Here is a 114,619-nt window from a genome sequence, read left to right as displayed (position 1 = left end):
GCTTGATCTGCGTGAAGAAGAATTCCTGCGGCGCGGTGTAGATCAGCTCGACCTTGTGCGGATCGAGCCCGGCCCAGTTGGTCGCCCATTTGAACGGGATGACCAGCAGGTTGAACAGCTGCTTGGCAAAGAAGAAGCAGACAAGGAAGGCGATGAAGAAACCGCCGATGGACCACATCAGCCGGGTGCGCAATTCGACCAGATGTTCGATCAGCGGCGCCGAGGACTTCTCGATTTCGTCGTCTTCGGCGCTCACGAGGCTTTTCCTGCTTTGGTCGTCTTGGCGGTCTTTTTGGGCGCAACAGCCTTGGCCGATGCAGCCTTGGCTACCGGCGCCTTAGCCGGAGCGGACTTGGCCACGGGTGCCTTGGTCGTTGCTACCGAAGCCTGGGCTTTTGCGGCAAGCTTGGGCGCGGCAACAGCTTTAGCCGCGGCCTTGGGCTTGGTCGCTGCCTTCGGCTCTTCGGCTTTGGCTGCAACCGCTGGCGCAGGAACAGGCGTGGCCTTGACCTCGGCGGCCGGAAACACCGGTGATGTGGCAGGCATCGCGTCCGGCCCGGCAACGTCTGGCATGACGGTTGCGCCGTTCTTCAGCGGTTCGGCCCGATGCGTTGCGTCCACGGCAGGATCAGCCGACGGCGCCGGCTGTGACGGCTTCATCGCCGCGTCGAGGCCGGCACGCACATCGGAAGCCGCCTGCTCGAAAGGATTGAGCTGCTTCCTGATCTGCTGCGCGGGGTTGAGACCGCGCAGTTCGTCGACCGACTTCTTGACGTCGTCGAGCTCGGCTTCCTTCAGCGCCTCATTGAACTGGCGCTGAAAATCGCCCGCCATGGAACGAGCCTTGGCCGTCATCCGCCCCATTGTGCGGAGCATCTTAGGCAAATCCTTGGGGCCGACGACCACGATCATGACGACCGCGATCACCAGCATTTCGGTCCAGCCGATTTCAAACATGTCGGTGCGATCCGGCTAGCAAGAGACGATGGTCAGCTCTTGCTGGCCTTTTCCTTGGTCGAATTCACGGTCTCATCATTGCGGTGCTCGACCGTCTTGGAGTCATCGGCTTCGTCGTCCGACATACCCTTCTTGAAGCTCTTGATGCCCTTGGCCATGTCGCCCATCAGTTCCGGGATCTTGCCACGACCAAACAGCAGCAGCACGACGACCAGAACGATCAGCCAGTGCCAGATTGAAAACGAACCCATTGAACTCTCTCTTGAACAGTTTCCCTGCGATTGATCTAGGCTCTTTCGCTTCCGGATTCAAACACTAGAACATCCGCTTTCCGAAGCGACAGCCATATATCACGTGCTTTTGCGGACAAAGCGCCGCAGCGTATGCGCGCCCGCACCGGCGTCTCGGCGCCCGGCACCGCGAGTTCAAGCAGTTCGACGACGCCTAGATAGCGCCTGGAAATGATGCGGGCCTGCGTTTCGCCGGTGTCCTCGCTGACGTCGATGCCGGTCAGGCGCACGGCGACAAGCACGTCCGCGCCGTCTGAAACGGCTGTTTCGACCTCGCCCACCGGGGTCGCGGCATAACCGTCCAGAACAGTGGCTGGAAAGACGTTGAGCTCGGAAAAGAAGCCGGCGACGAACAGATTTGCCGGCTTGAGGTAGAGGTCTTCCGCCCTGCCCGTCTGTACCAGCTTGCCGTCCTTCAACAGCGCGATGCGGTCGCCCATGCGCATCGCTTCTTCGGCATCGTGCGTAACGACGATGGCAGTCGCCCGGCTTTCGCGCAGGATTGCCAGGGTTTCGGCGCGCACCGAATCCTTGAGGCGCGAATCAAGCCCGGAGAACGGCTCGTCCATCAACAGGACCGCCGGTCGCGGCGCCAACGCGCGAGCTAGAGCCACGCGCTGCTGTTCGCCGCCCGACAAGGCATGCGGATAGTTGTCGGCGTAATGTTCGAGCCCGACGCGGGCGAGCGCGATCAGCGCTTCCTTCCTGGCCTCCTCGCGCGACAGCGCGGTCAGCCCGAAGCGGACGTTGTCGAGGATGGTCAGATGCGGAAACAGCGCAAAATCCTGGAACACCAGGCCGATAGAGCGCTGTTCCGGCGGCAGGAACACCTGAGGACCAGCGATTTCCTTGCCGTTCAGCAGTACGCGCCCGGAGGTCTGCGCCTCGATGCCGGCGGCAATCCGGAGCAGCGTCGTCTTGCCTGAGCCCGACGGCCCTAGAAGGCACAGCACCTCGCCCGGCTCGGCGGCAAGACTGACCTCGCGTAGCGTCTCCGAGCCATTGCCGAAGGAATGGCGAATGTCCTCAAAAGCCAACCGCGCGGCGAAGGTCACGCCCGCAGTGACACGCGCTGCCGTCTGGGTTTGATTTGTCGTCACAGGATCGACCTCCTGCTGCCGGTTCCACACCGGCGCGGGTCAATCATCTGTGGCGCGGGGTGTCAACAGGCCGAGCTCTTCCAGGTCGATGTCGGTGAGCGGGTCCTCGTCGTCGGTGAGCAGGTCAGGATCGGACGGCGGCAGCGGCACCGAGAAGCCGGGCGGCATGCGCGACGACAACAGCCCTGCCCCCTTCAGCTCTTCCATGCCGGGCAGATCGCGGATCTCCTCCAGGCCGAAATGGTCGAGGAACTTGTCGGTCGTGCCATAGGTCACCGGCCGGCCCGGCGTCTTGCGCCGGCCGCGCATGCGCACCCATTCGGTTTCCATCAGGGTGTCGAGTGTGCCCTTCGAGGTCTCGACGCCGCGGATATCCTCGATCTCGGCGCGGGTCACAGGCTGATGGTAGGCGATGACCGACAGCACTTCGAGGGCGGCGCGCGACAGCTTCTTCTGCTGGATGGTGTCGCGGCTCATCAGGAAGGCAAGATCGCCGGCAGTACGGAACGCCCAGGAATCGGCAACCTTGACCAGATTGACGCCGCGCCGCTCGTAGATGCGCTGCAACTCGGCCATGGCGGCGGGAACGTCGATGCCTTCCGGCAAGCGCGCGACAAGCTGCCGTTCGCTCACCGGCTCGGCGCTGGCGAAAACGATGGCTTCCGCCATACGCACAGCCTCGGCCAGATGCAGCCGTGCCGCCGGGTTGCGCTCGACAGTCTCCTCGTCCTCGTCGTCGAGGGCAAACGGGACGACATTTGATCCTTCGGTCATGACGCACCTTCGGTCTGCGGGGCCGCGGCCTGGCGTTCACGCAGGTAGATCGGCGCAAACGGCTCGTGCTGACGGATTTCGACGGTCCCGTCGCGGACCATTTCCAGGCTGGCGGCAAACGAGCTGGCGATCGCCGTTGCACGCTCTTCGGGGCTGGTCATGTAGCGGATCAGGAAATGATCGAGCGCAGTCCAGTCCTTCAGTTCGCCGACCATGCGGGTCAGGATCTCGCGTGCTGCCTTCAGCGACCAGACACCGCGCTTGGCGATCTGCACATTGGTAATCGCCTGCCTTTGGCGCTGGCCGGCATAGGCGCTCAAGAGATCGAACAACGAGGCCGAGTACTCGTTGCGCTTGTCGATAATGACCAGTTCGGGGGCCCCGCGCTGAAAGACATCGCGACCGAGCCGGTTGCGGTTGACCAGCCGAGAGGCGGCATCGCGCATCGCTTCCAGGCGCTTCAGGCGGAATTGCAGCACGGCGGCCAGCTCTTCACCACTCTCGCCCTCGTCGCCCGGCAACTTGGGGATCAAAAGCTTGGACTTGAGGAAGGCGAGCCATGCCGCCATGACCAGATAGTCGGCGGCGAGCTCCAACCTCAGGGCCCGCGCCTGCGAGACGAAGGTCAGGTACTGCTCGACGAGGGCCAGGATGGAAATGCGGGACAGATCGACACGCTGGCTGCGCGCCAGGTGCAGCAGAAGATCGAGCGGGCCTTCGAAGCCGGCGACATCAACGACCAGCGACGGATCGTCAGTCATGCGGTCGTCAGCGTTCTCCGCCCACAGACGGTCCATCGGTGCTGGCTTTTGCGCCTTGCTTTCCAATGCTTCCGCCAATTCCGTGCCTTCTCCTTGAGAGGCTATGCAACTGCCTCGAAAGTGTGTCCGAATTCCGCCTGCTGCACGGTTTCAGCGCGGGCATGCAACTTGCCGGCGATTTTGCAGTGAAGGACAAGATCGGCATCCGCCGCAAGGATTGCCGCGGTCTTTGCCCGGTAATCCCCAGAAAGCCGCGTCCCCAACGTGTCAGGCGGTGATTCGGTCATGCCAAGAGCTTAGCGCCTTTTGACCTGACATAGAATCGTGCGCATCGTCAGGGCCTGAAAACGAAAACGGCGCAGCCAGGCTGCGCCGTTTTCCGATTTGGGTGTGGCTCGCTTACTTCGAGACGAAGCAGTTGCCGCCGGCGGCCTTGTAGCTTTCGCACAGGCTGACCGCATCGTTGCGGGTGCCGGCAGGTACGCGAACACGCCAGAACGTGCCCTTGCCGGCGATGTCGGCCTTGACGATGCTGACTTCGCGGCCGTTCAGCACGCTGCCGTAGCGGCGGGCGAGATCGGCATAGGTCGACTTCGCGGCGGCTTCGCTCGGCTGCGAGGCGATCTGCATGGCCCAGGCGCCGGATGCTGCAGCCGTCGTCGGGGCCGACGGCGCGATAGCTGCCACCTGGTCAGGCTTGACCTCGCCAACGACATCGACCGGCTGCTCGGACGGGCGCTGTGGCGCGATCGGAGCGGTTGACGGGGTGTTGGCCGACTGCGCAGGCTTGGCGACAGGCGCCAGCGCCGGCTGTGCCGGGACGGTGCCGGTGGCTTCGCTTGCCGGCTCGGCAACGCGCTGCGGTGCCGGATCGGTCGGCTCGGTTGCGGCAACAACGGCCGGGGCCGGTTCTTCGCGCGGCACCAGCGTGCCATCAGGCCTCACCACCATGGTGCGGACCTTGCGCGGAGCAACAGCAGCCGTCTCGGTGCTGGCGTCGGGCTGATCGGCCTGTGGCACTTGCGCGACACGCTCTTCCGACTTCGCGGTCGGTTCAGCGGCGACATCGTCTCCGTTGAGCGGCAGGTTCTCGGGCATGTTCGCCTCGGCTTCCTGTGCCGCGAGATCGACCGGCTCTTCAGCGTTGGTAACAAGCTTGTCCTGGGCCGGAGCACCATTGGTCGAGCCGCCTGCGACGCGGTCATAAACCTTGCTGTCCTGGTTCGGCACGGTTGCGCCGCCCGGATTTTCCGGCTTGATCTTGATCGGGCTCTCGTCGGCCTTGACGATGACGGGGGCGCCTGCCCCCTCGCCGCCGCCGAATGACAGGGCGAAGGCGCCAATGCCGCCGACAACCGCGACCGCACCGACGATTGCGGCGATCATCATGCCGCGACGTGCCGGACGGGCTGCCGGCGAACCGGGCAGCGTTTCCATCGCTTCGTCGAAATCAGGATCGTAGTCGAACTCGTCGGCCTGGGCCTGCTGGCGCGGCGCATTGGACTGGCTCTGCTGCATGCCGCCGAGGTCGAAGCCACCCAGGCGGTCATCGGCCGGCTGGCGGCCGGCATACATCGCTGCGGCACCGGCTGCGGCCGCACCTGCCAGTTCGATCGGCTGCGATGCATCGCCATCGCGCAGCGTCTTGCGATCGAAGCCGTCGGCATAGGGATTCGACGCATAGTTCGACGACGCGGCCGGCTTGGTAACCTCCGGTGCATTCATCTCGTTCATCAGGTTCGAGAATTCACCGTCGAGATCGTCATAGGCCGGAGCCGGCGGCGCGTCATCCTCGAACGACAACTCGGGAATGTCGAGGTCGTCGGCGAGCGCGACGGCCTTTTCCGGCACATCGACGGTCTCGATATCGGGTGCATCGTCGAAGGACGAAACGGCGGCGAAAAGCTCGGCTTCCAGATCATCGACCTCGGGCTCAGCTGGCGCATATGCCTCGGGTTCGGCCTGCGGTGCATAAGCTTCGGGCGCATAGGCCACGGGTTCGGCCTGCGGCTCGTAGGTCGGCGCGACCGGCACATAGGCATCCGGTTGCTGGATTGCTTCCGGCTGGTAGCTCGACTGGGCTGCTACAACTGGTGCGGCAGCGCGCGGCGCAACCGGCGTGCCGAGGCCCCAGCTGCGGGCCTGCTCGTAGCGCGAGGCCGCAAGCGGACGCATCGGCGCTGCGGCAGCAGCGGCTGCTGAGACGGCAACTGCCGGCGCTGCAACTTCCGCCACCTCGGCCACGGCACTGCGCTCGAGCGCCATGTCGAAGGCGTCGTCATCAAAGCTGACGTCGATGTCGGCCTGGTGATCGTAGCTCGGCTCGGAATAGCCGGCATCGGCCTGGACGGGAGCCGCTTCCTCGGCGGCCACGAATTCCTCGACCGGCGCGTCGTAGGACGGCGCATAGTCGGTGTCGTCATAAGCCTGCGCCGGCTCTTCGGCAGGCTGCTCGGGCGCCCACAGCGAGCTTGCGAAGGTGGGCTCTGGCTCAACAGCAACCGGTTCGACGACGCGAAGCGGCGTCGGCTCGGACAGCGCCTTGGCCTGGCTGCTCATATTGCCAAGCAGTGCGTTCAGCTCGTCTTCGAGGCTGGTGTCTTCGACAGATGCCACCGGAGCCGCGACCTGGGCGACCTCGATCTCCTGGACCGGCGCTTCGACCACCGACTCGACGGCTGGCGCTTCATAAGCGACGGCAGGCTCATAGGCGGGCTTTTCGTCACGCAGCGCCTCCTGCAGGCGGCGTTCGAACTCGTCATAGTCCTCGGCCTGCGCGACAGGTGCTGCAACCGCCTGCGGCTCCTCGACCAGATCGGCATGCGAGAACGCGATTTCCGGCTCGGCCGGCTGGTATTCGCCCAGCGTCAGCTGATCGTCAGCGACAGCTTCAACAGCATAGTTGTCATCGTCAACAGCCGCGAAATCCATGTCGACATCGGCAAGGGCGACGTCAAACTCGGCATCGAGATCGACTTCGGTCGAAGTCGAATAAGAAACCGGCGCAGCGACCTGCTCGGCAGGCTCATCGGCCACCAGCAGTTCGTCCTCCATCGAGAATTCCTGTTCGAAGGACGCAGCAACCGCGTCGTCAAAATCGGGCTCAGGCGTGAAGGACGGTTCGGGCGTGAAAGCGGGCTCAGGAGCGAAAACGGGTTCCGGAGCGAAATTGACTTCAGGCGCCGGCTCATAGGCAGGTGCGGCAGCATAAGCCCGCTCTCCGGGATGAAGCAGCTCATCCTCGAGCGAGAAATCCTCGAAGCTCGCGGCAACGGCATCGTCGAACGACGCGTCGGAGGCGAATTCCGGCTCACGAGCGCGCTCTTCGGTCAGCGCGTAAGGAACCGACGATTCGACGGGCGTGTAGGACGAGGGTTCGTTTGCCTGAACATATGCCGCGGGGGCAACGTGCTCGGGCGCCGCGACGAGATCGTCGCCGGCCAGCTCGCCGAGCAGTTCCTTCTCCAGATCAATGCCGAAGTCGTCGTCGACAGCCGGTTCGATGCGCTCAGCGGGCGCACCAACATCCTGGCGCACCACTGGCTGGCGCGGGTCGAAACCCATGATCCTCGTCAATTCGGCGAAGGGATCTTCGTCGGCGAAGTCATTCTTGTCTGCGATCTTCAGCTGGGTTCTGTCTGCCATTCTTTTTCCCGAACTCTCGCACTTTTTTCGGACGCAGTGAACGTCGCGTAAGGTTGGCCCTTACCAGCGCAATGTGGGCAAAAGGTGACATTCAGCTCCGGAAAACCTAGCGCATTTCGGTCGGCGCATCCGCTCCGATCAACGCCAGGCCTGACGTCAAAACGTCCGAAACAGCCTGCACCAGCCCGAGTCTGGCATAGGTCAATTCTGGATCGTTAACCTTAACAAACCGTAAGTCATGGTTGTCCGTGCCACGATTCCAGTGTCCGTGGAAGGTGCTTGCGAGGTCGTAGAGATAGAATGCCAGCCTGTGCGGCTCCATCGACTGTGCGGCCGACTCGATCAGGCGCGGATACTCGGCAAGCTTTTTGATGAGTGCGATTTCGCCTTCGTCCGTCAGCCTTTCGACAGCCCCGATCAGGCCGGCGCGCGCGAACTCTGCTTGGCCGAGCTGCTCCTTTGCCTGCCTGAACACCGAGTGGCAGCGCGCTGATGCGTACTGCACGTAGAACACCGGATTGTCCTTGGACTGCTCGGTGACTTTGGCAAAATCGAAGTCGAGCGGCGCATCGCTCTTGCGGTAGAGCATCATGAAGCGAATCGCGTCGCGACCAACTTCCTCGACGACCTCGCGCAGCGTGATGAACTCCCCTGCCCGCTTGGACATGCGCACCGGCTCACCGTCGCGGAACAGCTTGACCAGTTGGCACAGCAGCACGTCGAGCTTGACCGCACCGTCGGTGACGGCACGCGCCAGCGCTTCCATGCGCTTGACGTAGCCGCCATGGTCGGCGCCAAGCACAAACACCAACTCCTCGAAGCCGCGGTCGACCTTGTCCTTGAGGTAGGCGACGTCGGCGGCGAAATAGGTGAAGGCGCCGTCCGACTTGACCAGGGCGCGATCCATGTCGTCACCGACCTCGGTCGAGCGGAACAAAGTCTGCTCGCGGTCTTCCCAGTCGTCAGGCTTCTCGCCCTTGGGCGGCGGCAGCTTGCCCTTGTAGACATGGCCCTTCAGTGTCAGGTCGCTGATCGCCGAGCGGATCGCCTTGGCGTTGTCGGCATGCAGCGTGCGCTCGGAGAAGAACACCTCGTGGCGAACGTCGAGCAGCGCCAGATCCTCGCGGATCATCACCATCATCGCATCGATGGTGCGATCCTTGATCAGCGCCAGCGCTTCTTCCTCGGGCTTCTGCAGCAGGTCGCGGCCGAATTCCTTGGCCAGCGCCTGGCCGACCGGCACAAGGTAGTCGCCCGGGTAGAGGCCGGCAGGGATCTCGCCGATCTGCTCGCCGAGGGCTTCGCGATAACGCAGCATTACCGAGCGGCCGAGCACGTCGATCTGCACGCCGGCGTCGTTGATGTAATATTCCTTGGTCACGTCGTAGCCGGCAAAGCCGAGGATGTTGGCCAGCGCATCACCGACAACCGCGCCACGGCAATGGCCGACATGCATCGGCCCGGTCGGATTGGCCGAGACGTATTCGACGTTGACGCGCTTCTTCTTGCCGAAGCCGGAGCGGCCGTAGTCGGTGCCGCGCGAAAGCAAGTCAGCCAGGTGCTTCTGCCAGAAGCTGTCGTGGAGCTTGAGATTGACGAAGCCCGGGCCGGCAACCTCTGCCTTGGCGACGTCGGCATCCTTGGACAGCTCCGCCACAAGGCGTTCAGCCAGCGCGCGCGGGTTCTGCCCGGTCGGCTTGGCCAGCACCATCGCCGCATTCGTCGCCAGATCGCCATGGGTCGCATCGCGCGGCGGCTCGACGGCAATGCGCGTCAGGTCGAGCGCGCCGCCCTCTTTCGGAGTCAAATCAAGCGCTTCGACGGCTTTGGTAATCCGCTCGCTGAAATCGGCGAAAATGTTCATTTCTGGGCTTTCGTAGGACGCTTCGACGTCACTTTTGACGTGACATTCCACTGAATGATGATTTCGCCCGGCCTAAACCAAATCGGGCGTATGGTCAAACAAGCGTCGGTGCTCCTTGACCGCATAGGTGTCGGTCATGCCGGCCAGGAAATCGGCGACGGCGCGTGCCTTGATGCGATCCTCGGCCCTGTCGAGCCCCTCACGCCAGCCCTCGGGCATGGCGCGGGGATCAGCGTAATAGGCGTCGAACAGGTCGCGCACGATGCGGTCGGCGTTGGCGCGCACCCGCATCACCTCGGAGTGCCGGTACATGTTGCGGTAGAGAAAAGCCTTCAACTCCTTCTCCGAAGCCGTCATCTCGCCCGAAAAGGTCACCATGACCTCGCCCGCGTTCCTCACCTCATCGGCGCTTTGCGGTGCCAGGCGCGCGATCCTTGCGGTCGCGGTGGAGATGACGTCCTCGACGAACATGGTGATCTGGCGCCGCATCAGTTCGTGACCGGTGCGCATTGGGTCGAGCGCGGGATAACGCTCGCGCACGCCGCGCAGGATCGCGGCCGGCAGTGGCACGTCGTCAAGCATTTCGAGGGTCAGCAGCCCTGCCCTCAGCCCGTCATCGATGTCATGGGTGTTGTAGGCGATGTCGTCGGCGATCGCGGCACACTGCGCCTCCAGGCTGGCAAAGCGGTCGAGCTCGAGGTCATGCAACTCGGAATAGTCGCGGATCGCCTGCGGCACGGGGCCCTTCAGCCCCTTGCCGGTGGCGTCGGTCAGCGGGCCGTTGTGCTTGACCAGCCCCTCCAGCGTCTCCCAGGTCAGGTTGAGACCGTCGAACTCGGCGTAACGGCTCTCCAGCCGTGTCACCACGCGCAGCGACTGGGCGTTGTGGTCAAAGCCACCCCAGGCCGCCATCTTGTCGTTCAGCGCGTCCTCGCCGGTGTGGCCGAACGGCGTGTGGCCGAAATCGTGGACCAGCGCGATCGCCTCGGCGAGATCCTCGTCGCAGCGCAGCGCACGCGCCAGGGCGCGGGCTATCTGCGCCACCTCGATCGTGTGCGTCAGCCGGGTGCGGAAATGATCGCCTTCATGGGCAACGAACACCTGAGTCTTGTGCTTGAGGCGACGAAAGGCCGTCGAATGGATGATGCGGTCGCGGTCGCGCTGGAACGGCGTGCGTGTCGGGCTTTCAACCTCGTCGAACAGGCGGCCGCGCGAGGCCGCGGGATCGCAGGCATAGGCCGCGCGCGGCCGGTAGCCGAAGCCGATATCGCCAAGTTGCCGTTCGCCTGCCATACTCCCCACCTGTTGACTTGCCCCAGGTGGCTTCATACCTATCATAAGAAACTGAAAGCAAGGTGACGCCAATGGGCGCTGATGCCAAGACCGCCATGAAGGTCGACATGACCGAAGCCGCAGCGAAGCGGATAGCCAAGATCGTCGCCGGCGATCCGGGCAAGATCGCGTTGCGCATCTCGGTCGAAGGCGGCGGCTGCTCCGGTTTTTCCTACAAGTTCGACCTCGTCGAAGGCCGCAACGACGACGACGTCGCCATCGAACGCGATGGTGCGACGCTGCTCGTTGACGACCTGTCGCTCGTCTATATGGGCGGCTCGGTCGTCGATTTCGTCGACGACCTGATGGGCCAGTCGTTCCAGATCAAGAACCCCAACGCGGTCGCCGGCTGCGGCTGCGGCACCAGCTTCTCCATCTAGTCATGCGCAGGCCGCAAGCGCTCCGTCAGGTGGCGCTTTCGGCCGGTCGCGACATCGACGCGACGCTTGCCTTCTGGCTCGATGTCTTCGGCCTTCCCGTACACGCCCGCTACGACCCGCCCGGCATCGCCTTCATCATCGTCGGCGGCATCAGGCTGTTTTTCACCGGCGGCATACCGCAGGCGACCGTCTATCTCGACATAGACGACCTCGACTCCTTTTACGAAACCGCATCCGACAATGGCGTGGCGTTCACCACGGCACCCACGCTCGTCCACCGCGATGCGGCGGGCGAATTCGGCCCTGCCGGCGAGAGCGAGTGGATGGCTTTCCTGAAGGACCCCGCCGGCAACACGATCGGGCTGGTCGAGCGCAAATAGGCTTGCGCATTCCTCTGAACCACTCCATCTCGTCGCGATGCGCCGCTGCCCCCGGGCGTTCTAAGATTCCGAGCGTAAGGGAACAGCATGCATATCCGTCCTTTTGAACCGCGTGACTTCGATGCCGTGGTGAACGTCATCCTGCCCATCCAGCGAGACGAATTCGGCTTTGACGTTACCGTCGACCACCAGCCGGACCTCCGGATCATTCCAGAATTCTATCAGCGCGACCTTGGCGATTTCTGGGTCGCCGAAGCAGATGGCAAGATCGTCGGGACGATCGGCCTGGTCGACATTGGCGATGGGCTCGCCGCCTTGCGCAAGATGTTCGTCGCCGCCGAGTGGCGTGGCCGCGAACATGGAATCGCCGCAAAGCTGCTGGGGCTCTTGCTTGCCACGGCCCGCGAACGCGGCATCCGCGCGGTCTATCTCGGCACCACCGACAGGTTTCTTGCCGCCCATCGCTTCTACGAGAAGAACGGCTTTGCCGAGGTCGCCAGATCCGACCTGCCGGCGAGCTTCCCGGTCGTGTTCATCGACACCAAGTTCTACGTGCACCGGCTGGACGCCTGAAAGGCAGAGGGCCCCACGCAGGGGCCCTCGTCTCTTGCCAGTGGTCCGGCATCAAGCTTCCGACGCCATCGCAGCTTCGCGGATCTCAGCCTCGTTGACCTTGGTGCCGTTGAAGAAGGCGTTCAGCACCACCGCCGACACCGATGCCAGAAGGATGCCCGACTCGATCAGCGGGTGGATGTCGTGCGGCATCCACATCTTGAAGTCGGGGGCGACGAGCGGGATCATGCCGAAGCCGATGGAGACCGCGACCACGAACAGGTTGTTGCGGTTGGTCTTGAAGTCGACATTGGACAGGATGCGGATGCCGGTCGCCGCCACCATGCCGAACATCACCAGCCCCGCACCACCGAGCACCACGGTGGGCAGCGCCTCGACCAGCGCGCCCATCTTGGGCACCAGTCCCAGGATCAGCAGGATCACACCGCCGGCAACGCAGACAAAGCGGCTCTTGACGCCGGTAACGCCGACGAGGCCGACATTCTGCGAGAAGGAGGTGTACGGAAAGGTGTTGAACAGGCCGCCGATAATGGTGCCAAGACCATCGGTGCGCAGGCCCGCCGACAGCATCGGCTGGGTCACCTTGCGTCCGGTCATGTCGCCGAGCGCCAGGAACATGCCTGTCGATTCGATCATCACGACGATCATCACCAGCACCATCGTGATGATCAGGATCGGGTCGAAGATCGGCATGCCGAAGCGCAGCGGCGTGATGAGCTCGAACCACTCAGCCGAAGCGACCTTGTCGAAATGCATCATGCCGAGCGAAGCGGTGAGCACGCCTCCAATGAGGATGCCGAGCAGCACGGCGATGTTGGCGACAAACCCCTTGCCGAACTTGGCGATGACCAGGATCGACAGCAGCACGACCGCCGAGATGCCGACATTGACCAGCGGCGCATAGGCGGCGTTGGGCGCGGTTGCGGCGAGCGCAAGCTTGGCCGGGATCGGCGGGATGGTCGAGCCGGTGGCAGCCGCCATCTCAGTCACGGTCTTCAGCCATTCGGCATGCTCGGGCGCCACCAGCCGGGGCGCGGTCGGACCGACCGGGTTGCCGAATATCCAGTTGATGCCGATGCGCATCAGCGACGCGCCGATGACGACGATGATGGTGCCGGTGACAACAGGCGGAAAAAACCTGAGCATGCGGCTTACAAGCGGCGCGATCAGGAAGGCCACGATGCCGGCGCCGATGATGGCGCCGAAGATCATGCGGGCGCCGTCGGGGCCCTGATTGGCGTTGGCCATGGCGACCATCGGGCCAACGGCGGCGAAGGTGACGCCCATCATGACCGGCAGCTTGATGCCGAACCACTGGGTCGCGCCGAAGGACTGGATGATGGTGACGAGGCCGCAGACGAAAAGATCAGCGGAGATCAGGAAGGCGACCTGCTCCGGATCGAGCTTGAGGGCTCGTCCGATGATGAGCGGCACCGCGATAGCGCCGGCATACATGACCAGCACGTGCTGGATGCCGAGCGCGGCTAGGCGAGGCGCTGGAAGCACCTCGTCCACAGGATGAGTACTGTTGGACATGGCATTTGTTCCCCTTTTGCCAGCCGGTCCGAAGAATGCCGAAGAGGACCGGTTCCCTTCTCCCAAGGGATGGTGCAGGATCGTCTGGAACCGCCGTGCAGGCTATCAAGAATTGTTTGAAATCATCGCGTGAAATTCATGAAGATCGTCACCTGGAACATCAACGGTGTCCGTGCCCGTATCGAGAACCTTGTGCATTGGCTCAAGGAAAGCGATCCGGACATTGTCTGTCTGCAGGAAATCAAGACGGTCGACGAAGGCTTTCCACGTTTCGAGATCGAGGCGCTCGGCTACAATGTCGAAACCCACGGCCAGAAGGGCTTCAACGGCGTCGCGATCCTCTCCAAGCTGCGCTTCGACGAGGTCAATCGCGGCCTGCCGGGCGATGATGCCGACGAGCAGGCGCGATTCATCGAAGGCGTGTTCTCGACCGACAAGGGCGTGCTGCGCGTGGTGTCGCTCTACCTGCCCAACGGCAACCCCGTCGGCACCGAAAAATTCCCCTACAAGCTGTCATGGATGGCGCGGCTGGAGCGCTGGGCAACGCAGCGGTTGGCACTCGAAGAGGCGCTGGTGCTCGCCGGCGACTACAACGTCATCCCCGAGGCCATGGACGCCCGCAACATCGAGCTGTGGCTGGGCGATGCACTGTACCAGCCCGAGACGCGGCAGGCGTTCCGCCGGCTGGTCAACCTCGGCTTTACCGAGGCCGTGCGCGCGGTCACCGACCAGCCCGACGTCTATACCTTCTGGGATTACCAGGCCGGCGCCTGGCAGAAGAACAATGGCATCCGCATCGACCACCTGCTGTTGTCGCCGGAAGCCGCGAACCGCTTCGCCTCGGCCTCGATCGAAAAGCACGTGCGCGCTTGGGAAAAGCCGTCCGACCACGTGCCGGTGGCGATCGACCTCACCCTTCAGGCGGCGTGAGGCACTGCCACAGCTCCGGCTCTGGCGCACCTATTGCAATTCACAATCTTGGGGAAACTGGTTGGCGACCGCCAATGGCGGTCTCGCCGACAAGTGCTGCAAGCCGGCCGCAACCGCTGTGCCGCCTACTGGTTGCCTTTGGTCAGGATGTCTTCGGCAAGCGAGATCGCCGTGCGGCGATCGGATTCGTCGGCCAGCGCAAATGCCTCTTCCTGCATGCCGCGGATCCAGGGCTGGTCGGAGGGCTGGGCGCGTTCGAGGGCCGCGGTCATCATGGCAAGGCCGCGCACCACCTTGCCGCTCTGGAACAAGAGATTGCCAAGCGTCGCCTGCGCGCCGGCATGGCCCTTTTCCGCCGCCAGCTGCAGCCAGCGGCCAGCCTGCTTGACGGACGCCTTCACGCCACCGTCGCCCTTGAGGAACATCTTGCCCATCTCGTACTGGGCATTGGCATTGCGGTAGTTGGCGGCGGCGCGCATGTAATATTCCTGCGCGGCGACCGGGTTGGCCGAGACCGGGCTTCCCGGGATGCCTTCCTTCATGTAGCCACCGAGTGCCACGAGCGCATCGGAGACATAACTCTCCTCAGGCGAGCCGGGCTCGACATCCTGCTCGGCGATCTCGGTGAAGAACTTGAAGGCCTCGTAGTCGTCCTGGGCGACGCCGTCGCCTTCGGCATACATGCGCGCGAGCTTCCAGGTGGCGCCGATCTGGCCATTTTCAGCGGCGTAACGATAGGCCTCGACGGCCTGGTCCTTGTGACCGCTCTTGTAAGCGGAGAAGCCGAACTGGAACACAGCCCACGGGTTCGATTCCGGCTTCACGCCGGTCTTGTCGTCGAACACCTTGTCGTCGAACGCCAGCGCCTCGCCTGCGGCGCCCAACAGGGAGACCGCGACAAGCGCCGAAAAGGCTGATGCTCTTACCAACTCAGATATGCGCATGGCAGTACGTTTCTTCCGCCCACCTCGGTGGGTGACCGTGGCCTCGCCCTGCAGCTCGGACACAATTCCAGATCGCGCCCAGCTTTTCGGCCGGACCCGGATTCCATTCTTTCGCCCTCTCCACGCTTTCGCAGTCGGACCGCGCCAGGCCAGCCTCTGCGGCCGTCTGCGCCAGGTCCACGACATCGATCACATCAAGATGCGCGTTGTTTTCGACCAAACTACGGCCAAGGCCTTGCAAGAAATCGTGATCGGCGGCCAACTGCGCCGGCACGCCTGCGGAGTGTATGACGACGCCAATACTTCTGCGGGGCGCGCGAAAACTCGAAGCACGGCAGGAAAAGCGGCGTCCAAAGGCCGATGCCGCCGTCTTTCGACGGCTGGGCAGCTTGGCCATGAAGGTCGCCTTGGCGTTCATTTCTGTTCCCGCCGCGACATCGCGACTTTGCTGTTGGTTTCCGTTGCCAACGTCCCTCAACCGGGCGCTGGTCCGAAGACCCATTCGAGGTGCGCCGGGTTTATGGCGGGAAATTGGCAATGTCCCCGTCATGTTCCTTAGCCGATAGCTTGATTAAAAAGTGTTGCCGAATCGTCACAACTGTTGCCGACTTGCCGCGCCATGGTTTCCAAATAAGAAACGCGCTGCATCGGCGACAGGCCACAAAAAAGCCGGGCACGAGGCCCGGCTTCTTCTGGATCGATTGTGGAGCTTACCACTTCACGCTGTAGCCAGCCGAGACGGCGACGGACCAGTCGTTGCCGACGGCACGATTGAAGCCAAATGCCGGATCAGTCATGGGCAGAGCAAGGCTATACTTATCTTCGGTCGCGGCGGTCAGATAAGACAGACCGACGCCGGCGCGGAGTTCGCCGCCGATCTTGTCCTTCATCGAAACGCCGGCACCAACGGTGTAGGTATCGCTCTGAAGATCCCAGCCGGTGCCGACGCCACGATCCCAGGTCGCAAAGACCGTGCCGGAGATCGCATCCGTAAACGCGTGGCCGATACCGCCCGTGACCGTCCAGCCGTCCTGCCAATTGTAGGTGTTAACCCGAGTGTTGGGACCAGGATTGAACTTGTTTAGAACGAGCAAGAGCCGCTCGTTTACCGACCAGTCCGTCCACTTCACACTACCGTATGCGAGCCAACCCGGAGCGATGCCGGACTGAACCTTCAACTCAACGCTCTGTGGAAGCTCCGCGAAGCCCTGAGCAACCGGTGCTCCGTTGGTCGTACCCTCTGCCGCCACATCGGTACCCGAGCGGTACATCAACTGAGCGCGCAGTGCGATTTCCGGTATCTCGTATGCGAGGCCAGCTCGCCAACCAATATCGTTATCCTTCAGCTTTACCGAAACGGTACCACTGCCGCCAAGCAGAGTGTAGTCGACGTTTTCGACAAAAAGACCGCCAAGGAACGAGAGGCTTCCCTTGCCCATTTCGTACTTGAAGGCGCAAGTAGCACCATACTCAGTTACGGTAAAATCCTCTTCCAGTTTCCTCAGCGTACCATTGCCCAGCCCACGATAGCTCACGCCACCGCCATACGGCTGGCTCACTGTCCCGGCGCAGGAAAGCTGGTCAAAGAACTTGAACTTAACGGCAGCTGACGGGACGACATAAGTATCCGCGAAATTGTAGCCAGTACCGTCCGCGTAGCCATTTACAGTGAATTCGCGGTGCGGCTTGACCACGACGACGCTGGTACGCAGGTTAAAGTTGCCCTGTTCAAACAGGATGTCCGTATCGGCCGTGCCGCGCGAAAAACCGCCAGCCTGGGCTGCGCCTGCCGCAACGATCGTCAGCGCCGTTGCCCCCAGCAGCGCTTTGAGACGCGAAATGTTCATGGTGGTCCTCTCCCGAATGCCTCGTGACGAGAATTGAACGAATTCAGACTGCTCACGCAACATTGATTTTTTGCAAACATTGGCGGCCCAGCGGCAGGGGCATGGCAGGGGTCATCGCCTTCCGCTTACGCAAACGTCAATTTTAGCCAATTCCGCATCATTCGATCCTGAATCTCCAGGGAAATCCGGAACCGGAATGCAAAAACAGCCCGAAATCGGGCTGTTTTGGAGGCTTGTTACATTATGGCAACAATCGGGCGCAAAATAGTTACATTGGCCACAATTTACGCAGCGACATGCCTTTTCTGACGGCACAAGCAAAGCCTGCCGCAACGTCATCGCGCGGCAGGTTTTGAGCTTCGAATCGTCAGCCGGCGTCGCGCACGCGCGACAGCGCCGTGTCGAGCTTTTCCTGCGTCCGGCGGTAGTCCTCGAGCTTTTCGCGCTCGGCTGCGACGATCTCTTCCGGAGCCGAAGCGACGAACTTCTCGTTCGACAGCTTCTTGTGCAGCCGGGCGATCTCCTCGGTCGTCTTGGCGAGCTCCTTCTGCAGGCGCGCCGCTTCGGCGGAGAGGTCAATCAGGCTGCCGAGCGGCAGGCAGGCAGTGGCTTCGCCGGCGACGATCTGGGCCGCTCCCTTGGGTGCCGCCGCCTCATGCGTGATCTCGCCGACGCGGGCGAGGCGCGCAATCGCCGACTGATGGCGCTTCAGGCGCTCCAGCGTCTCGGCATTGGCCCCGACGAAGACGAGCGGCGCGATCGCCGCCGGCGGCACGTTCATTTCGGACCGAACCGAGCGGATGCCGCTGACGAGATCGACGAGCCAGTTGATCTCGGCCGCAGCGCCCACGTCCTCGAAATCAGGCGCCGGCCATGCAGCGTGGCACAGAAGCGACGTGCGCTCCTTGCCCTCGCCGGCGGTGTGCGCCCACAGCTCCTCGGTCATGAACGGCATCATCGGATGCAAGAGCTTGTAGATCTCGTCGAGCACGAAAGCCGCGACCGCCTGGCTTTCCGTCTTGGCGGCCTCGTCCTCGCCCATGAAGATCGGCTTGAGCAGTTCGAGGTACCAGTCGCAGAAGGTGTTCCAGACGAAACGATAGGCAGCACCAGCCGCCTCGTTGAAGCGGTAGGTGGTGATCGCCGCAGTCACCTCGCGCGTCGCGCGGGTCAGTTCGGTCAGGATCCAGCGGTTGACGGTCAGCTTGGCGTCGTTGAGCCAGAATTCGTCATTGCGCGCGACACCGTTCATCTCGGCAAAGCGCGTGGCATTCCACAGCTTGGTGCCGAAGTTGCGGTAGCCGGCAATGCGGGCCGGATCGAGCTTCACGTCGCGGCCCTGCGCGGCCATGATCGCCAGGGTGAAGCGCAGCGCGTCGGCGCCGTACTCGTCGATCAGCTCCAGCGGATCGATGACGTTGCCCTTCGACTTCGACATCTTCTGGCCGTTCTTGTCGCGAACCAGCGCATGGACGTAGACCGTGTGGAACGGCTCCTCTTCCATGAAATGCAGGCCCATCATCATCATGCGGGCGACCCAGAAGAAGATGATGTCGAAGCCGGTCACCAGCACGTCGGTCTGGTAATAGGTTTCGAGCTCGGGCGTCTTGTCCGGCCAGCCGAGCGTCGAGAACGGCCACAGCGCCGACGAGAACCAGGTGTCGAGCACGTCCTCATCGCGGGTCAGGATCTTGCCCGGTTCGAAATTCTCGAGGCGCTCCTCGACCCAGGCCTTCCACGGCCCTTCAAGCGCGAGATAGTGCTGGATCGCTGCATCGAGGGCTTCTTCCTCGCTGCGCTCGACGAAGACCTGGCCGTCCGGGCCATACCAGGCCGGAATCTGGTGACCCCACCACAGCTGACGCGACACGCACCAGGGCTGGATGTTCTCCATCCAGTCGAAATAGGTCTTTTCCCAGTTCTTGGGCACGAAGTTGGTGCGGCCCTCGCGCACCGAGCGCAAGGCAGGCTTGGCCATCTCGGCGGCGTTGACGTACCACTGGTCGGTCAAGAACGGCTCGATCGGCACGCCGCCACGGTCGCCATGCGGCACCATGTGCTTGTGGGGCTCGATCTTGTCGAGGAAACCGCCCTCTTCCATGATCTGGACGATCAGCTTGCGCGCCGCGAAGCGGTCGAGGCCGTGCAGTTGCGCCCACACGCCGTCGCGCATCTCGGTGCGCTCGACGCCTTCGAGGAACTCGTCGTTGTCGACGATGTTGATGTTGGCCTCGACGGTCAGGATGTTGATCTGCGGCAGGTTGTGGCGCTTGCCGACCTCGAAGTCGTTGAAGTCATGTGCCGGCGTGATCTTGACCGCGCCCGACCCCTTTTCCGGATCGGAATATTCGTCGGCGACGATGGGGATCCTGCGGCCGACGATCGGCAGCACGACGTGTCTGCCGACGAGGGCTGCGTAGCGCACGTCTTCGGGATGGACGGCAACGGCGGTATCGCCGAGCATCGTCTCAGGTCGCGTGGTCGCAACCGTGATGTAGGTCGCCGGGTTCTCCGGATCGTAGACCTCACCTTCGACAGGATAGCGGAAGTGCCAGAGATTGCCGTTGATCTCGTGCTGCTCGACCTCGAGATCGGAAATCGCGGTCAGGAGCTTCGGATCCCAGTTCACAAGGCGCTTGTCCTTGTAGATCAGGCCCTGCTTGTGCAGCGTCACAAACACCTCGATGACGGCCTTGGACAGGCCCTCGTCCATGGTGAAGCGCTCACGCGACCAGTCGCAGGAGGCACCCAGCCGCTTCAGCTGGTTGAAGATCATGCCGCCGGACTCGTCCTTCCACTCCCAGACCTTGTCGACGAACTGCTCGCGGGTCAGGTCGCGGCGATGGATCTGCTTTTCCATCAGCTTGCGCTCGACAACCATCTGGGTGGCGATGCCGGCATGGTCCATGCCGGGCTGCCACAGCACGTTCTTGCCACGCATGCGCTCGAAGCGGACCAGAATGTCCTGCAGCGTGTTGTTCAGCGCATGGCCCATATGCAGCGAGCCGGTGACATTGGGCGGCGGGATGACGATGGTGAACGGGTCGGCACCCTCGGGCGCGCCGGCGCCTGCCTTGAAGGCGTCGGCATCTTCCCAGGCCTTGGCAATCCTGGGTTCGACTGTTTTGGCGTCGTAGGTCTTCTCAAGCATCGGAATTGGTTCCGTTTTGGTCCGGATCTGTTGGTCCGGTGTAAATCGGATGGGTGCAACCAAGTCAACAGCGCGGCAAGCACCAGCCGGAAACGAAAACGCCGCCCGAAGGCGGCGCTTTCATGTCGGCAGAGCCGAAATCACTGTGCGCCGCGTGCCACGCGTTCGATCTCTTCGCGTACCAGCCGTTCGACCAGCGTCGGCAGGTTGTTGTCCAGCCAGTCCTGCAGCATCGGCCGCAGCATCTCGGTGGCGATGTCGTCGAAGGACTTGCGGCTGCGCGCCGCGTACGCGTCGTTGAGCTCGCCGAAAGCCGCTGAGATCTGGCGACCCGCCTGTTCCGAGATGATCGCAGGCTTCGGCGCGGCCAGCTCTTCGGCCACGGCAGGCTCCGGCGTTGCCACTACGGTCTGGGCAACGACCTGAGGTGTCTGCTTCTCCGCTTCGCGCGGACCAGCCAGGCGCTCCATCTGCTCGACGGCGATCGTCGACTGCGGCGCCCAGTTTGCGGCAGCCGGGCGGGTTGCGGCGGGCATCTCCACGATGGGCGCCGGTGTCTCGACGACGGGCGCTGGCGCCTCGGCGACGGTTGAGCGCATGGGCATTGCGGTGGCCGCCGCGACCTTCGGCTCTGCCGACGGCCACTTCGCGGGCTCGTCGCGCCGCGGCACTTCCTGCTTCGCGGCCATCGGTACGGCCTCTGCCGGCTTCACATCGACCGGCGCGGCCTTGGGCGCCTGGAACTCGGCCCGGAATGCCTCGACTTCGATGATGTTGCGGTCGCTGCGGTCGTCTTCGGGCTCCGGCCGCATCTGTTCGAAATCAACCGCCGGACGGCGTCCGGTATCGTTGTCTTCGATGATCCTGCGGATGGAAGCGAGAATCTCTTCCATCGAGGGTTCGCGCTGAGCGCTGCTAGCCTGAGCCATCGTCACATCCGCCGCCTTTGTGACAGGATACAAAATGCGCCCGCCGAAACGGGCGTCGAATCAGAGCCCAAGCGTAGCCGACTGATTCCCCTTCGAGAATCCCCAATCGGACACCCCTGGCGATTTCAACAGAATACAGTGTCCCGGCCGCTCGTCGGCAAAACGAAAACGGGCGCCTGCTCCATAGGAGCAGACGCCCGCCTATCAGGTAGCCGGCTCGCTGAAGCTCAGCGGCCATCCGGCGTGCGGAGACCGATCCACTTGTCCTTGACGGCGTTGTAGTGCTCTTCCGGCTTGTACTTGGTCACCTGCAGATTGAGCCGCTCGACCGACAGATTGCCGGCGGCCGACAGGATGGCATAGCTCGCCACCACGACATCGCGCTCAGCGGTCGCCAGGTTGATCTGGGCGTCGATGACGTCCCTCTGCGAGTTGAGCACGTCGAGCGTCGTGCGCTGGCCGACATTGCGCTCCTCGATAACGCCATTAAGCGCCAGCTGTGCTGCCGAGATCACTTCGCGGTTCGCCGCCACCGCCTCACGCGCCGCCGCGTACTGCGTCCAGGCGGACGTCACCGCCTGACGAACCTGGTCGCGGCTGACATCGACTTCGATGCGGGCCTGGCCAAGCGATTCCTTGGATTGACGCACGGTCGCTGAAGCGCGGCCACCCTGATAGATCGGCACAACGAGCGATGCGCCGATATTGGCCGAGGTCGTCCAACCGTCGGAGCCAGTATTGCCAGTGTTAGGAGCAAAGTCGCGGTGGGTCTGCGAAATGCCTGCCGATGCCGACAGTTGCGGCAACAGCGCGCCTTCGGCCGATTTCACCGAGAAGCCCGCCGCGTCGACGAGATATTCGGTCGCCTGGATCGCCGGATGTTGATCGGCCGCCAGTGCTACAGCGCTGTCGAGGCTCTTGGGCAGAAGCTTGGACAGCGGCGCTGCCCCCTTCAGGTTCTTCGGGTCTTCGCCGACGAGTCGGCGATAGGTCGCAGCACTTGCCAGTGCCTGGGCGCGGGCTGCGGCCAATTGCGCGAGTGCCGCCGAACGCGAGGCGTCCGCCTGCGCCACGTCGGTGCGGGTGCCCTCACCCACGTCGAAACGCGAACGGGCAGCGCGAACCTGTTCGCCGAGGAACTGCAAATTGCGTTCCCTGAGCGCCGCGATCTGGCGGTCGCGGATCACATCCATATAGGCGCTCGCCGCATCGAACAGGATGTTCTGCTCGGTGTTGCGCAAGCTCTGGTTCTGGGCGCGCACACGCGCCTCGGCAGCTGCGACGTTGTTCTTGGTCTGGAAACCGTCGAACAGCGACTGCTTGATCTCGATGCCGAACGAGCCGGTCGTCAGGTGGCTCGTCGAGTCCCGCCGCGTCGTCGAATAATCGATACTGGCGGAGCCATTGATCGTCGGCCGATAGCCCGACTTGGCGATCGCCACGCTTTCATCGATGATACGCACCCCGGCGCGGGCCGAATTGAGCTGGGAGTTGTTCTGATATGCCTTGGCCAAGGCCCCGAGGATCGTTTCCGCGGAGGCCGACAGCGGCGAAAGCGCCGTCGCGGAAACCAAAGCTACGGCAAACACACTTTTACGGAAAAACGACACGCGCGTCCCTCATTCATTCTGCGGCGAGCTGCCTGAAGACAGCTACTAATGCCCCTCGCCGAATCCGACAACAAGCGACCAATCTGGACCAGAACAGTCCAGAATCAATCACCCTCGTCCGCTCCTTAGATCATCACGACGCATTGCCCGCCGCAAGAAAAAGGAGATCAGAACTCAAATTCGTGTGTGCGATTGAAGCCGGGTAGTGGCTTAACTGCCGCATTGAAAGCACGGCGCGCCGTCACAATGGCACCGTCCTTGAGGTAGACGCTGGCGACGCCGGCATTGCCGCGACCCTCGACGACGACCAGCCGGCCGCCATCCTTGAGCTGGCCGAGCAGCGCCTCGGGCACCTGTTCGACGCTGCCGCCGACGAAGATGACGTCGTATGGCGCCTGCGACGGGTAACCGGCGGCAAGAGGTGCGGTGACCACGACGACATTGTCATGGCCGAGCGACGAAAGCGTCGAGGTTGCCTTTGCGGCGAGCGTGGCGTCGCTTTCCAGCGCAATCACCGAACTGGCGATGCGCGACAGCACCGCCGAGGAATAACCCGTGCCGCAACCGACATCGAGAACGAAGTCGCTCGGCGCAATTTCTGCCAGCTGTGCCAGCTTGGCGAAGGGCGACGGCTCCATGAGATAGCGCGGCTGATCGGCATCGGCGGTCGCGCCGTAGCGCATGTCTTCGTCGATATAGGCAAGCTCGCGATGGCCGCTGTCGACGAATTCTTCGCGCGGCACGGACAGCATAGCTGAAAGAATGGCTGCGTCGGTCACGTCGGTGGTGCGGACCTGGCCGTCCACCATCTTCACGCGACGTTCGGAAAAATCAGCGTTCATGTTCAACTGGTCCGCCTTCGGCGCGTGATGCGCAACTATAACTGCCCGAATGGGTCCTCGGCGGCGGTTGCCGAGGAAGCTGGAGGCCTCGCCCGGAATCGAACCGGGGTGCAAGGATTTGCAGTCCTCTGCGTAACCACTCCGCCACGAGGCCTCGCCGCTTCGGGCGTCTACAGCGCTCCAATAGGTTGCCAGGATTCCGCCGTCAAGCGGGAGACGACTCTTTCTCCGTGGGTTTTGGCTGCCGCCACGGCAAAGGACCTAGGAAAGGCTCAACAAAGGATTTGATCATGCACCGCAGCAGCAAGAATCGCAGCAACGCCCTTGTTTTCCCTCCAGACGCGGCTCGGCCAACGCCTTCGCAACGTGCCCGGGCGGTGCAAGGGCGATGTCGGGCTATTCCCTGGCGTCGCTTGCGCTAGTTCGCTGGCCGCTTGCGCCGCTCCCACCAGATGATCAGCCTGCGGCGTACGCGGCGGACGACATGGAATTCGTGCGACAGGACCAGAAGTCCGAGCGGAATCATCCAGAAGCCAAGCACCGGCAGGAAGCCCAGCAGGCCAAAGAAGCAGAGGGCGACGCCGATGCCGATGCGCACCCCGCGCGAACGCGGCATGGCGAATTCGCGGCCGAAGATCGAAATCTTGCGTCTGGGTGGCTGCTGGGGGCTGGCGCTGGTCATTATCCCTGCATTTGCTCGATGAAGCCTGTGCGCCCGAATGACGCGCCAAGCCGGCAAGAGGCTTGGTAAAGCGGACATATGAGGCCGTCCCGGGGTGATTACCAGAAAGCTGTCTGGGAAAAACTCGCAAAAAGGTTCGATTACCGCTTTGCAAATCGAATTCCCGTTGCTATACGCCGCCTCGTTCACACCAGAGCGCTGTTCCCCGGTAGCTCAGTGGTAGAGCAACCGGCTGTTAACCGGTTGGTCGCTGGTTCGAATCCGGCCCGGGGAGCCACTTCATTCTCAAAGCATTGAAGTTTTCAGATCCGCCCTCGCCTTGGCGGGTCTTCGGTTATTGTTCGCTTGCCGCGCAAACTGTCCTTGCAGGCCTGTCACGCCTTTAGAGCGCAGATCACCTGATATCGGCCGCCGGCAGCGCCCATGTCAGTATTGATCGGCCTTTCACACCATCGCCGCTCAAGCGATTCGTCGGAATCAGACATCGCAACGAATTGCGCATTCAGCCTTAAGCAACCTGCAATATGTCCACTCTAGATATGCAACCATATCTTAAGGTCATTTGTCGGGCGCAGGATGATACGTTTCCTCTCACTGGGCATTCTAACGCTGCTGCTGACCGGATGTTCGGACAGCGATTCGCCACCGCAAGGTAATCCTGCCGATTCCCTGAGAACGGACCGCTTCGGCTATCAGGTCGATTCGAACGTCATTGTCGGCAAGGACAATTCTCTCAGCTGGCTCAAATCGGTCGTCACGGGCTATGCACCCGTCGAAGGCGAGCGCCCGGCCAAGATCGGCTGGCTCGAGACGACCCAAAGCTGCAAGTTTCCGCTTCCGTCCGTCGGCGACAAGCTCGTCCAGATTCACACCAACGAGACCAACCAGGTTTCCGATGTCTTCGCCCTGTCGCAGGCGGAAGTGCTGGAGCGGGCGCAAGCCTATGTCTCGCAATGGCAGAATGACGGAAAGGACCCAGGCGTCAATTCGAACCGCTCCGGCGATCGGCTGAGGGTGGTCAATGTGGTCGTCACCGAAACGGCGGCGCCCGTCTATCTGGTGCTTGCCGGCGGCTTCGACACGCTCTGGAACATCCAGAAATCGCCCAATGCCCGCCTCTCGCGCGTTGCCATCATCGGCACGCGCAACGCCGGTATCGTCAATCTCGAGCCCGGCACGCCGGTCACCGTGCTGGCCGGCAACGCCGCCAAGGATTGCAAGATATCGATATCCCGCCGCCCACAACCGTTCTGGAGGGTCGTCGAGGCTGCCAAGGGCGGCGAACAGATCTCCAAGGAGGCGGTCGCCAGCCGCAATGCGATCTACAACAGATATGACCGCTGGTTCCGCGTCAGTTTCGGCAAGGCCAGCGAAGAGGTCACCATCGGCATCGACCAGATGAACCACGCCATCGTCGGGCCGCTGCCGGCATCACTCGAAGAGCGCTTGCCTTACCGTGGCATCACCGACGCCACCGTGCAACTCGCCCGCACCGACTACGCCTTCGTTGCCGCCTCCCGCGACGACTATGATTCGAAGCATTCCGACCTCGTCACCAAGAAGGCACAACAGCTCGCCGGAGGCGACCTCACAACTCTCAATCGGAAGCAATGACGGCCATGCAGGGCAGTTTTCTCAAGATCGTGGTCGTCGTGCTGCTGCTGTTGGTCGGCGCGCCGCTCATCGGCAGCCTGATCTTCAACGTCGCCGCCGCAGCCTACATCATGCAGATGATGGGCATGGTGAGCGACAGCCAGGAAAAGGCGGCTGAACGGCGGGCATCGGATTTCCAGGGCGTCAAGGTCGTGTCCGAGGGCGCGCCGGGTCTGGTGGCGCTGCGCAACTTCGACGACTTCGAGCAGACGCGCACTGTTTCCCTCAACATGCATATGCGGCTGACGGACATCCGGCGCGGCGACCAGAACGCTTTCGACGCCAACGACGTCGAGGCGTATCTCGCGTCTCGCCTGCCCGTCCTGGCGCGCGCCGAATGCGACCTGATCGTCAAGGCCTTCGCCAGCAAATGCGCGGTCAACAGGGTTTCGGCCCGGCCGACGGAAGATCTGTACCAGGTCAGCATGCGCCTGACCTTCGTCCAGCGCGAGCCATTCGGCGAGGTCGCCAAGGCGCCCGAACTCAACTACGTAGAAATCCCGCTCAACCTGAATGACGGCGACGACAAGTCGATCATGACCGACAGCTGGGTTTCACAACGGACGAGGTATTACGACGCCGTTACCAAGGGCTGCGCCAAGATCCGCGCCCAGAACAAGAATTGCGCCATCATGACGCTGACAATCGCCTCGACCCCGCAACGCGGCAGCTCGGCCATCAAGGTCAATGCCGGCGCCCGCTACGCGATCCTGCAGTGACGGGGTGATCCTGCCGGGACGGCTTGCGGCACGGCGTTGCCCTGCCCGCACGACCGCTCTCCGCTTAATGCCGAGGCCCGCCGGACAATCGCCCGCGCAGCCATTCGCCCTCGCGCAGATTCGCGAACGACCAGCAGCAGTGCTGATTGCCAGATCAGCGCGGAAACCATGACAGCGACCAGCCCAACTTCCGGAACGCCCGTCATCGCCTCGCCTCATGACATCCTCGCGGCACTCCCGGTGCCAGCGGGCTACGTCAATGTCGAAAAGGGCAAGATCGAGGTCGACGGCGAAGGCGCCGTGCTCATCCGCATGGAACGTGCGGACAAACGCCATGCTGGCCTGGGCGGCGAGCATTTCAGCACCGTGGGCGCCACCTCCGGCAGGCTCAAGGGCTTCGTGCGCATGCATCTCGCGCTGCGCGACGGCGCCCCGCCCAGCCAGGACGAAGCGCATGACATCGCCATGCGGTTCCTGTCCGACCATGCCGCCGACCTTCTGTCACGCCGCGAGGTCAGCTTCATTGCTCCGCATGACGAGACGATCCGCGCTGACGGCAAGAGCACAACGTTGACGGGCATGAAGGTGAAAATGCGCAATCTTGTCGACGGCCGCTGGTTCTAGGTGATCGTCGGCGCCGACCGCGAGGTGATGGTGTTCGAGCGCGACATCGTCTGGGCCAACCTCAAAGGCCGCCGCCAGAGCGAAAAATGGCTGCATGACAGCTGGCTGGCAGAGCAACGCAAAACCGGCGGTGCCTGAGCCCGGGCCGGCCTGCAACATCGTCCAGCGCGGAATGCCTCAGCGCGAGGCGAAAATCGACCAGTTCATCCTTTTGGTCAGCCGTTCCAGCGCGATCGAGCCCAGCATCGAGTTGCCGCGCGCATTGAGCCCCGGCGACCACACGGCGATCGATGCCACACCAGGCACGATCGCCAGGATGCCGCCGCCGACGCCGCTTTTTCCGGGAATGCCGACGCGGAAGGCAAACTCGCCCGAACCGTCATAGTGTCCGCAGGTCAGCATCAGCGCGTTGATGCGGCGGGCGCGCTCGCTCGAGACGATCGTGTGACCCGTCTCCTCGATGCGCCCGGCATTGGCCAGGAACCGCCCCGCATTGGCCAGTTGCAGGCAGCTCATGGCAACGGCGCAATGGTGGAAATAGACGCCCAGCGTCATCTCGGGCGCGTGGTTCAGATTGCCGAACCCCTTGAGATAATTGGCCAGTGCGAAATTGCGGAAGCCGGTGGCGCGCTCGGAATTGGCCACGTCGCGGTCGATGATGACAGAATCGTCGTCGGCCACAGTGCGCATGAAGCTCAGCACCTCGCCGATCGCTTCGCGCGGCTGGTGGCCCGACAGCAGCACGTCGGAGACGACGATGGCCCCGGCATTGATGAAAGGATTGCGCGGAATGCCGTGTTCGAGTTCGAGCTGGACGATGGAGTTGAAGGCCGTGCCTGAAGGTTCGCGCCCGACGCGGTTCCACAGCTGGTCGCCGACTCGACCAAGCGCCAGCGCCAGGGTGAACACCTTCGATATGCTCTGGATCGAAAACGGCTCGTCGGCGTCACCCGCCGCCGCCACTTCGCCGTCGTTCTTGACCACTGCGATGGCGAATTTGGCCGGATCGACCTTGCCCAGTTCTGGAATGTAGGAGGCAACCTCGCCGCGCTCCGTCTGCGCTGCCATCTCGGCGACGATCTCGTTCAGCGTATCCTGGAGGCTGGGCATGACACTTCCTGCTTCGACCGGCTCGAACCGGCAGGCCGTTCTACATCAAGTCGCGCGCGACGCCACCCATCCCCTGGTCATCACAGAGCGGCACAACCCTGACGCTTTGTGGGCTGGCGGCCGCCGAATCGTCGAAAGATGTGCCGAAAGCGAAACTTTCGTAGCGGCGATTCACGTATCCCTCACGTTGCGTCAACACGGCACTGTTACAAGCAACCTCTAATGTTCGTTCAACCCACCAAACGGAGACGTTGCGATATGCGTTTTTCTGATGTGCGTGAGAGCCTGCGGAGCATCGGCGTGGTCATGAGCAAGCGAGGTGAAACCATCCGGCTCAATTATTTCGGCGGCCTCGAAGATACGGCCAAATACGCAACCGACCTGCAGGAAGCGTTGGCGCTTGGCAGGGAACTCGCCGGCCCCCGCCGCAGCAACGGCTCGTCGGGACGCTGAACCTTCACGACTGGCGACGCGACCGCGCACGATCTGCGCGTCGCTGTCACCGAGGCGATTGCCGAAACACTTGGCGCGTGAGGAACATGGGCCCCATCTGATGGGCCGTCAAATCTGCATTTCACGGCTGTTTTGACGTTTCACTCACGCCGCAATCACCCCGCCTCCCCTAACGTCCTTCCGAAATCAGGCCGGAATCAGCTCCGGCAAGAGTGGTGAGGAACGCTGGAATGCTGCAGGTTTTGCCCGGTGCCAGAAGCATACAAGCACGCGCACTTGCCGGAATGTCGTTGTATGCTCCCGATGCAAGTTGCGAGGACCACAGGCGATTCGACCTGTGGTACGCTCTTCAGGGGCATGGACGACCTGCAGCGAAGGTCCGCACGATGGCTGGTGAAGACGCCAGTACGCTTTGCAATATCTACCTGTTCGGGGCGCTGGCCGTCACCGACGCAGCCGGCGCGTCGTGCACGCCCAAGGCGCAGAAGTCGCGCGCGCTGGTGGCCATGCTGGCACTTGCTCCACGCGGTGCCCGCTCGCGTATCTGGCTGCGCGACAAGCTATGGAGCGACCGCGGCGAGGAGCAGGCCGCAGCCAGCCTGAGACAGGCCCTCGTCGACGTCCGCAAATCGCTCGGCCCGATCGCCGACAGCATCATCATTTCCGACAACCACACCATCTCGCTCGACCTCAACCGCGTGTCGGTCGACGCGCTGCAGTTGCTCGACCCGTCGCGCCAATCCGTGCCCAGCGAAGTCGAGCTCGAATCCTGGCCGGAGCTGCTCGAAGGCCTCGACATCGGCGACCCCGAATTCGAGGAATGGCTGATGCTCGAGCGGCAGGTCTGGCAGGGCCGGCTCGAAAATGCGCTCGGCCAGCGCGACGTCAGCCCCAAGGACAGGCGCAGCAACGGCCTCATCCCGGCCCAGGCACAGAAATCGGGACCGAATTCCTCCGACGGCGGCAACCGCAAGTCGCTGCCGCTGACCGGGAGCCGGACCGGCTGGTCGGTGGCGCTGCTGCCGCCGGCGATCTCAGGCGATGCCTTCGGGGCAGAATCGCTGCCCGACATGTTTTCCGAACTCTTGGTGCGGTCGCTGCTCGAAGGCGGCGAACTGACCGTCTCCGACCTGTCGCGGCCGGATCTGTCGCCGACGCAGGAGCCGGAAACGGCGTTCGATTCGGTGGCGCTGGCGATTCAGGTCCGCTACCGCTTTTCGGCCCACCAGGCCTATATCAGCGTCAGTGTCCATCGCACCGCCGACCGCAGCCTGCTGTGGATGGGCGGCGCCACGCTTGAACGGCGCGCGATCGAGGCAGGCGAAACCTCGGCGGCGCACCAGCTCATCAACGAGGCGATGGACGAGTTGCGCAAATATTTCATTGCGCGCTCCGAACAGACCGACGACGTCGTCGAGGCCGAGAGCCTCTATGCCGCCGTCAACGCCATGTTCCGGCTGTCGCGCAACGACCTAGTCATGTCCGAGGCGTCGCTCCGGCGCATCATCGCCCAGCGGCCGTCGTCGCAGGCCTATGCCTGGCTCGCCTTCCTGATGACTTTCCAGGTCGGCCAGCGTTTCTCCGATTCTGCCGTGGCCATCGAGCAGGCTCAGCATTACGCCCGCAAGGCGCTGGAACTCGATTCCAGCAATTCGGTCACCCTGGCGCTCGTCGGCCATGTGCATTCGTTCCTGTTCGGCGAGTACGACTACGCATCGGGCCTGTTCGAGCGCGCCATCCGCGCCAACCCGACCCAGGTGCTCGGCTGGGACCTCTATTCGATGCTGCATGCCTATGCCGGCCAGCCGGACAAAGGGCTCAGCCTCGCCAACTGGGCGCGTCATCTCGGAGCCTACAGCCCCTATCGCTACTATTTCGACACCTCGCGGCTGATCAACGCCACGCTCGCCGGCAATCATCGCGTCGCCATCGAAGCCGGCGAGCAGGCGCTACGCGAGCGGCCCGATTTCAATTCGCTGCTGCGTTATCTCGTGGCGAGCCACGCCCAGCTCGGCGACATCCGCGCCGCCCGCTCGCTGCTCGACCGGCTGAACGTCGTCGAACCCAATTTCTCGATCAGCTCGCTGATCGACGCCCGCTATCCAATCATGCGCACCGAGGGCGGCGCCAATCTGATCTCCGGTCTGATCAAGGCCGGTGTCAAAAAAACATGACGGACGCGCCGAGCACCGCACATTTCGATCAATTCAATGGGGAATTCAGTGTCTGGCAACGACAGTTCCGCGCCTGCTGAGGGCGGCTTTTCGCACTTTCTCGATCAGTACCGCTTCAAGATCGCCGGCGACGACGTGCTGCCTTGCGCGGCCACGGATCGGCCTCCGATCGTGTTGGAAACCACACTCGCCTCCGGCGCCGAGGCGATGGTGATGTCGGCCGGAGTCGCCAGTGCCGTCATGAGCGCCGGCGTGCTCAACAAGGCCTCGCTCAACAAGAACAAGAATAAAAACAAGAACAAAAACAAGAACAAGGGCAGCGCTCTTCAATCGGGATCAGGCACTGGATCGCAGGCAAGCCTGATCCCGGCCTTCGAGCTCAGGCGTCTGCACACGTCGCCCTCGCCACATGCGTTCACGGCAGCGCGCAAATTCACCTGGGAGCAGCTCGACATTCCGCTGCCGCCCGGCCCAGACGTCACCCGTCTCGAAACGACAGTCATGCTTTCGCTCCAGGCCCGTGACCGCGAACGCTCGCGTCGCAAGGACGACATCGAGCGCGAGGCGACGCTTGACGTCTCCGACTTCACCAAGCCGCTGGGCATCGACGGCATCAGCGGCTTCGACCAGACCGAGGGCCTGTTCCAGTCGATCCTGACGGCCTGCGAATATGTCGGGCTGATCTACAAGGCAAAATTCAACCGCACCAGGCCCAACCAGGTCGAGCCACGCCTGCGGCTCATGCTGCCCAATCCAGCGCACCAGGCCTATCCGAGCAACCACTCGTTCCAGTGCCACTCGATTGCCTTTGCCTTCAACGCCATCCTGCCGGAGCACCCGGCGACGGAGGAGCTGTCGCGCATTGCCCGCAAAGTCGCGGAAAACCGCGAATGGGCAGGCCTGCACTATCCCAGCGACACCAATGGCGGCCGGGCGCTGGCACAGCGCTTCCAGCCATATCTGCGTGACGCCTTCATGGCGAACTATCTCGCCGCACAGCGCGAATGGATCTGAGGGGCGATCATGGCAAACGGCAACACACAGTTCTCCTTCCAGCACCCTCAGTCCTACTACTACCTCTGGCACCTTGCGGCACTCGGCGTGATCGATGCCACCTTCGGGCCGCTGACCCCGGGTGGCGGGGTCGACTACTCCTCGCCCACAATCAACGGCACCGTCTGGGATACGATATCAGAGGCGTTCCCGGCAGCGACGGCTCCTGCGACAGTCGCGCTGATCGACGTCGGCGTCAGCCGTAGCCACCCCAACCTCAAGAGCCGGCTGGACGCGGTGAAGTCGATCGACCTGGTGAGCCACCCCTATGGCGCCAAATATGTCGCCGCCCCTGCCGCCAGCCCCTATGACCCCGAGGTCAAGGCCGCCTTCTTCGCCGGCATCTCCACCGCAGGGCTGGGCACGCTCAACCTGACGGGCCCGGAGACCGCCTATCTCGGCAGCCTGATCGCCGAGCTCGCAGCTTCGGAAGGCGTGCTGCACACGCTGATCGAGGGTGACGAGACCTTTGGCAGCCACGGCACCGCTGTTGCTGGCCTCGTCGTCGGCGAACCGGCGGCAAGCGTCGCGCCCAATCCGGCGATCGCCCTGCCCGATGTGCTGATATCAGACGACGGCACTGCCGTGCCGAACCCGAACCGCAACATGCTGCCTTATTTCGGCGTCGACCCGCTGTCGCGGCTGATCTCGATCCGGACCGGCTTCGAGCAGCAGCCCGACCAGTTCATAGCAGCGCTCCTCTATGCCTTTGCCAATGGCGCCGACGTCATCCTGTTGCCGCGCGGCATCCCCGACCCGGTGCGCAGCGTTTTGAATGCCAAGCCGGAGCTCTCTCAAGACCTCGACGACCGTGCCAACTGGGAGCGTGCCGATCTGTTCGCCCGTCTTGAGGAGGCGACGCCGCCGGCAAGCGAGATCAGGCCGCATGCGGTCGGCAAGACCGGCAACCGCGAGATCGCCTGGAACACGCTCGCCAAGCTCATCGTTGCCATCAGCCGCAAGGTGCCCGTGGTCTGCGCGGCCGGTAATGACGGCGAGAGCCAGCTGATCTACCCGGCCAATCTCGCCGCCGCCAACAACGGCATCATCGCCGTCGGCGCGGTGACGCCACATGGCTACCGCTCCGGCTACAGCAACTATGGCGCCAAGCTGACGCTTGTCGCGCCGTCGGACGATTTCGAGATCTATACCAGACACCAGTTGCGCGTCGACCGGACCAACCCGATGGTCGACCAGCACCACTACCATCCGGGCAAGGGCAAGGTCATTCCGCACAGCCATTTCTCGCTGCTGACCACCGACCTGCCCGGCACCTTCGGTTATGCCGGTGGCTCCGACCCCTATTCGTCGATCCTGCCGCCGCTCGACAACCAGGGCATCGGCGGCGGTTACTACACCACCTTCGGCGGGACCTCCGGCGCGGCGGCTCTCGTCGCCGGTGTGGCTGCCCTCACGGCCCGTGCCCACAAGGCAAAGCATGGCGCCGCGGCGAAACTGGACGGCCTGACATCCAAAGCCAACCTCATTGCCGCCTGCGATCAGAATGCTTCTGTCAAGCCGGGCACGACCCCGCTGACGCAGGATCCGATGAACGCCGACAACGAACCGGCGAAGGGCAAGACGTATTTCTTCGGCGCTGGCCTGCTCGATGCCGGCAAGGCGGTCGCGGCAATACTCGCGCCCTGACCGATCGCGTAACTCATGTCGGAATGCATGCTGGGGGGCATGGGCATTCCGGCGCTCAGGCGGCAAAGCCCATCCTCCCCTTTGCCCCTGTCCGCCCCGTCGGTACGGCCGACGGGGCGGTTGCGCTTTCAACGCAGCCAGCGTTCCAGGCGATCCATCGACTCGATCATGTCGTCATGGCTGCCCGCATAGGAAAACCGCATGAAACGGTGCCCTGCGAGCGGGTCAAAATCCCGGCCCGGCGTGGCCGCGACATGCGCTTCGGCCAGCATGCGGCTGGCGAATTCCATGCTGTCATTGGTCAGCCGCGAGACGTCGCAGAAGGCGTAGAACGCACCGTCCATGGGTGCGGCGAAGCTGAAGCCCAGTTCCGGCAGTCTTTTGGCCAGCAGTTCGCGGTTCCAGGCGTAGCGCGCCTTGATCACTTCGAGTTCGTCGGTGACGTTGAACGCCTCGATGGCCGCCACTTGCGACAGCTCAGGCGCCGAGATGTAAAGCGATTGCGCGATGCGCTCGACTGGCCGCACCAGCCGGTCCGGTAGCACCATCCAGCCGATGCGCCAGCCGGTCATGCAGTAATATTTGGAGAACGAGTTGATGACGGTGACGTCACTGTCATAGGTGAGTGCGGTCACATCTGGCGCGCCATAGGCGAGCCTATGGTAGATTTCGTCCGAAATCACCGCGATCCCGAGTTCGCGCGCGGTATCGACAAGCGCCTTGAGGTCGCCGGCCGGCACGACGGCACCGGTCGGGTTGGCGGGGCTTGCAAACAAGACGCCTTTCAGCGGCTTCTGCGCATGTGCTGTGCGCAGGTGCTCGGCATGGAGGTAGGCAGCGCCCTCCAGCTCGATCTCGACCACGTCGAGCCCGAGAGCGCCCATGATGTTGCGATAGGCAGGATAGCCGGGCGCCGCGATCGCCACCCGGTCGCCGGCATCGAACATTGCCAGGAATGCGAGATTGAAGGCCGCGGACGAGCCGGTGGTGACGGCGATTCGCGAAACCGGCACATCGATGCGGTAATGCTCGGCATAATGTGCCGAGATCGCCTTGCGCAGATCGGCAAGCCCGAGCGCGTCGGTGTAGCCGATACGGCCGAGTTTGAGCGCGGCTGCCGCGGCGTCACGCACCCGCTGCGGCGCCGGATCGGAGGGTTGGCCGACAGCCATCGAAATGACCGGCGCGCCCAACGCCCTGAGCCTGTTGGCCTCGGCCAGAATATCCATCGCATGGAAGGGCTCGACTTCGCCGCGCCGTGAAATCGCAACCGCCATTTTCGTTCACTTTCTACTGTCGCCCGCCGGGCAATGTGCCGCACAAATGCCTGATTGATATGGGGATCACAAGTTGATGAGTTTCTTGAACCAGCCTTTTCACAGCCCGACGGCTCGTTTACGAGTGTTTCCCGCTATGCAGAGCATCACAAGTCTTTCGCGTTTCGTCGCAAGATCAACGCGCGCAGTCACTGCGCTTGCGCTGTCGGCCGGGCTTGCTCTCGGCACAATGGGAACTGCCCATGCACAGGGTGTTCCGATCGTCCGGGACGCCGAGATCGAGGCTCTGGTGCGCGACTATGCCCGGCCGATTCTCAAGGCGGCGGGGCTTGCCAATTCGAACATCAACATCGTGCTCGTCAACGACCCGGCCTTCAACGCCTTCGTTGCCGGCCGGCGCATGTTCATCAACACCGGCGCACTGATGACGGCCGAGACGCCGAACGAGATCATCGGCGTCATCGCCCATGAAGCCGGCCACATCGCCGGCGGCCACCAGGAGCGCCTGCGCGACCAGTTGGCGCGTGCCCAGACGATGGCGATCGTTGCCGCCCTGCTAGGCGCCGGTGCGATGGTCGCCGGTGCAGCGAGCGATGCCAAGGGCCTTGGTGCGGCGGGCGCCGGCGTCGTCGCCGGGGGCTCGGAAATGGCACGGCGCAGCCTGCTCGGCTACCAGCGCACGGAAGAAGTCACCGCCGATCGTTCGGCGATCACCTATCTCAATGCCACCGGCCAGTCGGCGCAGGGCATGCTGAAGACATTCCAGCGCTTCCAGAACGCACTGTCGCTGTCGGGCGCGCGCGTCGATCCATACCAGGTCAGCCACCCGATGCCGCGCGAGCGCATCGCCAATCTCGAGACGCTGGCGCGCGAAAGCCCCTATTTCGACAAGAAGGATTCCGAGGCGCTGCAGCAGCGGCACGACATGATGCGCGTCAAGATCGCCGCCTACACCCAAGGGCAGGCCGCCACTTCACGACTGCTGCGCGGCACCGACGGTCTCGCCTCGCGCTATGGCGACGCCCAGTCGACCTATCTGTTCGGCGACCTGCGTTCGGCGCTGAGCAAGACGGATGCGCTGATCAAGTCGCAGCCGAAAAACGCCTACTTCCACGAGCTGCGCGGCGACATCCTGATGAAGTCGAACAAGCCCGCGGCCGCAGCCGAGGCCTATACCAACGCTGTCCGGCTCGACACGGCGAAATCAGGTATCCTGCCGATCCAACTCGGCCAGACCTATCTCGCCATGGGCACGCCCGACGCGCTGAAGAAGGCTGTCGTCGAAATCCGCAAGGGCCTTGACCGCGACCGCGAGAACGCCTCGGGCTATCGCTACCTCGCTCAAGCCTACGGCATGCTCGGCGACGTCGCCGACGCCGACCTTGCCACCGCCGACGGTCACTACTACAGCGGCGCCTATCAGGACGCGAAAATCTTTGCGATGCGAGCCCAGCAGAAGCTCAAGCCAGGCTCGCCGGGCTGGGTCCGCGCGCAGGACATCATCAACTACAAAGCGCCGAGCAAGAAAAAGAAGTGAACTTTCATTCGGCGGACAGCGACACACAGCGCCGCGCGTCATCCGGACGCGCAAAGGACGCTGTAGAACTTTAAACCTGATGCATGCCCCTTGCCAAAAATCGTTTCAGATTTTCGGAGGCATGCATAAGCCGAAACGGCTGGAGACCAAGGGACCATGAAAAAAGCACTTCTTCTCGGCACGACCGGCATCGCCGTCGCCCTCGCCATGCTGGCCTTCGGCCTCGCCGGTTCGCCAAATGCCGCACATGCGGAAACAGCGGCTACCACGGCCCTCGACAAGAAGCAGGTCGAGACGATCGTGCGCGACTACCTGCTCAACAACCCTGAACTGCTGCTCGAAATGCAGGGCGCTCTCGAAGCCAAGCAGAAGGAAGAGCAGCGCATCGCCAGCCTGAGCGTGATCAAGGAGAGCAAGGACGAAATCTTCAACTCGAAGTTCGACGGCATCGTCGGCAATCCCGACGGCAAGATCACTATCGTCGAGTTCTACGACTACAATTGCGGATACTGCAAACGCGCCCAGGCCGACATGAACGCGCTGGTCAAGACCAACCCCGACCTGCGCTTCGTGCTCAAGGAGTTCCCGATCCTCGGCCCGGACTCTCAGAAGGCCCATGTCGTGTCGATGGCCTTCCGCAAGTTGATGCCCGAGAAGTACGGCGAGTTCCACGACAAGCTGCTCGGCGGCGAAGGTCGCGCCGGCGAGGACAGCGCCGTCAAGCTGGCGCTCGAGCTCGGTGCCGACGAGGCCAAGCTGCGCGAGGCGATGAAGGACCCCACGATCGGCGAAGCCTTCAACCGCACCTACGATCTCGCCAACAAGCTGCAGATCAGCGGCACGCCATCCTATGTCGTCGGCAACGAGGTCGTCTTCGGCGCACTCGGCCAGGATGTGCTGGCGGAAAAGATCGCCGCGGCAGCCGCCTGCCAGGCAAATTCCACCTGCTGAGCAAGCTTTGTTCAGCGCGAGCCGTTGTGGACAGCGCAAGAAGTCGCTTGCGCTCTTTCCGCGACGGCTTATGCCGATTATAGAGGGTCCGCCGCGCCAGAGAGGATCTGGCGGGTGGAAAGGTCTTTAATTTGAAAACGGTTTACGTCCTCAACGGTCCGAACCTTAACATGCTGGGCAAACGCGAGCCCGGGATTTATGGCGGCAAGACCCTGGCCGACATCGAAGCCGACTGCCAGGCGGCAGCCGCCTCGCTCGGCCTTGCGATCGAATTCCGCCAATCGAACCACGAGGGCGTCCTGGTCGACTGGATCCACGAGGCCGGCGAAAAAGCTGTCGGCATCGTGCTCAATGCAGGCGCCTACACCCACACCTCGATCGCGCTGCAGGACGCCATTCGTGCCGTCTCGCCCTTGCCGGTCGCCGAGGTGCACCTTTCCAACATCCACGCCCGCGAGCCGTTCCGCCACAAATCGATGGTGGCACCAGTGGCCGTGGGCATGATCTGCGGCTTCGGACCGCTCGGATACACGCTGGCGCTGCAGGCGCTGGCCGCCCGGCTCTGACCGGAAACAGGAAGAGAAAAGGCTAGAACATGGCGACGAAGAAGACCGATGGTGTTGATCAGCAGCTGGTCCGCGACCTCGCAGGGATCCTGAACGATACCAACCTGACCGAGATCGAAGTCGAACTCGGCGATCTCAAGGTGCGCGTGTCGCGCCAGGCAGCGGCTGCCGTCCAGGCTTACGCCGCGCCGGCGCCTCTCCCGCTTGCAGCCGCCGCACCGGTGGCCGCAGCGGCTGCCGCTGGCCCGGCTGCTGCCGTCGACAGCTCGAAGAACGCAGTGCCCTCGCCGATGGTCGGCACCGCCTATCTCGCGCCGTCGCCGGATGCCAAGCCGTTCATCGAGATCGGTTCGGTGGTCAAGGAAGGCCAGACGCTGCTGATCATCGAAGCGATGAAGACGATGAACCAGATTCCGTCACCGCGCTCCGGCACGGTCAAGGCGATCCTCATCGAAGACGCGCAGCCTGTCGAATACGGCATGCCGCTCGTCGTCGTCGAGTAAGCCGGAAGGCTGCGCGCAATGTTTCAGAAAATCCTGATCGCCAATCGCGGCGAAATCGCCCTCAGAGTGCTGCGCGCGGCCAAGGAGCTCGGCATCCAGACGGTTGCCGTGCACTCCACCGCCGACGCCGACGCCATGCATGTGCGCCTCGCCGACGAAAGCGTCTGCATCGGACCGCCGCCGTCGCGCGACAGCTATCTCAACATCCATCAGATCGTCGCGGCCTGCGAGATAACAGGCGCCGACGCCGTGCATCCGGGCTATGGCTTCCTGTCGGAGAACGCCAAGTTCGCCGACATCCTGGCTGCGCACAACATCACCTTCATCGGTCCCTCGGGCGACCACATCCGCATCATGGGCGACAAGATCGAAGCCAAGCGCACCGCAAAGCGCCTCGGCATCCCGGTCGTGCCCGGCTCGGAAGGTGCCGTCAGCGACGAGAAAGAAGCCAAGCGCGTCGCTGCCGAGATCGGCTATCCCGTCATCATCAAGGCATCCGCCGGCGGCGGTGGCCGCGGCATGAAAGTCGCGCTGACCGAAGCCGACCTCGAGATGGCGCTCGCCACGGCGCGCTCGGAAGCCGGTGCCGCCTTCGGCGACGACGCCGTCTACATCGAAAAGTACCTGCAGAAGCCGCGCCACATCGAAGTGCAGATTTTCGGCGACGGCGCCGGCAAGGGCGTCCATCTCGGCGAACGCGATTGTTCTTTGCAGCGCCGCCATCAAAAGGTCTGGGAAGAGGCCAATTCGCCCGCCCTCAACAGCGAAGAGCGCTCGCGCATCGGCGACATCTGCGCCAACGCGGTGGCCAATCTCGGCTATTCCGGCGCCGGTACGATCGAGTTCCTCTACGAGAACGGCGAGTTCTACTTCATCGAGATGAACACCCGCCTTCAGGTCGAGCACACGATCACCGAAGCGATCACCGGCATCGACCTCGTGCACGAGCAGATTCGCGTCGCCTCGGGCGGCGGCCTGTCGGTCACCCAGAACGACATCCGCTTCCACGGCCATGCCATCGAGTGCCGCATCAACGCCGAGGATCCACGCACCTTCGTGCCCTCGCCCGGCACGATTACGCATTTCCACACGCCCGGCGGCCTCGGCATCCGTGTCGATTCAGGCGTCTATTCCGGCTACCGGATCCCGCCATACTACGACAGCCTGATCGGCAAGCTGATCGTGCACGGCCGCAATCGCGTCGAATGCATGATGCGTCTCCGGCGCGCGCTCGATGAATTCGTGGTAGATGGTATCAAGACGACGTTGCCGCTGTTCCGCGAGCTTGTCGGTAACCCCGACATCGCAAATGGCGACTACGACATCCACTGGCTGGAAAAACATCTCGCGAAAGGCGAGTAGAATGAGGGTCGCATGACCCGACCTTATGCGCCCGGCTACGGCATACCCACGGACCTTCTTCTGAAGGCCTATGCGTCGGGCGTCTTTCCCATGGCAGAAAGCGCGTCGGATCCGGAAGTGTTCTGGGTCCGGCCCGAGACACGCGGCATCATCCCCTTCGACGGCTTCCATGTGCCGCACAGCCTCGCCAAGACGATCCGGCAGGGCCATTTCGAGATCCGCTTCGACAGCGACTTCGAAGGCGTCATCGACGCCTGCGCCGAACGGCGCGCAGGCCGCCTGTCGACATGGATCAACGCGCCGATCCGCGAGGCCTACACCCACCTTCACCGGATCGGCAACGCCCACTCCGTCGAGGCCTGGCGCGACGGCGAGTTGGTCGGCGGGCTCTACGGTGTCTCCTTGGGCCGCGCCTTCTTCGGCGAAAGCATGTTCTCACGCGAGACAGATGCGTCCAAGGTGTGCCTCGTCCACCTGGTGCAGCGGCTCAGAGAACGCGGCTTCCTGCTGCTCGATACGCAGTTCACAACCGATCACCTGAAGCGCTTCGGTGCGGTCGACGTGCCACGCGACAAATACGAGAAGCTGCTCGCCAAGGCGCTCCTCGGCGAAGCCACCTTCACGCCCTGAGGGCAAGCTAGCTCTTCGTCTGAGCCGCTTGCGTTATCGGCGTCTGGGCGTGGAACATCATCTTCCAGCCCTGCAGGCGATGGACGTAGCCCGTGCTCACCAGCGCCTGGTACGGCTCGCCATCTTCACGGATTGCCTTGGCCTCGTATGTCAGCATGACGATGTCGCTGCCCGGTTCGACGATTCCTTGCACCTTCATCTCGAGATTGCGCCAGCGGCGCGGCTTGGTCGCGGTGGCGGCAAGCTCGGCATTGCTCATCACGCCCGCCATCTCGGGAAAAGCGACAAGGCACTCCCTGTCGGCGTTTTCGGCAAAAAACTCCTGGTTCCCGGTCCAGAATTCCCGTTCGAGCTCAAGCAGTTCGTCACGGTTGACGGTCACGGCACGATCCTCCGCTGGCGTTGCTCACGACGCCAAACGTCAGGGGCCCCAAGCGGTTCCGAAAAAGGCTCAGTTGGTCTTGGCGGCTTCCGGAGCCGGAACGTCCGACTTCTGCTTGCAGGCCTTCAGCCAGACGTCATAGACGGCGTGCTCGACGGCGTTGAGGCCCGGGCTTTCGGCAAACATCCAGCCGGTGAAGATGCGCCTGATCTTGCGGTCGAGGGTGATCTCGTCGACTTCGACGAAGGAATCGGTCTTCGGCTCTTCGTTCTCGGGCCTGGAATAGCAGACGCGCGGCGTCACCTGCAGCGCGCCGAACTGCACGGTCTCGTCGACATAGACGTCGAAGGTGATGATGCGGCCGGTGATCTTGTCGATGCCGGCAAACTCGGCAACCGCGTTCTTGATCCGCTGCGGCGGGGCCGCGACCTTGGGTGCTGCCTGTGTCTCTGCAGGAGCAGGCTGGGCCTGATCGGGAGCAGGCTGCCCCTCACCCGGCAAGGGTGGGACGTCGATGGCAGGCAGATCGTCACCTTGCTCGACCTGCTGATCGAGCGGCAGCCGCTCGATGCTGTCCTGGGCCGTTGCCTGGCCAAGCGCTGCGCACAGCGTTGCCGCCACAAGTAGGGTTTTCGCCTTCGATCGTCCGCTCGACGGAATCCGGCCAGGAAAAATCATTCAGTCGTTACCGCCGTTGCGCCCGGAGTGTGTCCCACTCGCTGATTCCCACGCGCCAAGGCTAATCGCCTGACGCCAATGGGCAAGGAGTTAGCCGCCAATTGTGGCGACAAATGTCCGCGCCGTTAAGCTGTCTGTCTTAAGCGCCGGGCGTCCAGGCGTCGTAGTCGCCGGTGACCTGCGGGCGATGCGTATAGCCCAGCACCGAACCCTTCGGGCGGTAGGCGCCGCCGGTGCCGGTCAGATTCGGCTGATGCGGCTTCTGCCAGTCACGCGGAATGTAGTTGTCGCTCGGCGGCGCCACGTCGACACGATGGTGCATCCAGCCGTGCCAGCCGGGCGGAATCGTCGAGGCTTCGGCATAACCGTTGTAGATCACCCAGCGGCGCGTGCGGCCTTCCGAATCCTTGCCGCCTTCATAGTAGACGTTGCCGAACTCGTCCTGGCCCACCTTGGTGCCTTTGCGCCAGGTGTGGAAACGCGTGCCAAGGGTCTGGCCGTTCCACCAGGTGAAAAACTGGACAAGGAATTTCTTCATCGGATCCTCGCGGCAGGCGCGTCGAAAGTCTCCTGCTTATGGCGTCACGCCGGCGCGAAGGCAAGAGATTAGACGCCGCAGCCTGGTGCCTGCGACGATTGGCAGACGATCCATCAACACCTACTGTTCACGGTGAGCACCAGAATGGACGCAATCCATGCCCTTCATGCAGATCCTCGAAATGCTGAGCATGCTGGTGACGATCTTCGGCCTGCCGCTGGCGATCTTCATCTTCGTCTTCGAACAGCGCAAGGCGCGGGTCAACGAAGAGGAAGAAATCTACCAGATGCTCTCAGACGGCTACACCAACTTCCTGACGCTGTCGCTCGACCATTCCGACCTCTACCTGCAATCGCAGACCGCAACGAAGGACCTGACGGCCGAACAAAAGGACCGGCTGCTCGCCATGTTCGCCATCCTGATCTCCCTGTTCGAACGTGCCTATCTCGTCGCCTACGAACCCGGCATGTCCGATCGCAAGCGCCGCCGCTGGGCATCCTGGGAGGATTTCATGCGCGAATGGTGCCGGCGCGAGGATTTTCGCAACGCCCTGCCCCAGCTCCTGCCAGGCGAAGACCCCGCGTTCGCCGTCTACATCAGGCGCCTTGCGCAAGAAGAGGCAGAGCCGCGCTCGTCCTGATGGACGATGCCATTTCGCACTTGCTCACGTTTTCATCTCGCACTTGCAAAGTAATTAGCCGGTCCTTAAAGGACTCTCGCCCTGACAGGGCTCACGGACCGGCCTTGGCCGGAAACGTCGAGGGAGGAAAAGACATGGCTTCCGACGCGCCTGCGGCTGCCGGCCGCATCACGCCCGCCGCTCTGCTGGCCCGCAAGGGCAAGGAGCCCATCGTCTGTCTCACCGCTTACACCTATCCGATCGCCCGGCTGCTCGATCCGCATGTCGATCTGCTGCTCGTCGGTGACAGCGTTGCGATGGTGCTGCATGGCCATCCCAACACGCTGGGCGCGACGATGGACATGATGGTCGCCCACGGCCAGGCGGTGATGCGCGGCGCGTCCCGCGCTTGCGTCGTCGTCGACATGCCCGCCGGCAGCTACGAGGACAGCGTCGAAAACGCCGTCACTTCCGCCGGCCGCATCATGCGCGAAACCGGCTGCGATGCCGTCAAGCTCGAAGGCGGCGTGGCAATTGCCGCGCAGATCGCAGCCATCGTCGCATCAGGCATTCCCGTCATGGGCCATATCGGGCTGTTGCCGCAGTCGGTCGAAAAGGAAGGCGGCTACAAGATCAAGGGCCGCTCCGAGGCCAATGCCGAGGCGCTTTATGCCGATGCCAGGGCGGTCGAGGCGGCGGGCGCCTTTTCGGTCGTCATCGAAGGCACCGTCGAGCCGGTTGCGGCCGAGATCACCCGGCGCATCACTATTCCCACCGTCGGCATCGGCGCCAGCCCCGCTTGCGACGGCCAAGTGCTGGTCATCGATGACGCCATTGGCCTGACCGTCGACCGGGTGCCCAAATTCGTCAAGGAATACGCGCATTTGCGCGATGTCGTCGCTGACGCCGCCGCGTCCTACGCTCGCGACGTCCGCAGCCGCGCCTTTCCCGGCCCCGAGCACCTGTTTTCGCTGAACAAGGACAAGGCATGACCATTGTCGTCGAAACCATCGCCGCCCTCCGCGCCCAGGTGCGGGCATGGCGTGCCGAAGGACTGAAGGTCGCGCTGGTGCCGACAATGGGCGCGCTGCATGACGGCCATGTCTCGCTGATGCGTGCCGCCCTTGAGCGCGCCGACCGTTGCGTCGTCTCGATCTTCGTCAATCCGCGCCAGTTTGCGCCGACCGAAGACCTCGACAAATATCCGCGCCAGTTGGCGCTCGACCTCGACAGGCTGGAAAAGGCGGGCGTCCACCTCGCCTTCACGCCCGGTGTCGAGGAGGTCTACCCGCAAGGCTTTGCCACCTCGATCTCGGTCGGCGGCCCGTCGGCCGGGCTCGAGACCGATTTCCGGCCGGCTTTCTTCGACGGCGTCGCCACCGTCGTCGGCAAGCTGTTCATCCAGTCGGAGCCCGACCTCGCCGTGTTCGGCGAGAAGGACTACCAGCAGCTCTGCGTGGTGAAGAAGCTTGTGCAGGACCTGAACCTGCCGCTGGAGATCGTGGGCTCGCCGACGATCCGCGACAGCGAGGGCCTCGCCATGTCGTCGCGCAACGCCTATCTCAGCGCCCAGGAACTCGAGATCGCGCGCCGATTGAACAAGATCCTGCGCAAGGCAGCGTCCGCCCTTGAAGGCGGTGCCGACGAGGCGGTGACGATGGCCGCCGCGCGGCAGGACGTGCTGGAAGCCGGATTCGATGCCGTCGACTATGTCGCCGCGCGCCAAAGCGACACGCTCGCGCCATGGCAACGCGACACGGACGGTCGAGTGCTGGTTGCGGCCCGCCTCGGCAAGACGCGTCTCATCGACAATGTCGAGATTTCGGCCAGCTAAGTCCGGCCTGTATCAGCCCAGCTTCTTCTCGAAGATCAGCGCCGGAATGCCGGACTGGTCGGCGCCGCAATTGGCAGTCGCACCGGCATGGGCGAAACCATTTGCTTCGTAGAAGGCAATGGCGCCTGCATTTGCCTCTTCCACTTCGAGCCGCAACATGCGCGCCTCGGGAAAGCACTGTTCGATCTCGTCGAGCAGCAGCCGACCGACGCCGGCCCGCTGGTGGCGCGGCAGCACATAAAGTTGGTGCAGCATGACTGTCTTGGCGTCACCGGATGCCGCCGCGAAGGCCATGCCGGCGATGGTCTTGCCGTCGTCGGCAACAAGAAACTCGGAATTCGGCCGCGTCAGCCGCGCCTTGAGCGACGCCAGCGAATGCCACTCTGCCGTGATTTCATCGACCCGCTCGACGCCATAGATGGCGTCGTAGGTCGCGTGCCACGTGTCGGCGAGCAGCGCCTTGATCGTCTCAAGGTCGCGCTCGCTCGCCATGCGTACGAACATCGCTATTCCTCGATGCCGAGCTTGGCCTTGACCAGGTCGTTGACCGCCTGCGGATTGGCCTTGCCGCCGGTCGCCTTCATCACCTGGCCGACGAACCAGCCGGCCATTGTCGGCTTGGCGCGGGCCTGGTCGGCCTTGTCGGGGTTGGCGGCGATGACGTCGTCGACGGCCTTTTCGATGGCGCCGGTGTCGGTCACCTGCTTCATGCCGCGGCTCTCGACCAGCTCCTTGGGGTCGCCGCCCTCGTTCCAGACGATCTCGAACAGGTCCTTGGCGATCTTGCCGGAGATCGTGCCTTCCTTGATCAGGTCAATGATGGCACCGAGCTGATCCGGAGAAACAGGTGCGTTTTCGATATCCTTGCCGGCCTTGTTGAGCGCGCCGAGCAGATCGTTGATGACCCAGTTGGCGGCCGCCTTGCCGTCGCGGCCGCTTGCCACCTTCTCAAAATAGTCGGCGATCGACTTTTCGGAAACCAGAATCGAGGCGTCATAGACCGACAGGCCGAGCGAGGTGACCAGGCGATCCTTCTTGTCGTCGGGCAGCTCGACGAGGTCCTTGGCGAGCGCGTCGACATAGGCCTGGTCGAATTCCAGCGGCAGAAGGTCCGGATCGGGGAAATAGCGGTAGTCGTGCGCCTCTTCCTTCGAGCGCATCGAACGCGTCTCGCCCTTGTTCGGGTCGAACAGGCGGGTTTCCTGGTCGATCTTGCCGCCATCCTCGAGAATGGCGATCTGGCGACGTGCCTCATATTCGATAGCCTGGCCGACGAAACGGATCGAGTTGACGTTCTTGATCTCGCAGCGCGTACCGAACTCGCCACCCGGACGACGCACCGAAACGTTGACGTCGGCGCGCATCGAGCCCTCGTCCATGTTGCCGTCGCAGGTGCCGAGATAACGCACGATGGTGCGCAGCTTGGTGACATAGGCCTTTGCCTCGTCCGACGAGCGCATGTCCGGCTTGGAGACGATCTCCATCAGCGCCACGCCCGAACGGTTGAGGTCGACGTAAGACATTGTCGGATGCTGGTCGTGGATCGACTTGCCGGCGTCCTGTTCGAGATGCAGGCGCTCGATGCCAATCTCGATGTCCTCGAACTCGCCCTTGCGGTCAGGGCCGACGGAGATGGTGATCTTGCCCTCGCCGACGATCGGCTGCTTGAACTGTGAGATCTGATAGCCCTGCGGCAGATCGGGATAGAAGTAGTTCTTGCGGTCGAACACCGACTTCAGGTTGATCTGCGCCTTGAGGCCGAGGCCGGTGCGGATCGCCTGCTTGACGCATTCCTCGTTGATGACGGGCAGCATGCCGGGCATTGCCGCGTCGACCAGGCTGACATTGGCGTTGGGCTCGGCGCCGAACGCGGTCGACGCACCGGAGAACAGCTTGGCTTCCGAAGTGACCTGGGCATGGACCTCCAGGCCGATGATGACCTCCCAGTCACCGGTGGCACCGGAAATGAAGCGCTTGGCGTCGGGCGTGCGGGTATCGATGAGGGACATGGCGGCCTGCGTCATTGGATCGAGAAGATGCGGATCGAGAAGTACGAAACGCATAGTTTAGTGTGCGCCTTCGCTAGTGCAAACAGCCAATGGAGGCAAGCGCTGCCTGCGCGGCAAGGCTGCGGCTTGCGTTCTCATCTCGCTTCAGGACATCGCTTCGGCGGCGACAAGGCCTCTTGGCAGGTCGACCTTGACCACAAGCCCGGTCGGCCTGTTGTCGTCGAGCGCCATCCTGCCGCCATGGCCGTGCACGATGTCGGCGACGATCGACAAGCCCAGGCCGAAGCCGCGCCTGGCGCTCGCGCCGCGTGAGGCGTCGACCTTGTAGAAGGGTTCGAATACACGCGCCCGCACCGTTTCGGGGATTCCGGGGCCGTTGTCGCTGACCTCGATCAGCACCGCGTCGTCGGTGGCGGTCAGCACCACCTCGACATTGGGCGCGAACTTGACGCTGTTGTCGCAGAGATTTGTTCGTCATTGGCTGTGGCGCGATCTGCTGCCCAAGCCGTATCCGGGGCGAGAATCCCGATGACCATGACCGCCAGCGACATGCGGAAAGCAACCGGTGCAGTATCTATATTTGCGGACATGCGTACTCCGAAGCCTGAGATGGGCGCCCCGCCCCACCGGGCGTTGCACCCGACGCGACCAGTCATCCCAATTCGGAACCCGTGCCGGTATGAAGTAATGTCAAGTCTTGTTGCAGCGATGCCGGCATCGGCAACAGATCCGCCAGCCAGCAACCCGACCGCGCGGGTCGGTGGGCTGGCATTTCGCCTGCTTCGTTGCTATATCCTGGCCATCCCTATGGAGTGTGGATGTTCTATTCGTCTGAGCCCTGCTGAGGCCCCAGCCTTCTCCTGAAGGCGGGGCATGAAAACCTGAAACCCCGTGCCGTGAGTTCTCGCGGCGGCGGCATTTTTCTTTGGCCCATCGGCCAGGTTTTCCAGGACTCATCAAGAATGGACATCTCGCGCACGGAACAGCGCATCCTCCACCTGCTCGCCCAGGGCGGACGTATCGAAATCGAGAAGAACGACAAGAGCAAGATCGAGGCAGCCATCTGCCTCACCCGCGATGGCTGGCGCTATCCGGGCTTCGATCTCGACCTTTTCAGGAAACTGAAGCGAAAGAAGGCTGTTTCTTCTTCCGATGGCGGCCCCTATCGCATCACACGGCGCGGACTCGAACTCGTCCGCTCCGAACTCGACAACAGGTAAAAGGCGGCATCGCCGGCCGGGATCAGTCCTGGCCGGCGCAAGCCCTGCGTGCTCCTGAGCTCAGGCGGTGGCGATGTAGGCCTTGATTTCCTCTGCCTCCCGCTCGACATCCTCGATGCGGCGCTTGACCACGTCGCCGATCGACACGATGCCGTAGAGATAACCGTCGCGCTCGACAGGTAGGTGGCGGAATCGGCCGACCGTCATGATCTCCATGACCTGGTTGACCGTGTGGTTCTCGTTGCAGATCTTGACCTTGGGGGTCATCACGTCGCGCACCGCCTTTTCAAGGGCGGCACCACCTTCCTTGCCGATGATACGGACGACGTCGCGCTCGGACAGGATGCCGACGATCTTGCGGTCGCCATTGGTCACGACCAGGGCACCGATACGGTGTTCGGCAAGAATGCGAACCGCTTCCGACAGCTGTACATTGGGCCCAATGGTAAAAACGTCGTGGCCCTTCTTCTCGAGAATTGCCTTCACAGTCATCGTGGCCTCCTGCTGCTGTCGATCAGTCAAAACACTCCATGCCGGCCCACCGGGCCAACTGCATCGTGCGCTGCATTGGGTCGCATTTCAAGTAAAACGCGCTCAGGCAAACTCGCGCCTGCGGTCGAAAAACCTGATGCCCAGAAAGCCCGCCAGGAAGCCGCCTATATGGGCTTCCCAAGCGATCTGATTGTCGACGCCAGGGGTGAAACCGACGATCCCGGTGACTAGGTTGATGACCATCCACACGCCCAAGAAGGTCATTGCCGTCCGTGAGCGGAAGACATCGCGGATCGGCAGCGGCGCGCCTGCAAAAGCCGGCTTGCCTTGCGAACGGTCGACCTGGAAGCTGAAACGCGCGGCAGCCCCCATCATGCCTGAAATCGCGCCCGAGGCGCCGACGAGCGGCGAGGCATCGGTCGAATGCAGCACATAGTGCAGCGCCACCGCCGCAAGCGTCGTGACGGCGAAGAACGCCGAGAACCGAGCGACCCCGAGTCGGTTGGCAAGCGGCGAGCCGAACGCTGCCAACCACACCATGTTGATGATCAGGTGGGCGAAGCCGCCATGCAGGAAGGCATAGGTCAGCGGGCTGGTGAAAGCCCAGATTTCGAGATCGTATTGGCCCGAATAGCGGATCGGAATGAAAGCCGCCCGTACCACCATGGCAAAATCCTGGTCGGAGCTGAGGACATAGACACGGATCAGATGGATCGCCACGCAGGCGCCGATGATCGCAATGACGATGGCTGGCAGGTTGAACACCGGTTCGCGGCGCTGCGGCTCGGCCTCGATGACCTCAGGCGCGTCGTTCTGTCTTGCTGGTTCGCTCATGCACTTCCGATTCGTTTGTGGTCCGGCGTGCGCCAGCCTCGTTCCATCTAGTGCAGGCCGGCCGAAAGCGCAAAAAAGAAGCCGCCCAGGGTTGCCCCTGGACGGCTGGTCGAGCCCCCCTGCCCGTCCCCAAAAGTAACTCTTGACTGAAGTGCTGCCGACCGCGCCTGCGCGGCCACTTCATGGAGTGAATGGAACGTGCCACGTAAGCCTGGGCACAGCAACGTAAACCCTTTGTTAACCTTAACGATCCCGACCCGTTAACAACTGTTACCAAGACTGGCACGCGTCCTGCTCCGCGCCTCATGTAGTCCTCAAGAATGAAGCGATTCTGTCCAGAGATGGCACATCAGGCACAGAAACGCTCGGAGCGGAGCAATATGAAACAGAAAGGATCGCTGGCACTGTTCCAATATTGGAACCGCCTTCGCGACGGCCGACCCGCACCCAAACGGACGGAAGTCGAGCCGGCCGAGATCAAGGCCCTGCTTGCAGACACTTTCATCCTCGAGCGCGACACCCGCGGCGAAGCGGTCTTCCGCCTCGCCGGCACCCGGCTATGCGCCACCTTCGGCCGCGAGCTCAAGGGCTTTTCGTTCCCCTCGCTGTGGCGTCAGAAGGACCAAAGGCTGATGGCACGCCTTGCCTATGGTGTGTTCCAGCAGAAGTCCGTGGTGGTAATCAACTTCGAAGGCTTCACCTCCAGCCTGCGCGCAACGAGCTTCGAAATGCTTCTGCTGCCGCTCGATGGCGGCATCGAAAACCCGCGCAGCCTGGGCGTCCTGTCGAGCGTCGACCGGCCGTTCTGGCTCGGCTCCGATCCGCTCACCGATGCCTCCATCGAAAGCGTGCGCGTCGTCGATCCGGACCTGGAACCGATGTTCCTCAAGAACCGTCCGGCGGTCACCGTGCCATCGCTCGCACCGAGCGATAGCGCCCTTTCCGGCGAGCCGAGCCCGCTCGATGGCGCGCGCCGGATACGCCACCTGTTCGTTCTCGAAGGCGGACGCGAAGAATAGCGCAAGCGGGCGACCCCAGAGGCCCGCTGCTAGGCGTTTTGTTAACCTCTTTGGCGCTAGTTTCGCCCAATAGCTCCCCGATGCGGTTCGGCGGGAGTTTGCAGATATGAGGGTAACATGAGGCCAGCGGCGATTGACTACGCGCCGTCACGGGCGGAACGACGCAACTTCCAGCGCGTCCGCGTGAAGATCTATGGTCGCTTCATGCTCGAGGATCGAACCGAGCATGCCGGCCAGGTCGTCGACATGTCGCCCGGCAACGTCGCCTTCCGCACCGACCGCTCAGGCGCCGCAGGCGAAAAAGTCATTGCCTATATCGACCATATCGGCCGCGTCGAGGGCGTCATCACCCGCACGCTATCGGACGGCTTCGCCATGACCGTCATCGCCTCCGAGCGCAAGAAGGACAAGCTGGCGGCCCAGTTGACCTGGCTTGCCAACAAGCACGAACTCGACCTGCCGGAAGACCGCCGCCACGAGCGCGTCGCCCCGCGCAATCCGATCAGCGCGCTGCAGCTCATGGATGGCCGGCAATATCCCTGCCGCATCATCGACCTGTCGCTCTCAGGTGCTGCCATCGAGATCGAGGTTAAGCCGGCGATCGGCGTCCAGGTCACGCTCGGCACCATGCGGGGCCAGATCGTCCGCCACTTCGAAGACGGCGTCGCCATCGAATTCGCCGTCATCCAGCGCCCCGAATCGCTCGACACCGAGTTCAACCGCCCGCGCACCTGACTGCGCCCAGTTTTCATAAAAAGGCACAGCCTGACCTTCCGCCGAAGGTCAGGCTGTTTGTATTTTGACGCAGGCACATCCGAAAGCGCACAAGCGTAGCGTTCCAGAACAACGGCAGCGGCTCGACTGCTGTTTCATTCCAGCACAGACAAGCCCGCGACTGCCTCTCCGGCGTCACCTTCCCGGCATCACGCCCCCCACCATCACAGCATGGATCCTCGGGGCAGGCCTCTGGGATGACGAAGCGGAGAGGCAGGTCCGGACAAACCGGGCTTACCACCCAAGCCCGCGAAACAGGTCATGCCACTCGGACCTGATTTGCCCGATCCCTGCGGCACGCAGCGTCGTCATGCCAAATTCGATAAAAATGTAATCAAATTTTCCGCAAGTTTTATTATTGTTCTATTCTTTGTTTCCGCAATTTCTCTTTTGTTTTTACTCAACATCTACTTCGCAGTTTTGCGTCAAATAAATCCGGACCTGTCATTGTCACCTCAAACGGGGAGACAACAAAATGAACATGCGTCGGGGATGGCTTCTGCTTCTGGCCACGACAATTCAGGCAGGTGCCGTCAGCGCCGCCATGGCGACACCGGCAGTCATGCAGACCAACGGCCGCACCACCCAGCCGGTCGGCCACTATGAGCTGTGCAAGCGCTCGCCGATCGAGTGCAATGAAAAGACCGCAAGCAGCAAGCCGGTCGAGCTGACCCGCAGCCTGTGGAAGGCGATGATTGCCATCAACGACAAGGTCAACACCGACGTCGCGCCGCGCACCGACATGGAAATGTGGGGCCAGGAAGAAGTCTGGTCCTATCCCGACAACGGCGCCGGCGACTGCGAGGACTATGTTCTGGAAAAGCGCCGCAACCTGATGGAGCTGGGCGTCCCCGCCGGCAATCTGCTGATCACCGTCGTGCGCCAGCCCAATGGCGACGGCCATGCAGTCCTGACGGTGCGAACCAGCCTCGGCGAATACATCCTCGACAACCTCGACACGCGGGTCCTGGCCTGGGACGAGACCGAATACACCTATCTCAAGCGCCAGTCGGAGCGGAATTCGGGCGTCTGGATTGCGATCAACGACGGCCGCGCCGACGCGGTGGCGTCGGTTCGCTAAGCGCAGCAGCCCCGGGCGCGCCCTATGAGAGGCGCGCCAAGGCAGCTGCAGCCCTATGAATCGGTGCATGGCATTCCGAAAATCGGCCCCGGTTTTCGGGGGCATGCGCTGGTGAGAAAACCCGGTCGCGTCCCCACCCTCCCCGTCCCCAACGACCGGGTCTAGGAGCCGGCCCATCCCCGGGCCGGCTCCGCCTTTTCAGGCAAGCCAGGGTGCAAACGAAATGCCGCCGGGCAAGGTGGTCAGGCTCAAGATAAGCCCGCGGTCGCGGGGATGAGTTTCCCTGGCTGCGAAAATGCCGAAACGCAGCGGCTGTGTTCAGAAGCCTGGCGTCGCTGCGCCGCGCGGCGCAGCCTTCGCGAGTCGGCCGTCTCGCCTAGTCCTCGCGCTTCTTCAGCCCGCCGGAAAACCGGCGCTGGTTGGCGACGTAATCGTCCGCGGACTTGCGCAGCCGGTCGGCGGCTGCGTCATCGAGTGTGCGGATCACCTTGGCGGGGGAGCCGACAATCAGCGAATTGTCGGGAAATTCCTTGCCTTCTGTCACCAGTGCACCGGCACCGACAAGGCAGTTCCTGCCGATCCTGGCGCCATTGAGCACGATCGCGCCCATGCCGATCAGCGAATTGTCGCCGACCGTGCAGCCATGCAGGATAGCCCTGTGGCCGATGGTGCAGCCCTCGCCGATTGTGAGCGGAAAGCCCGGATCGGTGTGCATTACCGTATGTTCCTGGACATTGCTGCGGGCGCCGATGGTGATCGGCTCGCGGTCGCCGCGGATGGCTGTCCCGAACCAGATGCCGACGTCGCGCCCGATCCTGACATCGCCAACCACCGCCGCATCGGGCGCGATCCAGCTGGTGGCGCGGTCCTCGAACTGCGGCTCGACCCCGTCGATTGCGTAAAGCGGCATCGTCAATTCCTTTTCTTTGGCGCGCGCAACCTATGGAGCGCATCGCCACAAGGCAAGCGTGCAACACAGCCTTAACGCGCCATTAACCATGCGCACGCAATGTCGAACAGATATCGGGCTCCCGAACGAACGGGAGCTGGGGTTACCGGCCCGGCAAGGCGCATGACGCGAAGGCAAATGCCAGCCGTGGCCGCTCTGGAGACATCAGATGAAGCAAGAGACGGCCGACAATTCCGGTTTCGACGTCGTCGATTCGGCGCTGATGATGAAGGTCTTCTACGGCTTTGCCGTGCTCGCCATACTTTCGGTGGCGATCAGTCTGGGCGGCCGCTGGTTCGGCCAGACCATCGCCATGGCCGGCTACACAGATGAGGTCGCACCGCGCGAAATCGTCATCGGCAACGACGTCATTTCAGCCCCCGCCAACATGATCCGCTTCGAGAAGGCCCGCCGCGACGGCATTGCCGGGCGCCTCGATCTCTATCTGCGCTGGCCCGAAATGGACGGCTACAGCGAGGCGGCACGGCCGGCATTCAACAATCTCGACGGCCACAAGCGCATCGTCTTTCTCAGCCTAGAACCGCGCATGATGACCCGCGACATGAGCGGCCGTCTTGCGCCAATCTACAGCGAACTGACCGTCAAGCCGGGCGTACCGGGCCCCGAAGGCATGACGCTGTTCGGCTTCACCGAGAACTCAGGCTATCTCAACGAGGTGCTTGCGGTTGCCGCGCGCAACGGCGAACCACCCTTCGTCGCTCGCTGCCTCAGCGGCACGGAGGCTGAGGAATCGCTCGCGCCTTGCGAGCGCGACGTCTTCGTCGGCAAGGATCTGAGCCTGACCTACAGATTTCCGAGGGAGCTTCTGGGAGAGTGGCGTGCGCTGGACCGGGCGGTGATCGCCAAGGCGAATGCCATGCTGCACGTGAAGTAGCTGCCGCGCGAACGTCGCCGCGCGGCGCAGGGGCCGAGCGATTGGTCAGCCCAGATCGACGTCGAGGATCGCCATCGAGAAATTGTAGTCGCCGTCGTCCTCGTCCTTGAAAACGATGCCGAGGAATTCGTCGCCGATATAGACCTCAGCCGAGTCGTCCTTGCGCGGACGTGCCTTGACCTGAAGGTTGGGGTTCTGGAACTGACGCTTGAAATAGGCGTCGAGTTTTCGGATTTCTTCCGGCTTCAACTGGCTTCTCCGGCTTGTCGTTAAGAGACGCGCTTCTGACACGCCAACCATGGCGCTGTAAAGGCAAGGCTTGGCTTACCCCCGCGCAAATCGCGCCAGCGCCCGTCACGGGCGCCGGCACGCAATCTCAGATATCGAAGCTGACGACGTGATCCATGGTCTGCGACGGCAGCAGCTGGTCCATCTGGCTCGACGGTCGGTCGCAGCCGGTTTCGCCGACGACGCGCGCCGGAACACCTGCCACCGTCTTGTTGTGCGGCACCGGCGACAGCACCACCGAACCCGCGGCGATCTTGGAGCAGTGGCCGACCTCGATGTTGCCGAGGATCTTGGCGCCGGCGCCGATCAGCACGCCGTAGCGAATCTTGGGGTGGCGGTCGCCCCCGGCCTTGCCGGTGCCGCCCAGCGTCACGCCATGCAGGATCGAGACGTCGTCCTCGACGACGGCGGTTTCACCGACGACGAGACCGGTGGCATGATCGATGAAGATGCCCTTGCCCATGCGCGCGGCCGGGTTGATGTCGGTCTGGAACACCGAGGACGAGCGGCTCTGCAGATAGAGCGCGAAATCCTTGCGGCCGCGGTTCCACAGCCAGTGCGCCAGGCGATGCGTCTGGATGGCGTGGAAGCCCTTGAAGTAGAGCACGGGCATCAGATAGCGGTCGCAGGCGGGATCGCGATCGTAATAGGCCTGGATGTCGGTGCGCACCGTGTCGCTCCACTCCGGCCGATCTTCCAGCATGGCATAGAAGGTCTGGCGGATCAGGTCGGCGCCGAGATCCTGATGCGCCAGGCGCTCGGCCAGACGGTGGATCACCGCTTCCTCGAGCGTGTCCTGGTTCAGGATCGTGGCATAAAGAAATGCCGCCAGCAGCGGGTCGCCCGCAACCGCATCGGTCGCTTCGTCACGCACCGATCGCCAGATCGGATCGACCGGCTTCACCGAGCTTGGGCGCGCTGCGGATATGGTGTTCATCGACGGTCTCCGTTCACTGCCGGCTTGTGCATTCCCGCGCGGGACATATAAGCCAGATGCTAGCACGATTGAACTCAATTTTCCTTAGTGCTCGATCAAGTGGATTTGGTTCGCGGATATTCAAGGCGCCATGGAAACTGAACCCTTGCTGGTCATGACGGCCGGTGGCGTTGCCACGATCGTCATCAACCGCCCGTCGCGCAAGAACGCCGTCACCCAGGCGATGTGGGTCGACCTGGCCCGTCATGTCCTCCTGTTGTCGTCCAATCCCGACATCCGTGTCATCGTCCTCAGCGGCGCGGGCCAGGACTTTTCCGCCGGCGCCGACATCTCCGAATTCGATACATTGCGCGGCGATGCCGACAGTGCACGCGCCTATGAGGCGACAAATTCGGCGGCCTTCGCCGCCCTGCGCAACAGCGCCATTCCCGTCATCGCGGCGATCCGCGGCATCTGCTTCGGCGGCGGCTTCGGCCTGGCGGCGGCCTGCGACCTGCGCATCGCCACGCCGGACGCCCTGTTTGCCGTGCCCGCGGCACGCCTTGGCCTCGCCTACCCGCAGGACGCGATGGGCGACATCGTCTGGGCCGCCGGACCGCAGATGGCGAGATATCTCACCTACACCGCCGGCCGCATCGATGCGCAGGCAGCCCTCTCTGCAGGGTTCCTGCTCGAAACCGTCGACCCCGAGCGTTTCGATGCCCGCGTCGGCGAGATCAGCAGGACAATTGCCGAGAATGCGCCCCTGTCGGTGCGCGCCTCCAAGGCGGCAATCCGCGCGGTGTTGAGCCGTGACGCAGGCGACACAGCCCTTGCCCGGGCCGCCGGCGACGCCACCTTTCTCAGTGACGACTATGCCGAGGGCCGCGCCGCCTTTGCCGGCCGGCGCACACCCGTGTTCAAGGGGCGGTGACATGTCTTTGATCGACGACGCCACCAAGGCGGAACTGACCGCCCTCTATCAGGCCGACGACCGCCATTACCACGGCATCCGCCACATCGAGGCTTTGCTGGGGCTGCTGACGGAGTACCGCGCCCAGTTCGCCGATGCCGAGGCGGTCGAGGCGGCGATCTGGTTCCATGACGCGATCTATGACAGCCGCGCCAAGGACAATGAGGCGCAAAGTGCAGCGCTGGCCGCCGACAGGCTCAATGGGCGGGTCGACGCCGCTCGCCTCGCCGGCATCGTCAGGATGATCGAGGCCACCGCCAGCCACGAGGTGCCTGCCTTCGAAGATGCGGCAGCCAAGGTCGACGCAGCCCTTTTGCTCGACATGGATCTGTCGATCCTCGGTGCCCCGGCTGACATCTTCGACGCCTATGAAGACGCCGTCAGGCGCGAATATGACTGGGTCAGCGACACCGACTGGTGCGCCGGTCGCGGTGCGGTGCTGCGCAATTTCCTGGCGCGGCCTCGTATTTTCCATACCGACATCTTCGTGACGCGGTTCGAAGCCGAAGCACGAGCCAACATGGAGCGCTCGCTGACAAGACTGGGCGGCTGACGCTCAGAGCGGGTGCTCGGCATAAAACTCCAGAACGCGCTTCTTGAACGTCTTGTCGCCGACGGCCAACATGTGGTCGCGGCCTTCGATATCGAAGCTTTCGCCATGCGGCATCAGGCGTGCCAGTTCCTCGGGAGAGCCGGCGATATCGTCCTTGGTGCCGACGGCGACCAAGGTCGGCTGCATGATCCGCCTGATGTCGTTGTCGGTCACCAGTTCGCGTGAGGTCGAAATGCAGGCGGCAAGTGCCTTTTTGTCGCTGCGCGTCTGGTCGGCGAAGGCGCGGAACATCCTGGCCCGCGGCTGTGTGATCGCAGCAGGGTCCTCGGCCAGCAGTGCGGCGGCGATCGGGTCCCAGTCGCCGACACCGTCGACCATGCCGATGCCGAGCCCGCCGAACACCAGCGTCGCCACCCGGTCGGGCGCCTCCAGCGCCATGAACGCCGAGACGCGCGCGCCCATCGAATAGCCCATGACATGGGCACGCTCGATGCCGAGATGGTCGAGCAGGGCCACCGCATCGCTGGCCATCCTGCTCGGCGTGTAGTCGGCCTCGTTGTAACTCTTGGTCGAGCCGCCATGGCCGCGATGATCGAAGGCGATGGCGCGGTATCCGGCTTCGGTCAGCGTCTTGAACCAGCCCGGCGACACCCAGTTCACGAAGTGGCTGGAGGCAAAGCCATGGATCATCAGCACCGGCTCGCCGCTGCCGGCGCCCGCCGGCGGCAGGTCGAGAAACGCCAGGTCGAAACCTTCATGGGAAAAATGATCGATAGCCATCGTTGCTCCGAATGGTCTTTGGCCCAGGTCTGGCGTCAGCCCGGATTGCCGGCGGCAGCCGTGATTGCGCGATGCCTGAGCCTGACGCCGTCGGCAATGCCTGACCTGGCTGCCGTGCCGGCCTTGAGTTCGAGCACGAAGCGCGCCGGCTCGTCGGGTGCAATGACCGCTTCCGAAAATGGCGTGCCCGGCAGGACGTCGAGCACCTTGCCGTCGGGACCGACAAAGACCAGGTCAAGCGGCAATGGCGTGTTCTTCATCCAGAAGCCGACCGGCTGGGTCTGCTCGAACACGAACAGCATGCCCTGGTCGTCGGCAAGGTCCTTGCGGAACATCAGTCCCATCGAGCGTTCGCCCGGCTCGTCGGCAATCTCGATACGGAACGGCACGTCGCCCTTGGCGGTGGCAGCGATCAGTGGCTCGGCATCGACCGGCAGCTTCATCGCCTCCTGGGCAATGCTGGCCCCGGTGGCAACCAATGAAACGACAAAGGCCGGCGCCGCAAACAATGCAGCGCCGAGGGCTCCGGCCAGCAGCGATTTGCGTGTGATCATTAAATCCATCTTCGGGGCGCGTTCGCGTTTCTGGTCAGGCCGATCCGAAAATGGTGGATTTCGAGAACCGGAGCAGAGCTGACATTCAGGTCCGTAAGCGCCGGAAGCGCAGAAAGCCGCCATTTGCAGGCCGGCTTCACCTGAAACCTAGTGCGAAACCGGCAAGGTCCCTAGATCGGGGTGAATTTCGGCAGCCATAAGGCCTTTGTCGCCCTTGCCGAAACGAACCAGCACCACCTGCCCCGGCCGAAGCTCGGTGACGCCAAAGCGACGCAGCGTTTCCATGTGGACGAAGATGTCCTCGGTGCCTTCACCGCGCGTCAGGAAGCCAAAACCCTTGGTACGGTTGAACCACTTGACCAGCGCGCGCTCGAGCCCGCTTTCCGGCGTGACCGAGACATGAGTGCGCTGTTCCTGCATTTCGGCGGGGTGCACTGCGGTCGAATTGTCGATGGAGAGCACGCGGAAGGCCTGCAGGCCGCGGTCGCCCTGCTTGACCAGGCAAACGACGCGGGCGCCTTCGAGCGCCGTCTGGAAGCCGTCGCGGCGCAGGCAGGTGACATGCAGCAGCACGTCGCTGCCAATTCCGTTGTCGGGAAGAATGAAGCCGTAGCCCTTGGCCACGTCAAACCATTTGATGGCGCCCGAAAGCTCGACCAGACCGACACCGTCGTGGCTGTCGTCGAGCTCGAAAGCGTCACGGCCAGTGCCGTTCTGCACCACGAGAGAGGCCTTTTCCCCCATCAGAACGCCCCCTTTCCTTGCAAACGCCATTACTGATTCTTGAGATAAGATTAACACTTCCGTTTTGGTCTTACGCAAGGGCCGACCGGCCATTTTTCGACTTGCCCCCCGGATAGCCACAAGCTTCGCGCCAGTTCCGCAGAAAACGCACGGCCATGGTTGCCGAGCGTGCGGGCCCCGCCCTATGTATCGCCCCGAACCCCAACCCAAGGAACAGCGATGCGCTATCTGCACACCATGGTCCGCGTCAAAGACGTCGACGCCTCACTGGACTTCTACTGCAACAAGTTCGGCATGAAGGAGATCCGTCGCTCCACCAACGAAAAGGGTCGCTACACGCTGATCTTCCTCGCCGCCGACGAAGACGTCGGCGCCGGCAGCGAGCGCCAGACGCCGCTGCTCGAACTGACTTTCAACTGGGACACGGAAGACTATCAGGGCGGCCGCAATTTCGGCCACCTCGCTTATGAGGTCGACGACATCTACGCCACCTGCCAAGACCTGATGAACAAGGGTGTCACCATCAATCGCCCGCCCCGCGACGGCAACATGGCCTTCATCAAGTCGCCCGACGGCATCTCGATCGAACTGCTGCAGAAGGGTGAGCGCCAGGCCCCGGCGGAACCCTGGCTGTCGATGCCCAATATCGGCAGCTGGTAACAGCGCCAGCCCGAAACCGGGACCGGTTTCGACGGCACACGCCGGGGAGGCTCAGGCCTTCCGGGCCATGTCGAGCAAGGTCAGCACGGTGCGCCAGTTGCGCATCGTGCCCGGCACCTTCAGGGTGCGCGGCAGCACCTCGGCGAACGTTGACTTGCCGAGACCATCGGGGGCGTGGAGGTAGAGAACGTCGCCCTTGACCGCGAAGCTTTCAGGACCGGTGCAGCGCTCCGCCAGCCGCGCGATCTCTTCGGCGGTCGGCTCACGCTCCAGCGCGCTCGCATGCAGCCTGGTCGGATCATCTGCCACTTCGGGATAAGGATTGCTTGCCACCAGCGCCTCGAGCCAGCCGAGGTCGCGCACCATGATCCGCGAGCGAAAGCCCCAGCGCTTTTCGAACGCCGCCTCGATACGCTCGGTCAGTGGACCGGCTTCGGAAGCCTCGGCTCCGAACACCACGTTGCCGCTCTGGATGTAGGTCGCAACTTCGGCAAAGCCGAGCTCTTCGAAGAATGTCCTGAGTTCAGCCATCCTGACGAGGCGGTTGCCGCCGACATTGATGCCGGAAAACAGCGCGACGAACACGCTCATATGATGAAGCCGCCCAGCGTCTCGTTGTCGGTGATGTCCTGGTACTGCACGCCCTCGACATCGAAACGCGCCTTGAGCAGGTCGAAGTTGCGCCGGTCCTTGGTTTCGATGCCGATCAGCACCGAGCCGAAATTGCGTGCCGACTTCTTGAGATATTCGAAACGCGTGATGTCGTCGTCCGGGCCCATGAGCTCGAGGAAATCACGCAGCGCGCCGGGCCGCTGGGGGAAGCGGATGATGAAGTATTTCTTCAACCCCTCGAAGCGCAGCGCCCGCTCCTTGACGTCGGGCAGGCGCTCGAAGTCGAAATTACCGCCCGACACCACCGCCACCACGGTCTTGCCCTTGAGCTCTTTCTTCGAGAAGTCCTTGAGTGTGTCGATCGCCAAGGCACCGGCAGGTTCCAGCACCACGCCCTCGATATTGAGCATCTCGATCATCGTGGCGCAGAGGCGGTTCTCCGGAACCAGATGGACGCTGTCGGCCGGAAAGTCCTTGAGCAGGCGCAGCGGCTCGCGACCGAGCTCGCCGACGGCCGCACCGTCGACGAAATTGTCGACCTTGGCGAGCTTGACCCGTTTGCCGGTGGCGAGGCTGTCGCGCAGGCTGGGCGCACCCGCCGGCTCGCAGAAGACGAAGCGTGGTGCAGCACCCGTCTCGGCGAAATAGCGCGTCACGCCGGCCGACAATCCGCCGCCGCCGACCGGCAGCAGCACCATGTCGGGTGCACGCCCATTCGGCATCTGGGCGGCAATCTCGAGCGCCACTGTCGCCTGGCCTTCGATGATGTCCTTGTGGTCGAAAGGCGGCACCATGTGGCCGCCCGAGCTTTCGCAAAACTCCAGGGCGGCGCGATAGCAGTCGTCGAAGAAGTCGCCGACGAGCTTGATCTCGACGAACTCGCCACCGAACAGCCGCGTCTTGTCGATCTTCTGCTGTGGCGTCGTCACCGGCATGAACACCACGCCCCGCTTGGCGAAATGCCGGCACACGAAGGCAAAACCCTGGGCGTGATTGCCGGCCGACGCACAGACGAACAGCTCGGCCTCATTGCCGGCGGCAAGCGTCTTGCGGAAGAAGTTCAACGCGCCGCGGATCTTGTAGGAGCGCACCGGCGTAAGGTCTTCGCGCTTCAACAGCACGCGTGCGCCAGTCTTGCGCGAGAGATAGTCGTTCTCCTGCAGCGGCGTCTCGGGAAACAGCTGCCTGACTGCCCCGGCTGCCAGCGAAACCCTTTCGGCAAAACTGGTCATGGCGAAGGCACTCCTGAAATCGACCGGGCAAATGCTGTGGCCCGCGTCCCTGCGCTATTGCATATTCGGCGCCGTGAAGCCACTGTCCGGCTCCCGCCACCAGGTCCAGGCCGACAGATTGGCTCGCCGCGATACATTTGGGGATACGTCTCGGTGAACAGAATTGCCGTCCGCGCCGCGATCCACATCGCAGCCGTCTTTGCCATCTACCTGTCCGTTGCAATGCTCCTTCCGGCGGCCGTCGACCTCTATTACGGCAATGACGACTGGCGCTCCTTCGCCTTCACCGCCTTGTTCATGGGCGGCCTGTCGCTGGCCATAGCGCTGGCGACACAGGGGCGCACGCCTCCCGCCAACACCCGCTTCGGCTTCCTGCTGGTCAATTTCCTCTGGCTCACGCTGGCGATCGCGGGGGCCGTGCCGTTCATGACGTCGTCACTGCAGCTCAGCGTCACAGATGCCTTTTTTGAATCGGTCTCGGGCATCACCACGACAGGCTCGACCGTCATCAGCGGGCTCGACACCGCGCCTCCAGGCGTTCTGATCTGGCGCTCGCTGCTCAACTACATGGGCGGCCTCGGCGTCATTGCGCTCGGCCTGTTCCTGCTGCCGTTCCTCAATATCGGCGGCGTTTCCTACTTCAAGATCGAATCCTCCGACATTGAAGACCGCCCCTTCGAGCGTTTCCAGACCTTCACGGTCAGCCTGATCGGCATCTACACCACGCTCGTCGTCACCTGCGCTTTCGCCTACGCTGCCGCAGGCATGACTGGCTTCGATGCAGTCAATCACGCCATGGCAACGCTCGCCACGGGCGGCATGTCGACCAGCGACACGTCCTTCATGCGTTATGCAGGCGAGCCTGCGATCCTGTGGATCGGAACCACCTTCATGTTCATCGGCTCGCTGCCGTTTTCGATCATGATCCTGTTTGCCGTTCGCGGCCGGCTCGACGCGCTGCGCGACCCGCAGATCCGGATCTTTGCCGGCTACTACGTCGTCTTTGCGGTGGCGGTCGCAGTCTATCTCAGCGTCCGCACCGGCATGCCGTTCTTCATGACCCTCAGCCACACCGCCTTCAACTTCATGTCGATCATCTCGACGACCGGTTTCGCTTCCGACGACTACACGCTCTGGGGGCCGTTTGCCGTCGCCTGCATTTTCGTCGCCACCTTTCTCGGCGGCTGCTCCGGCTCCACCACCGGCGGTATCAAGGCCTACCGTTTCCTGATCCTCTTCGAACTTCTGGCCAACGGCTTGCGCCGCCTGATCTATCCCAACACGGTGACGCCGGTGCGCTATGGCGACCGCTCCGTGCCACCTGAAATGCAAAGCGCGGTGGTCCTGTTCATCGCGTCCTTCTTCGTCATCTGGGGCATCGGGACGATCCTGATGGCAGCCACCGGCCTCGATCTCGTGACGTCGATGACGGGCGTGCTTACCGCCCTCACCAATGTCGGCCCCGGTCTCGGCCCGATCATCGGCCCCGTCGGCAACTTCGCCTCGCTGCCCGATGCCGCCAAGTGGATCTGCTCGGCCGCAATGCTGCTCGGCCGCCTTGAAATCCTCGCCGTCCTCGTGATCTTCACGCCAACTTTCTGGGGTCGCTAACTCTGTGAACTCCGGTGCGGAAGCCCTTGTTTCCGCCACAATTTCGGCAATCCGGCAACACTCCTCCACCGACTTCCGCCGAAGCTGTTACTTTCGGCTGGACCCGACTTACTTCCGCCACTATGAGCCGGTCGGGAGGAAGGCATGCTGAATGCACTGCCCGTCAGAGAGATCGCCAAAGTGTCGCCGTCGAAATACTGCCTTGTCATCGTCGCCCTCCTGTTGTCCGGTTGCATCGGGCAGCCGTCCGGCGCGCTTTTGACGGGTGCCGTGGTCAATGTCCCGGTCCAGGAGATCGCCGGCAACCATGCGATCTTCGTCGCCTCGACGCGCCAGTACGCCGCCGACAACAAGGAGGTCTTCGACCGCGACCGTTCGGCGACGCTGAACTTCGCCCGCGTCGACGTGACCGTTCCCAAGGTCCACAAAACCGGCCAGATCGAACTGCGCGGCCGCAAGGACCCGGATCCGACCAAATTCTTCACCGCCACCAACGCGGTCGGCTACCAGACGCAGCCCGAGTTCTCCAAGGCGCTCAGCGCCGACATCGCCGCACGTGGCGGCCGCGCAATGCTGTTCGTGCACGGCTACAACACCTCCTTCGACGCCGGCGTCTACCGCGCTACCCAGATCGCGCATGACTCGGGCTATACCGGCACGCCGGTATTGTTTTCATGGGCGTCCGGCGGCAGCACGACCGACTATGTCTATGACAGGGAAAGTGCTGCGGCCGCACGTGACCAGCTCGAGGTGACGCTGCGCATGCTCGCCCAGTCGGGTGCGCGCCGCATCGACATCGTCGCGCATTCGATGGGCACTTGGGTAACCATGGAAGCGCTGCGCCAGCTGGCGCTGACCGGCGACCGTGACCTTGGCGGCAAGCTCGGCGACGTGGTTCTCGCCTCACCCGACATCGACGTCGACGTATTCAAGAGCCAGATGCGCCGGTACGGCAAGCCGACCAAGCCGTTCTTCCTGATGACCTCGGGCGACGACCGCGCACTCAAGCTGTCGGGCATCCTGGCCGGCTCCAAGCCGCGCCTCGGCGATTACAAGAACGCCGCCGACCTCGCCGAATACGGCGTCATCGTCGTCGACCTGTCGGATGCAAGGGGTGCGGACAGCTTCAACCACACCAAATTCGCCGACAACCCGCAGATGGTGAAGCTGCTCGGCCAGCGCCTGCGCGCCGACGACGGCTTTGCCAGCGACCGCGAGGTCACTGACCGCATCAACATGCTCGGCGGGCTGCAGTAGGGCGCCGCTACAGGAATGAAAAAAGGCCGCGCATCGCGCGAGCGCCTTGGGCGCCCTTTTTTGTCCCTGCCCTTGGCTTCCGCCTCAGACGAACAAATCGACCTTCTCGAAGGTCCTGACATCGACCAGACCGACATCCGAGATGCGCAGTTCGGGGATCACCACCAGCGCCAGCAGCGAGTGCTGCATGTAAGCGTTGTTGAGGCTGCAGCCCATGTCGCGCATTGCCTGCACAAGCTTGTCGGCTTTGGCGGCGACGATCTCGGCGCGCTCGTCCGACATCAGGCCGGCGATCGGCATCTCGACCAGCGCCAGCTCCTTGCCCTGGGAGAACAGCACGACGCCGCCGCCGACCTGCCCGAGCCGGTTTGCGGCCAGCGCCATGTCCGCCTTGTTGGTGCCGACGACGATCATGTGGTGGCTGTCATGGGCGACAGTCGACGCCAGCGCGCAGTCCTTCACGTAGCCGAAGCCCGAGACGAAGGCGTTGGTCACCTGCCCCGTGGACCGGTGGCGCTCGACAAGCGCGATCTGGCAGACGTCGTTGCGGCGGTCCATGCCGACCAGCCCATCCTCGACCGGCAGGTCGGCCTCCAGCGCGCGCGTCGGTGCCTGGTTCTCTATGACGCCGATGACACGAACGCGCACCTCGTTGGCGCCCTCGGGTGCCTTGATGTCGAAATCGAGCGCGCCGAGCTGCTTGCCAAGCTTGACCGTGTTCTTGGCCTCAGTGGGATAGGCATAGGCCGGAATGTCGATGTCGAGCCTGCCAGCCTTGGCGACGCGCACACCGCGGGCATAAACCTCGTCGATCTTCATTTCGGCCAGATCCGAGACGATCAGCACGTCGGCCAGCCTGCCCGGCGCGATCGAACCGATCTCGCGCTCTAGGCGGAAATGCTGGGCGGTGTTGATCGTCGCCATCTGGATCGCGGTCACCGGCTTCAACCCCTGCTGGATGGCGTGGCGAACGACGCGGTCCATGTGCCCGTCATGAACGAGCGTGCCGGAATGGCTGTCGTCAGTGCAGAGGATGAAGTTGCGCGGGTCGATGCCCATCTCGGTCACAGCCTTGATCTGGCTGGCAACGTCGTACCAGGCAGAGCCGAGACGGAGCATCGCCTTCATGCCCTGACGGACGCGGGCGATAGCGTCCTCGGCGCGGGTGCCCTCATGGTCGTCCTCTGGCCCGCCGGCGACATAGCCGTGAAACGGCAGGCCGAGGTCGGGCGAAGCATAGTGGCCGCCGACGGTTTTGCCGGCCTTCACCGTCTCGGCGATCTCGCCTGTCATAACCGGGTTGTTGGCGGCGACACCGGGGAAGTTCATCACTTCGCCCAGGCCGACGATGTTCTCCCAGCTCATCGCCTCGGCAACGTCCTCGACGGTCAGCACCGCACCGGCATTTTCCAGCCCCGGCGCCGACGGCACGCAGGACGGCATCTGCACATGGACGTTGATCGGCATGGCCAGCGCCTCGTCATGCATCAGCCTGACGCCCTTGAGGCCGAGCACATTGGCGATCTCGTGCGGGTCAATGAACATCGAGGTGGTGCCGTGCGGAATGACGGCGCGGGAAAACTCGGTGACGGTGACCATGCCGCTCTCGACATGCATATGCGCGTCGCACAGGCCCGGCACGAGATAGCGCCCGCCGGCGTCGACGACCTTGGTGCCCTGGCCGATGGCGTGGCTGGCGTCGGGCCCGCAATATGCGAAGCGGCCGGCTGATATGGCTAGGTCGGTGCCGGGGATGATCTCGCCCGAATGCACGTTCACCCAGCGACCGTTGCGGATGACGAGGTCGGCCGGCTTGCGGCCCATCGCGACGTCGACCAGTGCAGGTGCGGTCTCGGTCCAGGGGCGCGGCTTGGCGAAGGCGGTCGTGTTGGGCATTGCAAGGAATCCTGTGTTCTTTCGCAACGACTGTAGCGAAAGCCGCGACGGAAAACAGAGCCTTGGTTGTGCGGCATCACCGCCCCGCTATACTTGGCGGCAGAAACGGTTCGGGCCGCGTCATGCAGCATTTTCTTAACGGTCGCCGCTTGTTGTGGCCGGGGCTTGCCCTGGCAGCGCTGGCGCTTGCGATCGTGGTGCTGGGCGGCCGGCTCGCCACGCGCGCCTATATGGATGAAGCCGAGGCGCGTGGACAGACGACGCTCCGGCTTGCCGTCTCGGCTCTCACCGGCCAGATCAGCCGCTACAAGTCGCTGCCGCAGCTGATCGCCGACAATGACGACATCCAGCTGCTGCTCGCCTCGCCCGACGACCAGGCGCTGCGCGACGTGGCCAACCGCTACCTCAAGTCGATCAACGGTCTGCTCGAATCGTCCGATATCTATCTGATCAAGCCGGGCGGCGACACGATCTCGGCCAGCAATTACGACCTGCCCACCACCTTCGTCGGCGAGAACTATTCCTACCGCCCCTACTACCAGGATGCCATCCGCGGCGGCATCGGCCGCTTCTTTGCGCTCGGTGTCATGTCCAATATGCGCGGCTACTACTTCTCGGCGCCGGTAATACTCGGCGAGCGCGTCGCCGGCGTCGTCGTGCTCAAGGTCCATATCGAGGAGATCGAGGCCTCCTGGCGCGGCGGCGACTTCGAGCTGACGGTTACAGACCCCGAAGGCATCATCTTCATGAGCAGCCGCCCGCTCTGGCTCTATTCGAGCATGAAGCCGCTGACTTCAGAGATGCTGGCGCGCACCACCGCCTCGCGTCGCTATTCCGATGCGATCCTGCGCAACCTGCCCGTGTCGCGCTTCATGGCCGACGGCCGCGAATTGCTGGCGATAAGCGAACGCGGCAACACCCGCGAGTTCCTCGAGGTTGCAGAGGAGATGCCCGAGGCTGGCTGGACGGTGCATGTGCTGGCCGACACGGGTTCCGCCCGCGCCCAGTCGCTGACGGCTGTCGTGCTTGCCCTGCTGGCGCTCGGCCTAGCGGCACTCGCCGGTGCCATCGTCCTGCAGCGCCGTGCTCGGCTCGCAGAACGCATGCAGATGCAGCAGTCGGCGCAACAGGAGCTCGAACGCCGCGTCGAGGAGCGCACAGCCGACCTGGCACTGGTCAACACACGGCTGGAAACCGAGGTCGCCGAGCGCCGCGCCACCGAGCAACAGTTGCGCCAGACCCAGGCCGACCTCATCCAGGCAGGCAAGCTCGCGGCCCTCGGCCAGATGTCGGCGGCACTGTCGCACGAGTTCAACCAGCCGTTGGCTGCGGTGAAGACCTATGCCGACAATGCCGCGATCCTGATCGACCGCGAGCGCGTCGCCGAGGCCCGCGACAACGTCTCGCGTATTTCGAGCCTCACCGACCGCATGGCCTCGATCAGCAGGCATCTGCGCAATTTCGCCCGCAAGCCGAACCAGAAGCTCGGCCCGGTGTCGCTGCAGGAGGTCGTCCACGACACCCAGGAAATCGTCGGCTGGCGTCTCAAGGCAGCGGATGCGACACTGTCCGTCGACCTCGGGCCGAGCCCGTTGACGGTCAAGGCAGGCTCGGTGCGCCTGCAGCAGGTACTGGTCAACATCGTCACCAATGCCGCCGACGCCATCGAAGGCCTGCCCGACCGCCGCATCGAACTGATGGCCAGGCGCAAGGCCGGCAAGGTCACCATCACTGTACGCGACCATGGACCCGGCGTGCCCAAGGCCATCGCCGAACGCATCTTCGACCCGTTCTTCTCGACCAAGGGCGTAGGCAAGGGCCTTGGTCTCGGGCTCTCGATTTCATACAATATCATCAAAGACTTCGGTGGGAGTCTTGGTGTCATGAATCATGCTGAGGGCGGGGCCTTGTTCACGATCGAGCTCGATGCGATGCGCTCCGCCATGCGCGAGGCCGCGGAATGAAGCCGCCGGTCGTGCTTCTGGTCGACGACGAGGACGAGCTGCGCCGATCGACCGCGCAGTCGCTCGACCTCGCCGGCCTCGCCGTCCAGGACAGCCCCAGCGGCGAGCGCGCCCTCGACTTCATCACCCAGGGCTTCAACGGCGTCGTCGTCTCGGACATCCGCATGCCCGGAATGGACGGCATGACGCTGATGGGACGCATCCACGAGGTCGACCCCGACATTCCCGTCATCCTGGTCACCGGCCATGGCGATGTCCAGCTTGCCGTGCGCGCCATGCGCGAGGGCGCCTACGACTTCATCGAGAAACCCTTCACCTCCCAGCACATTGCCGAAATGGCTGCGCGCGCCATCGACCGGCGCAAGCTCGTACTCGAGAACCGGGAGCTGCGCGCCGCAGCTGGCAAGAACGACGACCTCGAGGCCCGCCTGCCCGGGCGCAGCAACATCATGGTCGAGTTGCGCTACAAGCTGCGCGCCATTGCCGGAACCGATGCCGACGCGCTGATCATCGGCGACACCGGCACTGGCAAGGAAGTGGCGGCTCGTGCGCTGCACGACATCAGCAGCCGCGCCACCAAACCCTTCGTCGCCATCAATTGTGCCGCCCTGCCCGAAACCCTGATCGAGAGCGAGCTGTTCGGTCACGAGGCCGGCGCCTTCCCCAGCGCGCTGCGCCCACGCTACGGCAAGTTCGAGCATGCCCGTGGCGGCACGGTGCTTCTCGACGAGATCGGCTCGATGCCGGCAGACCTGCAGGCCAAGCTGTTGCGCGTCATCCAGGACCGCATCATCTTTCGCCTCGGCTCCAACGAGCCGATACCGCTCGACGTGCGCTTCATCGCCACCAGCAAGGCCGACCTCGACGCAGAGGTTGCTGCCGGACGCTTCCGCGCCGACCTGCTCTACCGGCTCAACGTCGTGACCTTGCGCATGCCCGCGCTCACGGCGCGCCGCGAGGACGTGCCGCTGCTTTTCCTGCAGCTGGTGCGCGAAGCAACCGGGCGCTACCGCCGCGAGGCGATGGAGGTGCCGCCCCGCATCGTCGCCGACATCGCCCGGCGCGACTGGCCCGGCAATGTGCGCGAATTGCGCAACGCCGCTGACCGCTTCGTGCTCGGCCTCGGGCTGCAGTCCACCGAAGAGGGCTCCAGCGACGGCGACGAGCGCCTGGCCGAGCGCGTCGCCGGCTTCGAGAAGAACGTCATCCAGGCAGCCCTCGTCGCTCATGGCGGCAGCCTCAAGCCGGTCTACGAGCAGCTCGGCATCTCGCGCAAGACGCTCCACGAGAAGATGCAGCGCTATGGTCTCGACAAGAATCAGGTCGGCATGGCGGATGCCTCCGAGCAGTAGCTGCCGCTTGGTGTGTGGAATTCCACACACCGGGAAAGGCAGATGTTACCTTTTCCACCCACCATCGAGGTCGACATGGCATTTTATGCGTCAACCGTGGCTGCGTGACATTGCGGAACGGCTCCGGCTGCCGCCCAATCGGCCATCCAACGCCGGCCCCGGAGGAGCTGTGGTCAAGGCGGAGGTCGAGTTCCGATATCTGGGAGGATTCCGTGAAGAAACTTATCGCCTCGCTGGCGACGGCAGCCGCCGTTACCATTTTCCCGCTTGCTGCCAATGCCGCGGGCTATCCCGAACGCACCATCACCGTCGTCGTGCCCTTCGCCGCCGGCGGCCCGACCGACACCGTCACCCGTCTCGTCGCTGAATCGATGTCCAAGGATCTCGGCCAGCAGGTCATCGTCGAAAACGTCGGCGGTGCCGGCGGCACGCTCGGCGCCGGCCGCGTCGCCTCCGCCGATCCGGACGGTTACACGCTGTTGCTGCACCACATCGGCATGGCCACCAGTGCAACGCTGTACCGCAAGCTCGCCTATGATACGCTGAACGCCTTCGAATATGTCGGCCTGGTCACCGAAGTGCCGATGACCATCGTCGCCAAGAAGGACCTCGCGCCGACCGACCTCAAGGGTCTCGTCGAATACGCCAAGGCCAACAAGGACACCGTCACCGTCGCCAACGCCGGCATCGGTGCAGCATCCCATCTGTGCGGCATGCTGTTCATGAGCGCCATCGGCACGCCACTGGTCACCGTGCCCTACAAGGGTACCGGCCCTGCCATGACCGATCTGCTCGGCGGCCAGGTCGACATCATGTGCGACCAGACCACCAACACCACCAAGCAGATCCAGGCCGGCACGATCAAGGCCTATGCCGTCACCTCGCCTGCCCGCCTCGACGTGCTGAAGGACGTGCCGACCACCAAGGAAGGCGGTCTTGAGGGCATGGAAGTCGGCATCTGGCACGGCGTCTACGCGCCCAAGGGCACACCTGCCGAGGTGACCGAACGCCTGTCGAAGTCGCTGCAGGTGGCCCTCAAGGACCCCAACGTCGTTGCCCGCTTCGCCGAGCTCGGCACCATCCCGTCGTCGGAGGCGGACGCGACCCCGGCAGCACTGAAGGCCAAGCTCGAAGGCGAAATCGCGCGCTGGAAGCCGATCATCGAGGCTGCCGGCCAGTTCGCCGACTAAGCCACGACCCGGGCCGCGCTCCGGCGCGGCCCTTCTCCGGCTGCCCCTTCTCCCGACGGAGAAGCCCATTCGCTGCACCCCCTTGCCAATTGCCGACGCCGCGCGATCATGCGCGCGTTCGATGCTCCCTTGTCGCCCTCAGGCGTGACCAGGCCAAGGCAGGCGGACGGGGAACAGAACAAGGCAGCCAAAGAACGTCAGGCGCCAGCAGAGGGCCTCGCATGAAAAACCTCGCCATCGACCCAACCAATGGAGCCTGCGGCGCGATCTTCGTCGCAACCGGCGCCTTCTTCGCCATCCAGTCGCTCGGCCTCGACCTCGGCACCACTTTCCGCATGGGACCGGGTTACTTCCCGCTCGTGCTTGCTCTGGTACTGATCCTGCTCGGGGGCATCGTCATCGTCCAGGCCACCCGCATAGCCGGCGAGCCGATCGGCCCGATCGCCTGGCGCGGCTTGGCCTTCATTCTGCCTGCGCCGATATTCTTCGGCCTCACCGTGCGCGGCCTCGGCTTCGTGCCGTCGATTTTCATCACCTGCCTGATCGCTGCCTTCGCCTCGACCCGGATGAAGCCGCTGGCTGCTGTCTTGCTCGCCGCCGGCGTGACTCTGTTTTCGGTCGTCGTGTTCAGCTACGCACTCGGCCTGCCATTCCAGCGCTTCGGCCCCTGGCTGCCGTTCTGAGGGGTATGAGATGGAACTCTTCGACAATCTCGCGCTTGGCTTCTCCACCGCCTCGACGCTCTACAATCTCGGCTTCTGCCTGATCGGCGTGCTGCTCGGCACGCTCATCGGCGTGCTGCCCGGCATCGGCGCCACCGCAACGATCGCCATGCTGTTGCCGATCACCTTCCAGATCGGCGACCCCGTCTCCTCGCTGATCATGCTCGCCGGCATCTATTACGGCGCGCAATATGGCGGCTCGACCACGGCTATCCTGATCAACATGCCGGGCGAATCCTCGTCCGCCGTCACCGCGATCGACGGCTACCAGATGGCCCGGCGTGGACGTGCGGGTGCGGCGCTGGCGATCGCCGCCATCGGCTCGTTCTTCGCCGGCACGGTGTCGACCTTCCTGGTTGCCATCTTCGCGCCGCCACTGACGGCGATCGCGCTGCAGTTCGGTGCCTCAGAATACTTCTCGCTGATGGTCGTCGGCCTGGTCTCATCCATCGCCCTTGCCCATGGCTCGATCGTCAAGGCACTGGCGATGGTCGTTCTCGGCCTGCTGCTCGGCCTCGTCGGCACCGACATCTACACCGGAACGCCACGCTTCACGCTGGGCATCCGCGAATATGCCGACGGGCTCAACTTCGTCGCGGTCGCCGTCGGCGTTTTCGGCATCGCCGAGATCCTGCGCAACCTCGAAAGCGAAAAGACCCGCGAAGTGCTGATGGCCAAGGTGTCAGGCCTGATGCCGACACGCGAGGACTTCAAGGCGATGGCAGCACCTATCCTGCGCGGCACGGCAATCGGCTCCGCACTCGGCATCCTGCCCGGCGGCGGCGCGATCCTTGCGGCGTTTGCCTCCTACACGGTGGAGAAGCGCGTCTCCAAGAACCCGGAAGAGTTCGGAAAGGGTGCGGTCGCCGGCGTCGCCGGTCCGGAATCGGCCAACAATGCCGGTGCCCAGACCTCGTTCATCCCGATGCTGACGCTCGGTATCCCGGCCAACCCCGTCATGGCGCTGATGATCGGTGCGATGATCATCCAGGGCATCGTGCCCGGCCCCAATGTGGCTACCGAGCAGCCGGCGCTGTTCTGGGGCATCATCGCCTCGATGTGGATCGGCAATTTGATGCTGATCATCCTCAACCTGCCGCTGATCGGCCTGTGGGTGAAGCTACTGACAGTGCCTTACTACGTGCTGTTCCCGATCATCATGGCGTTCTGTGCAATCGGCGTCTACAGCGTCAACTCCAACGTCTTCGACCTCTATGCCGTCGCCTTCTTCGGCTTCATCGGCTACGTGCTGGTCAAGCTGCGCTGCGAGCCGGCGCCGCTGCTGCTCGGCTTCGTGCTCGGACCTCTGCTCGAGGAAAACCTGCGCCGCGCCATGATCCTGTCGCGCGGCGACCCGACGACCTTCTTCACCCGCCCGATCAGCGCCCTGCTGCTGGCGATAGCCGCGGGCGTGTTGATCGTCGTGCTGCTGCCGGCAGTTCGCAAGAAGCGCGACGAGGTCTTCGTCGAGGAAGAAGGCTGATCAAAAACCAGCAACTTGCAGCAAAACCAACGGGCGGATCTTCCGCCCGTTGACTTTTCCAGCGCATTGGCAGTCACTTGCCGCACAAGATGGGCGGAGGCGGGCATGCGTTCTTTCTGGACTGCCGTTGTTGTTGCTTTTGTTTCACTGTTTTCCATTGCTGCAGTGGGCGCTGAAGAGCGCTGGCTGACCTTGCCGGAACCGGCCGCCATGCCGGCCTCCACCGAAACCGGCTATGCCAAGGTCAACGGCATCGACATGTATTATGCCGTGTACGGCTCGGGCGACCCGGTGCTGCTGATCCATGGCGGCCTCGGCCATGCCGACATCTGGGCAGGCCAGGTGGCCGAGTTCTCCAAAACCCACAAGGTGATCGTCGCCGACAGCCGCGGCCATGGCCGCTCGACACGCACCACCGAGCCCTTCGGCTATGAGTTGATGGCCTCAGATTATCTTGCGCTGCTCGACCATCTCAAGATCGACAAGACCGCGATCGTCGGGTGGAGCGACGGCGGCATCATTGGTATCGACATCGCCATGAAGCACCCGGAGCGCCTGACGCGGCTCTACGCACATGCTGCCAACGTCACCACCGATGGTGTCGATCCCGGTGTCGAGAGCAACAAGACCTTCGGCGCCTATATCGAGCGCTCCGGCAGGGACTATGCCAGGATGTCCAAGACGCCGACCGAATACGACGCCTTCGTCGGCCAGATCAGCGAGATGTGGAAGACGCAGCCGAATTGGACCAAGGAACAGCTGGCGACGATAACGGCGCCGACGGCCATCGTTCTCGGCGACCATGACGAGGCGGTGACGCGCAAGCACACCGAATACATGGCCTCGATCATTCCCGGCGCCGAGCTGATCATCCTGCCCAACGCCAGCCACTTCGCCATGCTGCAGGCACCGGACGAGTACAACAGATCGGTGCTGGAGTTCATCGACGGGAAGTAGACTTTCAACCGCAGCGCCCGTTCTGCCTTTGCAGGCGACCGCAACAAGCGATCGCCATCGGCCGCTGCGCCGGCTCGCCGCGTTCGTCGCATCGACCATGCCCTTCATTGCCCCCACGCGGAACAAATCATGTATGGAAGTCCAAGGCCGCTGACTCGCGGCGCGATGAAATGGCGGACAGCATGGCAATCAAGTTCACAGAAAAGGCGGCCCCGGCCGCAGCAAAACCCACGCCTGCAAAGGCGGCCTTGCCGGCCGCAGTACCGCAGGAAGCGGCAAATGTCGCGACGAAGGAGGCGGGCAAGAAGCCGGCCAGAAAGACGCCCCGCAAGTCGGTGAAAAAGGATGCTGCAGCGGTGTCCCCGCTGCTCGATTTCAACGGAACGAGCGCTTCCCGGAACACCGGACGCATAAGGCAAGCACCTGCTGGAGTTGATCGTTCCCACGCGGCGGGACGCGATCCAGACCCAAGCTGGATGGCGCGGCAGCCCCCATTCAGGACACCAATTGCCCGTCACGGTCCGGTGGCGGCACAAGGCCAGTTGACGGAATCGCCTGCGCAGTTGAAATGCGAGCCAAGCGGACGTGGCGAAACTGGTAGACGCAAGAGACTTAAAATCTCTCAGCCTCGGCTATGCGGGTTCGATCCCCGCCGTCCGCACCAAACATCGCTCCATTGCCCAGCGCACGCGAATCGAGCCTCGATCGCGAGGCATATCCGCCCACATATTAGCGTGACATAATTGCCACGCTCACACTCTTTCGTCACCGCACAACCACACCGGAAAATTGCGGATTGTTTCAGAGTGAAATACAACTTCACCGCGTGGGGGCGTTGTGAGTGGGGAGCCGAGTACATGCACTACAATTGGGAACGTGCGCCATACTTCTGGGAAAAACACCGTAGCGCCTGCCTTGGACTTGCCGCCGCCGTTTGCGGCGCCTGGGTCGTGTTTTCCATCGTCCCTCTCTGAACCGGACCAGATAGCACCGTCCAAAACGCCGTTTGACGGCATGCAACCATTTGCGCCCGGCAACGTTTGAGCGGGCATGGTCGCATATGAATCCATTGCGCGCTGTGTATCTGTTGCGCCTCCGCGCCAGACGACCGGCCGTTGTCGCCTGACAGCAAGCACCGTTGCGCCCGGCACTGGGTCGCCTACCGCTCACCGTATTTGCCATGCCCACCGGATAGGCCGGGACGGTCGTGAGGCTCTTCTCACTGTCGCGCGCGGACACTCGCGGCAGCACGGCCCCTTGAGGCGCTGATGCACAACGACAAACCACCCAACGAGGAAACCCATGGCCAAGCTCGTCTATGAGATCGTCCAGCACGATGGTGGCTGGGCCTACAAGGTCGGCGACACCTTTTCCGAGACCTTCCCCACCCACAATCACGCCCTGCAGGCCGCCGAGACTGCGGCAGCCGAACAGCGCGTCGCCGGCTCGACCGACGGCATCCAGTACGAGGATGCGGAGGGCCGCTGGCACGACGAACTCGCCAAAGGCGACGACAGGCCGGACACCGAAGTCTCCGACTAGCCGTTTGCAACGAACTGCCTGAACCTTTTGCCATGTCAGCGATACTCACCGGCATCCGGCGAGACGCCGGTTGCTCGGCGGAGGCCGAACCATGCCGCTCATGTCAGTATTTGCAGGCAAACCAGCATTTTCAACCAAGGCGGCGCTCTCGGCCGCAGTGCTTGCCACCGTTGCGGCAACGCTATCCATCGGCGTCGCGACACCGGCGCAGGCGCAATATGCGAAGGCACCGTTCACGGCCTGTCGCGTACCTACAGCCTGGCCCGCGGCACCGGCTTCCTTGCCGTGCGCGCCGGGCCCGAGCGCCACGGCGCCGATGATCCATCAGTTGTTCAACGGCAACACCGTCGAGATCACTGACAGGCGCGGCAGCTGGTACTTCGCCGGCGGCGACGGTTTTGAAGGCTGGGCCCACCACAAATGGATGAGCAATTCCTGTGGCTACTGACCTTCGGCCCGTTCCGAGGCGAATGCCTTGGCAGCAATGCGCCGGATCATCGCCGCCACCCGTTGCGGCACGACGAATTGCGGCATGTGGCCGAGGCCTTCGACCAGGTCGAGTTCCAGGCCCTTGATCCTGCCGATCAGGGGTTCACCGTGCAGCCGGTAGTCGAGCACACGGTCGGCGGTGCCGAACATCACCGCGACCGGCAGGTCGAGCTCGCCATAACGCGCCTCGATGGCGCCGAGATTAAGCTCGATCGCCACCATGTCGGCTGAGGACGCGTAGAAATGGCTCGGCCGCAGCCCGGCAAAACCGCCGCCTGACGTGCCATAATCCTTCGGTGCCGCCTGCGGCGAAAACAGGAAGGCCAAGGTCTGCGGCGCGTATTTCAGGCTCGTCGGTATGGCAACCGTCTCCGCCACCAGCCGGCGCTTCAGCGGCGACTTGATGTAGAGCGCGCGGAACTCGGGCCGCAGCTCGTCCTCCAAATGCGTCAACGGCGACAGCAGCACCAGCCCTGAAACCGCCTCCGGATGGTTTTCCGCCAGGGTCAGCGCCACGGCACCGCCAAGCGAATGGCCGACGACAAGCGGCCGCTCCAGCCCGAGCTTTGCGATGAAGCGCGCGATCAGCTCGGCCTGCTCGACGAGGCCGCCGGAAAAGCCGGCCGGCCGGATGGAATAGCCCGAGCCCGGCCGATCGAGTGCGATGCATCTGAAATCGGCCAATTCGGGAAACAGCGGATGGCGGAAATGGTGCAATTGCGCGCCGAGGCCGTGGATGAACAGGATCGGGCGACCCTGCCCTTCGTCGGCATAATGAATGTTGTGGCGGCCCAGTTGCAGGAACTTGCCGCTTGCAGGCACGGCACGTTCGGCCTGCACCGAGATCCTGCGTGTCGCCAGCATGAAATAGCCGCCGACAAGGGCAATGGCTAGGAAGGCGATGCTGGCCGCCCAGCCGATAATCGTCGTCGCGGTCGCCATCGAGCCTCCTGGAAGCAATGCCGGCAGTCTAGCCGCCCAGGAGCGCGGGCTCAAACCCACCAATGCAAAAACGGGCGGCCCAGCGGCCGCCCGTTCACAAAAATCATAACGATCCGAAGCTGTTAAGCAAGTTCTTTGCTACGCAACGTCCCTGTTATGCAACTTCCTTGACGGCGTTCGAGCCCTTGCCATGCAGGCGGATGGCGATCTCGGCCACGCGCTTGCCCTGGAAGTGGGCGCCTTCGAGTTCCTGTGCCGAAGGCTGGCGGGAACCGTCGCCGTCCGAGGTGGTGGTCATGCCGTAAGGTGCGCCACCGCGGACGACGTCGTTGCCCATCTGGCCCTGGTAGGCATAGGACAGCGGAACGATGACCATGCCGTGGTGCTGCAGGTGGATCTGGGCGTTGATGAGCGCCAGTTCGGCGCCGCCATGCTGGGTCGCGGTCGACACCATCACCGAGCCGACCTTGTCGAGCAGCGCGCCCTTGGCCCAGAGCGGGCCGGTCTGGTCGAGGAAGTTCTTCATCTGCGAGGCCATTGTGCCGTAGCGGGTGGCGGTGCCGATGATGATGCCGTCATAGTCGGCCAGTTCGAGCGGGTCGGCGATCGGCGCTTCCTGATCGAGCTTGTAGTAGGCGGCCTTGGCGACTGCCTCGGGCACAAGCTCGGGAACGCGCTTGATGGTCACGTCGGCGCCGGCGGCACGGGCGCCTTCGGCAGCGGCCTTGGCCATCTGCTCCATGTGGCCCCAGCTCGAATAGTAGAGAACAAGAATCTTAGCCATTTCATCTCTCCAAACGGGAAATCTCGTTGCGCCGTCTTGGGTCGGCGGCTGGGGAGAGATGTAATGCAATGGGCGTTCAATGAAAGCGTGACAATACGTGACGCATCGTTCACCAAACAACGACCATTGCCGGGTTGCGTGGGGACATGAATGAAGAACAGTCAGCAGCCTTCAGCATTCCTAAAGCTTCACGGTCGCCAATTGGGCCGGCTGGTAACCGCACCAACAAGCTTGCGGGGAGCATATTGAGGCGACAACGTGCAGCCGATGTGTTGACTGCAGCCGCTTTGGTCGTGGCCGGTCCTGCCTGGGCAGCAGCTTCCCAATGCGCCATGTTTCAAGACGCCGGCCAGCTCGTGCAAATCGTTGTCGAGGATGAGGGACCGCGAACCTCCCCTCCTGCCTCATTCGACCCGGCGGTCAGTGTCCGGCTGGCATACCCCAACGACTACCGAAGCCTCCCACTGACAACTGCTGGGCAAACCATGTTGCGCCACCAAGACGGCGAGAACTTCGTGATGCGTATGGACGGCGGTCCGCTGCCTTGGTTGATGAGGCACACCCTTGCTGGAAAGCCAATCAAGCCGGACGACCAACCGCCGTCATTCAGGTTCCTCATCCACGACCGCTACAGTGTGGAAAAACTGGTTCCGATCAGGATTCGCACGGTAACTGGGCTGCCGTGGTCCTTCGACATGATCCCTTTCACGCTCATCCCGGCAGAAACCGAAGGGCTGTTCGAGGTCACCGATGTCAAAACGCCGACATACCAAAACAAGAGAATTTTTGTCACGACAATGGAAGCGCCATTCAAAGACTTGCTAGAATGCAACACCCCAGCCCACGGAATGTCCCCCCAGTGCGAGCATCAATTTGACTACAAGGCGGTCGACATCACCGCGTCATACTCATTGCAATTGTTCGGCCGATGGAAGGAAATTAAAAGTCTGATCCAGACATTTCTCGCCTGTGCATACGCAGAGGAAATTCCACATAAATCGGGAACCAACCCGGTCTGGGACTAGGCTCGTCGGCAAGCCCGCCCAAGCGGTTTGCGAACGACCGTTGCAGGGCCCAATGCCTGCGGCATATACCTCACTGGCTCTGGCACCCCAGCGCACCTCACTGACAGCGGAGTTCCCAAATGGCCGACATCGTCACCGCAGCAATGGTCGTCATCGGCGACGAGATCCTGTCCGGCCGCACCAAGGACAAGAATATCGGCCACCTCGCCGACATGATGACCGCCGCCGGCATCGACCTCCGGGAAGTGCGCGTTGTAGCCGACGACGAGGACGAGATCGTCGCCGCGGTCAATGCGGTGCGCGCCCGCTACGACTACGTCTTCACCACGGGCGGCATCGGACCGACGCATGACGACATCACCGCCGACTCGATCTCCAAGGCATTCGGCGTGCCCTGCGAATACGAGCCGCGCGCCTATGCCATGCTGGAGGCCAACTACGCCTCGCGCGGCCTCGAATTCTCCGAAGCGCGCAAGCGCATGGCGCGCACCCCGCGCGGCGCCGAGCTGATCGAGAACCCGGTCTCGGTGGCGCCCGGCTTCCGCATCGGCAACGTCCACGTCATGGCCGGCGTACCGTCGATTTTCCAGGCGATGCTTGACAATGTCATGCCCACCCTCAGGACCGGCGCCAAGCTGCTGTCGACGACGGTGCAGTGTCCCTATGGCGAAGGCACCATAGGCGGCCCGCTCGGCGAGATCCAGAAGGCGCATCCCGACACCATTATCGGCTCCTACCCGAAATATCTTGACGGCAGCTTCTGGACCGAACTCGTCGTGCGCTCCCGCTCCGAGCAGGCCATGGACGCCGCCCGTATCGCCATCGAGGCCATGCTCGCCGACATCGCAGCTGCTGCCAAAGCCGCCACAACGACTTGATCCCAAACACTTGATCCAGGTCACATGGGAACAAGTAGCCGCATGATAGTGTTTCTTTGCTGAGCAGATTTCTGCGCACAAAGGAGGGTTCCATGCCGTTCAAGACAATCGTTGCCATCATCCAGAGCGAACGCGACGTCAGCCGCGTTCTCGACGTGGCGATCCCGTTTGCCGACCGGCACGAAAGCCACCTGATCGGCGTCCACGCCGAGGCGCTGGCCATGCCCTACACGACGGCTGTCGGATTTCCCGACACCGAATTCATCCAGGCCAATGCCGACCTGTGCAAGGAGCGCGCCGAAAAGGTGCAGAAGGCATTCCTGTCGCGCATCGAGACGTCGGGCGTGTCGTTCGAATGGCGCAGTTTCGAGAGCTTTTCCGGCGACAGCGCGCTGTCGGGGGTCGAAAGCGCACGTTGCGCCGACATCGTCATCGTCGCCCAGGCATCTCCGGATGCGAAGGACTCTGTTGCCGCCGATATAGACTCTTTGATCTACGAGGCAGGCCGGCCGGTGCTTGTCGTGCCGCATGCCGCGCCGCTGATCTCGACATTCCGCCGCATTCTGATCGCTTGGAACGGCAGCCGCGAAGCCACCCGCGCTGCCTTTGACGCCCTGCCCTTCATCATCGAGGCCGACGCCACCGAAATCCTGGTCATCGATCCGGTCGAAACAGCAGCCCAGAGCATGGACGCGGCAGGTGCGGAGATCGCCTCCGCCTTTGCCCGCCATGGCGCCAAAGTGTCGGTCAGTGTTCAGGAATCGCGCGGCCACACGGTCGATGCCGTCATCCACAACAAGGTTGTCGAAACCGGCGCGGACCTCCTGGTGATGGGCGCCTACAGCCATTCCTGGATCCGCGAATTCCTGTTCGGCGGCGTCACCCGCAACGTCCTGCAGGCCGGCGACACGGCTATCCTGCTGTCGCGGTAAGATTACCGCACAACTCCTGCCGCCCCGCCCTTGCCAAGGACGGGGCTTTCCGGCTAATTCCGCCTGCATTCCCATATTTCCGCGCCATATGGCGCGCCGAGCCGGAGTGCGCGTCAAATGTCCCTTCCCGAAAAAGCCTTTCCCGTATCCTGGGACCAGTTCCATCGCGACGCGCGTGCGCTCGCGTGGCGTCTCGCCGGCGTCAACCCGCAGTGGAAGGCGATCGTCTGCATCACCCGCGGCGGCCTGGTGCCCGCGGCCATCATCTCACGCGAACTCGGCATCCGCCTGATCGAGACGATCTGCATCGCCTCCTATCACGACTACACCTCGCAGGGTCAGCTGCAGGTGCTGAAGGAGATCACGCCCTCGCTGCTCGAAGGCGAAGGCGAGAACGTGCTGATCGTCGACGACCTGACCGACACCGGCAAGACCGCCGCGATCGTGCGCGCGATGATGCCCAAGGCGCATTTCGCCACCGTCTACGCCAAGCCCAAAGGCCGGCCGCTGGTCGACACCTTCGTGACCGAGGTGTCGCAGGACACCTGGATCTATTTCCCCTGGGATCTCGGCTTCACCTACCAGAAGCCCATCGCCGAAGACCACATGGGCTGAGCCGCGACGCCTGTCTCCGAAGTCTCGAGCGGCCCGGCCGTTAGAGCGCCGCGCGTCCTGTTCGGACGCGCAAAGGACGCTCTGACTATCCAGGGTTCGCATCGTGTTTTCCGAAAATCGATTTCGATTTTCGGGCCGATGCGTGCCGGGCGCCTTCATTATCAATCTATTTACTTTTGTTACGGAGGATTAACCGTACAATTCGTTACGCGGCATATGAGTCTTCTGGCTGGGTGGGACTGCCGATGCTTATGAAGCCAAGCTACCACAATCACCTTCTTGAGCGGATTCGCCGCCTGTTCGGCGCGACGCCGTGCCGAATGCAGGTCGCCGCCCTGCCCTGGCACCGCACTGCAACCGGCATCGAGGTCATGCTCATCACCAGCCGCGACACCGGACGCTGGGTGCTGCCCAAGGGCTGGCCGGAACCGTCCGAACGGCTGTGCGAGACCGCAGCGCGCGAGGCGAGCGAAGAAGCCGGCCTCAGCGGATCGGTCGACACCCACGAAGCCGGCCGCTATTTCTATCTCAAGGAGCTTTCCAACGGCGAGCAGGTCGCCTGCGAGGTGCTCGTCTATCCGCTCGAGGTGCGCAAGGTCGCCGAGAAGTGGAAGGAGCGGCGCCAGCGCACGCGCAAGTGGGTTTCGCCCAGTGAAGCCGCGCGCATGGTCAACGAACCCGATCTTTGCCGGCTGATCTCGTCCTTCGGTGCCGCGCACGGAAAATTCGCCGCCTGAAACGGGCTTGCGCCCGCGCAGTCTAGGGTTCGCGGCCCGCCCTGACCGCCCTTTCGCCGGCTTCGTTCACGCGGCCGGTTCTCCCCGTTATCCACACAAGTGACACACAAGATGTTGGGGTCACAAAAACTGCATAAACGACTTCTTGACGTTAACGGCCGAGTCGCTTTTTATGACTCAAGCGCGCTTGTTGAGCACGTGACCGGAAAGTTCTGAGGCCGGTCCTTTTCTCCAGATTTAGTGAGTTCCCGCTCGCATTTGCACCCCCACAGACGGGGTGGTTTCGCGCGCGGTTCCGGGGTGTCCAAGAGGTTTGCGGGTAAAAATTGGGGACTGGCGGAAATCTTCTGTTAACACTATATTTAGTGTTTGCAGGCAGCCTGAACGCTAGATAGTGTGAGTTGTCCCTCCATGAGGGAATCGCAATCAAAGTTTCAGTTCGACGGGCCCGGTGCGGGCCGCAGGCTTGAGGAAAGCAGTCTCCGCAAGGAGATTCTCCAGCCAGGCGGCGGCTAGTCCGGGAAAAGGCAACCGGCTGTCCAGGCAGCCGGATCAACGGGCTTGCGTCTTTCGCATCAGCAACGGGAAATCTCCCGCGAAAGACGCTATATATAGACAAAAGGAAATCGACCGATGCGCATCGAGCGGCGTTTCACCAAGGATGGACAATCGGCCTATGCGGAGATCGAATTCCGCAAGGCCCTATCCGAGATCAAGAACCCCGACGGTTCGGTGGTGTTCCGCCTCGACAACATCGACGTGCCGGCGCAGTTCAGCCAGGTCGCTGCCGACATCCTGGCGCAGAAATATTTCCGCAAGGCCGGGGTGCCCGCCCGCCTGAAGAAGGTCGAGGAGAACGACGTCCCCTCCTTCCTGTGGCGCTCGATCCCCGACGAAGCCGAACTGGAAAAGCTGCCCGAGAACGAACGCTATGGCTCCGAGACCGACGCCCGTCAGGTCTTTGACCGCCTCGCCGGCACCTGGACCTACTGGGGCTGGAAGGGTGGCTATTTCAAGTCCGAAGGCGACGCCCGCGCCTTCAAGGACGAACTGGCCTACATGCTCGCCACCCAGCGGGTCGCGCCGAACTCGCCGCAGTGGTTCAACACCGGCCTGCACTGGGCCTATGGCATTGACGGTCCCGGCCAGGGCCACTTCTATGTCGACCCCTTCACCGGCAAGCTGACCAAGTCGAAGTCGTCCTACGAACATCCGCAGCCGCATGCCTGCTTCATCCAGGGCGTCCAGGACGACCTCGTCAACGAGGGCGGCATCATGGACCTGTGGGTGCGTGAGGCACGGCTGTTCAAATATGGCTCGGGCACCGGCTCCAACTTCTCGATGCTGCGCGGCGAAGGCGAAAAGCTGTCCGGTGGCGGCCGTTCGTCGGGCCTGATGAGCTTCCTCAAGATCGGCGATCGTGCCGCCGGCGCCATCAAGTCAGGCGGCACCACCCGCCGCGCCGCCAAGATGGTCGTCGTCGACGCCGACCACCCCGACATCGAGGCCTATATCGACTGGAAGGTGAAGGAAGAGCAGAAGGTCGCAGCACTCGTCACCGGCTCCAAGATCGTCAAGCAGCACCTCGCCAAGATCATGGCTGCCTGCGTCAACTGCGAAGGCCAGGATGACGATTGCTTCGATCCGGCGATCAACACCGCGCTCAAGCGCGAGATCAAGGCCGCCAAGAAGAACGCGGTGCCGGAAAACTACATCTACCGCGTCATCCAGTTCGCCAAGCAGGGCTACACCTCGATCGAGTTCAAGACCTACGACACCGACTGGGATTCGGAAGCCTACCTCACCGTTTCGGGCCAGAACTCCAACAACTCGGTCTCGCTCAAGGACGACTTCCTGCGCGCCGTGGAAACCGATGGCGACTGGCACCTGACCGCCCGCAAGGACGGCAAGGTGATGAAGACGCTCAAGGCGCGCGACCTGTGGGAAAAGATCGGCTACGCCGCCTGGGCTTCGGCCGATCCGGGCCTGCACTTCAACACCACGATGAACGACTGGCACACCAGCCCGGCTGCCGGCCCGATCCGCGGCTCCAATCCGTGCTCGGAATACATGTTCCTCGACGATACCGCCTGCAACCTGGCGTCGATCAACCTTTTGCCCTACCGCAACGCCGACGGCAGCATCGACATCGCCGCCTACGAGCACACCGTGCGGCTGTGGACCATGGTGCTCGAAATCTCGGTCATGATGGCGCAGTTCCCGTCCAAGGAAATCGCCAAGCTGTCCTACGAGTACCGTACGCTTGGTCTGGGTTATGCCAATATCGGCGGCCTGCTGATGACCTCGGGCATTCCGTATGACAGCGACGAAGGCCGCGCCATCGGCGCAGCTCTGACCGCGATCATGACCGGCATTGCCTATGCCACCTCGGCCGAGATGGCCTCCGAGCTCGGCGCCTTTGCCGATTACGACCGCAACGCCGACAACATGCTGCGTGTCATGCGCAACCACCGCCGCGCCGCCTATGGCGACAAGGACGGCTACGAGAAGCTGTCGGTCAATCCGGTGCCGCTGGTGGCAAGCGACGTCAAGCAGCAGGAGCTGGTCAGCCACGCCCGCGCTGCCTGGGACCTCGCCATCGAGCTGGGCGAAAAGCACGGCTACCGCAACGCTCAGGCAACCGTGATCGCGCCGACCGGCACGATCGGCCTGGTCATGGATTGCGACACCACAGGCATCGAACCTGACTTCGCACTGGTCAAGTTCAAGAAGCTCGCCGGCGGCGGCTACTTCAAGATCATCAACCGTGCAGTACCCGAGGCGCTGCGCACGCTCGGCTACACCGAGGCCCAGATCGCCGAGATCGAGGCTTATGCAGTCGGCCACGGCAATCTCAACCAGGCACCTGGCATCAACCCCGGCTCGTTGAAGGCCAAGGGCTTCACCGACGAGAAGATCGAAGCGCTGAATGCGGCGCTGAAGAGCGCCTTCGACATCAAGTTCGTGTTCAACCAGTGGACGCTGGGTGCCGACTGGGTGAAGGAGACTTTTGGCTTCACCGACGCGCAGCTCAACGATTTCTCGTTCGAAATCCTGCCGGCCATCGGCTTCTCCAGGAAGGACATCGAAGCCGCCAACATCCATGTCTGCGGTGCGATGACCCTCGAGGGAGCGCCCTTCCTGAAAGAAGAGCACCTTGCCGTGTTCGACTGCGCCAATCCCTGCGGCAAGATCGGCAAGCGTTATCTCTCGGTCGACAGCCACATCCGCATGATGGCGGCAGCCCAGCCCTTCATCTCGGGCGCCATCTCCAAGACCATCAACATGCCCAACGAGGCGACGGTCGAGGACTGCAAGAGCGCCTACATGCTGTCATGGAAGCTGGCGCTGAAGGCCAACGCGCTCTACCGCGACGGCTCGAAGCTGTCGCAGCCGCTAAATGCCTCGCTGATCGCTGACGAGGACGAGGATGAAGACGAGGTCGTCGAGGCGCTGATCGCAGCACCTGCCGCCGCCAAGGCGGTACAGGTCACCGAAAAGATCGTCGAGCGCGTCATCGAGCGTCTCTACCGCGACCGCGAGAAGCTGCCGAACCGCCGCAAGGGCTACACCCAGAAGGCTGTCGTCGGCGGCCACAAGGTCTATCTGCGCACCGGCGAGTTCGACGACGGCCGCTTGGGCGAAATCTTCATCGACATGCACAAGGAAGGCGCTGCCTTCCGTGCGATGATGAACAACTTCGCCATCGCGATCTCGCTCGGCCTGCAGTACGGCGTGCCGCTCGATGAATATGTCGAAGCCTTCACCTTTACCAAGTTCGAGCCGGCCGGCATGGTCATCGGCAACGATGCCATCAAGAACGCCACCTCTATCCTCGACTACGTCTTCCGCGAGCTCGCCGTCAGCTACCTCGGCCGCCACGACCTCGCCCATGTCGACCAGTCGGACTTCGACAAGACCGCACTTGGCAAGGGCATCACCGAAGGCAAGGCCCTGCCCTTCTCCAAGGGCCTGACCCGCGGTGCCTCGCCGCTCAAGGTCGTCTCGGCCGGCGCCGGCAACGACCCCAAGGGTTCGGCCACCACCGCCCCGGCGCGCGCGACACCGGTGACCGCCTTCTCCGGCTCCAACGTGCTGTCGCTGTCGCCAAAGGCTGCGATCTCGGCTGAGGAATCGACCGCCTACAAGCGCGACTATGAGGAGCGCGCCAAGGAACTGGCCGAGGAAATCACCGTTGAGGAGACGGAGGAAACGGTGACGACGTCGCTGTTCACCGACGCCGCCGCCCAGGAAGCCTCCGACGCCAAGAAAGTCGCCGCCGACCGCCGCGCCAAGTCGATGCTGCAGGGCTACACCGGCAACTCCTGCTCCGAGTGCCAGAACTTCACCATGGTCCGAAACGGCACCTGCGAAAAGTGCGACACCTGCGGCGCGACATCAGGGTGCAGCTGAGGCTGGCCAGCAGTGGTATAAATGCGACCTGCTTTTGTCTCTGCGGGAAGCATTTTGGCTCTAGCGCGACTTAAGGTCTGTCTCTGGTGAGAATTCGCTGAGCCCCATAGGAAATTGGGGCTCAGCTTATGGGCGAAAGGGAAAGTGCGAGTTCGGCGATACCTGTTGCCGAACTCTTGGTTGAAAGAAGCGCTTCCCTGATGGGCGGACACCCAAAGTTGTGTTCCTGAAAGCCAATGTTGTGTTCCTGAGGCGGCCGATCGGCCGCCTTTACCCGGCCTGGAGGGTGAGCCTCAAAAAACACACGAAAGATCTCGAGGTTCGTTGAATGGTTCAGCATCTCTTCGACAGAAGTGGCAAGTGGATCGCGTTTAGGCGGTCACCCCATGATAAGTATCTATTCGATGTCAAAGGCAAATGGGTGGGATGGTTTCCGTGGAGCGACGACGACGCGGTCGACACCAGCGGAACCTACCTAGGTTCGATCTTCGGAAATCGCCTGCTGCGCAAAGTTTCCCCTTCCTACAGGGGGTATCCAGGATATCCCGGATATCCTGGATACCCCGGTTATCCGGGATATCCGGGATACGCGGGATATGCGGGATATTTACCCGGAACTACAGACGTGAAGTTCGGCCGTTAGAAGACGCCTGACGCGTCACCGTAACTTGCTCAGCGTCAAGATATATGGCTCATCCGACACTCGAAGTCGGCTCACATAGTCGACGAATGCCCCGACACCAGTGTGTCCGGGCATTCGCGTCCGCTACGGCCAGAAAAGTGTACGGAAACCTCGGAAGCACACAAGGAACACGCAGGTCCCTCGACCTCTGTGTCGTGGAGTGAGGCACCTCACAGAGGTCGCGGGGCAACAGCGACCAAACATTCCGCGTCCCAATTGCCCTACGCGAGAGGTATCCCGCTGCAGGAATTCTCCACCAGTCGCGACGGCGCAAAGACTACTTAGTCCAGGTACCTCAATTGAGCGCTCTTGCTTGATGGCCATGATATGACATGCGGATTCGCTAGCGGGCAGAGCCCTACTTTGTCAGAGATTGTTCATTGAGATGTTGACCCTCGATCAGATTGAGACTCTTCTTGGTGTCGAGCCTCGGAAGAGAGTCGAGAGGAAACGCCGCGGCGGAGACAGTGCCGACAAAGGGGCTGCCTACGAGCGTGAGTACGCACTGTCACGTATTATTCAACTAGCTGTAGAATGTCTCATGTCGGAAAACGATGGGACAAACATCTACCTACAAGCGCAAGCGCTTTGTTTTATTGATGATTTTCTGGTCCACTTTCCTGACCGCACAATTTTTTCGCAACTGAAAGATAAGCAGAAGCAAGGCTGGGACGGGCTCGATGAAGATTGCCGCCATCAGCGCTCGTGCAACGATGAAGCCGACATCGTAGGATGCATCGAGATCGTTGTTTCCAGGGCGGATGTGGTTACGAAACTAAGGGAAAGCTGCCCGGAGGACCTAAGTGACGTGGCTTTGCTGCATTTCGAGACGCCATTTGCAGGCTATGACGAGGCGGTAAGCGTCATGCTGGAACCGTACAACACCCAAAACGCAAAGAGAGATAGTCGCGCCCACATCCTGGCGGCATGGGAAGATCTTGGTCGCAATGCGAGCCTTTCAGAGATACTGTGGAGCGCAAGCCGTTTGTCATCTTGGACCCTTCGGACACTTGAGCCGCAATTTCAGCTTTCGGAGGACGTTCGGAACATTCTCGACCAGATAGCTGATTTTGGCTACGGGCTCCGGGCGAGAACACTCCTCTACCACTTCTCGAATGGACGAGGCCATGTTCCCTACGAATGCGGCACTGAACGGTGGACCAATTTCGAGAACAGATTGAAGCTTGCACCGCCGTCGGATTTCCTTGAGTTCTACGCGCTCTTGAAGGATACGCAATGACTGTTCGCAGGCGATATCTCGGCATAGCTACGGACGACGTACTTAACTCGCTTGCTGCCTTAACTGAGACAAGCACTCCTCCTGAGGCGTATCGGCACGCACTAGAGCGCTTGGGTGATAACCTCGCACACCGGATGTCTGAGACCGTAGATCTTAAGGACAAGATCGTTTTGGTGGTCGCAGGAGTCGAGGACGTAGACTCGCTAGGAAGCGGTTTTATTGAGGTTCTTACCCGGGCTGGCGCAGATGTGCGGCTAACCTGTTTGTGGATGGACCGTAAGACTCTCAGAGTTCCTGATCGCGAGGAAGTTGCGAACATAATTCAGGAGTACATGGATCCGATCCCACCACACGTCGACCACTTCGTAGTGCTGAAGAGCATCGTTTCCAGTTCGTGCACTATCCGGACCAGCCTTCTAAGGATGCTCGACGAGACAGACCCGGAGCGTATCCACGTCGCTTCGCCAGTCATGCTAAAAGGCGCTCGCAAGAGGCTCGAGGCTGAATTTCCCACTGCAGTAGGTGATAAGTTTGAGTACTGGGTTTTGGCCATAGACGGGCAAGCGGATGAGAACGGCAACGTCATCCCAGGCATCGGCGGTAGTGTCTATAATAGGATGGGGTTCAACAATCAGGACGACAAGAACTTCTACATGCCTGCGCTGGTGGAGAGCAGGATGATAAGCCGCAGAGAACCGACAAATCGTCCTTTCTTTTAGTGTTTTCTTGGATCTCATTGCGATTGGCGCTGGCGCGCGTCCGATCGGACGCTTTTAGCTCGCTCACTTCAAACCCACGGTCCCTAGTCTTAGCGCTGGAACATAGTTTCCGACGGTCTAATGAGATCAAATGGGTCGTTCCGGCATTTCAACTGACCTGTTGATACCACCCTGGCTTAAGCCCGCAGGCACCAACCACCGGTTGACCCAGCGATATGTTGCGGTCAAGTTCTTTGGCGTGCTTGGGGAAGGACTATGTGGACGGACAGTGAAAGCGACGTTGACTATCTAAACTACTCAGAGGTTTCGGAGATGATTGGTGACATGCTGTCCGACGACAGCATGCTACCCATATCTCTCGGCGTGTATGGTACCTGGGGAGTAGGAAAATCCAGCATCCTTCGGCTCGTCGAGCAGCAGCTGGCGACCGACAAGCGAAACCTAATTATCTCGTTCGACGCGTGGTTATTTCAGGATTTCGATGAGGCAAAGTCTGCCTTAATGACCGTCATAGCCAAGAGCCTTTATGAGGCCAGTCCTGAAACATTGAAAGAACGAGCGGCCGGGTTCTATCGGCGAATAAACAAACTCAAGGTGCTTGGTCTGGCCGCGGACGTGGGTGCATTGCTCGCAGGGGTCCCAACTCTCGGACTATTCACGAAAGCGGCTGGCTCCGCGGAAGATATGTGGAAAGGCACTTCCGACGAGGAGGATGTCGAAGCCGTTAGAGACGCTACCAAGGCAGCTCAGGAGCGCGGAAGCGGTCTCCTCAGGCCGCAGGAAAAACGCAACGCTCCGGAAGAAATCGCCGCTTTTCGCGAAGAGTTCGGCGCACTTCTATCTTCTATGGGACGCAGGCTCGTAGTGTTCGTCGACAACCTGGACCGCTGTCTGCCAACAAACGCCATCGCAACTCTTGAGGCGATGCGGCTCTTTCTGTTTCTGCCCAATACTGCGTTCGTAGTCGCGGCTGACGAGGAGATGATCCGCCTTGCGGTATCAAAACACTTCTCTGAACCGGGCGATCGACACGTTACCGACTATCTCGACAAGCTGATCCAGATTCCCATCCGGGTACCAAAACTCGGCCTTCAAGAGGTCAGGGCATACCTTGCTATGCTGGCGATCGCCAGGGCAGGCTCAGAGAAGGCAAACGACGTACGCGATTTCCTTATCTCGAAGCTGCGGAAGAGCTGGTCCGACGAACCGCCGTTCGAGGTGAAGGATATCCAGGTTATGCTGGACCTGCCACCCGACGACGAGCTTCTGCTGACCCTTGAGGCAATGGACCGTCTTGCTGCCCTGCTTGCCCATTCCGTTCGGATCAACGGCAATCCTCGCATCGTAAAGCGTATGTTGAACGTCATCCGAATGCGTTCGGCTGTCGCAAAGCGACGTGGAATGGCATTGAGCGAAGCCTTCATTGCGAAACTTGCCCTGTTCGAACGTTGCATGGGCGAAGAGGCGATCCGGGATTTCAGTTCTTTGGTCAATTCCGCCCCCGATGGAAAGCCAGCCCTCCTCACCGAGCTGGAAACAATAGAGAATGAAAGCCTAGAGGCTCGACTTCCCAAGACCTGGCAGAAGCATATCGACTTCGTATCAGACTGGCTGAAGCTCGAACCTCTGCTGGGTGGCGTTGACCTAAGGCCTGCCGTTTACCTGTCACGCGAAACACTTCCGTTGCGGACCTTGTCGGCACATCTCAGTCCGCTCGCTCGGAAGGCAGTGGGTACATTGCTGAAAACGGTGTCGATGAATTCAAAAGCATCCAAGGATGCGATCGACCAGATTCCGTCCGAAGAGATGGCTGACGTGATGGACGAGATCATCGTAGCGATGAACCGTAATCCTGATTGGAGCCGGATTCGGAGCGACTTCCGCGGCGCTGCCCTGCTGGCAAAGGCCAACCCAGCTGGTTACGAAAAACTCGTCCGCTTCTTAGCAGGCATACCGAAGAAACCCGCCTGGATGACGGCGATGATGAAGGACGAAGACGAGCCTGGCGCGAAGAGGAAAGCCTGATGGGAACTTCAGCTTCCTCGAGGGGATCGGGCAAGAATCAGCCTCTCGTACCGCCTGGGACGGACGACCAGCCAGGTAAGCCAGTGCCAGCCGCGCAGCCTGAGCGTTTCAAAGCCTTCCGGAAATCATTCGGAAAATTCTTGAAGGGCGGCGACAGTGCAGACCTCCGCCGATCCCTCGGTCACTATGCAAGGACATCAACGGGGGGAAGTGCAGTTGGGCCGCGCCGGTACGGCGCGGTGTACTCGACAGGCGGTGAACTTTTCGAAGTTCTGTCGTCACTGGGCGGAGATGGTCGGGAGGCAGAGTCCCGCGGCCTTTCGAAGGCTTCACTTACAGGGCAGCCGCTCGACGTTGTGTGCCAGAGGCTGGCCGAAGCGCTCGCGCCGGACAACGCGGACGCTGACAGGATTCGCGTTGCGATCGATGAAGCCATGCTCGAGGTGCTTGGTGAGGAGGAATTCGACCCCACACGATTGGACGACGAGACGGTGCATCGCATTATTGCGGAATACCTTTCCCAGTCGGTCTTTCAGGACATCGTAGAGGAAGTTGGCGGATCCTGGGCCAACAGTCCGGACGAAAAGCGTTCTCCAGAGGCGGAAAACCAACTGCTTGAGTTGATCCGTGTCGTTGTCGAAAAAAGGCTCGGATCAAGCATGGCGGGAAGCGACAACCTCAACAACGATGCCGTGCAGCGCTTCATGCGAGATGCAGTGACCGAAGTCTGGAAGGAGTGGGAAAGCTTCGATGAATAGACTCGTGTTCCACATCGACGAAGAGGGTGTTCCTAGCACTGACACTGCAGATACTATTCATGTGCATCTCTACGGCTCACGCCCCCAACGTCTTGGTACCGCATCAATCGGCCGTACGCTTGATCTAGCCGTCAAGCGGCTCGGCGTGTCGGTCGACCCGGTGGCGTTCGACTTCTTGTCGATAGCGCTTTCAGTAATTGCCGCCGACACCTTTGTCGATCGCGGAACTTACTCAGGCAACGGATGGGCGCGCGAATTCAAGCTGGAGGTTCCCCTTGCACGGCCGAAGGTCTGGGAAGGCGTTGTCGACGACCTTGAACGTGCTTTGGCCTTCCTGAGCGGGGATCGGTGGCAGTTTACGTTCACGTCCGGCGGAAAGGAGCCCCCGTCCAAGGAAGCAATCCTGCGACACTACCGGTCCCATATCGGAATTGGGTCGACGGACTGCGTTTGTCTGTTCTCAGGAGGCCTCGACAGCATGATTGGCGCTCGCCAACTCGTGATGCGGGGCAAAACTCCTTTGCTCGTAAGCCACTCGTACCGAGGCGATCAAAGCTATCAGAGAAATTTAGGCCCGAGCCTTGGCAAACAGCTGCCAAGGTTCGCAGCAAATGCGAATCCGGTGTTCTCCGGCGCCAACAAAAATGACACCAGCATGAGGACCCGGAGCCTGGGGTTCCTTGCATACGGCGGGATCGCCGGCAGCGCCGTTTTGGCCAAGAAGCCTTCTATGGAAGAAATTGAGCTGTTTGTGCCGGAGAATGGTTTCATCGCACTCAACGCACCCCTTACGCGACGCAGGATCGGCTCACACAGCACCCGCACGACACATCCCAACTTCCTTGTGCAACTGCAGTCAATCTTCGGCAAGGTCGGCATTCCGATTCGAATGACCAACGAGTATCGGCATTCGACGAAAGGCGAAATGCTACTCGCCCTGAACTCCGACCCCGTTCTGAAAAAGACGGCAGTCGCAACAGTGTCTTGCGGAAAATGGAAACGAAAGAGCCAGCAATGCGGACACTGCGTTCCATGCCTGATCCGGCGCGCTGCATTCGCGAAAGCGGGAATTCCTGATACCACCTCTTATCAATACGCGGATCTGGGAAAGGCGTGGGACCGCCAAGATATTCGTGACGACATCATGGCCATGCTTGTGGCCATCGCTAGGGACCCACGGGGACAACGCCAACGAGCTATTGCCAGTGGCCCCCTTCCCATTGATGCTGTAGAGCGTGCGGGCTGGTTCGGCGTGCACGAGCGAGGTCTCGCCGAGGTCCACACCTACCTAAAAGGCCAAGGACTTGGGATTTGATCGATTTTCACTGCCATCTTGACCTCTTTCCGGTCCCTTCAATCGCCGCAGACGACATCGAACGGACGGGAGCGTACGTACTCTCGGTCACAAATACACCGAAGGCTTTCCCGAAAACGGCCCAGCTTGCCAAGGGCCATAGGCGTATTAGGACGGCGCTGGGACTGCATCCGCAACTTGTACATGAGCGGCACACAGAAGTTGGCATGTTTATGAGACTGCTAGGTGAAACTGCCTACGTTGGAGAAATCGGAATCGACGGCGGGAATGACTTTGCCCAGCACCGCAGTGTTCAAATGGAAGTGTTCGACAGGATCTTGAGGGGATGTTCCGATGTTGGCGGGCGTGTCATGTCGATACACAGCCGCCACGCAAGCGGCGAAGTCATTGAGGCACTCCGCCGCCACCCAACGGCTGGGGTCGCGATCCTACATTGGTTTTCGGGGCCCGTCTCGCATGCCGAACTGGCTGCCGGGATGGGGGCCTGGTTCTCGGTGGGGCTACCGATGCTTCGCAGCCGTCGCGCTTCGACACTCATCTCCTGCATTCCACGAGATCGAATTCTGACTGAGACCGATGCACCTTTTGCGTCAACAACTGGCGAGCGATATCCAACCACTGCGCTCAAAGATACTGTCTCAGCCCTATCCCGCATTTGGGGATGCGATATCGCTACCACTCAAAAACAGCTGGATCTGAACTTGCGTGCGCTCGCAATGAAGTCCGACGGCTTCATGTCACGAGCCCTTGTGCATTGAAATGACGCGACTGCAGTTGCTCGTCAAAAGTGAGCACCGACAGGCTACCGCGCCTCGATCTTCAGCGCATCCAGCGTTTCCGGGGTGATCGTCCCGGTCACCTTAAGCTTGTAGTCCGCCTGCATACGCTGGAGCCCTGCCCTCATGTCCGGCCCCATCACGCCATCGAGCTCGCCGTTGTAGTAGCCAAACGCCAGCATCGCGAACTGCACCTCTCGGACGATTTCTTTGAACCGGTTTGCGTTCCCTGGCAGCGTCTTCAGAGGTGCCGGCGCTGGTGGAGTCGCGGGCGCCTGGTAAGTCGGCGCAGGTGTGGGCGGATTGTAGAGCGGGGCCGCGTACGAGGGCGACGGGGCTCTGTAAACGGGAGCTCTGTAGACATATCCGCCATTCGATGAACGATGGCTTCTGTGGGAGCTATGGCTTCGATGGGAGCTGTGGCTACGATGTCCAGCGAGAGTGTAGACGTGATCCATCCTAAAAACATCGAATAGGGACGGCGACTTACCGTTGTCCGTCAATGTCGGCTTCGAAGGAAACGCCTCCACCTCAGCGGGAAGGAAACCCGCCGCCAGCAACGATGGGATCGCAAATAGTCGTTTCTTCATGCAGCCCTCCCCAAGCCCGCATATCCATGTTCCTTAGGATGCCATTCAAAGAACCCGCCGCAGTGGTTCCTAAGCCTGCAATCCCGGCATGCCTCCAGGTAGGTGCGCTTCCAGTCGGATATCGTCGACGGCGCTAGGTTTCGGTACGGCAACGGCACCGTGCACAGTGGAAAGTTGTAGAGCTGCACATCGATGCCGCGGCTCCGGGCGAAATCGATCCCCCGGGCGATCGGACTGAAGTTTGAAGAGCTGTCGTGGAACAGGCGGCTCCAATTCTGCCGCGCGTAGCCGATGTTCTCGAGCTGCATGATCGCCCACGTTTGGATGAACGGGACCGACGCTGCAAGGAACCGCGCAAGCCTCGGCAGGCCGTCCGCATTCGGCCGCATCAGGACGGTACGAAGTTCCACCTGAGCGCCGACGCGGCAAAGGAATGCCAAATTCGATAGGAGTTTCTCGTGCGCCCCAGGCTTGCCCACGATCTCGTCGTGAACATCCGGCTCGGCTGAATAGAGCGGCACGCCCCATACCACCCTGCTTCTGTCCAGAGCATGCATCGCTTCACGGTCGGCATCGTCAAAATGCTGACCGTTCGTAAGGACATGGAAGTGAAGGTCCTCCCGGGCACGCATAACGCGAGCCAAAAACCCCAATAATTGGTCCTTGAACAGCGTAGGTTCGCCGCCGGAAATCCCGATCGTAGCTCCCTCGGGAGCCAGCATGGCCGCGATGGCAAAATGCTCGAAGAGATCGACGTGCTGCTTCTTCGGCGGCTGCGAACACATCACGCAGAGCTGGTCACAGCGTTCCGTGACAAGGAGCGTGTTATGCGGCGAGGAACTGCGAATAATGCGGTCGGCGGTGCCACGCTGCGGGTTGACCAAGAGCACGTCCCCATCGATTTCCGAGGGATCTATCCCAAGGATTCGTAGTGACCCACCCTCGCCTACATACTCGGCGCCGTTGGCATCGACCGCCTCCAAACAGACATCGTGGGGATGGCACGCACCACGCTCTGTCCCTGGCATTGCCTCAAATGACCGTAGCCGAACAACAAAAGGCTGTTCTGCGTTCGCCTCGACCTTGATGCGCAGCGGTATCATGAATGCACCGCCAGCATGCTGATGTCCCAATCGGCAATGCCGAGCCAAGTGGCCACCGAAGCTTTACTTGCCTCGTCCTGGCGGTAGATCACCTCGAACACCTTGTCGAAGATCGCCAGATGCCGGCCGCAGAACGAAGTCTCGTACCGCGGAAGGTCAATACGCCCATAGCGTGAGATGTCGTCGACCACGTCCGTGCCGCAAAATGGCTGGTAAGCGCAATGGATGCAGTCCGGGTCGAAATGGTTGAATGCGCCGGAGTTGAGCGTTTGGACCTTCGACCTGTCGATACCGCTGGTCACGTCTCCGATACTGAGGTCAATGCGGCCAATCCTGGACAGCATCCGGGCCTCATCCGTCGGATAGAAGCGTCCGTCGTGGTCGACGACTATGTAGTCGGCGGCGAAGAAGTTCGGGTTCCGGATGTCGACGTGGTTGTCGGCTCCGAAATGGAGCACCCGCTTCAGGCATTGGCTGAAGTAGTACTCCTCCATAAAGCGCCCTGTGCGGTGGTTCCGCTCGATCAGCAGATCGATGAAATCGGCGTGGAGTTCGTTCCATCGGGCCAGAGCGTTCTCCCCTTGGTCAAGTTTCCGAGCGAACCCCTGGTGATTGATCGGCCGCAGGTACACGGATCGGATGCCGTACTTCTCATAGCTTTCCAGCAGTGCCTCGAAATCTGGCGGAGCCGTCACGTCCACCGTCGGCAGAGCCGAAATCTTGCCCTCAGGATAACGAGCAACCGCCGCTTCAAGATTCGAGAAGAATGTGGTGGTCCGAGCCCGATCATGGGTTCGCTGACGTTCATGAGTCTCCCGATCGCCGTCGAGCGACGTGCTGATGAATGTGTCGTCAGCCTCCAGGAAGGCCCAAGCCGCTTCATCGAGATGCTGCAGGTTCGTGCAGACGACAAATTGCGCGCTGGAAAACCGAGCCCGGCAGAAATCACGAACCGCCTCCAGCAAATCCAGCCGAAGGAGCGGTTCCCCGCCTTGGAACTCAATCTTGATTTCGCTCCCCTCGATCGTCTTCAGGAAGGCAAGCACCGCCTTCAAGGTCTCGTCCGACCAATCGAAGCCGCGCGCTGTCTCAGCAACCCTTGATACCTGGCAATACCCGCACGCTAGATTGCACCTGAGGGTCGGGACCAGGATGACATAGTTCAAATCCTGAGGCTTCGATTGTCGCCGCGCCCAGCGATATGCAAACGAGGTCCAGGGAAGATCGAACTGTTTGTCGTAGCTGTGACCGCTGTCCCTAAGGAACTCCTTGTCCGAGGAGGTCAGGCCGTCAGACGCATAGCGGTCCAGAAAGCTCGCGTCAGACTTGAAGAAGCCGCCGGCATCGTCGGCGAACAGAAGCGATCTGTCCGCAAACTCGCGGAATCGCAACGGCCAGAGGTTCGTCATCCCATCACCGCTGAGACGAGCGAGTGCCGCATGGCCAGTGTTTCTGCGTAGATTTTCTCGCGATAGACGGCGTGAGTGACAGCCACGCGTATCTGGTCTTCCGAGAGGCCGCCCGCGAGTTGGACGGCTACCGAGTTCGCAACCCTCGCAAAACGGCAGCGAGGGAAAAGCCCTTGGAGCCGAAGCGATGCAGCATCGATGTACTCGGTGAACTGTGGCGGAAGCTCCACCACAACTTCGTATTCAGCGATTTCCGACAATTCCAGCCATATCCCCACCCAGCGCGATCATGCGACGGGCCCCTCGAACAATCAAGGTTCGTCCATTAGCCCACGGTCAAAGACACTGGTTTCTACCGGAATTGTGCGGGAGACGTTGCTCGGTAAGACGGCTTTGGTACAGAATGAGCCCGGGTATGGGGGGCGGATTATGTGGCGAATCTTCGCAGGGACTATGGCTGTGTTGGCTTCGGTACTTTCTGCCGCGGCCGCCGAGATCGAATTAATCGACCTCCCCGGCGAAGTCGATGTTGTCAGTATCAAAGGCGAAATCACCGAGGGTGATGGTGATCGCTTTTACGACCTGATCCAAGGCCGTCAAAGAATATCGGTCCTACTCCAGAGTCCTGGCGGCCTTGTGAAAGAAGCCTTGCAAATAGGCGCACAAGTCCGCCTGCAGAACTACGCCACGATGGTGATGCCTGACGGTGAGTGTTTTTCCGCTTGCGGACTGATTTGGGTGGCAGGCGCAAGGCGGTACATGTCGGCTTCCTCAAGTCTCGGCTTTCATGCCGCTTATCGTCAGGAGAACGGGGAATACAAGGAATCCGGTGTGGCAAACGCCGAGATTGGATCCTATCTCACGCATCTAGGCCTACGAATTGAGGCGATCCGGTTCTTTACGATCGCAGGTCCGAACGATTTCCTGCTGCTGACCCCGGCGCGTGCGCGTGCTCTCGGTATCGATGTCTTCGAACAGGCAGGCACGAGCGTCACCACGCCTTCGCAATCCCCGACCGTTGATATCTATGCGGACCGCTTCGTCTCTTACGGCGTGCTTCGCTCCCGCTGCGCGGGGTTCTTCCAAGTCGAGGAACGAGCATTTGAATTGGAAGCCAAAGATGCCGCCCAAAAGGGTCAACAAATAGCCGGGAACGATGCCTGGATTGATGTTTGGTCGCCAATGCTCGAGGAAGCGAAGACGGAGCTTAACGCCAAAGGCCCGCTAATGGTTTGCCTCGAGACCGAGGCTCACCTCCGAGAAAATGGCCTACGGACCGGGATCGATGGACCAAGTTTCGACTGCCGGAAGGCGACCACGCAGACAGAACAAGCGTTGTGCGACGACCCGAGGCTATGGGCCAAGGACAGAGCGATGAATGCCATCTACTTGTTCATCAGGAGCTATAACGACGCGAAAGTCCGGAAGGCGCTCCTGGCCAACCAACGCGCGTGGCTAAAAGAGCGGAACTCTTGCGGCGCTGACCCCACCTGCCTCCGTCAGTCTTATGACGACCGCTTCCAATTGATGAAAGCCATTGATGTCGGCACTTCGAACGGGGGATGATTCCGCTTCATTCACAAAACGAATTCGTTCCGACCTTGTAGGTAGACTGGGAAACTTGGGTCAACCTTCCCGAACCGATGTCGTAGTAGCGGCGGATGCAAGTATCATAGTTGCCCACGCTCGTATCCATCCAATCGGCCTGTAGCAGCGTGCTATCGATCCCATACTTCATCTGGAGCTGATAGTTGTCTTCGCCCCCCAGCGGAAAGTCGACGATCCTACCGTCCCGGCATCGATCAGGAACGCGAAGATACATGACCCGCCACATCCGATTTCAATCAAGGTGAAATGGCCGCCGTAATTAGGTCCGGATCTCATACCGTCCCGAATGCGTGTCCGATAGTTGGCGACCGAGCCCGTGAACTTTGGCAACGTTGATTTGCCCTTGAGGTATGTCCTCGTGGGATAGTCCGCAAAACGCGGCTCGGCCGTTGCCGAAGTGCCAGCAACGAGAATGATAGCCAGAACTGCGGAAATCAGTTTCTTCACGTGGTCTTTTCCCCGTATGCGCGACGGGAATGCCCTGAGGACTATTCTCTGTCAACAGTCCAGCCCTTCCATCGCTCTCGCCAGTACATCCTCAATTCACGAGCGGGATATATAATGGGTCTGCAGGCAAGGCACACTCGATCACTCCTGGAAAGCGCGCGTATGATAGATTTGGAGACACTCGCTGAGGATCACGAATTTCTAAGGTCACTCCTCATTGACTTCGAAGGGCTTGAGGATGATCGGGTCCTTCGAATCCTTCAGGCACTCCAGATCGCGAACCGCAATGCAGACCGTTGGAAGGCCATAGCTCAAGACCTATTCGCCGATCTCGCGCGACTGCGCACTAAGAAGCAGGTCCAAGTCAGTCTCCCGAACGGCGTGAGGATCACGTGTGATGCCTCAACGATCGGAGAGGTGATGGCACAGGTCAGCCCTGCAAGTTCTACGCAGCCACACAATTTCGTATAACAATGCGGACGATCAAACTTGCCTGTAGAGCTCGGGCTCGCTTACGCGAACCCGAGCTTCGGATGCTGCCTTACTGGGCTTTCGGCTTCAGTGCCGCGATTGCAAAGTCAATCTTCTTGAACAGTGCTCGCAAAGGGGCGCAATCCGGATATCGACTGGCCAAGATCGCTTTGGCTTGCCTAAGGCTCTCCTGGCCCCCGCTCTCATCGGCCACGGTTCGATGTCCAGGTCCTCCAAGGTCTCGATAGTACAGTCCGAAGAAGACCTCGTCAGACATCGCCTTCCGATCATGCTCACACTGCACCCAGTCATCGAGCTCACTTCTAACCGCGTTGACACGCTTGTACGCGACCGCACGTCTTCCGATAGCAGCTAGCGCTTCCTTCAGAAGGCGGCCCACTTGCGCATGGTCTTCAACAGGCATGATCGCCTTTGGCCTGCGACGACGGCCACCGAGCAAAAGTTGGAACTCAATGGAATTGGTTGGCCCACGCGATACGCCAGTTACCTTCCGCGTGGCAGGTTTGGCCGCCTTTTGGGCAGCATCTCTTTTCTCACCCGGCGACAAGAAAAACCCGGTGGCTTCGACCGCTACTCGATCACAGTATTCTGGCTCGGCAGGAGCAGGTGCCTTAGACAGAGCGGCAACGATCGGATCGAGCGAATAGCCGCTTGTGTTGTCAGCCATCAGAAATAGCTCACAGCCTCCCTCTGGAAGGTACATCCCTTTCCATTTCGGTTTGACCAGAGACCAATTGTTCTCATGTGCCCATGCTTGCCTTTCGCCGGCCATCGAAAGAGCCCGCCCCAGATAGGGCTCGTCGGCCGCGACGTGCTGCTTTGCAATTGGATCGTACCAGGAACTGCCGTGGTCGTTGCCCGGCAGGCGGTTTCTGTAGCCGCCGCGGGGCGCCACAAGTGCCTTGGAAGGTCGGAGTCCTGTGATGTCCATGAACTGAAGAGTTCGGGCAGCAGCACATACTCGGGCAAGAGCGCCACTTGCGCCGTCGGGCCGAAATTCATCGACGACGTGATCGGAGGCAACGCGACGATACCTGCCGAGATTTCGAGCATAGCGGTATTGAATCGGTTTGATCAGTTCGTCGAGAGACTTTGAGAGAGAGACCCGAATCGTTTCTTGGCCCGAAACGTGGGTCTTCGCATCTCGCCAGTGACACGAAACGTACACAAACGTCTGGTCGGCTTCACCTTCGGCTGCACGATCGCCTATTGAACGTCGCGCATGCTGATAGTTAGCGAAACCCGAAACCTGTGATGCCTGATCGAGAGCTTCGCTGTGCCGAATGTCATCTCGCTTGGAAATCACCTTTGCAAGGCGCTTGATGCCCTCGATCGAGGACGGTCGAATGGTCGTGAAAGACATGCCAGTTCTCCTGGCTCACATTGAAGCGTCGCCCGTCAACCACTTCGCGAGCCCGAACATGACATGGACGGGGAGCGTTCAATCGGCAGCGCTGTCAACAGCTTCGCAACGACGGGCGGCTTGCTCCTGCCTAAGAGCAGATTCGGTTTATACCATCGACCATAGCATTCGAGAAGATCTGACTTTCGATTTTGCTTATAGCTTGCTTCGAATTCCCTCCCGCACCTTGATAGTCGATACAGGACCGCGTCCAGCATCTCCGATTTGATCGAATCAACCGCATCAAGACTGTGCGCTCGGCGAACGATCGCACTTTCGGGGGGCGTGACGGCGCTCTTGGCTGTCCCTTCTTCAGCGCGAGCTGCGTAACCGTGCTTCATTGGAAACGTCCGTCGGATCTGTGAAGCAGGACACCAGAACGATGATCCATATCCCTTGATCGCGAAGCCCCTTGTCCGACCTCGTCGATCGGCCGTCAGGACTTCCTTAATCCACAACTGGAACATGATTGTTCAGTGATGATGCCGGCGACGGCGAATATTCGACGGGGTCGACCTACAGTGCCTACCCACTGGCAAGCAACTCGCCAACAAGTTCTCAATCGAGACAACTATCGTTGTGTGTCGTGTTCCGAATCAGTGAAGCAGGATGCCGACGTGCATCACCTGCTGCCTCGATCCATGGGCGGCACCGACGAGTTGGCCAACTTGGTGACATTGTGTGACGGGTGCCATGCGTCACATCATCCAACGCTCGCCGGCGGCTTGGCCCGTCGTGCCATCGAACGATGGGCCGTCAGACTGGCTCGATGGCTGGATACCGAAGGCCTTACCTCGGAAACGTGCGGGAACTTCGGGCCTGCACTGCGGCTATTTGGGGTGGAACGGTTCAGGCATGGACAACTGCCTATCGTGCTGGCAGCCCTTGCTGGCAAATCCGTCCTTGTCGTCAGTCCAACAGGATCCGGCAAGACCCTGTGCTTCCAACTCCCGGCCGTATTGCGCCGCGGCATCTCCATTGTTGTTAGCCCGCTGAAGACGTTGATGTCCGAACAGGTCTCGGACCTTCTATCCAATAAGATCCCGGCCACCTTCATCAACAGCGACCTAAGTTCGGACGAAAAGGGAATTCGCTTCAATCTGATCGCTCGCCAGGCCGTGAAGATGCTCTACCTCGCTCCAGAGCGCTTCTTCGTTCGCAGCGAGGCGGAACGGCAGAAACTGAAAGAAACCAAGCCAGCCTTTCTTGTTGTCGATGAGGCTCATTGTGTCGACCAATGGGGTGGCGACTTCCGGAGGGAATACGGGCGGCTACGAGAAGTTCGTGAAAAGCTTGGCTCCCCTCCCGTCCTGGCATTTACTGCCACCGCGGGCATCGAGATGCAGAAGCGAATCCTGGCTTCGCTTGGCGTGGAAGACGCTCTCGTTTTCGTGCGCGGTGTCGACCGTCCCAACATCGCGCTTATCAGGTCGAAATGTGCGGCTGCGCAACGGGCACTCGCGATCGCGAAGCTGATCCGACTACCTCAACTTCGCGACCAGAAAGTAATGATATTTGTACCGTCGGCAAAGGTTGGCGAGCACCTGCAGCAGGCCCTGCGAGCCGAAGGCCTAGAAATTCCATTCTACCATTCCCGCTTGGGCACGTCGTGGGAACGTCAGGAACTGCTGAAGCGCTTCCTCGGCCAGAGTCGCCCGGTGGCAGATCAGATCATCTGCACCAACGCTTTCGGAATGGGACTCGATGTCCCCAACGTACGGTTGGTGATCCACTGGCAACACTCCGCGTCGGTGGAGGATCAGCTGCAGGAGTTCGGCCGCGCTGGCAGAGACGGCAAGCAATCCGTGGCAGTGATGTTCCATGACGGAGTTCAGAACGGCCGCGATACGTCCCGATTGGCCTACATGGCCAATCTGACCGTTGAGGGAGCGGTCGTGGATCCTCCGACGAAGGAAGAGATGCTAAAACAGCGCCTACGGCGCATTGATCAGGTCGGAGAAATGATGCGTGCCGACAGATGCGTTAGGAACTCCGTCAACCGCTACTTCGAAGGACCGCCGATGATGGTCCGACGGAGCTTATCGCTACGCATCCTGGATTGGGCATTTGGCAGCAAGGATAGGAGCCTGCGGTTCAGGACTTGTTGCGACCACTGCGACCGGGCTGTGATCCAGAAGGTCGGCCTCGCGCCGTACGTCGCGCAGGTCCTTAGGTAAAAGGCGCTTAGGCTGATTGGGGAGAGCCCCACGATACCTACCCACTCTGTTTCTACCCACCCGAGGATATTTATCTATCGGCGGGATTATTGCATCATTGTTTTCGAATATGCTCCCATTCAGAGATGGGCTGCGTCGTGGGGGATCCGATCTTGCACCCTGTGAGAGGCATTGCGTGTTTTCTGATCTGCTTCGCTTGGGTTGCGTGCAGCCCCGCAAGATCGAATGAAGTGTCGCTACGCTTCACGTCGATTGATGTTCAAGAACGGTTGCTCAGCGATGCAATCCGAACATTCAACGATACGATAAACGGCGAAGGGAAAGGCATCTTCCAGATTGTCAAAACTCCATCTGACACTGTTGCCAAGGTCTCTTCAGCGCTTGCCGACGGACAAGCAGATGTAGGCATCATACCAGCAGTTCAGAAGTCGTTCCCTGTCGGGTCCTATATCCCCGGCGCTGGCGTAGATGGAAGCAGAAAGCGCCAACAGAGTTCGATCGGCGCCCTAGAACTGGCCAAGCTCGAGCGCGAAAATCTAGTTGGACTTGCATTCTGGAATGGGCCCTCGAACTTCGTCGCTTCGACCACTAGACTTACGACAGTTGACCAACTCCAAGGGCTGAGGATTCTGGCCGCCGCCTCCGGCCAAACAGCCATACTGCAGGCTTACGGGTCCAGGCCAACTACAATGGCTTTCGGTGAAGTCTACACCGCCCTTGAGACCGCTTCGATCGACGCAGCTGCGCTGCCTAGCGAACTCCTCGTTACTTCAGGCATCTCATTACTCACCCAGACGGTAGTTCCGGGCGCGGGGTCGTCGACCGAGTTCTACCTGGTTGTCAGGCAGGCATTTTGGACTGAACTTTCTCCTCGCGCACGCTTCGTCCTCGCGAAAGCAGCAAGAGAAGCTGGGGCTGTGTCTGATAGGATTGCCTCTAACCGAGACGATCAATCACTGAGAGCATTCGAACGGCAGGGGGCAAACGTTCTTCAGATCGGTGATGCCCAAAGAGAGGAAGTTCTTAAGCTGACTGCAGACACCTGGGCCAGCAGGGAAGGAAGGCCGGATGCCGATATCCTGACACTGGCTTATCAAGCGTCATTTGCACCGCTGCCCCCAGTAGTGCCGCGTTCCACGTCGCCAGCTGCGACTCGCAAGATCTTTTTCGCCACCAACCGAGCCTACGATTCGACAGAGGACATCGAGTTCAGGTTCAGCACCGCCAAGGCTAGCAATGGCCTAGTTCTCGGCACAACAGCGGTGTCTTTTGACGGCGGACGAAGCCTTGACGACCCAGTCGAGGATGTCTCGGACATCGAGTCGCTCACAATCTCTGCCTCTGCTGATGAGTTTTCAAAGGAGCTTGCAGATGCGTCCGTGAAGTCGAGCCAGGGCGTGCTCGTTTTCGTACATGGCTACAGCAATCGCTTTGAAGATGCTGTGAGACGAGCCGCACACATAGCAATCGAAACGAACTTTCAGGGCCCTGTTGTCGCTTTTAGCTGGCCGAGTGAGGGAGAAACCCTTCTCTACAGTCACGATGAAGACCGCATTCAAGCGACGCAACCCGACTTCAGAACACTGATGAACCTAGTTGAGAGTAAGATCGGTCGCACAGATATTCATCTGTTGTCGCATAGCATGGGGGCTCGAGTGCTCTTGGGGTATGTGGACACGTTATCGGCTCAACCTCGAGACGGTCGGACCTATAGGTCAATAACCATTGCTGCTGGCGATACCCCCAATGAGGTGCTTGCCCAACAGCTTCATTTCTTGCGGATATTATCGCCAACGGTTTCGGTTTATTTCTCCGAAAAGGACCGCGCGTTGTGGCTCTCCAATCAACTGCACGCCATGACGCGCGTTGGCAACAACCTGGCAGATCAGCTCTTTGTGGGTAACGAAACCAAATCGTTCGGAGATGCGGGTTTCGACTTTATAGATGCCCGCCCAATCGACGACGCTATTTTCGCATTCAGTCCAAGGCACGCATATCTCTTTGACAAAAAAGCCGCGATCGACGACTACGCGCAAATCCTCACCGCGGGTAGATCTGCGACCCAACGGAATCAAACCACTCCTGAGGCCCTGATACCCAAGGAAAACACTGGAAAACGCTATTGGCAGCTAAGTCCGTAGCCTTCGCGTTACGACTTTTGCTTGCGATATCAATTGAGGCGTTCGACAACATAGCGGCAAGGGCAAATTTACTTGCCGCATAGGTGATGTTGGAGAGAAGCATGCCCGTCAGCGAGCGCAAAGCGACTTTCATCGCAGAATCTCTCAAGCCACACCAGGTGAAAGCAATCAAGGTATTGGCCGGAGCGTTCGGCACCTTCGAACCCGTGGGCTTCGCTCCCGGACTGGCCATGCCCATGATCGATTGGATGATCGAAAACGGGTTAGCAGAGAAGGGTCTTGCGAATGAGTTCACCGGGAAGGTCGGCTACCGTTTGACAGAACTGGGCGAAAAGGTGCGCTGGTCGCTCGATAAGCGCCAGCCGAAGGATCGACCCAAGATCAAGATGATCGAACCGCGTCTCAAACCGATCGATTTTCGAACAGTAAGACCGTTCAAGGCGAAGTAGGATCATCGTTCAACGTAAGTCCCTGTCAAGCGCGCCGCGAGGCGGACTTCGGTGCCCTTAGATATCTGGCAACTCTCAATGGGCTAGGTGCAATCCGAAAGGATTCGCCAGATGCCATTCACCACTTATGCCCTCGGCGACGTGCACGGCCGAGCCGATCTTCTTGACGGTTTGCTTGGCGCTATCGAAGACGATGCGCGAGCTAGCGGCACCGAGCCACGAATCCTATTCCTCGGCGACATCGTTGACCGCGGTCCGGGAAGCCGGGCAGCCATGGATCTAGTGTGCCGCACGCTTGAGCGATGGCCACTTTCCAGGTTGATCCTTGGAAACCACGACATGTGGTTCCGCGACTTCATGACCTCCGACCAAGTGGACGAAGCAAGATTCGACCGCTGGCTGATGCGAGTAGGTGGCTACCAAACGATGGAATCCTATGGCCTGCTCTCGGCCAACAGCCACGCTCAGGCGGCGGCAACATTTCGAGTCACCTACCCTCGGCATCTTCAGGCACTCCAGGAGGCCGATGGCATCGTTATCGATGGGGTGTTTGCGTATGTCCACGCCGGCATCGACCCGACGCGGCCGATCACGGATCAAGAGCCGAAGACGCTTACAATGATCAGGGAGGGCTTCCTCGATCACGACGGCCCCTTGCCGCGTGTGATCGTGCACGGTCACACGGTCACCAGGAGCTTGATGCCCGAGGTCTCGTCATGGCGCATTGCGATCGACACCGGGGCCTATGGATCAGGTCGACTGACATGTCTGGCCGTGTCTGAGGACGAACGAATCCTTCACTTCATGTTCGCGACGGCCGAGGGTGGGCATGTAGGGATCACCCGGCAAGATGCTTTCACTTGAGCCTGCCGGCCAGTCCAACCCCGGCGGAATTTTCCATGCACCAATAAGAACCAGCAATAGCGGCTGCAGCTGAACCGAAGAACTGCAAGTGGTTCTGGCCAAGTATGCGTCGTAAATCCAACTCGGATGCTTGCTTTCACCAGTGGGACATCCCCCGCATCAGGTCAGCAGGTGCTGTGGACATCCTCTACTTTCGGTAGTGCCACAGCAGGAACGGCGATACCTAGGAGCTAACTCATGGGTTGGAGGCCCGGGTGGCCCGCATTCGTCACATCAGTATCGAAAATTTTCGCTGCATTCAGAAGTTGGAATGGTATCCAGCGGCCGGCCTAAACTGTCTGATCGGTCCTGGAGATTCTGGGAAATCGTCGGTTCTCGACGCAATTGATTACTGTTTGGGCGCACGGCGGACTGTCACGATCACCGACGCAGACTTCTATCGCTTGGATGTCGAGAAGCCTATCTCGGTCACAATCACCATCGGCGAACTCGATGACACGCTGAAAAGCATGGATGCCTATGGCTTCTACTTGCGGAGCTACCGCGCCACGACTGGGGCGATCGAGGACGAACCGGAAGCCACGGCTGAAACGGTTTTGACGGTCAATATGAAGGTTGGCAGCGACCTTGAGACCGTCTGGACGCTGGTATCCGAAAGGGCGGAGGCACAAGGCCAGAGCCGTTACCTGACTTGGGCCGATCGGACACGCCTCTCGCCAAACCGTATCGGAGCCCTTGCTGACCACAACCTCGCTTGGCGCCGAGGCTCGGTCTTGAACCGTTTGTCCGAAGAGCGTGCTGACACTTCAGCGGCGTTGGCCAAGGCCGCACGCGATGCTCGTGTCGCTTTCGGCGACGCGGCAGAAGAACAACTAGGCGAAACGCTTCAGATCGTCACTGACACAGCCAACGTCCTGGGCATTCCGACCGGTGGCAAGCTTAAAGCTATGTTGGATGCCCATACCGTTTCGTTCAGTGGTGGAACCATCGCCCTGCATGATGCGGACGGCGTGCCACTTCGGGCCTTGGGAGTCGAGTCGACGCGGCTCCTGTTGGCCGGACTTCAGCGCAAGGCGGCATCCGAAGCCACGGTCATTCTAATCGATGAATTGGAGTACGGCTTGGAACCGCACCGGATCATCCGGCTGCTCGGCTCCCTCGGCGCAAAGGAAACGCGCCCACCACTGCAGGCCTTCATAACAACTCATTCGCCAATTGCCCTTCGCGAGCTAAACGGGAGCCAGCTAGTTGTTCTGCGAAAGCAAGATGGAGCGCACCGTCTCCATCAAGTCGGCACTGCCGATGATGTCCAAGGGACTATTCGGCTCTACCCGGAGGCGTTCATTGCCAACTCGGTTCTTGTTTGTGAAGGTGCCAGCGAAGTCGGGTTGATCCGCGGACTGGACCTCTATTTGGAATCCACTGGTTATCAGTCGCTAAACGCCAGCGGCATCAGTTTGGTCGATGCCAAAGGTGTTACCAATCTCTACAGTCGGGCTAAGCCATTTGTCGCTCTTGGCTATCGCGTCGCCGTGCTCCGCGATGACGACAGACAGCCTGATCCAGCAACTGAGACCGCATTCGAATCCGCAGGATATCCAGCTTTCCGCTGGAGGCCAGGTCGTGCATTGGAGGACGAGCTATTCTACAGCTTGCCTGACGCTGCCATCCATTCCTTATTGGAAAAGGCTGTGTCCTATTACGATGAGTTCCTCATCGAGGCACATTTGCGTTCCGTGACACAGCAAGTGTTGGGTCTCGCCGAATGTCGAGGACCGGTCACACCAGCAACGCGTACTGCGATGGCGACCGCGTCGAAGGCCAAGAATAATGCCTGGTTCAAGTCGGTCAGCAGCTATGAAGAAATCGCCCGAGAAATTATCGGGCCACAACTCGGCCATGCCGATCCTGGCTTCCAAGAGATTCTGAACAACGTTTGGGCATGGATGACAAGTGCCAGTTGAGATCGACCTTCTGAGCGTTGAGCGCGGAACGATCACCGCGCCTGCAGGCTGCGGAAAGACACATCTGATCGCCGACGCGCTGACCAGGCACGGTGAGCCAAAGCCTATCCTTGTACTCACGCATACGAATGCTGGTGTTGCAGCGCTCCGTGCAAAGCTCGAGCGTGCCTCAGTACCTTCCAGTCGATATAGACTGGCGACCATAGACGGCTGGGCCATCCGCCTCGTGAAAACGTTTCCTGCTCGGTCAGGGATTGCCCCTGCGATCTTGGAGCTTAGGAACCGTGGAGCCGACTATCCTACCATCCGGGACTCGGCTTGGCGCTTACTGCGCGACGGCCACATCAAAGATATCCTTGCCGCTACTTACGATCGTCTCATTGTCGACGAGTATCAGGACTGCTCGGCGCGCCAACACGCAATCGTCTACTATGCAGCACAGACCTTGCGGACTTGTGTCCTTGGCGATCCGATGCAGGCGATTTTCGGTTTCGGCACGGACCAGCTAGCTGATTGGGAAAGACATGTGTGTCAGCATTTCCCTATCGTTGGCCAGCTTCAAATCCCTCAACGATGGGCGCGTGTTGGTGAAGAGGCATTTGGTCGATGGTTGCTACAGATACGTGAACACCTAGCCCGTGGGGGTGCACTCGACCTTGCCTCCATACCGCCGAACGTTTCCTGGATTCGTCTACCCGGAGACCAGCGTGACCATGAAATCCGTCTAGCGGCTGGTCGCACCTCCGCAGGCGCGGATGAAAAGGCGCTTGTCATCGCAGACACGCGCCCCGCGAGCCAACGCGATTTCGCGAAGCAAATCCCCGGCGCAGTGACGGTGGAGAACGTAGACCTAACCGACCTCATCGACTTCAGCGATCGCTTCGATCTTAGCTCTACCCATGCTCTGCGCCACCTGGTCGAATTTGCCGGATCGGTGATGACGAATGTGGGCTCTGCAGACATGCTCGCCCGTGTCGACAGCCTCCGGGCAGGCCGCGCTCGTCGCGAAGCGTCGGAAGCGGAGAGCGCGGCGATCCGTTTTACGGAAAACCCAAGCTATTCAGCGGCTACGGCTGTGCTCAACACGATCGCCGCGCAAAGTGGTGTTCGCAACCATCGGCCCGCTATCCTACGCGGTGCCTACAATATGCTGAAATCGTGCGAAGCCTCACCGGGTATGGCACCAGGCGAAGCAGCGACGATTGTTCGGGAGCAGTCCCGCCTAATCGGGCGGCCGTTAGCCAAGCGCACTGTCGGGAGCACGCTCCTTTTGAAAGGGCTTGAAGCCGAGATCTGCGTCATCCTGAACCCAGAACTCATGGACAGGCGGCATCTCTATGTTGCCATGACTAGGGGGGCAAAAAGACTTCTTATCTGCTCGCAGCACCAACAAATCCGACCACAATAGATGCAATTCGAGCTGCTTTCTGCACTCGTGCAATCCCAATATCTGAGTACTTCGCATTCCTCCTCCGCCCTACATCCCGGCGCTCGAGCTGGCAGTAGGTCCGACCGGTTCCTAGACGATCGTGTTCGTGCCAGTGGACTGGACCTGTACGTGCGGTTTGTGGCCATTGAGGCTTCGCAGTCCGTGAGATGGTCCGTGGACGACATGCTCGTGCGAACGCCAAAAGACGCGCTCCAGGTACGGACTCTTGGCGGCCTCGTCTCCCTGATTGCCGCCGGACTCAGGAGTGAACGTCCTGTGAGGGACGATCACTGTTTCACCGCGGAAAATGAAACACCAGGTGGGGGCTTGCCCGACCTGGTGCACACTACGGTGTCGACGGCGCTTAGCTAGGCAGCCAGTGGGGCCGATCGACCAGTTCGACAGGTGCCACAATCTAAGGGCATTTTCAAACTATCTTGGACTGGCACCTCAGGAAGAGAAGGAGTTCATTTCGGACCGAGCTCTTTTTTCAAGTCCGGCACCACATACGGAGCTTCCGGTTTCACATCTCGTCCTAACCTGCTCCGTGGACCATCGTGGCTGAAGCGCTCGAACAGATCTCCCCCAGTTGCGTGCCTCGCGCCCAGAATTTCCCTCACCTCAGTTCCGGTGACCTTTCCTTTGGCGAGCAGAACTTCTGCAAGATGCTCGAGATGAGCCCTATGCCCTTCGATGATCTGCTGCACACGGTGAAATTGCTCCTCCAGCACCTTGTCGACCCGTGCCTGCAGCACACGATCGAGCTTCATAGCGGTGAAAAGTTCCTCTTCGTCTTCGGACGATAGGTACGCCAAGCTAGCACCTAGGCCGTATGACCCCTCCAGTCTCAGAGCCAGATAGGTTGCCGTATGCAGGTCCGACCCTTGTGTGCCGCCGCTGCCTGCCGATCGGTCGCCGAGAATAGCTTCCTCGGCAGCCATTCCTCCGAGCCTCACGGCGATCTGATCCAACAACTGCGTTCTCGTCCGCTCTCTCAGTGGGCTGTCCATCAAAACGACCCCTCCTCCGTCCTGTAGACCACCAACCGGAGCCACATCAGTTGCCACCGACACGGATGCGATTTCGCCGGCACCTAGCAGGAATGCAACAACCGCATGACCTGCCTCATGGACTGCCGTCCTGCGACGAAGCCCCTCAGGAATGGGCGCACGAGATGGCAGTTCATCCATCAGGTGTTCAAGAGCCAGAGCAATTTTTGCTCGCCTGGCGCGCCTTCTCCCTCCCCGAACGAGTTGCTCTAAGCTAGCCCCCGTCCACCCCTCGGTTCGGTCGAGGACCATGGAAACGTCATCATTCTCCAGCTGACCTCTCAAATGCCACCTGAGGATGCCCTCACGCCCTTGTCGATCCGGCAGTCCGACCCGAATGTGCCTGTCCAGTCGCCCGGCGCGGATCAGGGCAGCATCCAGTCGACTGGGATCGTTGCACGCTCCCACAATGACCACACCTTCCCTGCCCTCGGCTCCATCAATGCACTCAAGCAAAGCTGAAACGACTTCCGTGCTGTATTGAGCGTTGTGGCCAGAAAATTTGGTCCGGTCGCCGACAGCGTCAATCTCGTCGATAAAGAGAATGCTGGGCGCGTTTTTGATCGCGTCGTCGAAAGCCGCTCGCATGGCTTTCAGGAGGTCACCGAGATGCCCTTTCGCTTGCCAACGGCCAAGCGAACCTAGGACGAGATGAACGTCGCAAGTCCGAGCCAGAGCTTGGGCGAAAGTCGTTTTTCCCGTACCTGGTGGCCCGCTCACCAAAATCCCGCGATCAACATCACTCCAACTGATCCGTCCCGCTCTCCAATCGGCTAAGTCAACAGCAAGTTCCCGTCCCCAATCCCCCGCCTCTCCCAGCCCGTGTAGGTTTGCGAGGGTCGGTCCGGTCGCTGCCTTGACTTCATCGACTGGCGCAAGGGCTTTTCGGATCATGGCGATCGACGCTGCCGTCGACCGCCCCTTCCGCATCATGGTAGTGAGCAGAGAAAAAGGGACCGTTGCCAGAAACGACGCTTCCTCCTCCGTGACTGTCAGCCCCAAGCTAAGCTTTGCGGCAGCGATAATGTGTGCAGGCTGAGGAATGCCAACCTCGACGATCGCGTCGGCCGCGGCACGGAAACTATCCGGAATAGATTGAGCATTTTCGGCAACCATAAAAACTCGCCGCTTGGTCGCGAGAGCTTTGATGTGCTCGCCGGCTTCCCCCTTCTTCCAGCGTCCGCCTTTGCTGATGAACACCGGGCTGTCGTCTCGAAGCCAATGCTCCATAGGCGCTTGCGCTACGAATTGAGCCGCGCGTTCATAGATCTCGATATCGGCGCCGTCGGGTAAGACCAGCCCGAGGACGACCGGGGATTGGCGGCGGACCTGCGGTACTGCGCGACAGGCACGCATAAGGGTGCAGTAGGCAATGAAACGAGCAAAGGATTTCGCGATCTGGTCGCGGATTCCTCGGGGGCTGCTAACCCCATGCGGGTATTTGTGTGTGTAACGGATCATAGGGACACCTGCGCTCGCAAGCAGCGAGACGTTCGAAAAAGCAACGGTCAGGGCGAAATCAGGCTTTGGTTGCCGAACGTATCAGCGACCGCGTGACGTGCTTCAGGTGCGTTTCGATGTGCAAATAGTGGATCACGGCGTTGTCCCTGGACCAAGCAAAGGTCTGTCGGCCGCATTCAGCGACCGCGAAGGATTTCAGCGTATGGGGTTTTGCACCAAGGTGATCATGGTGGAGCGTCTACCTGCAGAAGGTAAAAGCCCGGTGAACGGAGAGTTTTTGCCGGCCTGCCCCTCAGGTGCCTTTTGAGGGCTGCCTCCACCTCGCCAGCAGCCGGGCCAATTCCTCGTATTTCGCGCCGCATCGATCATAAACGCTGAGCGTGTTGATCTTCGTGCAGCCAGCGCGCGCGACGATCTCGTCCAGCAGGTGTGCCAAGGTCCGATCGCCACCAGCACGTACCATTGCATCCCGGTCGAATTGCTTGCGCATCCCGCACTTCTCGCACAAGACAATTACCTTCTTGGAGGGAAACTCTGACAGCATAGGCATGAGAACAAAATAGGAACAAATGCCTTGCGAAGTCAATTCACAACGCGCTAACATATGGACATCAGATGGCGGAAGCCCTGCCAGCTGACAATACTGGAACTTTGACCGGGCCAATTCATTCACCCTCAATCCCAGGCTTCGTGGATCTAGGAGACCGATCGATGTCGAACACCGGTCACATCATCACGCAACAGAAAATGCCGAAACTGATTGTGGTGGCGGCTTTCAATCGCGATGACGAAGGTAACCTTCAGCCGGCATTCGATCCGCGCCAGATGCAGAGCGAGGATGCGGCCGTTCGTTTGGCCAAGATAATCGAGAGCGAGCACGCGGGCGTTGTTGCGTGGTCACGAGAGGCTAATCCCGCCGTTGGTGAGTACGGTGAGCCGACGGTCCTCTACCGGGCTGGCGAAGTGCCCGACATGGACTGATCCGAAATGCCTGACAATTCTACGACTAACCGATGAAGGCCCAGCTTCGCCCATCGCAATGGTTTCCAGAACCTCCTAGCCAGCACGCGCATTATTCCCTTTGCTTATATTAGCGGGAACAGAACTCCATTTACCAACCCTGCTGCCCAATGGACCCTCTCGGAAAGGCCACCCAAGACGGGTTGCCCAAACTGCGTTGGGAGGAACCATGAACGTTACACGCCGAGAGGGACTAAAGCTGCTCGCATCCGCCACCATTGCAAGCTTGCCAGTCACTCGCGCCATCGGTCAGGCAGGCTCTTCCTCACCAAAGACCCGCCTCATCCTTCTCGGCACAGGAGGAGGTCCAACCCCCTTGCCAACGCGGAACCAGCCCGCGAGCGTTCTCCTGATCAATGGCGAACCTTATTTGGTTGATGCCGGCAACGGAGTTGGCCGGCAGCTTGTACTGGCTGGTGTTGGCCTGCAGAGGGTGGGCAAGATCTTCGTCACTCACCACCATGACGACCACAATGCCGATCTAGGCACACTTATGGGCCTCGCCTGGTCGAACGGACGATCTGAGCAAATTGATGCCTACGGCCCGACAGGCACCCGCGACATGATCTCGGCCTACAAACAATATTTCCAGCCAAACGCCACAGTTCGAATGAAATACGACGGAAGAAGTGCAGACCCAGCAAGTCTGTTCAACGGTCACGACGTGACCTCGGGGACGATCTACTCGGATATCAACGTCAAAGTTACGGCGGTCGAAAACACCCATTACCCGAACCAAGGGCATGACGGCGACAAACACCACCTTTCCCTGAGCTATCGCTTCGACACCAAGGACCGCTCGGTCGTCTTCAGCGGCGACACTGCCGCAAGCGAGCAATTGATCGCGCTGGCAAAGGACGCTGACGTGCTCGTCCATGAGGTCATCCACGTAGAACGCACAACCGATCTCTTCACCAAGAAATTTGCGGAACAGGGTCGATCTCCGCAGGAGGCCAAGCGAGTACTAGACGCGGTGATAGCCATCCATACATCGGTCGAGCAGGTAGGCGAAGTCGCAGCGGCAGCCCGCGTCAAGACCGTCGTGCTCAACCATTTCGTTCCAGGGTTTGACCCAACAATGACCGACGAAATGTGGGCTGGGGGCGTGCGAAAGAAGTTCGCTGGCAAAATCATCGTCGGACGCGACTTGATGGAGATTTAGAAGAAGCTTGGTAGCGGAGCAAGAAAGGCCTTGACCTGCCGCTGAGTTTTTCCTCCATCTGAGATTAGAGTCCGGTCCTTGATCGAAGGACGGACTGATGAAGAGAAAGCGGTTCACGGAAGAGCA

General features: G+C 61.6%; 108 protein-coding genes, 3 tRNA genes and 1 pseudogene (1 of these 112 cut by a window edge). 63 read left to right on the top strand and 49 right to left on the bottom strand.

What is annotated here, in order from left to right:
• The 10 genes from tatC to HNQ95_RS11515 all read right to left on the bottom strand — a co-directional run.
• Positions 1-256: the 5' end (the start) of a twin-arginine translocase subunit TatC gene (gene tatC / locus HNQ95_RS11560; protein WP_182574084.1), read on the bottom strand. It extends 635 nt beyond the left edge of the window; 256 of the gene's 891 nt are visible here — the first part of the coding sequence; it begins with the start codon at positions 254-256; its stop codon lies beyond the left edge, outside the window.
• Complete coding sequence (gene tatB / locus HNQ95_RS11555) at positions 253-957, bottom strand: Sec-independent protein translocase protein TatB (RefSeq protein WP_154384051.1); 705 nt, start codon at positions 955-957, stop codon at positions 253-255. The genes tatC and tatB overlap by 4 nt, the downstream gene beginning before the upstream one ends.
• 32 nt (positions 958-989) lie before the next feature.
• Positions 990-1,208: a twin-arginine translocase TatA/TatE family subunit gene (locus HNQ95_RS11550; protein WP_115732237.1), complete on the bottom strand. Its 219-nt coding sequence runs from the start codon at positions 1,206-1,208 to the stop codon at positions 990-992.
• A 35-nt stretch (positions 1,209-1,243) separates the two neighbouring features.
• Positions 1,244-2,347, bottom strand: coding sequence for an ABC transporter ATP-binding protein (locus HNQ95_RS11545; RefSeq protein ID WP_182574085.1), 1,104 nt, complete (start codon positions 2,345-2,347; stop codon positions 1,244-1,246).
• 39 nt (positions 2,348-2,386) lie between these two features.
• Positions 2,387-3,121 carry an SMC-Scp complex subunit ScpB gene (gene scpB / locus HNQ95_RS11540; protein ID WP_067961618.1) on the bottom strand — a complete coding sequence of 245 codons (735 nt, stop codon included), beginning with the start codon at positions 3,119-3,121 and terminating at the stop codon, positions 2,387-2,389.
• A complete protein-coding gene (locus HNQ95_RS11535; RefSeq protein WP_067961616.1) occupies positions 3,118-3,918 on the bottom strand; it encodes a segregation and condensation protein A in 801 nt (266 codons plus the stop codon). The genes scpB and HNQ95_RS11535 overlap by 4 nt, the downstream gene beginning before the upstream one ends.
• Positions 3,919-3,983: 65 nt before the next feature.
• Positions 3,984-4,169 (bottom strand): hypothetical protein, encoded by a 186-nt coding sequence (locus HNQ95_RS11530; protein WP_067961615.1) that lies wholly within the window; start codon positions 4,167-4,169, stop codon positions 3,984-3,986.
• 112 nt (positions 4,170-4,281) lie between these two features.
• Positions 4,282-7,527, bottom strand: a complete 3,246-nt coding sequence (locus tag HNQ95_RS11525; RefSeq protein ID WP_182574086.1) for an SPOR domain-containing protein — start codon at positions 7,525-7,527, stop codon at positions 4,282-4,284.
• A 106-nt stretch (positions 7,528-7,633) separates the two neighbouring features.
• Entirely contained in the window at positions 7,634-9,391 is a 1,758-nt protein-coding gene (gene argS, locus HNQ95_RS11520; RefSeq protein ID WP_182574087.1) for an arginine--tRNA ligase, read from the bottom strand.
• 72 nt (positions 9,392-9,463) lie between these two features.
• Positions 9,464-10,684, bottom strand: a complete 1,221-nt coding sequence (locus HNQ95_RS11515) for a deoxyguanosinetriphosphate triphosphohydrolase (RefSeq protein ID WP_182574088.1) — start codon at positions 10,682-10,684, stop codon at positions 9,464-9,466.
• Between the two features lie 71 nt (positions 10,685-10,755).
• On the opposite strand from HNQ95_RS11515, the gene erpA reads away from it, so the two are divergent.
• The 3 genes from erpA to HNQ95_RS11500 all read left to right on the top strand — a co-directional run bounded on the left by erpA (position 10,756) and on the right by HNQ95_RS11500 (position 12,056).
• On the top strand, positions 10,756-11,103 hold the full coding sequence (gene erpA / locus HNQ95_RS11510) for an iron-sulfur cluster insertion protein ErpA (RefSeq protein WP_067961606.1): 348 nt from the start codon (positions 10,756-10,758) through the stop codon (positions 11,101-11,103).
• Positions 11,104-11,105: 2 nt separating this feature from the next.
• Positions 11,106-11,483, top strand: coding sequence for a VOC family protein (locus tag HNQ95_RS11505; protein WP_182574089.1), 378 nt, complete (start codon positions 11,106-11,108; stop codon positions 11,481-11,483).
• An 87-nt stretch (positions 11,484-11,570) separates the two neighbouring features.
• Positions 11,571-12,056 carry a GNAT family N-acetyltransferase gene (locus HNQ95_RS11500; protein WP_182574090.1) on the top strand — a complete coding sequence of 162 codons (486 nt, stop codon included), beginning with the start codon at positions 11,571-11,573 and terminating at the stop codon, positions 12,054-12,056.
• Between the two features lie 51 nt (positions 12,057-12,107).
• Here HNQ95_RS11500 and HNQ95_RS11495 read toward each other — a convergent pair whose 3' ends face one another.
• Complete coding sequence (locus HNQ95_RS11495) at positions 12,108-13,592, bottom strand: nucleobase:cation symporter-2 family protein (protein WP_067961599.1); 1,485 nt, start codon at positions 13,590-13,592, stop codon at positions 12,108-12,110.
• On the opposite strand from HNQ95_RS11495, the gene HNQ95_RS11490 reads away from it, so the two are divergent.
• Complete coding sequence (locus HNQ95_RS11490; protein ID WP_157097079.1) at positions 13,585-13,725, top strand: hypothetical protein; 141 nt, start codon at positions 13,585-13,587, stop codon at positions 13,723-13,725. The genes HNQ95_RS11495 and HNQ95_RS11490 overlap by 8 nt on opposite strands.
• Positions 13,726-13,730: 5 nt before the next feature.
• Positions 13,731-14,522, top strand: coding sequence for an exodeoxyribonuclease III (gene xth / locus HNQ95_RS11485; protein WP_182574137.1), 792 nt, complete (start codon positions 13,731-13,733; stop codon positions 14,520-14,522).
• A 125-nt stretch (positions 14,523-14,647) separates the two neighbouring features.
• Here the strand turns inward: xth and HNQ95_RS11480 are convergent, their stop codons facing one another.
• The 9 genes from HNQ95_RS11480 to HNQ95_RS11440 form a co-directional block, all read right to left on the bottom strand.
• Entirely contained in the window at positions 14,648-15,466 is an 819-nt protein-coding gene (locus HNQ95_RS11480; RefSeq protein ID WP_067961595.1) for a tetratricopeptide repeat protein, read from the bottom strand.
• On the bottom strand, positions 15,453-15,884 hold the full coding sequence (locus HNQ95_RS11475; protein ID WP_182574091.1) for a hypothetical protein: 432 nt from the start codon (positions 15,882-15,884) through the stop codon (positions 15,453-15,455). Before HNQ95_RS11475 ends, HNQ95_RS11480 begins: the two co-directional genes overlap by 14 nt.
• A 292-nt stretch (positions 15,885-16,176) precedes the next feature.
• Positions 16,177-17,313 carry an outer membrane protein transport protein gene (locus HNQ95_RS11470; RefSeq protein WP_182574092.1) on the bottom strand — a complete coding sequence of 379 codons (1,137 nt, stop codon included), beginning with the start codon at positions 17,311-17,313 and terminating at the stop codon, positions 16,177-16,179.
• Between the two features lie 367 nt (positions 17,314-17,680).
• The gene (locus HNQ95_RS11465; protein ID WP_182574093.1) at positions 17,681-20,464 is read right to left on the bottom strand and encodes a valine--tRNA ligase; all 2,784 of its coding nucleotides are present in this window, start codon (positions 20,462-20,464) and stop codon (positions 17,681-17,683) included.
• Between the two features lie 140 nt (positions 20,465-20,604).
• Positions 20,605-21,357, bottom strand: a complete 753-nt coding sequence (locus HNQ95_RS11460) for a PopZ family protein (protein ID WP_246340671.1) — start codon at positions 21,355-21,357, stop codon at positions 20,605-20,607.
• A gap of 263 nt (positions 21,358-21,620) precedes the next feature.
• Positions 21,621-23,003: a TolC family outer membrane protein gene (locus HNQ95_RS11455; RefSeq protein ID WP_182574095.1), complete on the bottom strand. Its 1,383-nt coding sequence runs from the start codon at positions 23,001-23,003 to the stop codon at positions 21,621-21,623.
• 167 nt (positions 23,004-23,170) lie between these two features.
• On the bottom strand, positions 23,171-23,845 hold the full coding sequence (locus HNQ95_RS11450) for a protein-L-isoaspartate O-methyltransferase family protein (RefSeq protein ID WP_067961587.1): 675 nt from the start codon (positions 23,843-23,845) through the stop codon (positions 23,171-23,173).
• An 80-nt stretch (positions 23,846-23,925) separates the two neighbouring features.
• Positions 23,926-23,999: transfer RNA gene (locus HNQ95_RS11445), tRNA-Cys, on the bottom strand.
• A gap of 264 nt (positions 24,000-24,263) precedes the next feature.
• A complete protein-coding gene (locus HNQ95_RS11440; protein WP_067961585.1) occupies positions 24,264-24,527 on the bottom strand; it encodes a hypothetical protein in 264 nt (87 codons plus the stop codon).
• A gap of 202 nt (positions 24,528-24,729) precedes the next feature.
• Between HNQ95_RS11440 and HNQ95_RS11435 the strand changes: the two genes are divergently transcribed.
• The 5 genes from HNQ95_RS11435 to HNQ95_RS33405 all read left to right on the top strand — a co-directional run bounded on the left by HNQ95_RS11435 (position 24,730) and on the right by HNQ95_RS33405 (position 27,661).
• Positions 24,730-24,804 (top strand) — tRNA-Asn (locus HNQ95_RS11435).
• 299 nt (positions 24,805-25,103) lie between these two features.
• On the top strand, positions 25,104-26,141 hold the full coding sequence (locus HNQ95_RS11430) for a hypothetical protein (RefSeq protein ID WP_182574096.1): 1,038 nt from the start codon (positions 25,104-25,106) through the stop codon (positions 26,139-26,141).
• The gene (locus HNQ95_RS11425; protein ID WP_182574097.1) at positions 26,138-26,899 is read left to right on the top strand and encodes a hypothetical protein; all 762 of its coding nucleotides are present in this window, start codon (positions 26,138-26,140) and stop codon (positions 26,897-26,899) included. The genes HNQ95_RS11430 and HNQ95_RS11425 overlap by 4 nt, the downstream gene beginning before the upstream one ends.
• Positions 26,900-27,067: 168 nt before the next feature.
• Positions 27,068-27,523, top strand: a complete 456-nt coding sequence (locus HNQ95_RS33410) for a hypothetical protein (protein WP_210252495.1) — start codon at positions 27,068-27,070, stop codon at positions 27,521-27,523.
• On the top strand, positions 27,524-27,661 hold the full coding sequence (locus tag HNQ95_RS33405) for a hypothetical protein (RefSeq protein ID WP_210252494.1): 138 nt from the start codon (positions 27,524-27,526) through the stop codon (positions 27,659-27,661).
• Between the two features lie 39 nt (positions 27,662-27,700).
• Here HNQ95_RS33405 and HNQ95_RS11415 read toward each other — a convergent pair whose 3' ends face one another.
• A complete protein-coding gene (locus HNQ95_RS11415; protein WP_182574098.1) occupies positions 27,701-28,633 on the bottom strand; it encodes a glutaminase in 933 nt (310 codons plus the stop codon).
• A gap of 258 nt (positions 28,634-28,891) precedes the next feature.
• On the opposite strand from HNQ95_RS11415, the gene HNQ95_RS11410 reads away from it, so the two are divergent.
• From HNQ95_RS11410 to HNQ95_RS11395, 4 genes are all read left to right on the top strand, one after another.
• On the top strand, positions 28,892-29,086 hold the full coding sequence (locus HNQ95_RS11410; protein ID WP_067961573.1) for a hypothetical protein: 195 nt from the start codon (positions 28,892-28,894) through the stop codon (positions 29,084-29,086).
• A 386-nt stretch (positions 29,087-29,472) separates the two neighbouring features.
• Positions 29,473-31,260 (top strand): AfsR/SARP family transcriptional regulator, encoded by a 1,788-nt coding sequence (locus tag HNQ95_RS11405; RefSeq protein ID WP_210283754.1) that lies wholly within the window; start codon positions 29,473-29,475, stop codon positions 31,258-31,260.
• Positions 31,261-31,308: 48 nt separating this feature from the next.
• Positions 31,309-32,274, top strand: coding sequence for a phosphatase PAP2 family protein (locus HNQ95_RS11400; protein WP_249925985.1), 966 nt, complete (start codon positions 31,309-31,311; stop codon positions 32,272-32,274).
• A 9-nt stretch (positions 32,275-32,283) separates the two neighbouring features.
• Positions 32,284-33,960: a S8 family serine peptidase gene (locus tag HNQ95_RS11395; protein ID WP_182574099.1), complete on the top strand. Its 1,677-nt coding sequence runs from the start codon at positions 32,284-32,286 to the stop codon at positions 33,958-33,960.
• A gap of 128 nt (positions 33,961-34,088) precedes the next feature.
• Here HNQ95_RS11395 and HNQ95_RS11390 read toward each other — a convergent pair whose 3' ends face one another.
• Complete coding sequence (locus HNQ95_RS11390; protein ID WP_182574100.1) at positions 34,089-35,237, bottom strand: pyridoxal phosphate-dependent aminotransferase; 1,149 nt, start codon at positions 35,235-35,237, stop codon at positions 34,089-34,091.
• A gap of 136 nt (positions 35,238-35,373) precedes the next feature.
• Here HNQ95_RS11390 and HNQ95_RS11385 point away from each other — a divergent pair, with 136 nt between their 5' ends.
• From HNQ95_RS11385 to aat, 6 genes are all read left to right on the top strand, one after another.
• Positions 35,374-36,774, top strand: a complete 1,401-nt coding sequence (locus HNQ95_RS11385) for a M48 family metalloprotease (protein ID WP_067961565.1) — start codon at positions 35,374-35,376, stop codon at positions 36,772-36,774.
• A gap of 156 nt (positions 36,775-36,930) precedes the next feature.
• Complete coding sequence (locus HNQ95_RS11380; protein WP_182574101.1) at positions 36,931-37,725, top strand: DsbA family protein; 795 nt, start codon at positions 36,931-36,933, stop codon at positions 37,723-37,725.
• A gap of 131 nt (positions 37,726-37,856) precedes the next feature.
• Positions 37,857-38,291, top strand: coding sequence for a type II 3-dehydroquinate dehydratase (aroQ, locus tag HNQ95_RS11375; protein ID WP_182574102.1), 435 nt, complete (start codon positions 37,857-37,859; stop codon positions 38,289-38,291).
• A gap of 29 nt (positions 38,292-38,320) precedes the next feature.
• Entirely contained in the window at positions 38,321-38,794 is a 474-nt protein-coding gene (gene accB / locus HNQ95_RS11370) for an acetyl-CoA carboxylase biotin carboxyl carrier protein (protein ID WP_182574103.1), read from the top strand.
• 18 nt (positions 38,795-38,812) lie between these two features.
• The gene (accC, locus tag HNQ95_RS11365; protein ID WP_067961557.1) at positions 38,813-40,156 is read left to right on the top strand and encodes an acetyl-CoA carboxylase biotin carboxylase subunit; all 1,344 of its coding nucleotides are present in this window, start codon (positions 38,813-38,815) and stop codon (positions 40,154-40,156) included.
• A gap of 12 nt (positions 40,157-40,168) precedes the next feature.
• Positions 40,169-40,786, top strand: a complete 618-nt coding sequence (aat, locus tag HNQ95_RS11360; RefSeq protein WP_067961555.1) for a leucyl/phenylalanyl-tRNA--protein transferase — start codon at positions 40,169-40,171, stop codon at positions 40,784-40,786.
• A gap of 7 nt (positions 40,787-40,793) precedes the next feature.
• On the opposite strand, the gene HNQ95_RS11355 is transcribed toward aat, so the two are convergent.
• The 3 genes from HNQ95_RS11355 to HNQ95_RS11345 form a co-directional block, all read right to left on the bottom strand.
• Positions 40,794-41,168: a hypothetical protein gene (locus HNQ95_RS11355; protein WP_067961552.1), complete on the bottom strand. Its 375-nt coding sequence runs from the start codon at positions 41,166-41,168 to the stop codon at positions 40,794-40,796.
• Positions 41,169-41,237: 69 nt separating this feature from the next.
• A complete protein-coding gene (locus HNQ95_RS11350; RefSeq protein WP_154384240.1) occupies positions 41,238-41,669 on the bottom strand; it encodes a DUF2155 domain-containing protein in 432 nt (143 codons plus the stop codon).
• 316 nt (positions 41,670-41,985) lie between these two features.
• Entirely contained in the window at positions 41,986-42,384 is a 399-nt protein-coding gene (locus tag HNQ95_RS11345; RefSeq protein WP_182574104.1) for an NADH:ubiquinone oxidoreductase subunit NDUFA12, read from the bottom strand.
• Positions 42,385-42,541: 157 nt separating this feature from the next.
• On the opposite strand from HNQ95_RS11345, the gene HNQ95_RS11340 reads away from it, so the two are divergent.
• The 3 genes from HNQ95_RS11340 to panC all read left to right on the top strand — a co-directional run bounded on the left by HNQ95_RS11340 (position 42,542) and on the right by panC (position 44,837).
• Positions 42,542-43,024, top strand: coding sequence for a hypothetical protein (locus HNQ95_RS11340; protein ID WP_067961548.1), 483 nt, complete (start codon positions 42,542-42,544; stop codon positions 43,022-43,024).
• 134 nt (positions 43,025-43,158) lie between these two features.
• On the top strand, positions 43,159-43,995 hold the full coding sequence (gene panB / locus HNQ95_RS11335) for a 3-methyl-2-oxobutanoate hydroxymethyltransferase (RefSeq protein ID WP_067961546.1): 837 nt from the start codon (positions 43,159-43,161) through the stop codon (positions 43,993-43,995).
• Positions 43,992-44,837: a pantoate--beta-alanine ligase gene (panC, locus tag HNQ95_RS11330; protein WP_154384032.1), complete on the top strand. Its 846-nt coding sequence runs from the start codon at positions 43,992-43,994 to the stop codon at positions 44,835-44,837. Before panB ends, panC begins: the two co-directional genes overlap by 4 nt.
• Before the next feature lie 12 nt (positions 44,838-44,849).
• On the opposite strand, the gene HNQ95_RS11325 is transcribed toward panC, so the two are convergent.
• From HNQ95_RS11325 to HNQ95_RS11315, 3 genes and pseudogenes are all read right to left on the bottom strand, one after another.
• On the bottom strand, positions 44,850-45,341 hold the full coding sequence (locus HNQ95_RS11325) for a GNAT family N-acetyltransferase (RefSeq protein WP_182574105.1): 492 nt from the start codon (positions 45,339-45,341) through the stop codon (positions 44,850-44,852).
• A gap of 2 nt (positions 45,342-45,343) precedes the next feature.
• Positions 45,344-46,846 carry an Asp-tRNA(Asn)/Glu-tRNA(Gln) amidotransferase subunit GatB gene (gene gatB / locus HNQ95_RS11320; RefSeq protein WP_067966460.1) on the bottom strand — a complete coding sequence of 501 codons (1,503 nt, stop codon included), beginning with the start codon at positions 46,844-46,846 and terminating at the stop codon, positions 45,344-45,346.
• Between the two features lie 144 nt (positions 46,847-46,990).
• A pseudogene (locus HNQ95_RS11315) lies at positions 46,991-47,302 on the bottom strand (sensor histidine kinase); the annotation flags it as partial.
• Positions 47,303-47,808: 506 nt separating this feature from the next.
• Between HNQ95_RS11315 and HNQ95_RS11310 the strand changes: the two are divergent.
• Positions 47,809-48,066 (top strand): YjhX family toxin, encoded by a 258-nt coding sequence (locus HNQ95_RS11310; RefSeq protein ID WP_067961539.1) that lies wholly within the window; start codon positions 47,809-47,811, stop codon positions 48,064-48,066.
• A gap of 60 nt (positions 48,067-48,126) precedes the next feature.
• Here the strand turns inward: HNQ95_RS11310 and HNQ95_RS11305 are convergent, their stop codons facing one another.
• Complete coding sequence (locus HNQ95_RS11305) at positions 48,127-48,558, bottom strand: CBS domain-containing protein (RefSeq protein WP_067961538.1); 432 nt, start codon at positions 48,556-48,558, stop codon at positions 48,127-48,129.
• Between the two features lie 102 nt (positions 48,559-48,660).
• The gene (locus HNQ95_RS11300) at positions 48,661-49,392 is read right to left on the bottom strand and encodes a rhomboid family intramembrane serine protease (protein WP_067961536.1); all 732 of its coding nucleotides are present in this window, start codon (positions 49,390-49,392) and stop codon (positions 48,661-48,663) included.
• Between the two features lie 380 nt (positions 49,393-49,772).
• Between HNQ95_RS11300 and HNQ95_RS11295 the strand changes: the two genes are divergently transcribed.
• The 3 genes from HNQ95_RS11295 to HNQ95_RS11285 all read left to right on the top strand — a co-directional run bounded on the left by HNQ95_RS11295 (position 49,773) and on the right by HNQ95_RS11285 (position 52,266).
• The gene (locus HNQ95_RS11295) at positions 49,773-50,411 is read left to right on the top strand and encodes a PAS domain-containing protein (protein ID WP_067961534.1); all 639 of its coding nucleotides are present in this window, start codon (positions 49,773-49,775) and stop codon (positions 50,409-50,411) included.
• A gap of 117 nt (positions 50,412-50,528) precedes the next feature.
• Positions 50,529-51,146, top strand: a complete 618-nt coding sequence (locus HNQ95_RS11290) for a PilZ domain-containing protein (RefSeq protein WP_067961533.1) — start codon at positions 50,529-50,531, stop codon at positions 51,144-51,146.
• 514 nt (positions 51,147-51,660) lie between these two features.
• Positions 51,661-52,266, top strand: coding sequence for a transglutaminase-like cysteine peptidase (locus HNQ95_RS11285; protein WP_067961531.1), 606 nt, complete (start codon positions 51,661-51,663; stop codon positions 52,264-52,266).
• Between the two features lie 376 nt (positions 52,267-52,642).
• Here the strand turns inward: HNQ95_RS11285 and HNQ95_RS11280 are convergent, their stop codons facing one another.
• Positions 52,643-53,176 (bottom strand): gamma carbonic anhydrase family protein, encoded by a 534-nt coding sequence (locus HNQ95_RS11280; protein WP_067961529.1) that lies wholly within the window; start codon positions 53,174-53,176, stop codon positions 52,643-52,645.
• Between the two features lie 208 nt (positions 53,177-53,384).
• Here HNQ95_RS11280 and HNQ95_RS11275 point away from each other — a divergent pair, with 208 nt between their 5' ends.
• A complete protein-coding gene (locus tag HNQ95_RS11275; protein WP_067961527.1) occupies positions 53,385-54,110 on the top strand; it encodes a hypothetical protein in 726 nt (241 codons plus the stop codon).
• Positions 54,111-54,155: 45 nt separating this feature from the next.
• Here the strand turns inward: HNQ95_RS11275 and HNQ95_RS11270 are convergent, their stop codons facing one another.
• Positions 54,156-54,359, bottom strand: a complete 204-nt coding sequence (locus tag HNQ95_RS11270) for a DUF3126 family protein (RefSeq protein ID WP_067961526.1) — start codon at positions 54,357-54,359, stop codon at positions 54,156-54,158.
• A 127-nt stretch (positions 54,360-54,486) separates the two neighbouring features.
• Complete coding sequence (cysE, locus tag HNQ95_RS11265) at positions 54,487-55,335, bottom strand: serine O-acetyltransferase (protein WP_067961524.1); 849 nt, start codon at positions 55,333-55,335, stop codon at positions 54,487-54,489.
• 130 nt (positions 55,336-55,465) lie between these two features.
• Between cysE and HNQ95_RS11260 the strand changes: the two genes are divergently transcribed.
• Positions 55,466-56,248: an enoyl-CoA hydratase-related protein gene (locus HNQ95_RS11260; RefSeq protein WP_182574106.1), complete on the top strand. Its 783-nt coding sequence runs from the start codon at positions 55,466-55,468 to the stop codon at positions 56,246-56,248.
• Between the two features lies 1 nt (position 56,249).
• Complete coding sequence (locus HNQ95_RS11255; RefSeq protein ID WP_067961522.1) at positions 56,250-56,840, top strand: HD domain-containing protein; 591 nt, start codon at positions 56,250-56,252, stop codon at positions 56,838-56,840.
• Between the two features lie 3 nt (positions 56,841-56,843).
• Here the strand turns inward: HNQ95_RS11255 and HNQ95_RS11250 are convergent, their stop codons facing one another.
• The 3 genes from HNQ95_RS11250 to HNQ95_RS11240 all read right to left on the bottom strand — a co-directional run bounded on the left by HNQ95_RS11250 (position 56,844) and on the right by HNQ95_RS11240 (position 58,918).
• Positions 56,844-57,614 carry an alpha/beta fold hydrolase gene (locus tag HNQ95_RS11250; RefSeq protein ID WP_182574139.1) on the bottom strand — a complete coding sequence of 257 codons (771 nt, stop codon included), beginning with the start codon at positions 57,612-57,614 and terminating at the stop codon, positions 56,844-56,846.
• 41 nt (positions 57,615-57,655) lie between these two features.
• Positions 57,656-58,174, bottom strand: a complete 519-nt coding sequence (locus tag HNQ95_RS11245) for a DUF192 domain-containing protein (RefSeq protein WP_067966458.1) — start codon at positions 58,172-58,174, stop codon at positions 57,656-57,658.
• 147 nt (positions 58,175-58,321) lie between these two features.
• A complete protein-coding gene (locus HNQ95_RS11240) occupies positions 58,322-58,918 on the bottom strand; it encodes a cold-shock protein (RefSeq protein ID WP_067961518.1) in 597 nt (198 codons plus the stop codon).
• A 219-nt stretch (positions 58,919-59,137) separates the two neighbouring features.
• Between HNQ95_RS11240 and gloA the strand changes: the two genes are divergently transcribed.
• Positions 59,138-59,578 (top strand): lactoylglutathione lyase, encoded by a 441-nt coding sequence (gene gloA / locus HNQ95_RS11235; protein ID WP_154384026.1) that lies wholly within the window; start codon positions 59,138-59,140, stop codon positions 59,576-59,578.
• Between the two features lie 51 nt (positions 59,579-59,629).
• Here gloA and HNQ95_RS11230 read toward each other — a convergent pair whose 3' ends face one another.
• Complete coding sequence (locus HNQ95_RS11230) at positions 59,630-60,169, bottom strand: DUF1697 domain-containing protein (protein ID WP_182574107.1); 540 nt, start codon at positions 60,167-60,169, stop codon at positions 59,630-59,632.
• Positions 60,166-61,422 (bottom strand): threonine ammonia-lyase IlvA, encoded by a 1,257-nt coding sequence (ilvA, locus tag HNQ95_RS11225; RefSeq protein WP_154384025.1) that lies wholly within the window; start codon positions 61,420-61,422, stop codon positions 60,166-60,168. The genes HNQ95_RS11230 and ilvA overlap by 4 nt, the downstream gene beginning before the upstream one ends.
• 153 nt (positions 61,423-61,575) lie before the next feature.
• On the opposite strand from ilvA, the gene HNQ95_RS11220 reads away from it, so the two are divergent.
• Both HNQ95_RS11220 and HNQ95_RS11215 read left to right on the top strand, forming a co-directional pair.
• Positions 61,576-63,033 (top strand): TrkH family potassium uptake protein, encoded by a 1,458-nt coding sequence (locus HNQ95_RS11220; protein ID WP_067961509.1) that lies wholly within the window; start codon positions 61,576-61,578, stop codon positions 63,031-63,033.
• Positions 63,034-63,177: 144 nt separating this feature from the next.
• Entirely contained in the window at positions 63,178-64,290 is a 1,113-nt protein-coding gene (locus tag HNQ95_RS11215; protein ID WP_067961506.1) for an alpha/beta hydrolase, read from the top strand.
• Between the two features lie 84 nt (positions 64,291-64,374).
• Here the strand turns inward: HNQ95_RS11215 and ade are convergent, their stop codons facing one another.
• Entirely contained in the window at positions 64,375-66,186 is a 1,812-nt protein-coding gene (gene ade, locus HNQ95_RS11210) for an adenine deaminase (RefSeq protein WP_067961502.1), read from the bottom strand.
• 122 nt (positions 66,187-66,308) lie between these two features.
• Between ade and HNQ95_RS11205 the strand changes: the two genes are divergently transcribed.
• The 6 genes from HNQ95_RS11205 to HNQ95_RS11180 all read left to right on the top strand — a co-directional run bounded on the left by HNQ95_RS11205 (position 66,309) and on the right by HNQ95_RS11180 (position 73,854).
• Positions 66,309-68,150, top strand: coding sequence for a sensor histidine kinase (locus tag HNQ95_RS11205; protein ID WP_246340672.1), 1,842 nt, complete (start codon positions 66,309-66,311; stop codon positions 68,148-68,150).
• Positions 68,147-69,502: a sigma-54-dependent transcriptional regulator gene (locus tag HNQ95_RS11200; RefSeq protein WP_182585787.1), complete on the top strand. Its 1,356-nt coding sequence runs from the start codon at positions 68,147-68,149 to the stop codon at positions 69,500-69,502. Before HNQ95_RS11205 ends, HNQ95_RS11200 begins: the two co-directional genes overlap by 4 nt.
• 212 nt (positions 69,503-69,714) lie before the next feature.
• Entirely contained in the window at positions 69,715-70,692 is a 978-nt protein-coding gene (locus tag HNQ95_RS11195) for a tripartite tricarboxylate transporter substrate-binding protein (protein WP_182574109.1), read from the top strand.
• Positions 70,693-70,913: 221 nt separating this feature from the next.
• Positions 70,914-71,375 carry a tripartite tricarboxylate transporter TctB family protein gene (locus HNQ95_RS11190; RefSeq protein ID WP_067961496.1) on the top strand — a complete coding sequence of 154 codons (462 nt, stop codon included), beginning with the start codon at positions 70,914-70,916 and terminating at the stop codon, positions 71,373-71,375.
• 10 nt (positions 71,376-71,385) lie between these two features.
• On the top strand, positions 71,386-72,897 hold the full coding sequence (locus HNQ95_RS11185) for a tripartite tricarboxylate transporter permease (RefSeq protein WP_067961494.1): 1,512 nt from the start codon (positions 71,386-71,388) through the stop codon (positions 72,895-72,897).
• Between the two features lie 105 nt (positions 72,898-73,002).
• A complete protein-coding gene (locus HNQ95_RS11180) occupies positions 73,003-73,854 on the top strand; it encodes an alpha/beta fold hydrolase (RefSeq protein ID WP_067961492.1) in 852 nt (283 codons plus the stop codon).
• A gap of 127 nt (positions 73,855-73,981) precedes the next feature.
• On the opposite strand, the gene HNQ95_RS11175 is transcribed toward HNQ95_RS11180, so the two are convergent.
• The gene (locus HNQ95_RS11175) at positions 73,982-74,266 is read right to left on the bottom strand and encodes a hypothetical protein (protein WP_182574110.1); all 285 of its coding nucleotides are present in this window, start codon (positions 74,264-74,266) and stop codon (positions 73,982-73,984) included.
• A 167-nt stretch (positions 74,267-74,433) separates the two neighbouring features.
• Here HNQ95_RS11175 and HNQ95_RS11170 point away from each other — a divergent pair.
• The 3 genes from HNQ95_RS11170 to HNQ95_RS11160 all read left to right on the top strand — a co-directional run bounded on the left by HNQ95_RS11170 (position 74,434) and on the right by HNQ95_RS11160 (position 75,844).
• Positions 74,434-74,518, top strand: a tRNA-Leu gene (locus HNQ95_RS11170).
• Positions 74,519-75,156: 638 nt separating this feature from the next.
• Positions 75,157-75,396, top strand: a complete 240-nt coding sequence (locus HNQ95_RS11165) for a DUF2188 domain-containing protein (protein ID WP_182574111.1) — start codon at positions 75,157-75,159, stop codon at positions 75,394-75,396.
• Between the two features lie 91 nt (positions 75,397-75,487).
• Positions 75,488-75,844, top strand: a complete 357-nt coding sequence (locus tag HNQ95_RS11160) for an SH3 domain-containing protein (protein WP_246340673.1) — start codon at positions 75,488-75,490, stop codon at positions 75,842-75,844.
• Here HNQ95_RS11160 and HNQ95_RS11155 read toward each other — a convergent pair.
• Entirely contained in the window at positions 75,838-76,827 is a 990-nt protein-coding gene (locus HNQ95_RS11155) for an alpha/beta fold hydrolase (RefSeq protein WP_182574112.1), read from the bottom strand. The two genes, HNQ95_RS11160 and HNQ95_RS11155, sit on opposite strands and share 7 nt — an antisense overlap.
• A 154-nt stretch (positions 76,828-76,981) precedes the next feature.
• The gene (wrbA, locus tag HNQ95_RS11150; protein ID WP_067961485.1) at positions 76,982-77,611 is read right to left on the bottom strand and encodes an NAD(P)H:quinone oxidoreductase type IV; all 630 of its coding nucleotides are present in this window, start codon (positions 77,609-77,611) and stop codon (positions 76,982-76,984) included.
• A gap of 146 nt (positions 77,612-77,757) precedes the next feature.
• Between wrbA and HNQ95_RS11145 the strand changes: the two genes are divergently transcribed.
• From HNQ95_RS11145 to qatD, 12 genes are all read left to right on the top strand, one after another.
• Positions 77,758-78,636 carry a hypothetical protein gene (locus HNQ95_RS11145; RefSeq protein ID WP_182574113.1) on the top strand — a complete coding sequence of 293 codons (879 nt, stop codon included), beginning with the start codon at positions 77,758-77,760 and terminating at the stop codon, positions 78,634-78,636.
• 119 nt (positions 78,637-78,755) lie between these two features.
• Entirely contained in the window at positions 78,756-79,514 is a 759-nt protein-coding gene (locus tag HNQ95_RS11140) for a competence/damage-inducible protein A (protein WP_067961483.1), read from the top strand.
• Between the two features lie 92 nt (positions 79,515-79,606).
• A complete protein-coding gene (locus HNQ95_RS11135; RefSeq protein WP_067961480.1) occupies positions 79,607-80,446 on the top strand; it encodes a universal stress protein in 840 nt (279 codons plus the stop codon).
• Between the two features lie 117 nt (positions 80,447-80,563).
• Positions 80,564-81,061, top strand: a complete 498-nt coding sequence (gpt, locus tag HNQ95_RS11130; RefSeq protein WP_055970685.1) for a xanthine phosphoribosyltransferase — start codon at positions 80,564-80,566, stop codon at positions 81,059-81,061.
• 245 nt (positions 81,062-81,306) lie between these two features.
• Positions 81,307-81,798, top strand: a complete 492-nt coding sequence (locus HNQ95_RS11125; RefSeq protein WP_067966450.1) for an NUDIX hydrolase — start codon at positions 81,307-81,309, stop codon at positions 81,796-81,798.
• A 633-nt stretch (positions 81,799-82,431) separates the two neighbouring features.
• On the top strand, positions 82,432-86,211 hold the full coding sequence (locus tag HNQ95_RS11120; protein WP_067961478.1) for a vitamin B12-dependent ribonucleotide reductase: 3,780 nt from the start codon (positions 82,432-82,434) through the stop codon (positions 86,209-86,211).
• Positions 86,212-87,278: 1,067 nt separating this feature from the next.
• Positions 87,279-88,133, top strand: a complete 855-nt coding sequence (locus HNQ95_RS11115; protein ID WP_182574114.1) for a hypothetical protein — start codon at positions 87,279-87,281, stop codon at positions 88,131-88,133.
• Positions 88,130-88,852 (top strand): uracil phosphoribosyltransferase, encoded by a 723-nt coding sequence (locus HNQ95_RS11110; protein ID WP_182574115.1) that lies wholly within the window; start codon positions 88,130-88,132, stop codon positions 88,850-88,852. The genes HNQ95_RS11115 and HNQ95_RS11110 overlap by 4 nt, the downstream gene beginning before the upstream one ends.
• A gap of 255 nt (positions 88,853-89,107) precedes the next feature.
• Positions 89,108-90,877: a KAP family P-loop NTPase fold protein gene (locus HNQ95_RS11105; protein ID WP_182574116.1), complete on the top strand. Its 1,770-nt coding sequence runs from the start codon at positions 89,108-89,110 to the stop codon at positions 90,875-90,877.
• A 140-nt stretch (positions 90,878-91,017) separates the two neighbouring features.
• The gene (locus tag HNQ95_RS11100) at positions 91,018-91,635 is read left to right on the top strand and encodes a Qat anti-phage system associated protein QatB (protein ID WP_182574117.1); all 618 of its coding nucleotides are present in this window, start codon (positions 91,018-91,020) and stop codon (positions 91,633-91,635) included.
• Positions 91,628-92,950: a Qat anti-phage system QueC-like protein QatC gene (gene qatC / locus HNQ95_RS11095; protein WP_182574118.1), complete on the top strand. Its 1,323-nt coding sequence runs from the start codon at positions 91,628-91,630 to the stop codon at positions 92,948-92,950. Before HNQ95_RS11100 ends, qatC begins: the two co-directional genes overlap by 8 nt.
• Positions 92,947-93,708: a Qat anti-phage system TatD family nuclease QatD gene (gene qatD / locus HNQ95_RS11090; protein ID WP_182574119.1), complete on the top strand. Its 762-nt coding sequence runs from the start codon at positions 92,947-92,949 to the stop codon at positions 93,706-93,708. Before qatC ends, qatD begins: the two co-directional genes overlap by 4 nt.
• A gap of 44 nt (positions 93,709-93,752) precedes the next feature.
• On the opposite strand, the gene hxsA is transcribed toward qatD, so the two are convergent.
• Genes hxsA through hxsB form a run of 3 tightly spaced genes read right to left on the bottom strand, consistent with a single transcriptional unit; the run spans position 93,753 to position 96,828 of the window.
• Complete coding sequence (gene hxsA, locus HNQ95_RS11085; RefSeq protein ID WP_182574120.1) at positions 93,753-94,316, bottom strand: His-Xaa-Ser repeat protein HxsA; 564 nt, start codon at positions 94,314-94,316, stop codon at positions 93,753-93,755.
• Positions 94,313-95,419: a His-Xaa-Ser system radical SAM maturase HxsC gene (hxsC, locus tag HNQ95_RS11080; RefSeq protein WP_182574121.1), complete on the bottom strand. Its 1,107-nt coding sequence runs from the start codon at positions 95,417-95,419 to the stop codon at positions 94,313-94,315. The genes hxsA and hxsC overlap by 4 nt, the downstream gene beginning before the upstream one ends.
• Entirely contained in the window at positions 95,416-96,828 is a 1,413-nt protein-coding gene (gene hxsB, locus HNQ95_RS11075; protein ID WP_182574122.1) for a His-Xaa-Ser system radical SAM maturase HxsB, read from the bottom strand. Before hxsB ends, hxsC begins: the two co-directional genes overlap by 4 nt.
• Before the next feature lie 198 nt (positions 96,829-97,026).
• On the opposite strand from hxsB, the gene HNQ95_RS11065 reads away from it, so the two are divergent.
• A complete protein-coding gene (locus HNQ95_RS11065; protein ID WP_210289156.1) occupies positions 97,027-98,394 on the top strand; it encodes a hypothetical protein in 1,368 nt (455 codons plus the stop codon).
• 168 nt (positions 98,395-98,562) lie between these two features.
• On the opposite strand, the gene HNQ95_RS11060 is transcribed toward HNQ95_RS11065, so the two are convergent.
• Entirely contained in the window at positions 98,563-98,883 is a 321-nt protein-coding gene (locus HNQ95_RS11060; RefSeq protein WP_182574125.1) for a hypothetical protein, read from the bottom strand.
• Between the two features lie 541 nt (positions 98,884-99,424).
• Positions 99,425-100,738, bottom strand: a complete 1,314-nt coding sequence (locus HNQ95_RS11055) for a DUF5623 domain-containing protein (RefSeq protein WP_246340675.1) — start codon at positions 100,736-100,738, stop codon at positions 99,425-99,427.
• Between the two features lie 518 nt (positions 100,739-101,256).
• Here HNQ95_RS11055 and HNQ95_RS11050 point away from each other — a divergent pair.
• From HNQ95_RS11050 to HNQ95_RS11025, 6 genes are all read left to right on the top strand, one after another.
• Positions 101,257-102,954 carry a RecQ family ATP-dependent DNA helicase gene (locus HNQ95_RS11050; protein WP_312874158.1) on the top strand — a complete coding sequence of 566 codons (1,698 nt, stop codon included), beginning with the start codon at positions 101,257-101,259 and terminating at the stop codon, positions 102,952-102,954.
• 230 nt (positions 102,955-103,184) lie between these two features.
• On the top strand, positions 103,185-105,095 hold the full coding sequence (gene dctP, locus HNQ95_RS11045) for a TRAP transporter substrate-binding protein DctP (protein WP_182574126.1): 1,911 nt from the start codon (positions 103,185-103,187) through the stop codon (positions 105,093-105,095).
• A gap of 101 nt (positions 105,096-105,196) precedes the next feature.
• Positions 105,197-105,544 (top strand): hypothetical protein, encoded by a 348-nt coding sequence (locus tag HNQ95_RS11040; RefSeq protein ID WP_182574127.1) that lies wholly within the window; start codon positions 105,197-105,199, stop codon positions 105,542-105,544.
• A gap of 111 nt (positions 105,545-105,655) precedes the next feature.
• Entirely contained in the window at positions 105,656-106,408 is a 753-nt protein-coding gene (locus HNQ95_RS11035; RefSeq protein ID WP_182574128.1) for a metallophosphoesterase, read from the top strand.
• A gap of 254 nt (positions 106,409-106,662) precedes the next feature.
• The gene (locus tag HNQ95_RS11030) at positions 106,663-108,372 is read left to right on the top strand and encodes an ATP-dependent nuclease (RefSeq protein WP_182574129.1); all 1,710 of its coding nucleotides are present in this window, start codon (positions 106,663-106,665) and stop codon (positions 108,370-108,372) included.
• Complete coding sequence (locus tag HNQ95_RS11025; protein ID WP_182574130.1) at positions 108,362-109,780, top strand: UvrD-helicase domain-containing protein; 1,419 nt, start codon at positions 108,362-108,364, stop codon at positions 109,778-109,780. The genes HNQ95_RS11030 and HNQ95_RS11025 overlap by 11 nt, the downstream gene beginning before the upstream one ends.
• A gap of 488 nt (positions 109,781-110,268) precedes the next feature.
• Here HNQ95_RS11025 and HNQ95_RS11020 read toward each other — a convergent pair whose 3' ends face one another.
• Together HNQ95_RS11020 and HNQ95_RS11015 are read right to left on the bottom strand one after the other, a co-directional pair.
• Positions 110,269-112,311, bottom strand: a complete 2,043-nt coding sequence (locus HNQ95_RS11020) for an AAA family ATPase (protein WP_182574131.1) — start codon at positions 112,309-112,311, stop codon at positions 110,269-110,271.
• A gap of 292 nt (positions 112,312-112,603) precedes the next feature.
• Positions 112,604-112,801 carry a hypothetical protein gene (locus HNQ95_RS11015; protein ID WP_182574132.1) on the bottom strand — a complete coding sequence of 66 codons (198 nt, stop codon included), beginning with the start codon at positions 112,799-112,801 and terminating at the stop codon, positions 112,604-112,606.
• Positions 112,802-113,022: 221 nt separating this feature from the next.
• On the opposite strand from HNQ95_RS11015, the gene HNQ95_RS11010 reads away from it, so the two are divergent.
• The gene (locus tag HNQ95_RS11010) at positions 113,023-113,292 is read left to right on the top strand and encodes a hypothetical protein (protein WP_182574133.1); all 270 of its coding nucleotides are present in this window, start codon (positions 113,023-113,025) and stop codon (positions 113,290-113,292) included.
• A gap of 208 nt (positions 113,293-113,500) precedes the next feature.
• Positions 113,501-114,493: an MBL fold metallo-hydrolase gene (locus HNQ95_RS11005; protein WP_182574134.1), complete on the top strand. Its 993-nt coding sequence runs from the start codon at positions 113,501-113,503 to the stop codon at positions 114,491-114,493.
• Positions 114,494-114,619: the final 126 nt, after the last annotated feature.

This window comes from Aminobacter ciceronei (genome assembly GCF_014138625.1).
Taxonomy (GTDB): domain Bacteria; phylum Pseudomonadota; class Alphaproteobacteria; order Rhizobiales; family Rhizobiaceae; genus Aminobacter; species Aminobacter ciceronei.
Note: the sequence above shows the minus strand (reverse complement) of the source record. Positions and strands in the feature narration are given on the sequence as shown.

Bases quoted from the DNA above. Each gene is read 5' to 3' on its own strand.
- HNQ95_RS11275 (WP_067961527.1), top strand. From the start codon at position 53,385: ATGAAGCAAGAGACGGCCGACAATTCCGGTTTCGACGTCGTCGATTCG.
- HNQ95_RS11065 (WP_210289156.1), top strand. From the start codon at position 97,027: ATGTACTCGGTGAACTGTGGCGGAAGCTCCACCACAACTTCGTATTCA.
- scpB (WP_067961618.1), bottom strand. From the start codon at position 3,121: ATGACCGAAGGATCAAATGTCGTCCCGTTTGCCCTCGACGACGAGGAC.
- ade (WP_067961502.1), bottom strand. From the start codon at position 66,186: ATGCCCAACACGACCGCCTTCGCCAAGCCGCGCCCCTGGACCGAGACC.
- HNQ95_RS33410 (WP_210252495.1), top strand. From the start codon at position 27,068: ATGACAGCGACCAGCCCAACTTCCGGAACGCCCGTCATCGCCTCGCCT.
- HNQ95_RS11430 (WP_182574096.1), top strand. From the start codon at position 25,104: ATGATACGTTTCCTCTCACTGGGCATTCTAACGCTGCTGCTGACCGGA.
- hxsB (WP_182574122.1), bottom strand. From the start codon at position 96,828: ATGACGAACCTCTGGCCGTTGCGATTCCGCGAGTTTGCGGACAGATCG.
- HNQ95_RS11495 (WP_067961599.1), bottom strand. From the start codon at position 13,592: ATGTCCAACAGTACTCATCCTGTGGACGAGGTGCTTCCAGCGCCTCGC.
- HNQ95_RS11035 (WP_182574128.1), top strand. From the start codon at position 105,656: ATGCCATTCACCACTTATGCCCTCGGCGACGTGCACGGCCGAGCCGAT.
- HNQ95_RS11105 (WP_182574116.1), top strand. From the start codon at position 89,108: ATGTGGACGGACAGTGAAAGCGACGTTGACTATCTAAACTACTCAGAG.
- hxsC (WP_182574121.1), bottom strand. From the start codon at position 95,419: ATGATACCGCTGCGCATCAAGGTCGAGGCGAACGCAGAACAGCCTTTT.
- HNQ95_RS11010 (WP_182574133.1), top strand. From the start codon at position 113,023: ATGTCGAACACCGGTCACATCATCACGCAACAGAAAATGCCGAAACTG.
- HNQ95_RS11255 (WP_067961522.1), top strand. From the start codon at position 56,250: ATGTCTTTGATCGACGACGCCACCAAGGCGGAACTGACCGCCCTCTAT.
- panB (WP_067961546.1), top strand. From the start codon at position 43,159: ATGGCTTCCGACGCGCCTGCGGCTGCCGGCCGCATCACGCCCGCCGCT.
- ilvA (WP_154384025.1), bottom strand. From the start codon at position 61,422: ATGACCAGTTTTGCCGAAAGGGTTTCGCTGGCAGCCGGGGCAGTCAGG.
- HNQ95_RS11145 (WP_182574113.1), top strand. From the start codon at position 77,758: ATGAATGAAGAACAGTCAGCAGCCTTCAGCATTCCTAAAGCTTCACGG.
- HNQ95_RS11550 (WP_115732237.1), bottom strand. From the start codon at position 1,208: ATGGGTTCGTTTTCAATCTGGCACTGGCTGATCGTTCTGGTCGTCGTG.
- HNQ95_RS11180 (WP_067961492.1), top strand. From the start codon at position 73,003: ATGCGTTCTTTCTGGACTGCCGTTGTTGTTGCTTTTGTTTCACTGTTT.
- HNQ95_RS11200 (WP_182585787.1), top strand. From the start codon at position 68,147: ATGAAGCCGCCGGTCGTGCTTCTGGTCGACGACGAGGACGAGCTGCGC.
- HNQ95_RS11385 (WP_067961565.1), top strand. From the start codon at position 35,374: ATGCAGAGCATCACAAGTCTTTCGCGTTTCGTCGCAAGATCAACGCGC.
- xth (WP_182574137.1), top strand. From the start codon at position 13,731: ATGAAGATCGTCACCTGGAACATCAACGGTGTCCGTGCCCGTATCGAG.
- HNQ95_RS11530 (WP_067961615.1), bottom strand. From the start codon at position 4,169: ATGACCGAATCACCGCCTGACACGTTGGGGACGCGGCTTTCTGGGGAT.
- HNQ95_RS11190 (WP_067961496.1), top strand. From the start codon at position 70,914: ATGAAAAACCTCGCCATCGACCCAACCAATGGAGCCTGCGGCGCGATC.
- HNQ95_RS11285 (WP_067961531.1), top strand. From the start codon at position 51,661: ATGAACATGCGTCGGGGATGGCTTCTGCTTCTGGCCACGACAATTCAG.
- HNQ95_RS11160 (WP_246340673.1), top strand. From the start codon at position 75,488: ATGCCGCTCATGTCAGTATTTGCAGGCAAACCAGCATTTTCAACCAAG.
- gpt (WP_055970685.1), top strand. From the start codon at position 80,564: ATGTCCCTTCCCGAAAAAGCCTTTCCCGTATCCTGGGACCAGTTCCAT.
- HNQ95_RS11395 (WP_182574099.1), top strand. From the start codon at position 32,284: ATGGCAAACGGCAACACACAGTTCTCCTTCCAGCACCCTCAGTCCTAC.
- argS (WP_182574087.1), bottom strand. From the start codon at position 9,391: ATGAACATTTTCGCCGATTTCAGCGAGCGGATTACCAAAGCCGTCGAA.
- HNQ95_RS11175 (WP_182574110.1), bottom strand. From the start codon at position 74,266: ATGCGTCCGGTGTTCCGGGAAGCGCTCGTTCCGTTGAAATCGAGCAGC.
- HNQ95_RS11245 (WP_067966458.1), bottom strand. From the start codon at position 58,174: ATGATCACACGCAAATCGCTGCTGGCCGGAGCCCTCGGCGCTGCATTG.
- HNQ95_RS11345 (WP_182574104.1), bottom strand. From the start codon at position 42,384: ATGAAGAAATTCCTTGTCCAGTTTTTCACCTGGTGGAACGGCCAGACC.
- hxsA (WP_182574120.1), bottom strand. From the start codon at position 94,316: ATGAAGAAACGACTATTTGCGATCCCATCGTTGCTGGCGGCGGGTTTC.
- HNQ95_RS11295 (WP_067961534.1), top strand. From the start codon at position 49,773: ATGAAACAGAAAGGATCGCTGGCACTGTTCCAATATTGGAACCGCCTT.
- HNQ95_RS11115 (WP_182574114.1), top strand. From the start codon at position 87,279: ATGTTGACCCTCGATCAGATTGAGACTCTTCTTGGTGTCGAGCCTCGG.
- accB (WP_182574103.1), top strand. From the start codon at position 38,321: ATGGCGACGAAGAAGACCGATGGTGTTGATCAGCAGCTGGTCCGCGAC.
- HNQ95_RS11050 (WP_312874158.1), top strand. From the start codon at position 101,257: ATGATGCCGGCGACGGCGAATATTCGACGGGGTCGACCTACAGTGCCT.
- HNQ95_RS11465 (WP_182574093.1), bottom strand. From the start codon at position 20,464: ATGCTTGAGAAGACCTACGACGCCAAAACAGTCGAACCCAGGATTGCC.
- gloA (WP_154384026.1), top strand. From the start codon at position 59,138: ATGCGCTATCTGCACACCATGGTCCGCGTCAAAGACGTCGACGCCTCA.
- HNQ95_RS11415 (WP_182574098.1), bottom strand. From the start codon at position 28,633: ATGCCCAGCCTCCAGGATACGCTGAACGAGATCGTCGCCGAGATGGCA.
- HNQ95_RS11040 (WP_182574127.1), top strand. From the start codon at position 105,197: ATGCCCGTCAGCGAGCGCAAAGCGACTTTCATCGCAGAATCTCTCAAG.
- HNQ95_RS11310 (WP_067961539.1), top strand. From the start codon at position 47,809: ATGGACATCTCGCGCACGGAACAGCGCATCCTCCACCTGCTCGCCCAG.
- HNQ95_RS11410 (WP_067961573.1), top strand. From the start codon at position 28,892: ATGCGTTTTTCTGATGTGCGTGAGAGCCTGCGGAGCATCGGCGTGGTC.
- HNQ95_RS11500 (WP_182574090.1), top strand. From the start codon at position 11,571: ATGCATATCCGTCCTTTTGAACCGCGTGACTTCGATGCCGTGGTGAAC.
- HNQ95_RS11020 (WP_182574131.1), bottom strand. From the start codon at position 112,311: ATGATCCGTTACACACACAAATACCCGCATGGGGTTAGCAGCCCCCGA.
- cysE (WP_067961524.1), bottom strand. From the start codon at position 55,335: ATGAACACCATATCCGCAGCGCGCCCAAGCTCGGTGAAGCCGGTCGAT.
- HNQ95_RS11470 (WP_182574092.1), bottom strand. From the start codon at position 17,313: ATGAACATTTCGCGTCTCAAAGCGCTGCTGGGGGCAACGGCGCTGACG.
- wrbA (WP_067961485.1), bottom strand. From the start codon at position 77,611: ATGGCTAAGATTCTTGTTCTCTACTATTCGAGCTGGGGCCACATGGAG.
- HNQ95_RS11480 (WP_067961595.1), bottom strand. From the start codon at position 15,466: ATGCGCATATCTGAGTTGGTAAGAGCATCAGCCTTTTCGGCGCTTGTC.
- HNQ95_RS11185 (WP_067961494.1), top strand. From the start codon at position 71,386: ATGGAACTCTTCGACAATCTCGCGCTTGGCTTCTCCACCGCCTCGACG.
- HNQ95_RS11055 (WP_246340675.1), bottom strand. From the start codon at position 100,738: ATGTCTTTCACGACCATTCGACCGTCCTCGATCGAGGGCATCAAGCGC.
- HNQ95_RS11450 (WP_067961587.1), bottom strand. From the start codon at position 23,845: ATGAACGCTGATTTTTCCGAACGTCGCGTGAAGATGGTGGACGGCCAG.
- HNQ95_RS11325 (WP_182574105.1), bottom strand. From the start codon at position 45,341: ATGTTCGTACGCATGGCGAGCGAGCGCGACCTTGAGACGATCAAGGCG.
- HNQ95_RS11475 (WP_182574091.1), bottom strand. From the start codon at position 15,884: ATGAACGCCAAGGCGACCTTCATGGCCAAGCTGCCCAGCCGTCGAAAG.
- HNQ95_RS11215 (WP_067961506.1), top strand. From the start codon at position 63,178: ATGCTGAATGCACTGCCCGTCAGAGAGATCGCCAAAGTGTCGCCGTCG.
- HNQ95_RS11125 (WP_067966450.1), top strand. From the start codon at position 81,307: ATGCTTATGAAGCCAAGCTACCACAATCACCTTCTTGAGCGGATTCGC.
- qatC (WP_182574118.1), top strand. From the start codon at position 91,628: ATGAATAGACTCGTGTTCCACATCGACGAAGAGGGTGTTCCTAGCACT.
- HNQ95_RS11405 (WP_210283754.1), top strand. From the start codon at position 29,473: ATGGCTGGTGAAGACGCCAGTACGCTTTGCAATATCTACCTGTTCGGG.
- HNQ95_RS11280 (WP_067961529.1), bottom strand. From the start codon at position 53,176: ATGCCGCTTTACGCAATCGACGGGGTCGAGCCGCAGTTCGAGGACCGC.
- tatB (WP_154384051.1), bottom strand. From the start codon at position 957: ATGTTTGAAATCGGCTGGACCGAAATGCTGGTGATCGCGGTCGTCATG.
- panC (WP_154384032.1), top strand. From the start codon at position 43,992: ATGACCATTGTCGTCGAAACCATCGCCGCCCTCCGCGCCCAGGTGCGG.
- HNQ95_RS11205 (WP_246340672.1), top strand. From the start codon at position 66,309: ATGCAGCATTTTCTTAACGGTCGCCGCTTGTTGTGGCCGGGGCTTGCC.
- HNQ95_RS11110 (WP_182574115.1), top strand. From the start codon at position 88,130: ATGACTGTTCGCAGGCGATATCTCGGCATAGCTACGGACGACGTACTT.
- HNQ95_RS11505 (WP_182574089.1), top strand. From the start codon at position 11,106: ATGCGCAGGCCGCAAGCGCTCCGTCAGGTGGCGCTTTCGGCCGGTCGC.
- HNQ95_RS11525 (WP_182574086.1), bottom strand. From the start codon at position 7,527: ATGGCAGACAGAACCCAGCTGAAGATCGCAGACAAGAATGACTTCGCC.
- HNQ95_RS11155 (WP_182574112.1), bottom strand. From the start codon at position 76,827: ATGGCGACCGCGACGACGATTATCGGCTGGGCGGCCAGCATCGCCTTC.
- erpA (WP_067961606.1), top strand. From the start codon at position 10,756: ATGGGCGCTGATGCCAAGACCGCCATGAAGGTCGACATGACCGAAGCC.
- HNQ95_RS11230 (WP_182574107.1), bottom strand. From the start codon at position 60,169: ATGAGCGTGTTCGTCGCGCTGTTTTCCGGCATCAATGTCGGCGGCAAC.
- HNQ95_RS11165 (WP_182574111.1), top strand. From the start codon at position 75,157: ATGGCCAAGCTCGTCTATGAGATCGTCCAGCACGATGGTGGCTGGGCC.
- HNQ95_RS11140 (WP_067961483.1), top strand. From the start codon at position 78,756: ATGGCCGACATCGTCACCGCAGCAATGGTCGTCATCGGCGACGAGATC.
- accC (WP_067961557.1), top strand. From the start codon at position 38,813: ATGTTTCAGAAAATCCTGATCGCCAATCGCGGCGAAATCGCCCTCAGA.
- HNQ95_RS11290 (WP_067961533.1), top strand. From the start codon at position 50,529: ATGAGGCCAGCGGCGATTGACTACGCGCCGTCACGGGCGGAACGACGC.
- HNQ95_RS11260 (WP_182574106.1), top strand. From the start codon at position 55,466: ATGGAAACTGAACCCTTGCTGGTCATGACGGCCGGTGGCGTTGCCACG.
- HNQ95_RS11120 (WP_067961478.1), top strand. From the start codon at position 82,432: ATGCGCATCGAGCGGCGTTTCACCAAGGATGGACAATCGGCCTATGCG.
- HNQ95_RS11300 (WP_067961536.1), bottom strand. From the start codon at position 49,392: ATGAGCGAACCAGCAAGACAGAACGACGCGCCTGAGGTCATCGAGGCC.
- HNQ95_RS11425 (WP_182574097.1), top strand. From the start codon at position 26,138: ATGACGGCCATGCAGGGCAGTTTTCTCAAGATCGTGGTCGTCGTGCTG.
- HNQ95_RS11390 (WP_182574100.1), bottom strand. From the start codon at position 35,237: ATGGCGGTTGCGATTTCACGGCGCGGCGAAGTCGAGCCCTTCCATGCG.
- HNQ95_RS11515 (WP_182574088.1), bottom strand. From the start codon at position 10,684: ATGGCAGGCGAACGGCAACTTGGCGATATCGGCTTCGGCTACCGGCCG.
- HNQ95_RS11340 (WP_067961548.1), top strand. From the start codon at position 42,542: ATGCCCTTCATGCAGATCCTCGAAATGCTGAGCATGCTGGTGACGATC.
- HNQ95_RS11535 (WP_067961616.1), bottom strand. From the start codon at position 3,918: ATGGACCGTCTGTGGGCGGAGAACGCTGACGACCGCATGACTGACGAT.
- aat (WP_067961555.1), top strand. From the start codon at position 40,169: ATGACCCGACCTTATGCGCCCGGCTACGGCATACCCACGGACCTTCTT.
- HNQ95_RS11440 (WP_067961585.1), bottom strand. From the start codon at position 24,527: ATGACCAGCGCCAGCCCCCAGCAGCCACCCAGACGCAAGATTTCGATC.
- gatB (WP_067966460.1), bottom strand. From the start codon at position 46,846: ATGTCCCTCATCGATACCCGCACGCCCGACGCCAAGCGCTTCATTTCC.
- HNQ95_RS11135 (WP_067961480.1), top strand. From the start codon at position 79,607: ATGCCGTTCAAGACAATCGTTGCCATCATCCAGAGCGAACGCGACGTC.
- HNQ95_RS11005 (WP_182574134.1), top strand. From the start codon at position 113,501: ATGAACGTTACACGCCGAGAGGGACTAAAGCTGCTCGCATCCGCCACC.
- HNQ95_RS11305 (WP_067961538.1), bottom strand. From the start codon at position 48,558: ATGACTGTGAAGGCAATTCTCGAGAAGAAGGGCCACGACGTTTTTACC.
- HNQ95_RS11240 (WP_067961518.1), bottom strand. From the start codon at position 58,918: ATGGGGGAAAAGGCCTCTCTCGTGGTGCAGAACGGCACTGGCCGTGAC.
- HNQ95_RS11460 (WP_246340671.1), bottom strand. From the start codon at position 21,357: ATGGAAGAGATTCTCGCTTCCATCCGCAGGATCATCGAAGACAACGAT.
- HNQ95_RS11015 (WP_182574132.1), bottom strand. From the start codon at position 112,801: ATGCGCAAGCAATTCGACCGGGATGCAATGGTACGTGCTGGTGGCGAT.
- HNQ95_RS11380 (WP_182574101.1), top strand. From the start codon at position 36,931: ATGAAAAAAGCACTTCTTCTCGGCACGACCGGCATCGCCGTCGCCCTC.